The organism is Streptomyces sp. MAI_2237 (genome assembly GCF_054189285.1).
This window is the reverse complement of sequence record NZ_JAJPGQ010000005.1, coordinates 1,407,303-1,497,382: the sequence shown is the minus strand read 5'-3', so window position 1 is coordinate 1,497,382 and position 90,080 is coordinate 1,407,303. Positions and strand designations below refer to the sequence as shown.

The following is a 90,080-nucleotide window of genomic DNA, read 5'->3' as shown; positions in this document are numbered from 1 at the left end:
CCCGGCGACATCGCCCTCCGGGGTGCCCTCGCGGCCCTGGCGGCTCATGGCGCCGGCCCGAGCGACCCCCCGTGGCCGTCGGTCCGCGGCGTCTCCTGCGCGGGTCTGTGCAGCAGCCGGTCGGCGACCCGGTTGACCATCCGGTCGGCCCGCACGGTCCGCAGCCGCAACGCGTCGACCGTCTCGTCGGCCATCCCCCCGCTGGTCTCCCGCACGATCCGGCCCAGGTCGATCTCCTCCAGCACGGCCCTGGTGAGCGTCACCAGGTCGACCCGGGCGATCACCCCGTCGACGTCCAGGCGCGCGGCGATCCGGTCGACGTCGACGCGGGCCGCGACCCGGTCCACGTCGATCCGCGCGGCCACCTCGTCCACGTCCAGCCGGGCGGCCACCCGGTTCACGTCCACCCGCTCGATGATCCGGTCGACGTCCACCCGCTCCACGATCCGGTCGACGTCCACCCGGTCCGCGAGCGCGTCGACGTCGGCGCGGCCCGCGATCCGCATCATGTCCACCCGGTCCGCGACCCGGTCGACGTCGATGCGGTCGGCCAGCGCGTCGAGGTCGAGCCGGTCGACGACGGCGGCCGTCAGCGTCCGGATCAGCCGGTCCGTCACCGACTCCGCGGTGGACAGCCCGAACCGCACCGCGCGCTCGACCGCGCGGCGGGGATCGACGAGATGGAGCAGGGTCACCCGGTCATCGCAGCACCTCCCCGGCACGGCCGCCTCATCCGCAGCGGGTGAACCGCGCCCGGGCCTGAGCCGGGTGGGGCGAAGATCACAGCTCCGCGGCCTCATGGCCGCGCGGCGCGCTGAGTACGGTGACTCCGTGCCGAAGAGCAAGAACACGTTCTCATCCTGGCGGCGTCGCCTCACACAGCGCGCCGTCCACGCGGGCTGGGCCTGGGTGCAGCGCACCGGCTCGGTGACGGCCGAGAGCCCCGGTCGTTTCCGCTTCGGCTCGATCGGCGCCCACACCCGCCTGGCCTTCCCGCTCGGCACCGTCTTCGGCGAACCCTGGATCCACCTGGGCTCCCACTGCATCGTCGGCGAGCAGGTCACGCTCACCGCCGGCCTCATGCCCGACCTCGACCTCGGCCCTGAGCCGATCCTGCGCATCGGCGACGGTGTGGTCCTTGGCCGCGGCAGCCATGTCATCGCCGACACGACGGTCACCATCGGCAGCGACTGCTACTTCGGGCCGTACGTCTACGTGACGTCGACGAACCACTCCTACGACGATCCCCACGAGCCCATCGGCAAGCAGTGGCCCCGCATGGAGCCGGTGGAGATCGGGCCGGGCTGCTGGATCGGCACCGGCGCGGTGATCCTGCCGGGCGCGCGGATCGGACGGAACGTCGTGGTGGCGGCGGGGGCGGTCGTCAGGGGCGTGGTGCCCGACCACGCCGTGGTGGCGGGCGCGCCCGCCCGGGTCGTACGACGCTGGACGGCCGCCGAGGGCTGGCAGCCGCCACTCAGGACGCCGGCGCCGGTGCCGCTGCCCGACGACATCACGTCCGAGCAGTTGCGCGCGCTCTCGGCGCTGGACGAGGAGACGGCCGCGCGGCTCGCCGAGCTGGACGCGGAGACGGTGGCCCGGCTCGCCGAGCTCGACGCCGACGCCTAGCCGGGGTCTGTCGTCGGGGAGCCGGCGAGTGACGACAACGCGGCAGATGTGCGTGCCAGGGCCCGCGGCGCCGAGCTGATCCAAACGACAGGCCCTGAGGGCCGGTTCAGCCCGTCGCCAGCAGGTGTGTGCCGACCAGGGCGAGGCCGGCACCCGCCGCCTGCACGCCCCGCAGGCGTTCGCGCAGCACCCCGCGCGCGGCCAGCGCGGTCACCACCGGGTAGAGCGAGGCGAGGACGGCGGCCACAGTGACCGGGCCGTGCTGGGCGGCGACCGCGTACGTGCCGTTCGCCGCGACGTCCGCGAGCCCCACGAAGGCGAGGGCGGGCACCGAGGCCCAGGGGAAGCGGCCCCCCGGCAGGGCCTCGGCGCCCCGCCGCACGGAGACGTACAGGGCGGCACCGCCCGCGGCCACGTTCGTCAGCCGCTGCACGAACAGGGCGAGGAACAGGCCCGGGACCGTCGTGGAGGCCTCCGCGATCAGCGCGAACACCGCGCCGAAGCCGAGCGCCGCGATCAGGGTGAGCACGATGGCCTGCCGCTGCACGCCCGCGCCGCCGCGCTGGGGACCGCCCGCCAGGACGACTCCGGCGACGGCCACCGCGATCCCCGCGACCTGCACCAGGCCGGGGCGCTCGCCGAGGAGGAGGCCCACCCCGACCGGTACCGCCACGCTGAGGGTGGCCAGCGGGGAGACCACGCCCATGGGTCCGAGGGCGAGTGCCTTGTAGAAGGCGATCATCGCGACCGGGCCGGCGAGGCCCGCCGCGAGCGCGAACCACAGCCGCGGGCCGGCCTCGCTCCAGCCGCCCGTGGCCGCCACGAGCGCGCCGAGCACGGCGGCGGCGATGGTCTGCGAGACGACCACCACGGTGAGCGCGGGCAGACGCCGCGTCAGCAGTCCGCCGCCGAAGTCGGCAAGGCCCCACAACAGGCTGGTGGCCAGGGCGAAGAGTGCTGTCACGGTCGGCCTCGCAGTACAGTTCGGTGAACGATCGGGTGCACCCCACCGTAGTTCAGCGAAGTGAACCCTGTCATCCAAAATATTGACCTCGACCGGCAAGGGCATTGGACGGAACGTGTCGGACCTCGATCTGCTGACCCAGTCCCTCGCGCGCAACGTCAAGCGCTGGCGCAACGAGCGCGGCTTCACCCTGGACACCCTCGCCGCCCGCGCCGGGGTCAGCCGCGGCATGCTCATCCAGATCGAGCAGGCCCGCACCAACCCCAGCATCGGCACGGTCGTCAAGATCGGTGACGCTCTCGGTGTCAGCGTCACCACGCTGCTCGACTACGAACAGGGCCCGAAGGTCCGCATCGTCCCCGCCGACCAGGCGGTACGCCTGTGGCACACCGACGCGGGCAGCTACAGCCGGCTGCTGGTGGGCACCGAGGCGCCCGGCCCCCTGGAGATGTGGGAGTGGCGGCTGATGCCGGGCGAGGGCAGCGCCTCCGACCCGCACCCCGCCGGCACGGTCGAGCTCGCCCATGTGACCGAGGGCGAGCTGACCGTCACCGTCGACGGCGCCGATCACCGGGTTCCCGCCGGAGCCAGCGTCACCTTCGAGGCCAACGCCCCGCACCGCTACGGCAACTCCGGAGCGGTCCCGGTGGAGTTCGTGCTGACCGTATCCGTCCCGCCGGTGCGCTGAGCACGCCTGTTAGCGTGCGGTCATGGACGCACCCATCGGACACTTCGACACCGCGCTGCCCGCCCCGGACGCCCTCGACGAGCTGACCGGCCCGGTCGCCGACGCCGTACGCGACTGGCGCGGCAGCGTCCCCGCGGAGCAGATCGTGTACGTCGACACCGACCCCCAGTGGGCCGACACCGCCGTCTTCGTGCAGCACTACGGCCAGGAGCTGCTGGAGCGGTCCGCGAACTGCGTCGTGGTGGCGGGCAAGCGGGGCGGCGAGACGACCCTGGCCGCGTGCGTGGTGCTCTCCACCACCAGGGCCGACGTCAACGGCGTGGTGCGGCGCCGACTCGGCGCCCGCAAGGCGTCCTTCGCGTCCATGGACGTCGCGACGGGGGAGACCGGCATGGAGTACGGCGGCATCACCCCGATCGGCCTCCCGGAGTCCTGGCCGGTGCTGGTGGACTCGGCCGTCGTCGACCTGCCGTACGTCCTGGTGGGCAGCGGACGCAGGCGCGGCAAGCTGCTGGTGCCGGGCAAGGCGTTCGCGGAGCTGCCGGGAGCGGTCGTGCTGGACGGGCTGGGCGTGGCCTGACCGGCGTCAGGACGCGGAGGCCAGGCCGAGGTACTGCTCCGCGAACGCGGTCGCGGCGGCGGGCGACTCGAAGAGGCGGCGCAGCCGGGCCAGGGTGGTGCCCGCCCGGTAGGCGTCACCGCAGGACGCGCCGTGGTACACCTCCGACAGCCACTGCGAGAACTCCTGGTAGTCCCACACCCGGCCGAGGCAGGCCGCCGAGTAGCCGTCCAGCCCGGCCGGGTCGCCCTGGGTGAGGTACGCGACGAGGCCGTCGCCCAGCAGGAACGCGTCGTGCAGGGCGAGGTTCATGCCCTTCGCCGCGATGGGGGCGGTGAGATGGGCCGCGTCCCCGGCCAGGAACAGCCGGCCGAACACCATCGGTTCGACCACGTGGTTGTGCATGTCCAGGACGCGCTTCTCGATCAGCCTGCCCTCGGTCAGCGGCGGCCGGTCGGCGGCGCCCAGGCGTTCCTGCAGCTCCGCCCAGACCCTGTCGTGCGGCCAGTTCTCCGGGTCGTCGCCGGGCGGGCACTGCAGGTAGTAGCGGGTGACCTCCGGGCTGCGGGCCATGTGCCCGGCGAAACCGCGCGGATGGACGCCGAACACCACGCAGTCGCTGGACGGCGGTGCCTCGGCCAGCAGCGCCAGCCAGCCGACGCCGTAGTCGTGCCGGGCGATCCGGGCGTCCCGCGGCAGCACGGTCCGCGTCACTCCGCGCGCGCCGTCGCAGCCGGCGACGAAGTCGCAGTGCACGAGGTGCCGTTCGCCCGAGTCCGGGTCCGTGTACGACACCGTGGGGTGGTCCGAGTCCAGGCCGTGCAGCTGCACGTCCCGCACGCCGAACCGGATGGCGCCGCCGCGCACGTCCGCGTACTCCCGCACCAGGTCGGTGACCAGCAACGGCTGCGGATAGACGTAGTGGTGATGTCCCGTCAGTTCGTGATAGTCCAGCCGGTACCGCCCGTTGCCGAACCGGAACTCGCACGCGGTGTGCGTCTGCGCGTGCTTCAGCAGGCCGTCCGCCAGGCCCCGTCGCTCCAGCTCGCGGACCGCCCACTCCTCCAGCACACCCGCCCGGGGCCGCCGCTCGATGAACTCGCGGGTCTCCGTCTCCAGGATCAGACAGTCGACCGAGGCGGCCCGCAGCGCGTTCCCGACGGTGAGCCCGGCGGGTCCCGCACCCACGATCACGACCGGAAAGCGGCGCGCGGACGGGGACTCGGGGCGGGGTGCGAGGGAGGTCACCCGGTCATTATGACGGTGAACCGACAGGCGCAGCCCGGGCGTTGGCGTCCCGCCCGCCGTACGCGGCCGGGTTCGGCCTGCGCCGGTCAGCCGAGGCGCGGGATCTCGATGGCGGGGCAGCGGTCCATGACCATGTCGAGACCGGCGGCGCGGGTCCGCTCGTACGCGGCCTCGTCGACGACACCCAGCTGGAACCAGACCGCCTTGGCGCCGATGGCGGCCGCCTCGTCGGCGACCGGCCCGGCGAGATCGCTGTTGACGAAGACATCGACGACGTCGACCTCGAAGGGGATGTCGGCCAGTGAGGCGTACCCCTGCTCGCCGTGCACCGTCTCCGCCTTGGGGTGCACGGGCACGATGCGCTTGCCGAACCGCCGCAGGACGTCGGCGACGCCGTAGGCCGCCCGCCTCTCGTTCGTCGACAGGCCCACGATCGCCCAGGTGTCACCGAGCTCGGTGAGGATCTTGCGGACTGTTGCTGAGTCGCCGTACACGCTCGGTCTCCTCGGGAATCTGCGAAGGTTTACCCAGCCGACAACAGAGCGTACGGCGCGGTGATTCCTGTGCGGTGAGGTGCGGGCGTGGCCCGGTGCGCGGGCCACGCCCTCCGTGGGGCCTACCGCTGGGTGTAGATGAAGCCGATCTTGTCGACCGCGTCGCCGGAGCGTCCGTGGAAGCCCGCGATCTGCCAGCCGCTCGGGGCGGTGCGGGTCACGCAGTCGGACGTCGTGGTGCCGCCGGCCAGGGTGCGGCCGAGGTTGGTCGTGTACTTGGCGTAGAAGATCCGCGTGTGGCCGCTGTACTGGTCCTGGCACAGATAGGCGCTGGTGACGTACTCGCCGCTGCCGAGGGTGAGGGAGGCCGCGGTGCCGCCGGTCCCGCCGTGCGCGAGCGTGGTGCCGTTCGCCAGGGTGAGGCTCATCTGGTCGACACGGGAGCCGCTGCGCAGACCGACGGTGGTGGCGCGGGCGCCGGCCGGCACGCTGTCGATGTCGTCGTAGTAGTCGCCGTGCGGGCCGCCGAACTGGTCGCTGAACTGGAAGGCGGAGTTGCGCGACCAGGTGAAGCCGACGGTGATCGGATCGTGGTCGGAGAGCATCAGCCCGGCGTCGGTGAGGAACTTGGCGTGCTCGTTGTTGTACGACGTCGCGTTCAGCGAGACGAGCTTGCTGCCGCGGTAGAGGACCTTGTCGACGACCTCGCAGGTGTTGGGCACGGTGGCCCCGGACTGGTCGCAGACCAGCGCGTCGCTGCCCTTGGCGGGCGGGGTGCCGCCCCGTATCAGCTGCACCCAGGCGTCCGTGAGGCCGTTGGCGGAGGCGAACTCGGCGATGGTGTCGGCGGAACGGGTGTACCGGGTGTTGGTGTCGCCCATGACCACGACGGCGTTGCCCGCCGAGTGGGACTTGATGAAGGCGGTGAGCTGGTTGAGGTTGTCGGCGCGGGAGGCCTCGTCGCCGTCGTTGGTGCCCGCGTTGGTGTGCAGGTTGTAGAAGTCGACGTAGACGCCCTCGGCCAGGCGCTCGCGCATGAAGGTGAAGCCCTTGGGGGTCAGGCAGTCACCGGAGTCGACCTGGCAGGAGTTCCACCGGACCCGCTCGAAGTCGTCGGTGTCGTAGGGGATCTTCGACAGGGTGTTGAGGCCGCTGCCGATGCCGGCGCCGCCGCTGGTCGGGGTGCGGTAGGCGTGCGCGGTGTCGGCGGCGTAGAGGTAGGCGTGGTAGTTGAAGTCCTCCTCGACGTGCACGATGTCGTAGGGGGCGATGCGCTGGCCGATGGCGGTGGTGCTGGTGTCGCGCGGCGTGGAGGCGCTGGAGAGGCTCTCGGGCAGGCCCGCCACGTTGTAGCTCAGGACGCTGAAGGAACCCGAGTCCGCGGCGGCCGCCGAGGGAGCGGTCGCGGTGAGCCCGCCGAGCGCGGCGGCAGCCGCGGCCAGGCAGGCGAAGAGTCTGCGCATGGGGTGTGTCTCCTGTGGAGGGAAAGCGGTTGCGGTGAGGAGCGTGACAGAAGTTACCGCCGGTTACCCCAGGCCTGTCGAGTGTTTGGACGCTCTTTCACAGGAGTTGCCCGCCGTACACGGGCGGTTCGGCCGGCGGTCGGGGAGGGCGCCGGGCATTGTGTCCCGCGTGCGGTCGTTTGCCGCCTCCTTGTCCGGAATCCGTGCCGGATGACTGCGCCAGGCCCTTCCGCCGCCTACGCTCACCCCGTGCTGCGCATCACCGACGCCCGAACCGGCGAGTCCGTCGAAGCCGCTCCCGCCCGCCGGGGCCTGACCCGGGTCGAGGCCCACACGACAGGGGCCGACACCGGCGCCCTGCGCGTGCTGCTGGTCGCCGACCTGCTCGTGCGTGCCCTGGAACTCGGCGGTACCCCCGTGTGGTCCGTGCTGACCTGTGAGGGACAGCGGGCGGAACTCGGGGCCCGGGCCGCCGCGCTCGGCATCCACCCCTTCGAGGACAGCCGGGAGGTGGGGTCAGGGCTCGGCGAGGCGCAGGTCCTCCACGTCGTGGCGCAGGGAACCGCGACGCCCGACGGGCCCACGCTCGCCGTCGCCCCGGTCCACGGCGCGTCCGAGGACGCCGACCCGGCCGCCCTGCGCCTGGCCCTGCTCGCCCGGGACCGCACCGCACCGGCCGCCCTCGACCCGGCCGTCCTCGACGAGGCCCACGCCACCCTCGCCCGCTGGCGCGGCCGCGTGGCCGCCTGGGCGCGGCAGCCGTCCCGGCCCATCCCGGACGAGGCACGCGCCCGGCTGCGCACCGCCTGGGAGGACGACCTGGACGTGCCCGCCGTGCTCTCCACCCTGACCTGGGTGGAGACCTCGCCCGACCTGCCGGACGGCGCCCGCTTCGAGACGTACGCCTACGCCGACCGGCTCCTCGGCCTCGAGCTCACCCGCGACCTGGGAGCCCCGGCGTGATCGCCCGCATGGGCGCCGGACCGCTGCGCCGGCTGGTCGTGCTGCGGCACGCCAAATCCGCCTGGCCCGCGGGAGTCCCGGACCACGAGCGGCCCCTCGCACCGCGCGGCCGCCGGGACGCCCCGGCCGCGGGACGCGCCCTCGCCGAGGCCGACTGCCTGCCCGACCTCGCCCTGTGCTCCACCGCCGTACGCGCCCGTCAGACGTGGGAACTGGCCTCGGCCCAGTGGGGCACGCCCCCGCCGGTACGCCGGGACGCCAGGCTGTACGCCGCCGAGGCGGCCGACCTGCTGGACGTCGTGCGCGAAGTGTCCCCGGAGGTCGAGACGCTGCTGCTGATCGGGCACAACCCCGGACTGGAGGACCTGGTCCTGGACCTCGCCGGGGACGGTCTGGACGACGCCCTGGACGAGGTGCGCGTGAAGTTCCCGACCTCGGCGATCGCCGTCCTGGCCTGGTACGGCACCACCTGGCGGGCACTCGCCCCGGGCGCGGCCCTGCTGACGAGCATGATCGTGCCCCGGGGGAAGAAGAAGGGCGGGGCGAAGGGCTGAGCCGGCCACACGCACGCGTGGCCGCCGCCGCGGGACCGGCTCGCCGCCCTCGGGCCCGGCACGAGGAGGGCGAGCAGTGCGCCGGGGCGACCACGGCGTCGGGGCGCGGGGGCCGTCGGCGCGCCCCAGCGTCGTCGTCGCGACGGGGGAGAGCGGACCGGCGGCGAGCGTCGCGATGCCCGTCTGGTGGCCGGATGCGGCGCAAGCCTTCCCGACGCGGGCCTGCACCTGCGGCGGGGCCCCGGTGCGCATCCGCCGCATAGGGTGGGCGGATGCAGGACGAGTACCGCACAGTGGCCCACGCGGGCGTGCACGAGACCGAGGTCAACCGTTCCCGCTTCCTGTGCGCCCTCGCCCCGGCGGCCACCGAGCGGGAGGCCCAGGACTTCATCGCCGCCGTCCGCAAGGAGCACGCGGACGCCACCCACAACTGCTGGGCCTACGTCATCGGCGCCGACGCCTCCGTGCAGAAGGCGAGCGACGACGGCGAACCGGGCGGCACGGCCGGCGTCCCGATGCTGCAGATGCTGCTGCGCCGCGAGATGCGCTATGTCGTCGCCGTCGTCACCCGCTACTACGGCGGCGTCAAACTCGGCGCGGGCGGCCTCATCCGGGCCTACGGCGGCGCGGTCGGCGAGGCGCTCGACGCCCTCGGCACCCTCACCCGGCGCCGCTTCCGGCTGGCCACGGTGACCGTCGACCACCAGCGCGCCGGCAAGGTGCAGAACGACCTGCGCTCCACCGGCCGCGCGGTACGTGACGTCCGTTACGGCGAGGCCGTCGTCATCGAGATCGCCCTGCCCGACGCCGACGTGGACGCCTTCCGCGCCTGGCTGGCCGACGCCACGGCCGGGACGGCCGGGTTCGAACTGGGCGGCGAGGCCTACGGGGACGCCTGACGTTCCCCCCAAAACGCCCATAACGGGCGGGTGCGAGGCGGTTCATGACGGGCCGATACGGGAGTAACCGGCCGTGATGTCAGACCCGGCCGTTAGGGTCGGGGATCATGAGGCTGTTGCACACTTCCGACTGGCATCTCGGCCGGGCGTTCCACCGGGTCAACATGCTCGGGGCCCAGGCCGAGTTCATCGGCTACCTGGTCACGACCGTGCGCGAGCGCGGCGTGGACGCGGTGGTCGTGTCGGGAGACGTGTACGACCGGGCCGTGCCCCCGCTGGCCGCCGTGGAGCTGTTCGACGACGCCCTGCACCGCCTCGCCGACCTCGGCGTGCCCACGGTGATGATCTCCGGGAACCACGACTCGGCCCGCCGGCTCGGCGTCGGCGCCGGCCTCATCGGGCGCGCGGGCGTCCACCTGCGCACCGAGCCCGCCGCGTGCGGGACACCGGTGGTGCTCGGCGACGCCCACGGAGACGTGGCCTTCTACGGACTGCCGTACCTCGAACCGGCCCTCGTCAAGGACGAGTTCGGCGTGGAGAAGGCCGGCCACGAGAGCGTGCTCGCGGCCGCCATGGAGCGCGTCCGCGCCGACCTCGCCACCCGCGCGCCCGGCACCCGCTCCGTCGTCCTCGCCCACGCCTTCGTCACCGGCGGCGAGGCCAGCGACAGCGAACGGGACATCACCGTCGGCGGGGTCGCCTCCGTGCCCGCCGGCGTCTTCGACGGCGTCGACTACGCGGCCCTGGGCCACCTGCACGGCTGCCAGACCATCACCGAGCGCGTCCGCTACTCCGGCTCCCCGCTGCCGTACTCCTTCTCGGAGGCCGGCCACCGCAAGACCATGTGGCTGGTCGACCTCGACGCCGAGGGCGCCGTCACCGCCGAGCGCGTCGACTGCCCGGTGCCCCGCGCGCTGGCCCGCGTCCGCGGCACCCTGGAGGACCTGCTCGCCGACCCGGGTCTCGCACCGCACGAGGAGGCGTGGGTCGAGGCCACCCTCACCGACGCCGTCCGCCCGGCCGACCCCATGGCCCGCCTCACCGAGCGCTTCCCGCACACCCTCAGCCTGCTCTTCGACCCCGACCGGGCCCCGGACGACCCCGACGTGTCGTACGCCAGACGGCTCGCGGGCCGCAGCGACCAGGAGATCGCCGAGGACTTCGTCGCCCATGTGCGTGGCGCGGGACCCGACGAGCGCGAACGGACCGTACTGCACGACGCCTTCGACGCGGTCCGCGCGGACGAGGTTCTGCGGGAGGTGGCGCGGTGAGGCTGCACCGGCTGGACATCACCGCCTTCGGGCCCTTCGGCGGCTCCCAGCGCGTCGACTTCGACACCCTGTCCGCGGCCGGGCTGTTCCTCCTGCACGGGCCGACGGGCGCCGGCAAGACGTCCGTCCTGGACGCCGTGTGCTACGCGCTGTACGGCACCGTCCCGGGCGCCCGCCAGAGTGGCCAGGGCCTGACCCTGCGCAGCGACCACGCGGCCACCGGCACCCGCACCGCGGTGACCCTCGACCTGACCGTCGCCGGACGCCGGCTGGAGGTCACCCGGCAGCCGCCGTGGGAGCGGCCCAAGAAGCGCGGCTCGGGCACCACCATGGAAAAGGCGCAGAGCTGGCTGCGCGAGTACGACGCGACGGCCGGAGCCTGGAAGGACCTCAGCCGCTCCCACCAGGAGATCGGCGAGGAGATCACCCAGCTGCTCGGCATGAGCCGCGAGCAGTTCTGTCAGGTCGTGCTGCTGCCCCAGGGCGACTTCGCCCGCTTCCTGCGCGCCGACGCGGAGTCCCGCGGCCGGCTGCTGGGCCGCCTCTTCGACACCCACCGCTTCGCCGAGGTCGAGAAACGCCTCGCCGAGCGCCGGCGGGCCGCCGAGGCCAGGGTCCGTGAGGGGGACGCGAGCCTGCTGGCCGACGCGCACCGCATGCAGCAGGCGGCCGGCGGCGCGATGACGCTGCCGGAGCTGCAGCCGGGCGAGCCGGGGCTGGCCGAGGCGGTGCTGACCGCGGCCGCCGTCGCCCGCGCGACCGCCCGCGAGCAGCTGACGATCGCCCACTGCCGGCTGACGGCCGCCGAGTCCGCGCAGGCGGCGGCCGAGCGGGAGCTCGGCGAGGCGCGCGAACTGGCCCGGCTGCAGCAGCGGTTCGCCGAGGCACGGGAGCGGGCCGCACGGCTTCAGGAGCACGCCGACGCCCACCGGGCGGCGCAGGAACGCATGGACCGGGCCCGCAAGGCCGAGTCGGTGGCCCCCGCCCTGGAGCTGCGGGACGCGGCCGACGCGGAACACCACGGGGCGACCCGGGCGGAGGCACGGGTGCGCGCCCTGCTGCGGGATGCCCTCGGGGCGGAGGAGACGAGTGGCGCGCGCTCCGGTGCGGCCACCGGTGACGGCGTGGACGCCTCCGCCCACGCCGGGGCCTCCGGGCTCGCGGTCGCCGCACGGCGTGCGGCCGAGGAGCTGGGCGGGCTTGAGTCGGCCCGCCGTGCCGAACAGCGGTTGGACGATCTGCTTGGCGAGCGCGCCGGACTGGACCGCGAGGAGCGGGCCGACGCGGACGTCCTGCAGGAGGCCGAGGCGTGGCTGGCCGGCTGGGAGGAGATCCGTACCGGTCTCCACAGCGCCGTCGAGTCCGCCCAGGAGGCGGCCACCCGCGCCGAGCAGCTGGCCGTGCAGCGGGACCCCGCCCACAAGAGGCTCGCCGCGGCCCGGCAGCGCGACCAGTTCGCGCGGGACACCGACGACGCCCAGCGACAGGTCACGGCCGCCACGGAACGCGCCCTGAAGGCCCGCGCCGAGTGGCTGGACGTTAAGGAGCAGCGGCTGAACGGCATCGCCGCCGAGCTCGCCGCCCAGCTCGACGACGGCCAGCCCTGCGCGGTCTGCGGCGCCACCGAACACCCGGCACCGGCCCGCAAGGACGCCGGACACGTCGACCGGGAGACCGAGGAGCGCGCGCTCGCCGCCTCCCAGCACGCCGACGAGCAGCGCGCCGAGGCCGAGCGCCGCCTCGGGATCGTCCAGCGGGCACTGGCCGCCGCCGAGGGCGAGGCCGGGGACACCTCGACCGAGCAACTCGCTTCCCAGGTGCGGGAGTTGGAGGAGCTGTACGCGGAGGCGCGCGACGACGCGTCCGCGCTGCACACCGCGAGCGAACGGCTGCGGCAGGCCGAGCAGGAGCACGAGCGGCGCATCACCGCCCGGCAGCAGGCCGCCGTACGAGCCGCCTCCCGGGTCGCCCGCCGCGACGCCCTCGACTGGGAACGCACCGCCCTGGAACAGGAGCTGGCGCAGGCGCGGGGCACCGCTGTGAGCGTCTCCGCCCGCGCCACCCAGCTGGAGCGCCGGGTCGCCCTGCTCACCGAGGCTGCCGACGCCGCGCGCGCGGCCGAGGACACCGCGCAGCGGCTCAAGGACGCCGACGCCCGGCTCGCCGACGCCGCCTTCCGCGCCGGCTTCGACACCCCGCAGGCCGCGGCCGCCGCGCTGCTCGACGCCGCCGCCCACCGCGAGCTGCAACACCGCCTGGACGCCTGGCAGTCCGAGGAGGCAGCGGTCCGCGCCGTCCTCGCCGAGGACGACACCGCGGCCGCCGCCCGGCGATCCCCGGCCGACGTCGCCGGTGCGCAGCAGGCGGCCGCCGCCGCGGCCCAGCGGCTGCGCGAGGCCGCCTCGGCGCGCGACGCGGCGGCCCGGCGCTGCGCCGAGCTGGACCGGCTCTCCGCCCGCTCCGCCGACGGCGTCCGCGCCCTGGCACCGCTGCGCGAGGACTACGACCGGGTGGCCCGCCTGGCCGCCCTCACGGCCGGCACCTCCGCGGAGAACGAGCGCAGGATGCGCCTGGAGTCGTACGTACTGGCGGCCCGCCTGGAGCAGGTGGCCGCCGCGGCGACCGTCCGCCTGCAGCGGATGTCCTCCGGCCGCTACACCCTGGTCCACTCCGACGACCGCGCCGGCCGTGGACGCAGCGGTCTCGGACTGCACGTCGTCGACGCCTGGACCGGACGCGAGCGGGACACGGCGACCCTCTCCGGTGGGGAGACCTTCTTCGCCTCCCTCGCCCTCGCCCTGGGTCTCGCGGACGTCGTCACGGACGAGGCGGGCGGGGTGCGCCTCGACACCCTCTTCATCGACGAGGGCTTCGGCAGCCTCGACGACCAGACCCTCGACGAGGTCCTCGACGTGCTCGACTCCCTGCGTGAACGCGACCGCAGCGTCGGCATCGTCAGCCACGTCGCCGACCTGAGACGGCGCATCCACGCCCAACTGGAGGTCGTGAAGGGCCGGTCGGGGTCGGTGGTCCGCCAGCGCGGTCAGTGACCGAGCGGGCGCCGGGGGAGCGGCGAGGAGTACACGACGCTGGTGGTCACCGAGCCGAGCGACCGGATCTTCCCCGACACCTCCTCCAGGTGCCGCATCGAGCGGGCGGCGACCTTGATGACGAAGCAGTCGTCGCCCGTCACATGGTGCGCCTCCAGGATCTCGGGCGTCACGGCGACCAGGTCGTGGAACGGCTTGTAGTTCCCGGTGGGGTACCTGAGCCGGACGAACGCGAGGATCGGCAGCCCCAGCCGCTCCGGGTCCACGACGGCGGCGTACCCCTGGATGACCCCCGCCTCCTCCAGTCGACGCACCCGCTCGGTGACCGCGCTCGGCGACATGGACACGGCACGGGCCAGCTCGGCGAAACTGGCCCGGCCCTCACGCTGCAGGACCTCGAGGATGCGCCAGTCGGTGGCGTCCGGGGAAAACACGGTCATGCCCGAGGAATAGCAGGGGAATCCCCGGTCGAGCAAGGAGTCAGCCGTGGAACGACCCTTCAGAGTGCTGGTCGGCGCCCGTAAATTCCTTGTCGTAGCAGCAGAACGCCGGGTGACCCCGCTTCGTGGTGGCAGCACGCCGCAGAGAACGCCCGTCGTAGCGAAGGAACCTCGGCGAAAGGCCAGATCATGACCAGCACCAGCACCAGCACCACCGCCGTGAACCCCGTCCTGCGCGTCGCCCCGGCGGCCCCGGCCGAGGCCGCCGCCCACTTCCGGGCGAGCCTCGCCTTCCACGCCGACGTCTCCGACGTGGCCGCCGCGCTCGCCGCCGGCGGCGACCCCGGCTTCGTCGTCGTGGACTCCCGCTCCACCGAGTCCTGGGACCAGGGCCACCTCCCCGGCGCCGTGCACCTGCCGACCGCGCTCATCCCCGAGCAGGCCGAAGGGCTCCTCGACAAGGCCGTGCCCGTGGTCACCTACTGCTGGGGCCCCGGCTGCAACGGCGCGACCCGGGCCGCGCTCGCCCTCGCCGAACTCGGCTACCGCGTCAAGGAGATGCTCGGCGGGTTCGAGTACTGGGTGCGCGAGGGCTTCCCGTACGAGACCTGGGAGGGCGCCGGCCGCCGCGCCGCCGACCCGCTGACGGCGCCGGTGGGCGCGGAGGACTGCGGCTGCTGACCCTTCGCCCGGTATGACCGGTCCTGATGGGTGGCCCCTATGGAGGGTTGGGGGACACCGGAATTGCGGGACGCGCGTGCGTGTAGGTTCTTGCGCCATGGTGCGATACGCGGATCCCGGTGCGGTGGAGTGGGTGGAGTCGGGCGGCGGCCCGCTCATAGCGGTACCGGAGACGGTCCTGCCGTTCTGGGCGGGCGCGGACGGCGAGGAGACCGCATCCGACTACGACCGTGCCTGCGAGGTCGACGGTGTGGTCGGTCTGCTCCCGGTCGGCGACTCGGCGGCCCTGGTCCTCGGCGACGAACCCGCCTCCACCGCCTACCTGCCGGAACACGGCGCCTTCGTACGGTGGTGCGCCGCGAACTCCGAGGACGAGCTGCTGGCCGTCGTGCCCGCCGCCCTCGCCGCGGCGGACTGGGAGAACGAGGTGCGCTGGGAGGTGCCGGGCGCGGTCGTGCTGTTCGACTCGGCCTGGCCCGGTGGCGAGACCGGACGGACGGACTGCCTGAAGGTCCCGCTCCAGCCGGGCAGTTACGCGGTCCGCGCGGCCAACGTCCAGCCGGGGCCGGAGACGTGGGTCGGTCTCGTACAGCTTCGGCGCCTCGACTGACGCCGATCCCCTCTCCTCATCCGGTCGTTGGCGAGCGGCCGAGCGCCCGGCCCGCCTCGTCGCATGGCTCGCCACCGACGAGGCGGACCAGACACCGGAGCGGTCATCGGCTCCGGGAGCCGGTTCCGGCGCCGCTCACAGCCGGGCCAGCTCGTCCACCAGGTCGTCCAGACCCAGCGAGCCCTGCGAGAGCGCGGCCATGTGCCAGGCCTTGAGGTCGAAGGACTCGCCGTGCCGCTCGCGGGCCTTCTCCCGGCCCAGCAGCCAGGCCCGTTCGCCGAGCTTGTAGCCGATCGCCTGGCCCGGGATGGTCAGGTAGCGGGTCAGCTCGCTCTCCACGAAGTCCGCCGGGCGGCTGCTGTGCGCGCCGAAGAACTCCTGCGCCAGCTCGGGCGTCCAGCGCTCACCCGGGTGGAAGGGGGAGTCCGCCGGGATCTCCAGCTCCAGGTGCATGCCGATGTCGACGATGACCCGGGCGGCCCGCATCATCTGCGCGTCCAGGTAGCCCAGCCGCTGCTCGGCGTCCTTGAGATAGCCCAGCTCGTCCATCAGCCGCTCCGCGTACAGGGCCCAGCCCTCGGCGTTGGCGCTGACCCCGCCGAGCGTGGCCTGGTAGCGGGAGAGGTTCTCGGCGACGTGCGCCCACTGCGCCAGCTGCAGATGATGCCCGGGCACGCCCTCGTGGTACCAGGTGGAGACGAGGTCGTAGACCGGGAAACGGGTCTGGCCCATCGTCGGCAGCCAGGTGCGGCCCGGACGGGAGAAGTCCTCCGAGGGAGGTGTGTAGTACGGCGCCGCCGCACCGCCGGGCGGGGCGATGCACGACTCCACCTTCCGTACCCGCTCGGCGAGTTCGAAGTGCGTGCCGTCCAGGTCGGCGATCGCCTGGTCCATCAGGCCCTGCAGCCAGTCGCGGACCTCGTCGACGCCGTCGATGTGCTTGCCGTGCTCGTCGAGGTGCGCGAGCGCCACCCACGGGGTCTCGGCCCCGGGCAGGATCTTCTCGGCCTCCCGCTTCATCTCGCCGAGCAGCCGGTGGAACTCCGACCAGCCGTACGCGTACGCCTCGTCCAGGTCGAGGTCGGTGCCGTTGAAGTAGCGGGCCCAGCGGGCGTAGCGCTCGCGGCCGACGGTGTCGGGGGCGCCCTCGATCGCCGGCGCGTACACGTCGCGCATCCAGTCCCGCAGCTCCACGACCGCCGCGGTCGCCCCACGGGCGGCCTCGTCCAGCTCGGCGCGCAGTGCCGCGGGGCCGGCCGAGGCGAACTCCTCGAACCAGCCGCGGCCCTTGCCGTCGGTGTCCGCCCACTCGGTGAGCTGTCCGACGAACGTGGCGGTCGGCCGCGGCGCCGCGTACAGCTTGCGCTCCAGGCCGAGCTCCAGGGACTCGCGGTACCCGGCCAGCGCGGCCGGCACGCCGCGCAGCCGCTCGGCGATCGCCGCCCAGTCCTCTTCCGTCTGGTTCGGCGTCACGGTGAACACCTCGCGCACCGAGTGCACCGGCGTGCCGAGGTTGCCGACCCGGCGCAGGCCCTCCTCGGCCTCGTGCACGGCGAGGTCCGCGGTGAGCCGCTCGCGCAGCAGCCGACCGCACCGGCGCTCGACGTCACTGTCCGCACCGGGCATGCGTTCGGCCTCGTCGAGCCGGGCCAGGGTGCGGCGGGCCAACTGCGCCAGCGCCTCCTGGCCGCCGGGCGAGAGATCGGGCAGTTTGCTGGAGCTCTCCTTCACACCGAGGTACGTACCGGTCACCGGGTCGAGGGCGATGACCTCGTCGACGTACGCGTCGGCGACCTGTCGGGGCAGCATGTTCGTGGTCTGCGACATGCGGTCCATCCTGGTAGACGGTCCGCCGCACGTCACCCCGATTGTGCCGAGGGCGAAGGCGGCAGCAGCGGCCCGCAGTCCCACTGCTGGAAGATCAGCCGTGTCTCCACGCGGGCCACCTCCCGCCGGGACGTGAACTCGTCGAGCACCAGCCGCTGCAGATCCGTCATGTCCGCCACGGCCACATGGACCAGATAGTCGTCCGGCCCGGTCAGATGGAAGACGGTCCTGGATTCCGGCAGGGCCCGGATCCGTTCCACGAACGGTCCCACCAGCTCCCGCCGATGCGGTCTGACCTGCACCGACAGCAGGGCCTCAAGCCCTCGCCCGAGTTTGGCCGGATCGAGCCGCAGCTGGTGTCCGAGGATCACCCCGCAGCGGCGCAGCCGCGTCACCCGGTCCAGGCAGGTCGAGGCCGCGACGCCCACCTGCGCGGCGAGGTCACGGTAGGTGGTCCGGGCGTCGTTCTGCAGCAGGCGCAGAAGATGAAGGTCCACCGGATCCAGTACGACAGATTCGGCCATCGGGCGAACGTAGCACGGTGTTCCGTTCCGGAGACCCGGCCGTTGTTCACGCTTCGGACATGGAGTCCACGAGAGCTCTGGCCACCGAGGCCGTGCACGCCGGCCGCGACGACCTCGCCCGGCAGGGGCTGCACGCCCCGCCCATCGACCTGTCGACCACCTACCCCTCGTACGACAGCCGGGGCGAGGCGGCCCGCATCGACGCGTTCGCCACCACCGGCGCCGAGCCCGACGGCCCGCCCGTCTACGCCCGCCTGGGCAACCCGACCGTCGCCCGCTTCGAGACCGCGCTGGCCCGCCTCGAGGGCACGGAGTCCGCGGTCGCCTTCGCCAGCGGAATGGCCGCGTTGAGCGCCGTCCTGCTCGTACGCGCCTCCCTGGGCCTTCGCCACGTGGTCGCCGTACGCCCCCTGTACGGGTGCAGCGACCATCTGCTCACCGCGGGACTGCTCGGCTCCGAGGTGACCTGGACCGACCCGGCGGGCATCGCCGACGCGCTGCGCCCCGACACCGGTCTGGTGATGGTGGAGTCCCCGGCCAACCCCACGCTCGCGGAGGTCGACCTGCGCGCCGTCGCCCACGCCTGCGGTTCGGTCCCGCTCCTGGCGGACAACACCTTCGCCACCCCGGTCCTCCAGCGCCCGGCCGGCCTCGGCGCGCGGCTGGTGCTGCACAGTGCCACCAAGTACCTCGGCGGACACGGTGACGTGATGGCGGGCGTGGTCGCCTGCGACGAGGAGTTCGCCGGCCGGCTGCGCCAGGTCCGCTTCGCCACCGGCGGCGTCCTCCACCCCCTCGCCGGATACCTCCTCCTGCGCGGGCTGTCGACCCTCCCGGTCCGTGTCCGCGCCGCCTCCGCCAACGCCGCCGAACTGGTCCGCCGCCTGTCCGCCGACCCGCGCGTCACCCGCGTCCACTACCCGCGCATCGGCGGCGCGATGATCGCCTTCGAGACGGCCGGCGACCCGCACGAGGTCATCGCCGCGGTCCGCCTGATCACCCCGGCGGTCAGCCTGGGCAGCGTCGACACCCTCATCCAGCACCCGGCGTCGATCAGCCACCGCATCGTCGACGCCGACGACCGCCGCGGGGCCGGCGTCAGCGACCGGCTGCTGCGGATGTCGGTGGGCCTGGAGGACGTGGACGACCTGTGGGCCGACCTGGACCAGGCGCTGGGGGAGCGCCCCGTGACGGCCACGGCGAACCGCGCGAGCGGGCACGACTCCGCCGTGCCCGCCGACGCCGCCGTGGCCTCTAGGGCGCTTCCGCGTTGGTGATCCTCACCAGTCCGGCGTCCACGCCGAGGCGGGCCGTGATGACCAGGGTGCCCTCCTCGATCTGATAGTCGAGGGGGAGCCCCAGGCCCCGCATGGCCGCGACCATCCCGGTGTTGGAGGCCTGCGTCACGGCGTACACGCTCTCGCAGCCGGCCTCGGCGGCCATCGCCACCAGCCGCTCCAGGAGTTCCGCGCCGATGCCCCGCCGCTGCCACTTGTCCTCGACGAGCAGCGCGACCTCGGTCTCGTCCCCGTCCCACAGCAGGTGGCCGAGCCCGACGACGCGGCCCGACGCGGTCTGCACGGCGAGCGTCCGGCCGAAGCGCGGGCTGAGCAGGTGGTTCAGATAGCGGTCCGCGTCCCCGACCGGCCCGTGGTAGCGCATGGAGAGCGTCCGCGAGGAGCACCGTTCGTGCATCTCGCGGGCCGCCTCCAGGTCGGCCGGGCCGGCCCGGCGCACCGTGATCTCGTTGCCCTCGGGCAGCGTCAGCACGTCCCGGCCGCGCGGCACCCGCGGTCCGAGCCGCGCGTCGAGTTCCACCAGGGCCCGCGCCCGCGCGAACTCGGTCGGGGTGAACGGCAGGTACGGCCGCTCCACGGTGATCACGCCGCCCTCCGGTGCCCGCAACCGCATCACCGTGTCCTCCAGGATTCCGTCCGACGGCACGCCTTCCGGGCCGCGGCCGCCTCCGACCGGCGTGGCCGGCAGCTGGCGGATCGTGCACCGGCCCAGCAACTGCCGCAGCGTCAGCGGTAGTTCCGCGGCGTCCAGTGCGGTGCGGGCCGCCAGGCCGAGCACCCGGGTCGGCGCGTCCACCAGATCGTGGGCGTCGGCCCGCTCCATCCAGGTGTCGGCGCCCCCGGCTCCCGCGACGACCTGCGTGAGCTCGGAGGCCATGAGGTCGCCGGGAGCCCGCAGCAGGAACTCGTCGACCGTGCCCTCGGCCAGCGGATGCGTCTGCAGGCTCAGGATGTCGACGCGCTGCCCGGCGAGCGCCACGCACAGGGCCGCCAGCGACCCCGGTTCGTCCTTCACGGTCGTCCGCATCCGCCACAACGCGCTCTCGTCCGGCCCGGCCTGCCGCTCGGTCGGCACCGGCCGGGCACCGGTATCGCCCGCCGGTGGCGCGTGTCCGTGGCGGCGTGACCACCACGTCTGGAACACCGAGGCGACCGCGGCCACGCCGCTTTGCCGGTGGTGGCCGCAACGGCCCTGACTCTCTGTTGTCCCGTCAGACATGTCTCGACTCATGGAACCACTGTGAAGGAAAGGTGTTGCGTGATCACGAACGGTTTGTGACTGATCGGTAAAGCGCGCTTATGTTCCTTTTGTTGATTTCTTTACGATTAGGGTGTGCCGCTTTCCGCTCAAGCGGCCACCTCCCATGTCAGAGCGTTGCGCAGCCGCCGCGCCTGCGCCACGATCCGGGTTGAGCCGCGCCGGTCCGCGGTCTGCCCGAGGTGGGGTATCTCACCCCGGGCCCCGCACCGCTCGGCGGACTCCGCGGCCACGGCCAGCAGTTCCCCGAGTCCTCGGGCCGAGGCTCCCGCACCGCCCGTGGCGAACTCGGCGAGCAGCGGGGGCAGCGTGTGCCGGAGGATCTCCCAGACGGTCGCGTCGGCGCCCGTGGCCGCCGCGGTCCGGGCGGACTCCGCGAGCCGCAGCGACTTGACGGCGCCGCGCCGCACGAGCTGCCCGAGGTCGGCGCCCAGCCGGGCCCGGTCCAGCTGGTCGCGGGCCGCCAGCGTCAACAGCGCGTCCACGGCGGCGAGCCGGTCCTCCGCGTGCCGGGCGCCGAGCCCGTAGGCCAGGCCCAGGTGCACGGCCTCCCCGGCCTCGCCGCCGGACTCGGCGAGCCGCGGCAGGACGGCCGCTCCGCGGTCGTCGTCCACCGCCACGGCCGACAGATCCCGCAGCAGGCGTACGGCGACGAGCTCGCGCCGCTCGGGCAGCACGGCCAGCCAGTGCGCACGCGCGTCGTCGCTCCAGTGATGGCAGTACCAGCGGTCGGTGAAGACGCCCACCGGACGGCCCAGATACCGGTACTCCGCCGGGAAGTCCTGCTGCAGTTCGAGCAGTTCCCCCGTCTCCAGCAGGATCCGGCTGCCCGATGTCCGCCGCCGGACCGTCGGCTGCACGTCGCCCGGGGCGGCCAGCCAGTCGGCGAGCCGCGCGCCCTCCCGCGTGCCGAGCGCGACGGCACGCTCGGCGGCCCGGCCGGCCGCCGGCCGGTCCGTGCGCCGCACTCGCAGCAGCGCCTGTGCGAAGTCCGCCTCCGACACCCGCGCGCCCAGCCGCCGGTACTCCTCCAGCCGGTCCACCAGCTCGTCCGGCTCCAGCAGGCCCGTGCTCCAGGTCGGGGTCGACAGCAAGAAGGGGAGCGGGTCCGTGCGCAGCCGGTACGCGACCTCCCACAGCCGAGCCGCGAAGGCCCGGCTCAGGGCGCTGTGCCCGCACTCGCGGGCTGTGGAACCGTGCTGGACGAACGCGTGCAGTGTCCCGAGGTGCACCTTGTCGAGGAGGACGGCCAGGAGGAGGTCGAGCCCGTCCTCGGCGCCCGAGACCGAGAAGTCGCTCCTGCTGAACCGGCTCTGGTACCGCAGACCGCTCTCGGCGCCGTACCACCAGCGGCGGGTGAGCACCGGGCCGAGCGCCTCCACCAGGGCCTCCCGGTCGCGGTACGCGTGGCGCACCAGGCCGTCCAGCGCCCGCTCGAAGCCGGCCACGCCGGGCTCGGTCTCCATGGCCGCCCCCACCTCCTCGGCGACCTCGGCCGCGGAGCCAGGAGCCGGGTCGAGGAGCGTGGGCGCCGGGACGGGGGGAAGCACCTCCTCGTACGGCTCGAGGTCCGCCGCCGGCGCCGCTCCGAGGAGGTGGACCGCGCGGACGCGCAGGCCGGGGATCAGCTGCTCCGCCTCCACGGCGATCTCGCCCCGCACCTCGGCGCTGTCCGCCTTCTTCAGGTGCCGCTCCACCAGCTTCAGTGCCCGCTCCTGCACATCCGAGTCCGCATGGCCGAAGGCCCGGGCGACCACGGGCAGCAACTCCTCGGCCGCGCCCGAGTCCCGGGCGAGGACCTTGCCGAGCAGCACCAGCTGGGCGCGCACCAGTTTCTTCTCGGTGCGGAAGAGCACGGCCGACGACATCTCCGCCAGCCGACGGCTGTTCAGTTGGCCGTCGAGGATGAGGGCGGAGAGCACCGACTGAGCGTGCGAGGCCACGGGGGAGACCGCGTCGCAGGCCAGCGCCATCCAGTCGGCGACGCGCTGCCCTTCCTCGTCCCTGCTCAGCTCCAGGGCCTTCAACAACCGCAGGAAAACGCGCTGTTCGGTGGTGGTGCCGCCGCGCAGCAGCCGGGCCAGGCACGCGTCGAGCATCACCTCGCGCTCCACGAGGCCCTCGGCCGCCAGCCCCGTCAGCGCCCCCGTCCAGCTGTCCGGCCCGTCGCCCTGCGGCCATTCGAGCAGGCCGCCGATGTCGTTCGTCTCGAAGAGCGCCGCCACGAGCTCCCTGAGGTGCGGATCCGGGCGCATGCGGTCGAGCAGCGTGCCCCCGCGCTGCCAGCCCCAGCCCACGTGCCCCATCCAGCCCCGCACATACGCGTCCGTGGTCGGCACCGGGCAGCCCGACAGCCGCACCAGCCCCGACATGAGTTCGTACGGCACTCCGGAGGCCGCCGGGCGCTGGGCGAGCCGGTGCGTCAGATCGGCCAGCCACTCCGAAGGCCGGTCGCCGAGCAGCCGCAGCAGCAGGGCCGCGGACGTCCCCGACCAGCGCATGTCGGCGGCGGCGATCCAAGTGGCAACGGCTGCCGCACCCGTCTGGCAGGCCACCCCGGCCGCATAGAGCGCCGGATACGCGCGACGGGACGCCCCGTCCCAGGGCGCCGCCCTGAGCTCCTTGCGCAGGGCCTGCAACTCCGGGAAGACCGCCCGCCGTTCGGCATCCGTCAGCTCGTCGAGCAGACCGATCACCTCGGCCGTCCGGCCGGCCCTCACCGCTTCCACCAACACGCTCATCGCGCACCCCCGTCGACTCGGACCGTCTCCCGCCGTGTCGCGGCACCCCGCCGCACCATCCGCACCGCCAGCGCGTGCTTGCACGGCCCGCGTCCGCCCCGGTACCTCGCCCACCACTGACAGCTGCAGCTGAGCGCGCCGGCCTCGTCCCGCACCCGGTGCACATGCCCGTCCTCGGCCGTGACCGTCCCCAGGGCGCCCTCCAGGGCGACGGCGCCCGCGGCCACCAGCGCCCGGGCCGAGCGCAGCCGGGGGTTGTGGCGCTCCACGCGCTCGGCGTCGTAGGGCAGTTCGCGGTGGAAGTAGGCCGCCTCCGCGGTGTCGTACCCCACGCGGCCCGAGGTGCCCAGGCGCACCAGGGCCGCCCGCACCCGCTCGGCGCTCAGGCCGCAGGAGGCGGCCAGGTCGGCGATGTCGATGCGGGGCTCCCAGGCGAGCAGGACGGAGACCAGCTCCGCGTCCTCGGCGGCCTCGTCCGTGGCCAGCGCGTCCAGCACGCCTCCCTCGCCGGAGAAGCCCCGTGAGGCGTCGGGCGACAGGGTGAGCGTCAGCCGCATCCCCGGCAGCACGGCCTCCCAGGCCGAGGCCGTGGAGGTGCTGCCGGTGGCCGCGGGGCCGTAGACGCGCAGCGCCGTCGCGTGCCGCAGCACGCGCTGCAGCGCGACCAGCCGCTCCGGGCCGGGCAGACACACCGCGCCCGGCACCGCCCGGGTGGTCGGCCGCAGCCCACGGCCGGAGGGCACCACCCATCGCGCCCCGGTCGCGGCGCCCCGCCCACCCCCGCGGGGCAGGGCGCGCAGGAACCGGACGGCCTCGGCGGCGGGAAGCTCCGCCCGCAGGTCGAAGCCGGCCGCGACGACCTGGGCCTCGGCGAACCCGCGCAGCCACCGGTCGGGCAGCGGCACCTTCTTCTCCACGACCGGCCCGTCCAGCGTGGTCACCGCCAGCTCCTCGGGGCCCACCCGCAGATGGAGCGGGTCGTCGGTGCCGAGGCGGGAAAGGGCCTCGCGCAGCGGGTTGTTGACGTCGACGTTGGTCGTGCCGTGTCCGACCTCGTCTCCGTCGAGGCCCGCGGCCAGCACGTCGAGGCGGGCGTAGACCCCGCCGCAGCCCGAGAAGGACTCGAAGCGCAGCCGGTCGCCGTTGCCCGTCACCACCGGGTCCAGCGAGGCCGGCAGCTGCCGCTGGTAGTAGCGGGCTGCCGCCACGTCCGCCACCGCCAGCAGCCCGGCGGACGCCGCCTGGGGCGCCGTCAGGAAGCCGGCGAAGAAGCGGGGATGGTCCTCGGCGCCGGTGGGCGTCGCACCCCGCGAGGTCTCGAGTCCCAGGCGTCGCGCACCCGCCGAGGACTCCAGCACGGAGGGTCGGCGATAGGCCACGGCCTGCAAAGATCGCGTCATGGAAAGACCGTAGAGGCGACCACTGACAATCGGCCCTGACCTGCGAAAAAGGGCTTCCGGCGAGGGAGTTGGCCGGGTACGGGACAGGGCCGCGCGCCGGGGGATGACGCCGGTGCGCGGCCCTGCTGAGAGGGTACGGCAGTTACTGCCCGACCAGGCCCGGCCGCAGTGTCTTGGTGAACAGCACGGTCCCGTCGTACTCGCGCAGTCGGACCGTCAGCTCACCGCTGTCGCCGTCGATGTCGACCTCGCCGAAGAACTGGTATCCCTCGGCCGGCGAGACGTTCGAGGCGGTGGGCGCCTTCACGAACACCCGGTCCGGGCCGAACGTGCCGTCGAGCGCGCTGGCGGGGAAGGCGCCGGCGTTCAGAGGGCCGGAGACGAACTCCCAGAACGGCTCGAAGTCCTTGAACGCGGCCCGCGAGGGGTCGTAGTGCTGGGCCGAGGTGTGGTGGACGTCGGCGGTCAGCCACACCGTGCCGGTGATCCGGCGGTGCTTGACGAACCGCAGCAGCTCGGCGATCTGCAACTCGCGGCCGAGCGGCGCACCGGGGTCGCCCTGCGCGACGGCCTCGAAGTTGGTCCTCCCCTCCACCCCGTCCGGCACGACCAGGCCGAGCGGCATGTCCGCGGCGATCACCTTCCACACGGCACGCGAGCGGGACAGCTCGCGCTGGAGCCATCGCAGCTGCTCGGCGCCGAGGATGCCCTGCGGGTCGCTGGTCTGGTCGTCGGGCGAGTTGGCGTTGCGGTAGGTCCGCATGTCGAGGACGAACACGTCCAGCAGAGGTCCGTGGTTGACCACGCGGTAGATCCGGCCGTCCGGGCGGCCGCTGATCGTGGAGATGGGGAAGTACTCGGAGAAGGCGCGCCGCGAGCGCCTGGCGAGGTCATCGAGCCTGGTGCCGGCCGGGTAGGCGGTGCCGGTGGCGATGACCTCACCCGGGTACCAGTTGTTGCGGACCTCGTGGTCGTCCCACTGGACGATGTTCGGCACCTGGGCGTTGAAGCGCCGCAGCGCCTGGTCCAGCAGGTTGTAGCGGAAGTTGCCGCGGAAGTCGTCCAGCGTGACGGCGACGTGCGACTTCTCCTCGGTGGTGAGGTTGCGGTACACGCCGCCGTCCGGCAGTGCCTGCGTCGACGGGATGACGCCGTCGGCGTAGATGTTGTCGCCGCTGCACAGGAAGAAGTCCGGGTCGATCTTCGCCATCGCGTCGAAGATGCGGTAGCCGCCGATCGACTCGTTGATGCCCCAGCCCTGGCCCGCCAGGTCTCCGGACCACACGAACCGCACGCCCTCGCGCCGCTTGGCCGGTGCGGTGCGGAACGTGCCGGTGACCGGCTCGCCGGTACGGCGCGGGTCGTCCGGGTCGGCCAGCATGACGCGGTAGTGGATCTGCTCGCCCGCGGGCAGCCCGTGCAGCCGGGTCGTGCCGGTGAAGTCCGAGTCGGCGCCGAGCAGCGGGCCGTGCCATCTGCGCGGGTGGCGGAACGACTCGGTGGCGGACGTCTCGACGATCATCCGGGCGGGACGGTCCGACCGTACCCACACCAGACCGGAGTCGCGGGTCACGTCGCCCGCCTGCACGCCCCAGTCCGCCCTGGGGCGACCGGAGAGCGCGACGGCCGGCGCCGCGGAGACGGCGGTGGGCAGAGCCAGGGCCGCGGACGCGGCGAGGGAACCGCGCAGCACGCTGCGGCGGCCGGGGAACGGACGGTGTGACATGGATGCGCCTCCAGGGACGGGATCCGGCCGGTGTGCGATGCCACACCTACTGGTGCGCCGCAGCGCGCACGGAAACCACAAGTGAACAACTGGCCGCGGGGCCGGGGAGCCGACACGTCGCGCGAGCCCGAAGTGCCGGCACACGGTGTTCACACCGCGGCCGCCATCAGGCGCACGCCCGCCCGGATGCGTCCGGGGGACAGGTGTGCGTACCCGAGGACCAGACGCACGGCGTCGCCTTCGGCGGGTTCGGCACGCGCGTGCGTGTACGCGCTCAGCGGGCGTACGGCGACCCCGGCCGCGCGCACGCGCGCCAGGAAGCGTTCCTCGGGGCCGTACCGCGCGGGAAGGGCGGCGATGACGTGCAGTCCCGCGGCGATGCCGGTCAGCCGCGCCCCCGGGAAGTCCTCCGCCAGCGCGGCGACGAGGGTGTCGCGCCGCTCCCGGTAGGCCCGCTGGCAGCGGCGCAGCTGGCGGTCGTGGTCGCCGCGCTCCAGGAAGCGGGCGAACAGCGCCTGGTCGAGGGTGGGATGGCCCAGATCCATGGTCCGTTTGCGTTCGACGACCTCCTCGGCCAGCGACCGGGGCACGAGCAGCCAGCCGAGCCGCAGGCCCGGGGCGAGGGACTTGCTGACCGAGCCCGCGTAGGCCACGTGCTCCGGGTCGAGCCCCTGAAGGGCACCCACGGGGGCGCGGTCGTAGCGGAAGTCGCCGTCGTAGTCGTCCTCCACGACCAGGCCGTCCACGGACCGCGCCCAGTCGAGGAGTTCGGCGCGGCGGCGCGCCGAGCAGGCGATGCCCGTGGGGAACTGGTGGGACGGCGTCGCCACCACGGTCCGCAGCCCCGACTCCCGCAGCGCTTCGACGCGCGGCCCCTCGCCGTCCAGCGGCACCGGCACGGTGGTGACCCCCGCCGAGGCGTACAGCGCGGCGTGCTGGGGGCTGCCGGGGTCCTCGACGCCGACCTCGCGCACTCCGCGCGCGTGCAGCACGAATCCGAGGAGTGCCGTCGCCTGCGCCACCCCGGAGACGACCACGATGCGTTCGGGGTCGGCCACCACGCCGCGGCGCCGCGTCAGCAGCTCGGCCAGCGCCGTGCGCAGCCGGGGCAGCCCCCGCGGGTCGGGATAGCCGAGGTCGTCGTGCGGCAGCCGGGCCAGCACCTCGCGCTGCGCGGCGGCCCATGCGGCGCGCGGGAACAGCGACAGGTCCGGCGTCCCGGCCACGAAGTCCGCCTCGGCGCCGGGGGAGCGCGGCGCGAGGTCACGCGCGCGTGGCGGCGCGGCCCGCACGGCGCCCCCCACCCACGTTCCGGCGCCCCGCCCGCTGCGCAGATATCCCTCCGCGGTCAGCTGCTCGTACGCCTCGGTCACCAGCCCTCGCGACACGCCGAGATCGGCGGCGAGATCCCGGCTCGACGGCAGCCTGGTCCCCGGCGCCAGCCGCCCCGAACGCACCGCCTCCCGAAGCGCTGCCTGCAGTGAACGGCCACGCGTGCGTGCCGGTGCGGAGACGGCGGGCAGCAGCAGCTCCCAGGCGGGCGAGGCGCTGAGGCCGATGCCCTTGCCTCCGGCCGGCTTGCGGTGACCGGTCTCGGCCGGATTGGTCCCCGATGGCGTCATGGGAGTGGACCTTAAACCGGGCCGCCGCGGTGCCTAGCGTCGCCGTCATGAACGCCACCGCCGCCCGTGGGGCACTGCTCGCCGCACTCGCCGCCGTCCTCGTCGGAGGTTCCTTCACCGCCAACAGCGTCCTCGGCCACTATCCGTACGCCGGCGGCCAGTTCCTGCGCTACGCACTGGCCTGCCTGCTGCTCGTCCCGCTCGCCGGTCGCGGGGCGGCGGCCCGGCTGCGCGCGCTCGGGCTCCGTCGGTGGGGCCGCCTCGCCGCACTCGCCGCGGTGGGCATGGTCGGCTTCAACCTGGCCGTGCTCGCCGCCGAGCGCACCGCGGAACCGGCCGTCCCCGGCGTCTTCGTGGGCTGCGCCCCGGTGGTCGTGGCCGTCGCGGTACCGCTCCTGGAGGGCCGCGAACCCCGGCGCATCGTCCTGTACGGGGCCTCGCTCGTCGCGGTCGGCGCCTTCACGGTCCAGGGGTGGGGCCGCACGGACGGCGCCGGAATCGCCTTCTCCGTCTGCGCGCTGGCCGGTGAGGTGGGCTTCGCCGTCCTGGCCGTCCCGGTGCTGCGGCCGCTGGGGCCCCGGCTGCTGTCCGCCACGGTGTGCGGCGTCGCGGCCGTGGAGTCGGCCGTCACCGGCCTGCTCCTGGACGGCACGGCGTGGCTGCGCCGCCCGGACGGCGCCGAGGCCGCCGCGCTGCTGTGGCAGGCGGCGGTGGTCACCGTCGTCGGCTTCGTGTGCTGGTACGTCGGCATGCAGCGGATCGGCGCCGAGCGCGCGACGCTGTTCTCCGGCCTCATCCCGGTCGCCGCCGCCTGCACCGCCCCGCTCGTCGGAACGGGCTCCTACGGGGCCGCCCAGGCCGTCGGCAGCGCCCTGGTGGGCGCCGGAGTCGCCCTCGGCTCCGGCGCGTTGAGCAGGCGGCCCGCCGGGTCAGCGGCTGCCGTCGAGGATGACGCGGGCCACCAGCGCCGGGTCGTCGTTCATCGGGCAGTGCCCGCAGCCGGGCAGCCGCACCAGACGGGCCCGCGGAATGATCTGCTTGGCGCGCACCCCCTGCCGGCGCACGAGCAGCATGTCCCTGGTGCCCCAGGCCACGGTGACCGGCAGATCGGGGATGTCGTCGGTGAACTGCACGGCGGTGCCGGCCCGCAGTGTCGCGTCGAACCCCGTGGCCCCGGCGAGGGCCAGCGTCTCGGCGACCACGGCGTCGGGTGAACGGCGGCCGGGGCGGGCGTAGATGGTGCTCGTCAGCATCGTCCGGCCGGCCGCCGAGCGCGACAGCCGCTCCACCAGCGGCAGCGGCAGGCGCTGCGAGATCCGGCGCATGGCCAGCAGCACGCCGAAGGCGTAGCGCCGTTCGGCCTCGGACCAGAAGCCGGCCGGGGACAGGGCGGTGACCGACCGCACGAGTTTCTCGCGGGCCAGCTCCAGGGCCAGCAGCCCGCCGAGGGAGTTTCCCGCCACGTGCGGCCGGTCGAGTTCCAGAGCCTCGCAGAACGCCCCGAACACGGCGGTCGTGGTCGCCAGGTCGTAGGCCAGGCCGTCCGGCAGCCCCGGGGAGGCGCCGAACCCGGGCAGGTCCACGGTGATCACCTCGCGTTCGGTGGCGAGGATGTCCACCACCGGGTCCCAGGCCTGCCGGTGGTGACCGATGCCGTGCAGCAGGAGCAGCGGCGCACCGCTGCCCACGCGCGCGTAGGAGACGGTCACGGGCTGCGGACCGCGTGGGGAGGGGACCTTGAAGGAGACGGTGGCGGACATGGGGTGCTCCTCGTCTGAGGCTCGCTGGCGGACGCCGGGTAGACAGCTTGTCAGCAATTGCTACCGACGGGTAGCCCCCAGTTCGACGGGTAGCCCACAGTTCGGGTAGCCCACAGTTCGCGCGACCTCACGGCTCCTCCCCACCGCTCACCCCGCTCAACGCGCGCTGCGGATCTCCATGTTGAACTCCCCGTGCCCGAAGTGCCGGAACAGCTCGATCCACAGCGGCAGCGCCATCTCCACACCGCGCGCCGAGCGGATGCCGCCCAGGTCCAGCACCCGGTGCGGCGGCCACCCGAACTCCCCGAGCAGGGCGGTGACCTGCTCCTTGGCCGCCGCGTCCTCGCCGCACACGAAGACCTGGTGCTCGCCCGGCACCAGGGCCGGTTCCACCATCACCTTGCAGTTGACCGTGTTGAGGGACTTCACCACGCGCGCGTGCGGGAACGCCCGCTGGATCTGCTCACCCACGCTGTCCGACTCGACGGGGTCCAGCCGCAGCTGCCCGTCCTCGAACGCCAGGGGATTGGTGACGTCGACGACGACCTTGCCGTCGAGGTTGGCCGCCCCGGCCGCCTCCAGCGCCGCCAGCGCCACGCGCCCGCCGACGGCGACGACGACCGCCTCGGCCGACGCGGCCGCCTCCTCGAACGTCCCCGACCGCGCTCCCGCCCCCGCGCCCCGCGCCCACTCCAGGGCGGCCGGATTGTCCTTGCTGCGGGAGCCCAGCGTCACCTCGTGGCCCAGTTCCACCAGCTTCCCGGCCAGCGTCCGGCCCACCTCGCCCGTGCCCAGAACCGCGTACCGCATCGCAACCTCCGCCACTCGGTCCGCCGACCACCGGCGGCCCCACGCCATTCTGCTCCGCGCCACGCGATTTCTCCTGGACATGTCCGTACACGTCGCGTGGGATGAAGGCTGTGACCACCGATACCGGAACCGACGTCTTCGAAGAGCACCGCCCCGTCCTGCTGGGGGTCGCCTACCGCATGCTCGGGCGGGTGGCCGACGCGGAGGACGTCGTCCAGGAGGCCTGGCTGCGCTGGTCCGGCGCGGACCGCGGCGACGTCCGCGAACCGCGTGCCTACCTGGTGCGGATCACCACCCGCCTCGCCATCGACCGGCTGCGCCAGGTCAAGGCGCGCAACGAGGCCTACGTCGGTCCGTGGCTGCCCGAGCCGTACGTCACCGACTTCGGGGACACCGTGCCCGACACCGCCGAGAAGGCCGTCCTCGCCGACTCCGTGTCCCTGGCCGTCCTGGTCGTCCTGGAGTCGCTGTCGCCCCTGGAGCGGGCGGTGTTCGTCCTGCGGGAGGCGTTCGGGTACCCGTACGCGGAGATCGCGTCCATGCTCGACCGGGGCGAGCCGGCGGTGCGGCAGCTCGCCGGGCGGGCCCGCAGGCACGTCGAGGAGCGCAGACCGCGCTACGAGGTCGATCCCGGGCGGCGTCGCGAACTCACCGAGCGCTTCCTGGCCGCCGCGGGGGAGGGCGACCTGGAGGGTCTGATGGCGCTGCTGGCGCCCGACGTACGTCTCGTGGGCGACAGCGGCGGCAAGTCGCGGGCGCCGCTGCGGGTGCTGGAGAGCGCCGACAAGGTGGGCCGCTTCGTCATCGGCGCCGCCGCGAAGGGCGTGCCCGACCCGTCCTTCCGGTTCCTGGAGCTCAACGGCGGGCCGGCTCTCGTCGTCCTGTCCGAGGGCAGGCCCGACAGCGTCTTCCAACTGGACGTCTCGGACGGCCGGATTCAGGCGATCTACATCATCCGCAACCCCGACAAGCTACTGACATTGCCGGTCGAATAGACAGCGGTTTCTGTCCGTCCTTCGCAACCGCTCTCTGAGTTCGCCATGGGATCGAGGATTGGTCTTGACCAAGGGTGGGGGCCGCCCTATGGTCGCAGATAAGTGCAACAACCTTTAATAAACAAGGGCGCTAAAACGCCGCCGGACCACGGCGATTGCGGAGGACAGGGTGGGGACCACGCAGCTGGAAACGGTGCCGGAACCGAAGTACTGGCATCTCAAAACCGTGCTCAGTGAGGCACTGGACTCCGAGTTCTCCGTGGGGGAGATCCTGCCCAACGAGCGCGACCTCGCCGCCCGGTTCGGCGTCGCCCGTGCCACGCTCCGCCAGGCGCTGGAGCAGCTCGAACTGGAAGGCAGGCTGCAGCGCCGCCGGGGGGTCGGCACCACTGTCGCGCCCCCGCGCGTGGGCGTCGCCGTCGGCACCGAGCAGCAGGCCTGGCCGGGGGGCGGCGAGGACGTCTGGCAGGCCGTGGACTGCGCCGTCGCGGTCCCGCCGGCGGCGGTCGCCGCGGCGCTGGAGACCGGCCGGGAGGAGGCCGTGTACACCGTGCGGCGTTCCCGGGTGTCGCACGGCCAGCCCGTCGCGGCGGAGCTGCTCTACATCCCCGCCTCGTCGGTGCCGGAGCTGTCCGCCATAGACGCCCCCTCGGGACCGGCACGCGCGCGTGCGGTCCTGCGCGAGCTGCAGCGACTGGAGCTGGAGGGGCGGGAGAGCGCCGTCGAGCTGGGCTCGGCCCGCGCGGACGACGCCAAGGAACTGGACCGCCTCCCCGGCGCTCCCGTCCTCGTCGTCACCACCCGCTTCCTCGCCGGCGGCCGCACGGCGGCGCTCTCCGTCGCCACCTACCGTGCCGACACCTGCCGGCTCACCTTCGGCGACTCGGGCGGCGTGGAGATCCACCAGGACCCCGAGCGCCGGGCCTCCTGAACCGCCGGACCACTGCACGGACCGTGCGCCCCGGGAACCCACCCGGGGCGCAGCCGGTTCACCTCCGGGCCGTCACCGTGCCCTCCACCGCGAAGAGCTGTTCCTCCACGTGGTCGAGGGCCAGGCGCAGTGCGCCGGTCGCCACCGCCGCCTCGCCCAGGAGGGACAGGGTGACCTTCGGCGGGCGCAGGCAGTAGCGGGCCAACTCGCGGCGCAGGGGCTCCAGTACACCGTCCAGGCCGGTCGCCCAGCCGCCGACGACGACGAGTTCCGGGTCGAGGGCGAGGGCCAGGGCGGCGACGTCGTGGACGAGACGCTGGATGAAGCGCTCGACGGCCGCGCGGGCCCGCTGGTCGCCCTCCCGGGCCTGCGCGAAGACCTCCGCGACGGCCTGTTCGTCCAACGGGTGCAAAGGCTCGTCGGTGGTGGACAGCAGGGTCTCAGGAGTCACCTCGCGGCCCAGCAGGTGCAGCGCGCCGATCTCGCCGGCCGCCCCGCCGTACCCGCGGTGCAGGCGTCCGCCGATCAGCGACCCGGCGCCCGGGCTCAACCCGGCCAGCACGAACACGACGTCGTCGGACTCGGTCGCCGCGCCCTTCCAGTGCTCGGCGACCGCCGCGGCGTTGGCGTCGTTCTCCACCAGCACCGGGCACTTGAAGGACCGGCTCAGCCGTTCGCCGAGGCGCAGACCCGTCCACTCGGGGAGCGCGGCGCACAGCCGCACCGTGCCGTCGGCCTCGACGACCCCGGGCGAGGCCACGCCCACGGCGCGCAGCGAGTCGCGGGCGACGCCGGCCCGGCGCAGCAGCTCGGCCACGGCCGTACGCAGCCGCTCCAGCCGCTCGTCCGCGCACGCCGACTCGTCGACGTCCTTGGAGACCGCGCCCAGCACCCGGCCGTCCAGGTCGGCGAGGAGCGCGGCGACCCGGTGCGAGCCGATGTCCAGGCCCAGCAGATGCCCTGCCTCGGCCCGGAACCGGAAACGCCGCGCGGGCCGCCCCTGCCGGCGTACGACACTCTCGTCCGGGGCCTTCTCGATGACGTATCCCGCCTCGATGAGCCCTTCCACGACGCCCTCGACCGTCGGCCGGGACAGTCCGGTCACCCGGGTGATCTCCGTCAGCGTCGCCGCGTCCGTGGCGCGCAGCGCGTGCAGCACCACCGCGGAGTTGATCCTTCGCAGCAGCGAGGGATCCCCGCCGGTCAGCCGCCCCAACGTCCGTCCTCCCAGCTCGTGCGCGTGTTGGCCGGATCGTACTCGCAGCCGAGGACACCGGCGAGTGCCGGGCCGCCCCGGCGGCGGATCACCCCGGCGTCACGAACCCCGCCTCGTACGCGGCGATCACGGCCTGCGTGCGGTCCCGGGCGCCCAGCTTCGCCAGCACGGAGCTGACGTGCGACTTCACCGTCTCCGTGCCGACGACCAGGCGGGCGGCGATCTCCGCGTTCGACAGCCCGCGAGCCATCAGCCGCAGCACCTCGCCCTCCCGCTCCGTCAGCCGGGCCCGCTCCAGCGCCTCCCGGGCCGCGCGGTTCCCGCCGCCGTCCCCGAACTCGGCGGCCAGCCGCCGCACGGACGCCGGGAACAGCAGTGACTCGCCCTCGGCGACCAGCCGTACGGCGTGCACGATCTCGGCCGGCCGTGCCCGCTTCAGCAGGAAGCCGTCCGCACCGGCCCGCAGCGCCTCGTAGACGTACTCGTCGTTCTCGAACGTCGTCACCACGAGGATCTTCGGCGGCTCGTGGACCGTTCGCAGCACCGCGCGCGTGGCCTCGATGCCGTCCAGGAGCGGCATGCGCACGTCCATCGCGACGACGTCCGGACGCAACTGACGCACCAGCGGGATCACCGCCGCGCCGTCGGCGGCCTCCCCGACGACCTCGATGTCGGACTGCGCCTCCAGCACGGCCCGCAGCCCCGCGCGTACGAGGGGCTCGTCGTCGACGAGGAGAACGGTCACCGGCATCCGGCCAGCGTAGATCACCGCACCGGCAGCTCTACGTGTACCTGCCATTCGCCGTCGGCGGGGCCGGTCCGCGCGCGGCCGCCCAGCAGGGCCGCGCGCTCGCGTATGCCGCGCAGCCCGCTGCCCCCGCCGGACCCCACCGGGCCCGCGGCCAGTGGATTGCGCACGTCCAGGACCAGCCGCCCGCCGGTGACGTCGACACCGACGCGTACCGGGACGGCTCCCGCGTGCCGCAGGACGTTCGTCAGGGCCTCCTGGAGGATGCGGTAGCCCTCGCGGGAGACCGGGCCGGGCACCGACCCCAGCGGGCCCGAGACCTCCGCGTCGATCTTGGCTCCGGAGGCGCGGGCGGACTCCAGCAGGCGGTCGGCGTCGGTGAGCGTCGGCCGGCCGGCGACCGGGCGCCCGGACTCGCGCAGGACGCCGAGCACGCGCTCCAGATCCTCCAGGGCGGCCCGGCCGGTTTCCTCGATGGCCCCCAGCGCCCGGTCCGTGAAGGCGGGGTCGCCGGCCGCGCGGGCGGCACCGGCCTGCACCACGGCCACGGTCAGCGCGTGACCGATGGAGTCGTGCAGCTCACGGGCGATCCGGGTGCGTTCCAGAAGCTGCTCGGTGCGCTCCTCCAGGGCGGCGAGGCGCTCGGCGGCGGACGGCCCGAGGAGGGCACGGGCGACGGCCGTCGCCAGCCGGCCGAGGCCGACGACCACGCCGTACAACGCGAGCAGGGGCAGCGGAGCGGCGAGCGCCCAGGCCCAGTGCGCCGGCATGTCCCGCAGGACCGGCACCTCGCCGCCGGGACGGCCGAGCGCGGCCCCGACCAGGGCGTAGCATATGGCGGGCAGCCAGACGCAGGCGAACGCCGCCAAGACGCCCAGCACGAGGCGCACTTCGAGCCACACCGTGGTGCGCAGCCGGTCCCGCCAGGTCCTCGACGGCTCCAACGAGAAGCCCGCGTCCGGTTCCCCGGGCGTCAGCATCCAGCGGGCCTGCACCCCCTCTCCCGTGCGCACGGCGGGGATCAGCCCGACCGGCGCCAGCAGCAGGGCCGGCACCCACGGCCACGCCGGGCCGATGAACATCCACACGCTCACGAACAGCACGGGCACCCACAGGTGCAGCAGTCGTGTGTACGTCGTCCCCCGGAGCAACGGGCGCAGAAAGCGGGCCATTTCGACATCGTGCCAGCCGCCACCGACACCAGCCTCCCCCGCCCGGGGGAGACGATCTCCACCGGCGGGGGAGGGCGCCACCCCGCTCCACCGGCCACGCTGCTGCCATGACCAGCATCGACGTCCAGAACCTCACCAAGGAGTACGGCACCCGGCGTGCGGTGGACGGCCTCACCTTCAGTGTCCGTCCCGGCCGCGTGACGGGTTTCCTCGGCCCCAACGGCGCCGGGAAGTCCACCACCATGCGGCTCGTGCTCGGCCTGGGCCGGCCCACCTCCGGCACCGCCACCGTCGGCGGCCGGCCCTACGCCGCCCTGCGCGAACCCCTGCGTCACGTCGGCGCCCTCCTCGACGCTCACGCGGCCCACGGCTCCCGGACCGGGCGCGACCATCTGCGCGTCCTGGCCACGAGCAACCGCATCCCCGGCCGGCGGGTCGAGGAGGTGCTGGAGGAGACGGGCATCGCCGGTGCCGCCGGGCGCCGGGTGCGGACGTACTCGCTCGGGATGCGGCAACGGCTCGGCATCGCCGCCGCCCTGCTCGGCGACCCCGAGGTGGTCCTGCTCGACGAGCCCGCCAACGGCCTCGACCCCGAAGGCATCGTCTGGATCCGGACGCTGCTGCGTAGGCTCGCGGCGCAGGGGCGCACGGTCCTGGTCTCCAGTCACCTCATGAACGAGACCGCCTCCTTCGCCGACCACCTCGTCGTCCTGGGCCGCGGCCGCCTGCTGGCCGACACCCCGATGCGGGAGTTCATCGACACGCGCGTGTGCCCACGGGTGCGGATCAGAACGACCGACGCCACCGCGCTCACCGCGGTGCTCGCCCGGCACGGCCACGACCCCGTGCGGCACGAGGCCGGCCACTGGACCGTGGACCACGCACGCGTGGACGACATCGGGCGCGTCGTCTCCTCGGCGGGCGTCCCCCTTCTCGAACTCGCCCCGGAGGAAGGCACCTTGGAGCAGGCCTATCTGGATCTCACCGGCGGCGAGGCCGAGTTCACCGCACCGGCCCGGGAGGCCTGATCATGGAATTCACGCCCGTTCTCCACTCGGAGCTGCTCAAGATCCGCACGCTGCGGTCGCTCGTCGGCGGCCTGTGCGGGGTGCTCCTCTCGACCGCCCTGTTCTCCGCACTCGCCGGCGCCGACAGCGGCGGCCCGGACGCCGACCCGCTCTTCTCCGTCTTCTTCGGCGTCGCCTTCGGGCAGATCGCGGCCATCGCGTTCGGCACGACGGCCGTGGCCGCCGAGTTCCGGGGCGGCGCGCTGCGCGCGAGCCTGGCCGCGGTGCCCCGCAGGGGGCGGTGGTTCGCGGCGAAGACGGTGGCGGTGGGCGTACCGGTGTTGCTGGTGGGCCTGCTGACGGGCTGTGTGAGCCTGGCCGTGGGCAGGGCCGTTCTGGGGGCGAGGGCGGCGGGCCTGACCTGGGGCGAGCAGGTCCGCGGTGTCGTGGGCTGCGGGCTCTATCTGACGCTGATGGCCCTGCTGGCGGTCGGTCTCACGGCCGTGCTGCGCAGTGGCGTCGCCGCGCTGAGCCTGCTGATCCCGTTCCTGCTCATCGTCTCCTTCGTCATCGGCGACATGTCCGGCTCGGGCGCCGACCTGCTGCCGGACCGGGCGGGCCAAGTGGTGCTCCACCGCACGTGGGAGGGCTCGTTCGGCCCGTGGACCGGCCTCGCGGTGACGGCACTGTGGACGGCTGCGGCGCTGGCGGCGGGGGCGTGGAGCGTACGCCGGCGGGACGTCTGACACCGCACCAATTGTCAGTGGCGCCCGCTTTACTGGACCGTATGGACATCGCGCACCACATCGCCCTCGTCGAGGAGCTGTGCTTCCGCCCTTTCGTGGCGGGACACGCTCATCACGAGGCCGAGTTGGCGGTCAGTCACGGCCTTCGGGGCGCTGACCTCGTGGAGCGGGCGGTGACGGCGGAGCAGTACCGGAAGGTCCGGGACGCCATGTACGACCGGCTGGTGTCCCGCTGGGGCGAGACGGAGCCCTACAACCTGCAGACCGTCCTGCTGCGCTCGGCGGAGGAGGAGATACCCGGTCCGTGGGCCTCCCTCAGCGCGCGTGCCGACGTGGCCTACCTCTGGGAGGTGACCGGCACCGCGCGCTGGGTGGCCCTCGCGGTCGCCGACCGGGACGTCACGGACGAGGTCCAGCTCCTGGCGGTGGTCACCGAGGTCGCCCCGCCCTGAGCCGCCGAGCGTTCGCGAACCCACCCGCTACGACCCCTCGGCCGCCGACTTCAGCCGTGCGAACTCCTCCGCCATCGTCTGCGTCGTCCAGTGCGCGTTCAGACCGCTCGGGTTCGGCAGCACCCAGACCCGCGTCTCCCCGATGACCCGCTTCTGCGGCCCCACCCGGGCCTTGCGGTCGTCGAAGGCGGCCCGGTAGGCGGTGACGCCCACCACGGCCAGCCACCGCGGCTTGAGCCGCGCCACCTTCAGGGCCAGCAGCCGCCCGCCCTCCCGGTACTCCTCCGCACCGAGCTCGTCGGCCCGGGCGGTCGCCCGTGCCACGACGTTCGTGATGCCGAGCCCGTAGGAGGGCAACTCCAGCTGCTCCGACGGCTTCAGGAGGCGGGGCGTGAACCCGGACAGGTGCAGCACCGGCCAGAAGCGGTTGCCGGGCCGGGCGAAGTGGTGGCCGGTCGCCGCGCTCATCAGCCCCGGGTTGATGCCGCAGAAGAGCACGGAGAGGCCGTCCGCGACCACGTCGGGGACGAGACGGTCGCGGGCGGCCTCCAGTTCCGCCGGGGTGAAGCCGGTCAGAGGATCGCCCCCGGCGTGTAGCCCGCGGCCTCCGGGTGCTGCTTGACGATCTCCTCGACGCGGCCGACCACCGCGGCGACCTGGTCTGCGGCGGCGCCCGTGAAGGACAGCTTGTCGGCCATCAGCGCGTCCAGCTGGCCCCGGTCGAGCGGGATGCGCTCGTCGGCGGCCAGCTTGTCCAGCAGCTCGTTGCGCTCGGCGCCCTGCTCGCGCATCGCCAGCGCGGAGGCGACGGCGTTCTCCTTGATGGCCTCGTGCGCCAGCTCACGGCCGACGCCCGCGCGGACCGCGCCCATCAGCACCTTGGTCGTCGCGAGGAACGGCAGGTAGCGGTCCAGCTCACGGGCGACGACGGCCGGGAAGGCACCGAACTCGTCCAGGACCGTCAGGAACGTCTCCAGCAGGCCGTCCAGGGCGAAGAACGCGTCCGGCAGCGCGACCCGGCGCACCACCGAGCAGGACACGTCGCCCTCGTTCCACTGGTCGCCCGCCAGCTCGCCGGTCATCGAGGCGTAGCCGCGCAGGATCACCATCAGGCCGTTGACGCGCTCGCAGGAGCGGGTGTTCATCTTGTGCGGCATCGCCGAGGAGCCGACCTGGCCCGGCTTGAAGCCCTCCGTCACCAGCTCGTGCCCAGCCATCAGCCGGATCGTCTTCGCCAGCGAGGACGGTGCCGCCGCGAGCTGCACCAGCGCGGTCACGACCTCGTAGTCCAGCGAACGCGGGTAGACCTGGCCGACCGAGGTGAAGGCCTGTGCGAAGCCGAGGTGTGCGGCGATCCGCCCCTCCAGGTCCGCCAGCTTCGCCGCGTCCCCGCCGAGCAGGTCCAGCATGTCCTGCGCCGTGCCGACCGGGCCCTTGATGCCGCGCAGCGGGTAACGCCCCAGCAGCTCCTCGACCCGGCCGTAGGCGACGAGCAGCTCGTCGGCGGCGGTCGCGAAGCGCTTGCCCAGCGTGGTGGCCTGCGCGGCCACGTTGTGGGAGCGACCGGCCATGACCAGCTCGCCGTACTCGCCGGCCAGCTTGCCCAGGCGGGCGAGGACGGCCACCGTGCGGTCGCGCATCAGCTCCAGCGACAGCCGGATCTGCAGCTGCTCGACGTTCTCCGTCAGGTCGCGGGAGGTCATGCCCTTGTGCACGTGCTCGTGGCCGGCGAGGTCGTTGAACTCCTCGATCCGGGCCTTCACGTCGTGCCGCGTGACCTTCTCGCGCTCCGCGATCGAGGCCAGGTCGACGCTGTCGAGGACGCGCTCGTAGTCGGCGATCGCCGCGTCCGGCACCTCGATCCCGAGGTCCTTCTGGGCCCGCAGCACGGCGAGCCAGAGCTGCCGCTCCAGCTTCACCTTCTGCTCGGGCGACCAGAGCGTGGCGAGCTCGGCGGAGGCGTAGCGTCCGGCGAGGACGTTCGGGATGCGGGGCTTGGCGGGAGCGGAAGTCACGTAGACGGATTCTACTGGCGATTCGTGCAGGCCAGCGCCAGGGCCCCGTTCGTCGGATGCTACGAGACGCCCGTCACGGCGCCTGTGCGTCGGCCGGCTCGGCCGGCACGTCCGCGTGGCACAGCTCGGGCGCGCACCAGCAGGCCGGCGTCCGGCCGTGCAACGGCCCCCTGTACAACCCCTTCGCCTACGACACCCGCACGCGCCGCCGGGACGGGACGCGGGCGCAGGTCATGGCCCTGTACCGGGTGTTTCGGCAGGTCCCAGCCGCCCATGGTCCAGCGGCGGCCGACGCGGACGAGGTCCGCGGGCGCGTGCTCCAGCCGGGGGCCGTACTCGTGGAGGCGGCCCCTGACGTCGACCACGCGCGTGCGCACCGCGGCCTACTCCTCGTACGGCAGCAGCTCGGGGCGCTTGGCCGGACGTCCGTCGCCCGACGAGCGGCCGGTCAGCCGCCGGCCGATCCACGGCAGCAGGTGCTGCCGGGCGAACCGCGCGTCCGCGACGCGCCGGGCGACCCAGCCGGGCGGCACGGTGGCGGGAATCGGCGTGCGCCACTCGGTGTCCTCGGGGTCGTAGCCGAGGCCCTGCCAGACCGCCTCGGCGACCCTGCGGTGTCCCTCGGCCGTCAGGTGCAACCGGTCGACGTCCCACAGGCGGGGGTCGGAGAGCGAGGGCGCCCCGTACAGGTCGACGACGAGTGCGTCGTGCCGTGCGGCCAGCTCCTCGACCGTGACGAACAGCTCCTCCATGCGCGGCCTGAACCGCTCCAGGACCGGCCCCTGCCGGCCCGGGCTGCGCATCAGCACCAGCTGCTTGCAGGAGGGGGCCAGCCGCTCCACGGCCTCGGTGAGCAGGTCCCGCACCCGCCCCATGTCGCACTTGGGCCGCAGGGTGTCGTTCAGCCCGCCCACCAGCGTGATCACGTCGGGCCGCATCGCCGCGGCCACGTCGACCTGCTCCGCGACGATCTGCCCGATCAGCTTGCCGCGCACCGCGAGGTTGGCGTACCGGAAACCGGGCGTGACGGCGGCCATCCGGCCCGCGAGCAGGTCGGCCCAGCCGCGGTAGGAGCCGTCGGGCAGCAGGTCCGACATGCCCTCGGTGAAGGAGTCGCCGACCGCGACCAGGCTGGTGTGAGTGGGGTTCGTCTGCATGGCGACGAAAATGGTAACCCGCCTCCATACCCGTCGGTCGGTCGGCCTCTCCGCCGCCCCGCGCGGCCTCAGGCCGGCTGCCCGAACAGCTCCCTGAGCACGTCCTCCATGGTCACCAGGCCCGCCATCCGTCCGTCGTCGCCGAGGACGGCCGCCAGGTGGGTCCGGCTGCGGCGCATCGCGGTGAGCACGTCGTCCAGCGGTGTGCCCGCCCGCACGCGCGCGATGGCCCGCATGTCCCGCACCGGGAAGGGCACGTCCCGCGGCGAGGCGTCCAGCGCGTCCTTCACATGCAGGTAGCCGACGATCCGGCGGTTCTCCTCCACCACGGGGAACCGGGAGAAGCCGCTCTCGGCGGACAGCCGCTCCAGTTCCTCGGGCGTGACGCCCACGCGCGCGTGGACGACGCTCTCCAGCGGCAGGACGACGTCGCGCACGGGCCTGCGACCCAGTTCCAGGGCGTCCCGCAGCCGTTCCTGCGCCCGGTCGTCGAGCAGGCCCGCCTCACCGGAGTCCCGCACGATGCGGATCAGTTCGGCGTCGGAGAACGTGGCCGCGACCTCGTTCTTGGTCTCCACCCGCAGCAGCTTGAGCAGGGCGTTGGCGAAGGCGTTGATCGCGAAGATCACCGGCCGCAGGGCCCGGGAGAGGGCGACCAGCGGCGGCCCCAGCAGCAGGGCGCTGCGCACCGGCTCGGCGAGCGCGACGTTCTTCGGCACCATCTCGCCGAGCAGCATGTGCAGATAGGTGGCCAGGGTCAGCGCGATCACGAAGGACACCGCGTGCCCGGCGCTCGCCGGCACGCCCACGGCGTGGAAGACCGGCTCCAGCAGATGCGCGATCGCCGGTTCCGCGACCACACCCAAAACCAGCGTGCACAGCGTGATGCCGAGCTGGGCCGCCGCCATCAGCGCGGAGACGTGCTCCAGGCCCCACAGCACGCTCTTGGCCCGCCGGTCGCCCTCCTCGGCGTACGGCTCGATCTGCGACCGGCGCACCGAGATCAGCGCGAATTCGGCGCCGACGAAGAAGGCGTTGACGACGAGGGTCGTGAAACCGATCAGCAGCTGTACGGCGGTCATCGCGCCCCCTCCTCGTGCTTGGTGTTGTCCGCGTGGTCGTCGAACGGCGCGTGCATCAGCACGCGCGCGGCCCGGCGCCCGGAGGCGTCCACCACGTCCAGCCGCCACCCGGCGACCCGAACGGTGTCGCCGACGGCCGGGATGCGGCCGAGTTCGGAGGCGACGAGCCCGGCCAGCGTCTCGTAGGGCCCGTCAGGGGCCCGCAGCCCGACGCGGGCGAGCTGGTCGGTGCGGGCGGAGCCGTCGGCGGAGTACAGGGCGTGGCCCTCGTCGTCGCTGCCGGCCGCGGCCAGGTCGGGTGTCTCGTGCGGGTCGTGCTCGTCGCGCACCTCGCCGACGACCTCCTCGACGATGTCCTCCAGGGTGGCGACGCCCGCGGTGCCGCCGTACTCGTCGATGACGACGGCCATGGTGCGCTTGCCGGACAGCCGGTCCAGGAGCCGGTCCACGGTGAGGGTCTCGGGGACCAGGAGGGGTTCGCGCATCACGTCGGAGACCGGCACGTGGGTGCGCCGCTCGGCGGGTATGGCGAGGACGTCCTTGATGTGGGCGGTGCCCACCACCGAGTCGAGGGTGGAACGGTAGACGGGGAAGCGGGACAGGCCGGTCGCGCGCGTCGCGTTGGCCACGTCCTCGCAGGTGGCCTGGGCTTCGAGGGCGATGACCTGCACGCGGGGGGTCATCACGTTCTCCGCGGTCAGGTCGGCCAGGTTCAGGGTCCGGACGAACAGCTCGGCGGTGTCCGCCTCCAGCGCGCCCTCCCTGGCGGAGTGCCGGGCCAGCGCCACCAGCTCCTTGGGGCTGCGCGCCGAGGCGAGTTCCTCGGTGGGTTCCAGGCCAAGCCGGCGCACCGCGCGGTTGGCGGTGTTGTTCAGGTGGGTGATGAAGGGCCGGAAGGCCGCGCTGAACCACCGCTGCGGGGTGCCCACCCGCTTGGCCAGGGCCAGCGGCGAGGAGATCGCCCAGTTCTTCGGCACCAGCTCGCCGACGACCATCAGGAACACGGTCGACAGCGCCGTACCGAGCACCAGCGCGACCGAGCTCGCGGCGGACCGGGACAGGCCCAGCGCCTGCAGCGGGCCCGCGATCAGCTTCGCGATCGACGGCTCGGCGAGCATGCCGACGACCAGGTTGGTGACGGTGATGCCGAGCTGGGCGCCGGAGAGCTGGAACGTCAGGTTCCGTACGGCCTTCAGGGCGCCCGCGGCGCCCCGCTCGCCGCGCTCCGCGGCCCGCTCCAGCTCGCCGCGTTCGACGGTGGTCAGCGAGAACTCGGCGGCGACGAAGGCACCACAGGCGAGCGAGAGCAGGATCGCCACCAGCAGGAGGAGCACTTCGGTCATCGGGTCACCTCCGTCCCATCGTCGGGCAGGGCGGGGAGGGCCGCGCGATGTCGGGTACCACGCGTGCTACTGGGAGGCTCGCCCATGGACGGACGCTCACACCTTTCATGGAGGACGGGTGGTCCTCGAAGGGAGGACCGAACGTTCCCCCCAGGGTAAAGGATGAGCAAAGTAATGGGATCGGCGGGTCAGCCGGTGAGCGGCTTCACCCAGCGCCGCCACTGTTCCTCGGGCGCGTATCCGGCCGCCCGCCAGGCGTGCTGCGCGGTCTCGTTGCGCACCAGCACCATCGCGTCACCGCGCCGCCCGCCCAGCCGTACGAACCGTTCCTCGGCCGCGGCCAGCAGCGCCGTGCCGATCCCCTGACGGCGCCGCCCGGGGTGCACGGCGAGGCGGTAGAGGTGGCAGCGCCAGCCGTCGAAGCCCGCGATCACCGTGCCGACGAGCTCGCCGTCCCGCTCGGCCAGGATCAGCGCCTCGGGGTCCCGGTCGACCAGCCGCTCCACGCCCGAGCGGTCGTCGCTGATGCTCGTGCCCTCGGCGGCCGTCTTCCAGAAGTCGAGGACGGCGTCGAGGTCGGCGGGGGTGGCGGGTCGTGTCCGCGGATCGGTCATGGGCCGATCCCACCAGCCGCGCCCGCCGTCGGCCCGGAATTCCAGCATCCGGACGGCCGCGGCGGCAGGCGCCACGGCGCGCGGTGGCCGTCGGTCCGCCTCACTCGTGGGCGATGGCCGCCAGCACGTTCATCCGGGACGCGCGGAGCGCGGGCAGCAGGGCGGCCACGATGCCCACCACCGCAGAGCCGATCACCACCGCGACGATCGTGCCCCACGGGACGGCGAGGGCCTTCATGCCCTGCAGTGCCAGCACCTGCTGGGTGCACACGCCCCACACCAGGCCGAGCGCCAGGCCCAGGACCGCGCCGAACACTGCGATCACCACCGACTCCAGCCGAATCATCCGGCGCAGCTGGCGCCGCGCGAGCCCGATCGCCCGCAGCAGGCCGATCTCGCGGGTGCGCTCGACGACCGACAGGGCCAGGGTGTTGACCACACCGAGCACCGCGATGACGATCGCGAGGCCGAGGAGGGCGTAGACGAGGTAGAGCAGCACGGCGATCTGGTCGTGGATGAGCTTCTTGTAGTCGGCCTGGTCGCGGACCTGGACCTGCGGGAACGGCTTGAGCGTGGTCTCCAGGTTCTTGCGCAGCTGGTCGGCGCCGGTGCCGGCGGCGCGGTTGACGAACAGGACCGTGTCCTGGCCGTTCGGCACGTACTTCTCCACCGTGGAGATGCCGAAGAAGAGCCCGCCCTCGCTGCCGAAGCCGCTGGAGCCCTCCTGGTTCGTCAGGGCCGCCACCTTCACCTGGGCGGTGTGCCCGCCGGGGAACTCCGCCGGGAGCACGCTGCCCATCCGTACGCCGTGGTCCTCGGCGTACTTGCGGTCCATGGCGATGTTGCCGTCCGCCAGCGCGGCCGCCGTGTCGCCGCGCGCGTAGGCGATGTGGGCGACGTCGTCGAGCCGCGGGTCGAAACCGGCCGCCGTCGTCTCGACGCGCTTGCCGTCGGGCAGCCGCAGCGCGATCCCCGTGAACCGCTCCCGGACCACGACGCCGACGCCGTCCGTGGCCCGCACCTTGTCGGTGACCTCCCGGGAGAACGGCATGAAGTTGCTGTTCTGCACCATGAAGTCGGCGCCCAGCGTCTTGTCGATCTGCCGGTCGAAGGACTTGGACATCGACGCGCTCGCCACCGACATCCCGCCCACCAGGGCCAGTCCGACCATGAGCGCGGCCGCGGTGGCGCCGGTACGGCGCGGGTTGCGCAGGGCGTTGCGCTGGCTCATGCGGCCGACCGAGCCGAACAGCGCCGGGAAGGCGCCGCCGAGGACCCGGATCACGGGACGCACCAGCAGCGGGCCCGCGACGACGGTCGCGATCAGCGTCAGCACGACCCCGAGCCCCAGCAGGGAGGCCGCGGACGCGGTCTTCGAGGAGGCGGCGCAGCCCGCCAGGGCGGCCGCGCCGAGCGCTCCGACGACCGAGCCGACGATCGCCCGGGTACGCAGCGGCCGGCCGATCCCGGCGGTCTCGGCGTCCGAGAGCGCGGCCATCGGGGAGACGCCCGCCGCCCGTCGGGCCGGGAGGTAGGCGGCCACGAAGGTGACGCCGACACCGACGACGTAGGCCGCCACGGGCGTGCCCCAGCCCACCACCATCTCGGTGGCCTTGAGGTTCATCCCGAACGCGCTCATGAGCTTGATCAGGCCGGCGGCCAGCCCGATGCCGGCGGCGAGGCCGAGCGTGGAGCCGGTCACGCCGAGCAGGACCGCCTCGGTGAGCACCGAGCGCCGCACCTGCCGCCGGTCGGCGCCCAGCGCCCGCAGCAGGCCCAGTTCACGAGTGCGCTGGGCGATCAGCATCGAGAAGGTGTTGACGATCAGGAAGATGCCGACCAGGACCGCGATCCCCGCGAAGCCGAGCATCACGTACTTGATCACGTCGAGGAAGCCGCCGAGCTGCTCCGCCGAGGACTTGGCCTGCTCGTCGGCCGTCTTCACGTCGTAGGCGCCGGTGCCGGTGACGGCGAGGACGCGGCGCTTGAGCTGCGTGTCGCTGACGCCCTTCGCCGCGTCCACGGAGATGCTCGTCGCCTTGTCCGCGGAGCCGAGCAGCTTGCCGGCGGCGACCTCGGGGTCCAGATAGACCAAGGCGGCGCCGGGGTTGGTGGTGGTGAAGGTGGCGATGCCGGTGACCCGGACCTTGAACGTGCCGGGCTGGGCCATCAGCGTGAGCGTGTCGCCGATGCGCACGTGCTTCTTGTCGGCGGTGTCCGCGTCCAGCAGGGCCTCGCCGGGGCCGAGCGGGGCGTGACCGGAGGTCAGCTTCACGGGGCTGCGGGGGGTGAGGTACCAGTCGGTGGCGATGGTGGGGGCGCCGCTGGTCGGCCCCACCGACTTGTTGCTGCGGTCGACGATGGTGATGTTGTCGACGCCGACGTCGGCGTGCGCGGACTTCACCCCCTGGACCGTCGCCAGCCGCTTGGCGAGCGCCGCGGGCACGGTCTGCGTCTCGCCGGTGGGCACCGAGGACTTCAGGTCCTTCTTGGGCTGGACGGTGACGTCGGCGGAGGTGTGGGCGAAGAGCCGGTCGAAGGTGCGGGTGACCGTGTCGGAGAAGATCAGGCTGCCCGCGACGAACGCCACCGACAGGAGAATGGCGAGGGCCGACAGCAGCAGCCGGCCCTTGTGCGCGAGGAAGCTGCGGAGCGTCGCCTTCAGCACCGGCCTACTCCTGTCCGTCCGTGGCCTCGACCTGGCCGCGCAGGACGTCGAAACGCTTCATGCGCTCCAGCACCGCCTCCGCCGTCGGCCGTTCCATCTCGTCCACGATGCGCCCGTCCCCGAGGAACAGCACCAGATCGGAGTGGGCGGCGGCGCCGGGGTCGTGGGTGACCATGACGACGGTCTGACCCAGCTCGTCGACGGCCTGGCGCAGGAACGCGAGCACCTCGAGTCCGGCCCGCGAGTCGAGGTTGCCCGTCGGCTCGTCCGCGAAGATCAGCTCGGGGCGGGAGACCAGCGCCCGCGCGCAGGCGACGCGCTGCTGCTGGCCGCCTGACAGTTCGGCGGGCCGGTGCTTGAGCCGGTCCCGCAGCCCGAGTGTGTCGACGACCTGGTCCAGCCACTTCTCGTCGGGCTTCTTGCCGGCGATGTCCATGGGCAGGGTGATGTTCTCGGCCGCGTTCAGCGTCGGAATCAGGTTGAACGACTGGAACATGAACCCGATCCGGTCCCGCCTGAGCCGGGTCAGCTCGCGCTCCTTCAGCCCGGTGATCTCGGTGTCGCCGAGCCAGACCTGACCGGCCGAGACCGTGTCGAGCCCGGCCAGGCAGTGCATCAGGGTGGACTTCCCCGAGCCGGAGGGGCCCATGACCGCGGTGAAGCGGCCGCGCGCGATGTCCACGTCCACCGAGTCCAGGGCCAGGACGATCGTCTCACCGGAGCCGTACGCCTTGGTCAGACCGCGGGCGCGGGCCGCGATCCCGTCGGCCGGCGCCTGGCCCGGGGCGTGCTCCGCAGCAGGTGTGGACAAGGCTGCCTCCTCGCTCACGTGGACGTGCCGACTCCCTCGTCGTTGCCGACATTAGTGTGTGCCGTTCGCAGCCGACATCCGCCGAAGGTCCCGGCCGATCTCCACCGCAGGTCGAATCCCTGATACGGATGTAAGGGCCATCCTCCACCCGTGGGAGGACCTTGCCCTGCTAGCGGTTCGGCGCTAGCTTCGAGGTATGGCGAAGACCCAGCTGAACGTGAGAGTGGACGAGGGCACGGCCCGCGCCGCCCGTGAGCGTGCCCTGGCCCGGGGCATGAGCGTCAACCGCTACATCGAGGAACTGGTGAGACAGGACACCGGAGAGGTCGGCCAGACGTTCGTCGAGGCCGCCGCCGACTTCATGAAGCAGTACGAGTCCGTCTTCGCCGAGGAGTTCGGCGGCGAGAACGACACCACGCGCGAAGGTCGCCGCTGATCCCTTGGACAACCTCAGCATCGACCTCGCCTGGCTGCTCATGCTCGCCGAGCAGCGGACGCCCGGGGACCCCCAGGTCATCGACTGGGGCGCCCTCGTCGCCGCCGTGGCCCGCCACGAGGCCGAGATATTCGACGTCCCCGTCTACGACAACCCGCACGCGCGCGCCGCCGCCCTCCTCCAACTCCTCATCCACATCCCCGCGTTGGAGCGCTCGAACGCCCTCTTCGCCTCGGCCGTGGCCTACGCCTACCTGGTCGCCAGCGGCCTGCGGGTCTCCACCTCGCCGACGCAGGTCCGCGATCTGGCCCGCATGGTCAAACGCGGCAACGCCACGGTGTACGACATCGCGGCCGAACTGCGCGGCTGGACGACGTGAGTCAGGCCGCCGGCCCCGCGCGCTCCGGCCGCCACGCCGTGCCCAGCACGCAGTAGGAGGTGGGCAGCGTCGGGCCGCTCTCCGGCATCAACAGCCGCCGGTAGGGGCCCAGTTCGAAACCGGCCTCGCGCAGGGCGGCGACCGGGTCGCGGGACAGATGACAGCCACCGCTCAGTGGGGGCCACAGGGTGCGGTCCAGGGCGCGCTGGGCGAAGTGCATCGCCGCTCCGCCACCCCGGCCGTGCTCGAAGAACCGCACGACACCGCCGGGCCGCAGCACCCGCCGTATCTCCGCGAGCGCCCGCGGCACGTCCCGCACGCTGCACAGCACCAGAGACACCACGACCGCGTCGAACGCCTCGCTCTTGACCGGCAGCGCCTCCGCCGCGCCCGGCGCCACGTCCACCGGCACCTCGGCGCGCAGGGCGTTCTCGACGGCCAACTGCCGCAGGCGCCGTTCGGGTTCGATGGCGACGACCTCCGAGACCGTGCGCGGATAACGTGCGAAGTTCAGGCCGTTGCCCGCGCCGATCTCGATGACCCGCCCCGACAGCCCGGACAGCAGACGGTCGCGGATGCCGCCCATCCCCAGCCGGGTCTCGGCGGCGACGCTGGCGCGGGCGTAGCAGCGGGCGAACAGCGGGTGGTGCACGGGATCCCGGAGCGGCCTCGCGGAACCGGTCGACCGTAGCGGCATGGGGACCTCCTCCACCGGACGGGCCTTACCGCGATTGTCCCCCGATCGGGCCCCGCGCACCCTCGCCGCAGGTCAGGCGATGAAGTTCCGCACCTGCTGGTACACGCCGGGGTCGTTGTTCATGTCGGTGTGCGCGATGCAGCCGGCGTCGACGTTGGTCGCGCCGCTCAGGAGTGCCGAGCTGTTGGGCACGACCGCGTTGTCGCAGTCGGACCAGTAGCTGGCGTAGGACACGGCGCCCGGCGTCTCGTCGCCGGAGTTCAGCGCGGTCAGGAAGGAGCTGCCCTGCTGCATCTCCTTGCACGAGGTGTACAGCCAGGCGCACCACGAGGCCACGGACGTACCGTGGTTGACGCCGGCGACCGAGACGAAGTCGTCGACGTACGACGTCCCGCCCAGGTTCTTCAGGTAGTAGCGGGAGGACAGCGCGCCCATGGAGTGGACGACCAGGTCCACCTTCGAGGCGCCTGTTCTCGCGAGCACGTTCTTCACCTCGGTGGCCAGTTGCTGGGCGGTGGTGGCGTTCGACCTGGACCAGTCGTACGAGAACGCGTCCAGCTCGGAGGGCGCGTAGCCGTCCGCCTCGAAGTCCGCGATCCAGTCGTCCCAGCTGCTCGCGTCACTGCTCAGGCCGTGCACGAAGACGACAGGGTCGTGGGTCGCCGCCTGAGCGGGGGCGGCGGTGAGGGGGAGGGACACAAGGAGCGATGCGGCGACGGCCGACAGTGCCGTGGCGATACGACGCGTGTGGCGCTGCATGATGCCTCCTGACACGGGTGGGGTTCGTCAGGAGTGTCGGCGCGGGTCTACGCGCGCCGCATCGGTGAGATCGCCGGTCTTTACGATTCAAGTAACCCGCCAGTAACGTCAATGGTGTGGTGACACCGGTGAACCCCCCGCCTCTTCCCCGCACTTCGCCACCGCGGTCCACGGCACCCGAACTCCCCGAGGGCGTCCGCGTACGGGTCCTGCACGCCGTGTACGGCGATCCGCGCGCCGCCGCCGAACTCGCGACCCGCCTCACCGACCGCCAGCGGTCCGGTCTCGACCCGATTCCCACGCAACCCGGCCTGCTGGCACCGCGGTTGCTGCGGGACCTGCGCGCCGAACTCCGCGCGCTGCCGGACGGCACCCGCCTGCTGCTGCTCCTCGCCGCCGCCGACCAGTACCCGCTCGCCACCCACGCCTTCCTGCGCGCCGTCGCCGCCGCCCACCTCGACACCCGGCCCCTGGAGGCCGCCGAGGCCGCCGGCATCGCGCACGCCGGCGCGGGCGGCGTCGTCTTCCGCGACGCCTGGACCAGGATCGCCGCCTACGAGTCCGGGGCGCCGTCGGACCGCCGCGAGGCCCACCGGCTGCTCGCCCGCGTTCTGAACGGCGACGGCGAGAAGCCGCGCCGGTCCTGGCACCGGGCGGCGGGCGCCCTCGGACCCAGCGGACGGCTCGTCGCGGAGCTGTCGGCGGCCGCCGCACAGGCCCGCGCGACCGGCCGGCCCGCACTCGCCCGGGCCCTGACGGAACGCGCCGCGGCACTGAGCCCCGACCCCGCCCGCCAGGCCCGCCTGCTCACCCGCGCCGCCACCGACGCCTGGCAGTCCGGCGACGCCGACCGCGCCCGCGGGCTGCTGCGCGCCGGGGCGGCCGACGACACGCTCACCGGTCTGTTCGCGCTACGCGCGGAGAACGCGACGGAGGCCTTCGACGCCCTGCTGACGGCCGCGCAGCACGCCCGGGCCGACGGCCCCGCGCACACCTCCGGCTCCATCGACGCGCCGCACCTTCTGGCCCGTGCCACCGAGGCCGTCATCTACACCGGGGACCTGCGCCGCTGCCGGGACGCCGTCCGGGGTGCGGGGCGGCTGGGGATCGAACCGCCGGGCACGCTGGGCGGACTCGCCGCCGCCGTGGAGGGGCGCTACGAGGACGCGCGGGAGCTGCTGGAGGAGGCGGCCGGGCGGTGCGGACCGGGAGGCGACCCCACCGTGCTCCTCCACGCCGGCATCGCCGCGCTCATGCTCGGCGACCACGCCCGCGCCGCCACCGCGACGGCACGGGCGGCCGCCTCCGCGCAGGCACGGGGCGCGACCGTCACGGTGGCGCAGGCGCTGGAGTTCCGGGCCTACGCCGACTTCTGGACCGGCCGCCCTGACGCCGGCGCGGCCGCCGCGACGGACGCCCTCCGGCAGGCCTACGCCTCCGGCCAGGACAACGGCGCCTGCCATCTGCAGGCCGCGCTCGCCATGTTCGCCGCGCTCACCGGCGCCGCGGACCTCTGCCGTGAACGGGCGGCGGCCGCACGGTCGTACGCCCTCGCCCGGGGCCTCGGACTGCCCGCCGCCCTCGCCCAGTGGGCGCTCGCCTTCCTCGACCTCGCGGAGGGGCGCTTCGCCGGCGCCGCGGCCCGGCTGCGCGCCCTCGCCGGATTCGGCCCCGGCCACGGCCACCGCGCCATCCGGCACCTGGCCACCCCGCACTACGTGGAGGCCGCGGTGCGGACCGGCGACACCCGCGTCGCCCGGGCCGCGCACGCCGACTACCACCGCTGGGCGACGGCCGTGCGCAGTCCCGACGAGCTCGCCCTCAGCGCCCGCTGCCGCGCTCTGCTGGTACCCGGCGCCGAGGCGGTCGACCTCTACCACGAGGCCCTCGACCTGCACGCCCGCGGCACCCGCGACTTCGAACGCGCCCGCACCGAGCTGCTGTTCGGCGCCGCGCTGCGCCGCCTGCGCCGCCGTACCGAGGCCCGCGACCGGCTGCACAGCGCCCTGGAGGCGTTCGAGCAGTTCGGCGCCCCGCACTGCGCCCTGCAGGCCCGGGCGGAACTGCGCGCCCTCGGCGCACCCGCCGCCCCGGCGCCGACCGACGGCGGACCCGGCGGCCGGCTGACCGCCCAGCAACTGGTGATCGCCCGCATGGCGGCCGACGGCGCCACCAACCGGGAGATCGCCACCCGCCTCGCCCTCAGCCCCCGCACGATCGACCACCACCTGCGCGGCGTCTTCGAACGGTTGGGGATCCGCTCACGGATCGAGCTGGTACGGCTGCTCGCGGTCGGCGATGCCTAGGCCCTGCCGTCGGCGGCCTCACGCCTGCGGAACACCTCCGCGTCCCACGTGCCGTTCAGCCGCGGCGCCAGCCAGCCCGGCGCCGCGGTGCGGAAGCCGGCGGGGTCGAGGGCCCCGGCGCCCATGGGCAGGGCGCCCAGCAGCGGGGCTCCGGCGACGTCCGGGAGGTCCGTGACGTTGCAGCGCATGGCCAGGTCGGGGGAATCGGGCCAGCCGCCGATGACGACGCCCAGCAACTCCACCCCACGGAAGCGGAGTTCACGCGCCGTCAGTTCGGTCGTGTTCAGCGTGCCCAGTCCGGCCGTCGCCACCACCAGCACCGGCGCGCGCAGCAACTGCGCCGCGTCCGCCAGGGTGCCGCCCGCCTCGTCGAACCGCACGAGCAGCCCGCCGGCGCCCTCCACCAGCACCAGGTCGTGCGCGGCCGCCAGTTTTCCGGCGGCCTCGGCGACGTCCTGCGGGCGCACCGGGGTCATACCGGCCCGGCGGGCCGCGGTCGCCGGAGCCAACGGCTCGGGATAGCGCGCCAGCTCGGCCGTCGTCACGGCTCCCGCGAGCCGCGCGACCTCGTCGGCGTCCCCGCGCTCGTCCGGCCGTACACCCGTCTGCGCGGCCTTGAGGACGGCCACGGAACGCCCGGCCGCGACGGCCGCCGCGGCCACGGCCGCCGTGGTGACGGTCTTGCCGACCTCCGTGCCCGTGCCCGTGATCACCAGTACCGGCATGTCATCCCTCCCGCGCCGCGGCGCACACCGCGCGCGCGATCCGTGCCAGGTCCTCGTCCCCGGTGACGTAGGGCGGCATCGTGTAGACCAGGTCGCGGAACGGCCGCAGCCAGACGCCCTCGCGCACCGCCGCGTCCGTGGCCGCCTTCATGTCCACGGCGTGGTCCAGCTGGACGACCCCGATGGCACCCAGCACGCGGACGTCCCGCACGCCGGGCAGATCGCGGGCGGGCGCCAGGCCCTCCCGCAGTCCCGTCTCGATCCGCTTGACCTCCGCGAGCCAGTCCTGGCCCAGCAGCAGCTCGATCGAGGCGCAGGCGACGGACGCCGCGAGGGGGTTGCCCATGAAGGTCGGGCCGTGCGCGAGCACCGGGACCTCGCCCCGGGAGATGCCGTCGGCCACGCGCGCGGTGCACAGCGTCGCCGCCATCGTCAGGTAGCCGCCGGTCAGCGCCTTGCCGACACACATCACGTCCGGCGTCACCGCCGCGTGCTCCGCCGCGAACAGCGCGCCCGTACGGCCGAAACCGGTGGCGATCTCGTCGAACACCAGCAGCACGTCGTGCGCGTCGCACGCCTCGCGCAGCACCCGGAGATAGGCGGGGGAGTGGAACCGCATCCCGCCCGCGCCCTGCACCACCGGCTCGACGATCACCGCGGCCAGCTCGTCGGCGTGCTCGGCGATCGCCGAGCGCAGCGACTCGGCGTACGCCTCCTCGTACGCGGCCGGAGGCGCGTCGACGAACACCTGCCGGGGCAGCACCCCGCTCCACAGCTCGTGCATCCCGCCCTCGGGGTCGCACACCGACATCGGCTGCCAGGTGTCGCCGTGGTAGCCCCCGCGCCAGGTCAGCAGCCGCCGTTTGCCGGCCCGGCCCAGCGAACGCCAGTACTGCAGGCACATCTTCACGGCGACCTCGACCGACACCGAGCCGGAGTCGGCGAGGAAGACGTGCTCCAGACCGTCGGGCGACATGTCGACAAGGAGCTTCGCGAGGCGCACGGCCGGCTCGTGGGTGAGGCCGCCGAACATCACGTGGCTCATCCGGCCCAGCTGGTCGGCGGCGGCCTCGTTGAGCACCGGGTGGTTGTAGCCGTGGATCGCCGACCACCAGGACGACATGCCGTCGACCAGCTCGCCCGAGCCGTCGGCAAGCCGCAGCCGCACCCCGCTCGCCGCCTCCACGACGAGCGGTTCGGCCTGCCCGGGCATCGGCCCGTACGGGTGCCACACATGCCGCCGGTCGAGCTCCAGCAGCTCCGGTACGGACAGGTCAGGCATTGGGCGCGAGGTCCGTGCCGGCGCCACGGCGGCGTACGGCGACCAGGTCGGTACGGGGCTCGTTCGCCGTCGGCGCGGCAGCGGCCGTACCGCACACCCCACCGCCCTCGTGCGACCCGCACCCGGCGTCCTCGTGGGACCCGCAGCCGGCCTCGGTGTGCGACCCGCAGCCCCCGCCTGCGTGCACCCGGTGCTCGGGCAGGGTCACCTGATCGGCGCCCTCCACCTCGAAACCGGCGTCCGCGATCATCTCAAGGTCGGCCTTGCCCGCCTGGCCCTCGGTGGTGAGGTAGTCGCCCAGGAAGATCGAGTTGGCCAGGTGCAGGGCGACCGGCTGCATCGAGCGCAGATGGACCTCGCGGCCGCCCGCGATGCGCACCTCGATGTCGGGGCACACGAAGCGGACCATCGCCAGGATGCGCAGGCAGCGCTGCGGGGTGAGGTTCCACTCGGCGGCCAGCGGGGTGCCCTCGACCGGGATGAGGAAGTTCACCGGCACCGAGTCCGGGTCCAGCGCCCGCAGCGAGAAGACCACGTCGACCAGGTCCTCGTCGCTCTCGCCCATGCCCGCGATCAGCCCGGAGCAGGCGGACAGGCCGGCCGCGTGCGCCTTGTTCACGGTGTCGACGCGGTCGGCGTAGGTGTGCGTGGTCGTGATGTCGCCGTACGTCGACTCCGACGTGTTGAGGTTGTGGTTGTAGGCGTCGGCGCCCGCCTCGCGCAGACGTTCGGCCTGGCCGTCGGAGAGCAGACCGAGGCAGGCGCAGACCTCCACGCCCTCGTTCTGCTCCTTGATCGCCTTGATGGTGCCCGCGACCCGGTCGACGTCACGGTCGGTCGGGCCGCGCCCGGACGCCACCAGGCACACCCGCTTGGCGCCTCCCGCCAGCCCGGCAGCGGCGGCCTGGGAGGCCTGCTCCGGCTTGAGCCAGGTGTACTTGAGGATGCCGGTGCTGGAGCCGAGCCGCTGGGAGCAGTAGGAGCAGTCCTCCGGACACAGCCCGGACTTGAGATTGACGAGGTAGTTCAGTTTCACCCGTCGCCCGAACCAGTGCCGGCGCACCTTTCCGGCCGCGGCCACCACGTCGAGCACGTCGTCGTCGGAAGTGGCGAGGACGGCCAGAGCCTCCTCGCGGGTCGGCAGCTCGCGCCGAAGCCCCTTGTCCACCAGCGTGTTCAGCAGGTCCATGAGAGCCGATCCTGTCCTACCCACCCGCCCCGGGCCAAGGAGAGAGTGGACAAGACGTGCGCTTCGACGTGTGGGTATTGCCACATCATGGGGGGCGGCCCGTGCGGCTAGTGTCTGTCCACTGCCTACAAAAGCCCCGGAGGAGCCATGGCGTTCGGCTGGATCGACGAGCAGGCGGCGCTGCGCCGCCGCGCCGGGCTCGTACGGATTCTGCGGCCGCGCCCGGCCCACTCCCCGCTCCTCGACCTCGCGAGCAACGACTACCTGGGGCTGACCCACCACCCCGAGGTCGCCGCGGGCGCGGCCGAGGCCGCCCGGACCTGGGGCGGCGGCTCCACCGGGTCCCGGCTCGTCACCGGCACCACGGAACTGCACGCCGAGCTGGAGCGGGAGCTGGCCGACTTCTGCGGCTTCGAGGCGGCGCTCGTCTTCTCCTCCGGCTACGCCGCCAACCTCGCCGCCGTCACCGCACTGGCCCCGCACGGCTCGCTGATCGTCTCCGACGCGGGCAACCATGCCTCGCTGATCGACGGCTGCCGGCTCGCCCGGGGCGGTACGCAGGTCGCGCCGCACGCGGACCCGGAGGCGGTGCGCAAGGCGCTGCGGACGCACGACGGCCCGGCCCTCGTCGTCTCCGACACGGTCTTCTCGGTCGACGGGGACGCGGCCCCGCTGACCGCGCTCGCCGCCGCCTGCCGGGAGCGGGGCGCGGGACTGCTGGTCGACGACGCGCACGGGCTCGGCGTGCTGGGCGACGGGGGCCGGGGGGCCGCGTGGGCGGCGGGCCTGGCGGGCGAGGGCGACGTCGTCGTGACGGTCACGCTGTCCAAGTCGCTCGGCAGCCAGGGCGGGGCGGTGCTGGGCCCGGCGAAGGTGATCGAGCACCTCGTCAACGCGGCCCGCACGTTCATCTTCGACACGGGCCCTGGCGCCCGCGGCGGCAGGGGCGGCCCTGGCGGCGCTGCGACTGCTGCGCCGCGAACCGGAGCGGGCGGCGCGGGCGCGCGCGGTGGCGGCGGAGCTGCACGCGCGGCTGACCGCGGCGGGCCATGCGGCGGTGCGTCCGGACGCCGCGGTCGTCTCGGTGCGCGCACCGTCCCCGGAGGGGGCCGTGCGATGGGCGGCCGACTGCCGTACGGCAGGCCTCGCCGTGGGCTGCTTCCGTCCTCCTTCCGTTCCCGACGGCGTCTCGAGGCTCAGGCTGACCGCCCGCGCGGACCTCTCCGAGGGACAGATCGAGCATGCGGTGAAGGTGATCGGCGAGACGCGACCATGAGTCGGCGTGACACGGCCGTGTGCCGCGCGATCACGAACTGATCAGGACCGGACGGCCGTGAGGAAGCCCGCCCAGCTCTCGGGGGAGAAGAGCAGCGCGGGCCCCGTGGCGTCCTTGGAGTCGCGCACGGCGAGCAGTCCGGCCCAGGGGCCGGACTGTGGCAGTGCGGTCTCGACGCAGTTGTTCGCTCCCGTGCTGTAGCTGCTGCGCAGCCACCGCACGCCGTGCAGTCGGGTGCTGGAAGGTACGTTCCGAGGCAGTACGGACATGGTGCCTCCTTACGCGCCGTCAAACTGTCGCGGCGATGTAATCCAACGAGTCCTCGGGTGAAAGGGCGTGATTCCGAAGGGCGTTGAAGGCCTGGGTATAGGCCTCCAGGTCTTCTTTCCGTTCGAGGTAGAGGCTACTCGTCAAGTGGTCGAGAACAACCACATCCAGATCAGAAGTGCTCGAAAATGAGAAGATTACGAAAGGGCCTGTGACACCGACATGTGCCCCCGCGGCGAACGGCAGTACCTGGAGCCGTACTTGGGGCAGGCGGCCCGCTTCCAGAAGCCGTTCCCGTTGCCGTGCCATGACGCCCGGACCGCCGATCTCCCGGTGCAGTACGGCCTCGTCCAGGACCGCTGTCAGCTCCAACGGCGGATCCGAGCGCAGGACGTCCTGCCGGGCCAGTCGCACCTCGACCAGGGCGTCCAGCCGTTCGTCGTCCAGTCCGTCGACCGCGGCCCGCGTGACCGCACGCGCGTATTCGGGCGTTTGCAGCAGACCGGGCACCACGGACGTCTCCAGCGTGCGCATCGCGCTCGCCTGCGACTCGAGGCTGATGAAGTCGCGATAGGTGGGCGGGAGAATTCCGCGATAGGCGTGCCACCAGTGGTGGCGCCCCACGCTCTCGTCCGACCCGGCCAACACCAGAAGAAACTCGCGTAGTTGAGAGTCCGTGACTGCGTAGGCGTCGAGAAGTAACCGCACATCGGCCGGTTTCACCCCGCTGGCGCCGGTCTCGATCCGGCTCACCTTGGACTGGTGCCAGCCCACTTGCCGGGCCGCCTCACCGCTGGTGAGACCCGCCGCCGTGCGCAGGGCGCGCAGTTCGGTGCCCAGCTTCCGGCGGCGCACCGCGGGACCGTTCTGCATGCGGTACTCCTTACTCCTTACGGGGTGCCCAAATACGGTCTTCCGTCGTAGAGTTCACCGCTTTGAGCGACAGATATATGCATATCTTGGTGGATCGCCACCCGTGACCGTCGCGGTAATGGCAGTCTGGCGAGGAAGCACCAGTCCGGGACCGTACTCGAACCATCCGCTCCGTGTCGGACTCCGGTCCCGTGGGAAAGGGACGACGTCGCCATGGCAGACCACCTGGAAGCATCCGTCACTCTGCCGAGCGAGCCGGCCTCGGTCTCCGCCGCCCGCGGCTACGTGGTCACCACTCTGGCGGAATGGGGTCTGCCCGCCCACACCGAAGCGGCCGAGACGATCCGCCTCATTGTCTCCGAACTGGCCACCAACGCCGTACAGCACACCTTCGGGCAGTCTCCCACCTTCACGGTGGACCTGCGGCTCGACCGTGACGAGCACCTGTGCATCGGCGTCACCGACAGCCATCCGCGCTTCCCCAAGCGGCTGCCGGCCGCGGTCCAGCAGGACAACGGACGGGGCATGGTGATCATTCGCTGGCTGGCGGCCGAGTGCGGCGGCAAGCTGCGCGTGCGGCCCACGAGAGAGGGCGGCAAGACGGTCTGCATCGAACTGCCGTGGAGCGCGCGGGCCCGGCCCGTCACCGCGGGGCAGCAGGAGTCGTGAACCACGAGCAGGAGCCGTGAACCACGACGCCCAGGCGCGACGGCCTGGGTGCGGAATATGGAACCCCGTGGGAGTGACGGCCGGTCAGGAGGCCGTCACCCCCACGGGAGAGTCAGCTGACCCGGCCGTACCAGACGCTCCGGGTCCAGATCTTCTGGAGCTTCACGACGTCCCCGGTCTTCGGGGCGTGCCAGATCTTCCCCTTCCCGGCGTAGATGCCCACGTGGTAGACGTTCGACCCCGAGTGGAAGAACACCAGGTCTCCGGCCTTGCGGTGGCTCGCGGAGATGTGGTGGGTCCTGTTGTACTGCTGGGCCGCCGTCCGGGGCAGTGTCTTGCCGGCCTTCTTGAACGAGTACAGCGTGAGGCCTGAGCAGTCGAAGCGACGCGGTCCGGTGGCGCCCCACTTGTACGGAGATCCCTTTTTGGACGCCGCCACCTGAAGCGCCTTCGTCGCGGTCGTCGCGGCCGAGGCGTCGGTGGCGATGCCCGGGATCACGACGGAGCCGCCCACGGCGGCGAGGGTGAGAGCCGAGGCCGTGCCGGCCCGGACCATCAGCGACGGGACACGATTGAGCGCAGTCATGCGCAACCCTTCGTCAGCCGCCTGTGAAGGATGACCTGTCGGATTCGGGCTGGCGAAGTTGCCCGGCCGCATGCGCGGCTTCACCCCAAGGGCTGCTCGGTCCGGTCATGGCGTGACCGTGCCGGCGACCCGTCGTGCTTGGGTCCTCCACTCCTGCCGATCCACTCCTGTCGACCGGTCATCCGGGCGGCGGCAGGACTCGGCGTCCGCCCGGATCGCCCCGCCGCTGCGGCGGGGGCTTGTCGTCAGACAGGGATCTTGGCTCACGGATGTCCGAAAATCCCAATGGAATCGGGGATTTGTGGCGTTACTCACCACTCACCCGTTCGGGTGGACACCCTGTTTTTCGAACAGTCGTCACCGGATCGAGGAGCCCCGGACCAGGGGCGGAACCTCCCATTCCGCCCTTCGGGTACGCGTGTTGCGCAACCGGAACGGTCCCGAAACTGCAGCCGCGTCTACGCCAAAAGGGGGTACGCCGTTTGGTCCGTTTCAAGCCCGGTCCGGACGTTCGCGCCAACTGTCGGAGTGGGGCGGCACGGTGACCCGTGCCGTGCGCCGCTCCCCGTCCAGCACCCGCATGGCCCGGCCCAGCGTGGGGGCGTGCAGCTCGGTCTCGCCCCGCCGGTGCATCACCGCCAGGGCGTCGCGCAGTTCGGCCGCCTTGGTCACCAGTGCCTGAGCGGCACGCAGTCCCCGGTAGGTGTCTCCGTCGTGCGCGGGGTTGATGCGGCCGAGCAGGTCGACCACGTCGAGATAACGGTCGATCAACTCGCCCTCGGCGCGGGTCAGGGCGGGCAGCGGTGGGAGCTCGGGTGGAAGCACCGTCCGCTCACCTGCCCGTCGTCGGCGCGAGGGTGGACCTGCGGCTGGGGACGATCCGGTCCACCAGCCCGTACTCCACGGCCTCCCGGGCGTCGAGGATCTTGTCGCGCTCGATGTCCTCGGTCACCTGCTGCGGGGAGCGTCCCGTGTGCCGTACCAGCATCTCCTCCAGGCGGGTCCGCAGCCGCGACAGCTCGTCGGCCTGGATGGCCAGGTCGCTCGCCTGTCCCTGCACCGGTTCGTACAGCGCCGGCTGGCGGATGACCATGCGGGCGCCTGGCAGCGCGGACCGCTTGCCCGGCGTGCCCGCCGCCAGCAGCACCGCCGCCGAGGAGCCCGCCTGTCCCAGGCAGACCGTCTCCACGTCGCAGCCGACGTACTGGATCGTGTCGTAGATCGCCGACATCGCGGTGAACGAGCCGCCCGGGGAGTTGATGTAGAGCGAGATGTCCCGGCCCGGGTCCTGGTACTCGAGGTGCATGAACTGGGCCATCACGTCGTTGGCCGACGTGTCGTCGATCTGTGTGCCGAGAAAGACGATCCGTTCCTCCAGCAGCTTCGCGTACGGGTCCGTCGTCCTGTGCCCGAAGCTCGTGTGCTCCGTGAACTCGGGCAGGACGTAGCGGGCGGACGGTCGGGTCATGGCGTACCCCTCCTCGCGGCTCAGCGATCTCTCGCCGAACTGTCTCTCGCCGAACTGGCTCTGTAAAAAATGTACAGGATGTACGTGACGTTATGATGGGGGTATGGCCTACGAGATTCCGGTGACGCAAGCCAGGGCTGAGCTCGCCGATCTGATCAACCGGGTGGTGTACGGCGGCGAGCGCGTCGTCGTGACACGGCACGGCAAGCCCCTCGTCGCCCTCGTCTCCGCCGCCGACCTGGAACGGCTCGACCAGCTCCAGGAGCCCGACGAGGAGCAGGTGATCAGCTCCGTGTCGAACGTGCGCGACGTGGCGTCCGCGCCCCGGGAACAGCAGCGCTTCGGCATCGCGGCGCACCACCGGGGGACCGGCGCCTCCTAGGGCGTGTGTCGAAAGTCCCGCCTGCCCCGCGACGCCTGGCACGCGCGCTGGCGGCGTTGCCGGAGCGCCCGAATGGCTCCGCCATCAGGGCGCTCCGGCGCGTTGCGATCGCGCGCACCAGACGCCGTGGGGCCCGCCCTTCGGGCGGACGACGGGACGTTCGACACGCCCCAGGCTTCGGGTCCGCGGTCCGGCCACGGCGGCCCGTATACGTTTAACGTGCTCGAAACCCGGCCCAACTAGCCTTCCCCTCCACGCCACCAGGCAGTTTGCCCCGTGGCCGCGGCAACCGGGCCCGCCCGGCCCGGAGCGAGAGGTGAGGTGGGACGTGCAACTGACCCCGCACGAGCAAGAGAGGCTGCTCATCCACGTGGCGGCCGACGTGGCTCAGAAGCGCCGGGCCCGGGGGCTGAGGCTCAACCATCCCGAGGCGGTCGCCCTCATCACGTCGCACATCCTCGAGGGCGCCCGGGACGGCCGCACCGTCGCCGAGCTCATGGCCTCCGGACGCAGGCTGCTCACCCGGGACGACGTCATGGAGGGCATCCCCGAGATGATCCACGACGTCCAGGTCGAGGCCACCTTCCCCGACGGCACCAAGCTCGTCACCGTCCACGACCCGATCGTCTGACGGGGGAGCGCCGTGATTCCCGGAGAGATCCTCTTCGCCGAGGACCCGATCGTCTGCAACGCGGGCCGCGAGGTCACCCGCCTGACCGTCCTCAACGCCGCCGACCGGCCCGTCCAGGTCGGCTCCCACTACCACTTCGCCGAGGCCAACCCCGGTCTGGACTTCGACCGCGCCGCCGCCCGCGGCAAGCGGCTCGACATCCCCGCCGGCACGGCCGTGCGCTTCGAGCCCGGCATCCCCGTCGACGTGGCACTCGTCCCGCTCGCCGGCGCCCGTGTCGTGCCCGGGCTGCGCGGAGAGACCGGAGGTGCCCTCGATGCCTGAGATCTCGCGCGCCGCTTACGCCGACCTGTTCGGCCCGACCACCGGCGACCGCATCCGGCTCGCCGACACCGACCTGCTCGTCGAGATCGAGGAGGACCGCTGCGGCGGGCCCGGGCTCGCCGGGGAGGAGGCGGTGTTCGGCGGCGGCAAGGTGATCCGCGAGTCCATGGGCCAGTCGCGTGCCACCCGCGCGGAGGGCACCCCGGACACGGTCGTCACCGGCGCGGTCATCATCGACCACTGGGGCATCGTCAAGGCCGACGTCGGCATCCGGGACGGCCGGATCACCGGGATCGGCAAGGCCGGCAACCCCGACACCATGGACGGGGTCCACCCCGACCTGGTGATCGGCCCGGAGACCGAGGTCATCGCCGGCAACGGGCGCATCCTGACCGCGGGCGCCGTCGACGCGCACGTGCACTTCATCTGCCCGCAGATCGCCGACGAGGCGCTGTCCTCCGGTGTCACGACGCTCGTGGGCGGCGGCACCGGCCCGGCCGAGGGCTCCAAGGCCACCACGGTCACGCCCGGCCCGTGGCACCTCGCGCGCATGCTGGAGGCGATGGAGCAGTACCCGCTCAACATCGGCTTCCTCGGCAAGGGCAACACCGTCTCGCACGAGGCGATGCTGTCGCAGATCCGCGGCGGCGCGCTGGGACTGAAGCTGCACGAGGACTGGGGCTCGACCCCGGCCGTCATCGACGCCGCGCTGACGGTGGCCGACCGGACCGGCATCCAGGTCGCCATCCACACCGACACGCTGAACGAGGCCGGGTTCGTCGGCGACACGCTCGCCGCGATCAACGGCCGCGGCATCCACGCGTACCACACCGAGGGCGCGGGCGGCGGGCACGCGCCCGACATCATGACCGTCGTCTCCGAGCCGCACGTGCTGCCGAGTTCGACGAACCCGACGCGGCCCTTCACCGTCAACACCGCCGAGGAACACCTCGACATGCTGATGGTCTGCCACCACCTGAATCCGGCGGTGCCGGAGGACCTCGCCTTCGCCGAATCGCGCATCCGCCCCTCGACGATCGGGGCCGAGGACATCCTGCACGACCTCGGCGCCATCTCGATCATCTCCTCCGACTCCCAGGCCATGGGCCGGGTCGGCGAGGTCGTCCTGCGCACCTGGCAGACGGCGCACGTGATGAAGCGGCGGCGGGGAGCGCTGCCCGGCGACGGCCGGGCCGACAACCACCGGGTGCGCCGCTACGTCGCCAAGTACACGATCAACCCGGCCCTCGCGCAGGGACTGGCCCGCGAGATCGGCTCGGTGGAGACCGGGAAACTCGCCGACCTGGTGCTGTGGGAGCCGGCGTTCTTCGGCGTCAAGCCGCACCTCGTGATCAAGGGCGGCCAGATCGCGTACGCGCAGATGGGCGACGCGAACGCCTCCATCCCGACGCCGCAGCCGATCCTGCCCCGGCCGATGTACGGGGCGATCGGGCGGGCGCCCGCCGCGAACTCGTTCAACTTCGTCGCCCCGCTCGCCGTCGAGGACGGTCTGCCGGAGCGGTTGCAGCTCGGGAAGCGGTTCGTGGCCATCGAGTCGACCCGCGCGGTCACCAAGGCCGACATGCGGGAGAACGACGCGCGGCCGCGGGTGGAGATCGATCCCGACAGCTTCGCGGTGCGCATCGACGGGGACCTGGTCGAAGCCACGCCCGCCGCCGAACTGCCCATGGCCCAGCGGTACTTCCTCTTCTGATGTCCAGGGCCGCACTTCTCGTCCTGGCCGACGGCCGGTTTCCCGCCGGAGGGCACGCGCACTCCGGCGGGGCCGAGGCCGCGGTGAAGGCCGGGCGCGTCACCGGCGCCGCGAGCCTGGAGAACTTCTGCCGGGGACGGCTGCACACGGCGGGCCTGGTCGCGGCCTCGCTGGCCGCGGCAGCCGTACTCGGCGCGGACCCGGCGGAGTTGGACGCCGCCGCCGATGCCCGGACGCCCTCCCCGGCGCTCCGCGTCGCCGCCCGCAAGCTCGGCCGGCAGCTGACGAGGGCCGCCCGGGCCACCTGGCCGTCGGACGAACTCGACGCTCTGGCACGGCGGTTCCCGAAAGGCGCTCATCAGCCGGTGGTGCTGGGGCTGGTGGCCCGGGCAGCCGCTCTCGAGCCCGTCGACGCCGCCCACTGCGCGGCCTACGAGAGCGTCAGCGGGCCGGCGAGCGCCACGGTGCGCCTGCTGAGCCTCGACCCGTTCGACGCCACGGGGGTGCTGGCCCGCTTGGCGCCGGCGATCGACCGGGTGGCCGACCAGGCGGTGGAGGCGGCCCGCAGGGCGATCGACGAAGGAGTCGACGTCCTGCCGGCGAGCTCCGCCCCGCTGCTGGAGATCGGCGCGGAGGCCCACGCCGCCTGGGCCGTGCGGCTGTTCGCCTCGTAGCCCCCGAGCCCGCCCAAGCCCGAAAACCGTAGGAGTCACCCCATGCACCTCGACCACTCCCACGACGGCCCCCGCGCCGTCAGCGCCGACGCCCGGCGCCCCGACGGCTCGCGGCGGGCCCTGCGGATCGGGCTCGGCGGTCCCGTCGGCTCCGGGAAGACGGCGACCGTCGCCGCCCTGTGCCGGGCGCTGCGCGAGGAGTTGTCCCTGGCCGTCGTCACCAACGACATCTACACGCGGGAGGACGCCGACTTCCTGCTGCGGGAGGCCGTGCTGCCGCCCGAGCGGATCGCCGCCGTGGAGACGGGCGCCTGTCCGCACACCGCCATCCGGGACGACATCTCCGCGAACCTGGAGGCCGTCGAGGACCTGGAGGACGAGGTCGGGCCGCTGGACCTGATCCTGGTCGAGTCCGGCGGTGACAACCTCACCGCGACCTTCTCCAAGGGGCTCGTCGACGCGCAGATCTTCGTCATCGACGTGGCGGGCGGCGACGACATCCCGCGCAAGGGCGGGCCGGGTGTGACCACCGCCGATCTGCTCGTCGTCAACAAGACGGACCTGGCGCCCTACGTGGGCTCGGACCTCGCGCGGATGGCCGCCGACGCGAAGGCGCAGCGCGCCGAACTGCCCGTCGTCCTGCAGTCGCTGAGGAGCGAGAGCGGCGTGCGGGAGGTGGCCGCGTGGGTGCGGGCGCGGCTCGCCGCCTGGACGGCGTGAGCGTGGGCGGGGTGCGGGCCACCGCACGCATCCGGGCGACGGCGGACGGGCGGGGCGGCACCTCGCTGCCCGTGCTGGAAGGGGACGGACCGCTCGCCCTGCGGCGGACCCGGGGGAGCGGTCACGAGGCCCGTGTGATGCTCGTCGGGGCGATGAGCGGGCCACTCGGCGGGGACCGATTCCGCATCGAGTGCGGCGTGCGGGACGGGGCCCGGTTGCGGGTCGGGTCCGCCGCCGCCACCATCGCGCTGCCCGGACAGGTCAAGGGGGAGGCGCGGTACGACGTCCGGCTGGACGTTGCCGACGGCGGCGAACTGCGCTGGCTGCCGGAGCAGTTGATCTGTGCCGGCGGCAGTGATCTGCGGGTCGCCACCCGCGTCGAGGCCGGCGCCGGCGCGCGGCTCGTGCTGCGCGAGGAGCAGGTGCTCGGGCGGGTGGGGGAGGAACCCGGCAGGCTCGGCAGCCGTCTCACCGTTCGGGTCGCCGGGCGGACCGTGCTCGATCAGGAACTCGGGTGCGGCCCCGGGACGCCCGGGGGCTGGGACGGGCCCGCCGTGCTGGGCGGGTGCCGGGCGGTGGGTCAACTGGTCTTCGTAAGGCCGGAGTTCGCGAAGGAACCGGTGCCGGCCCGGGTGCTGGGGGAGACGGCCGTGCTCGCGCCGCTGGCCGGGCCCGTCGTGCTCGTGAGCGCCGTGGCCGAGGACGCGCTGCGCCTGCGCCGCGTGCTGGACGAGGCGTTGGCCGCCCTGGACGCGTGACGTTCCGCTGAGCGGGACGCACCTCTCCGTTTATCGGAATGGTAAAGAAGGTCAACAGCCCCTGTTCTCAGGCAGCACACAGCGGCAAGGATCCCTCTGTCAATCGAACAGACGAAGGGGGAGGTCCCACTTGAGGGGCAACAGACCGAAGAGGCGTACCACGGCGCTCGGTTCGGCCGGAGTGCTCGTGACGGCGACGCTCATGGCCGGGGCCGCCGCGGTCCCCACCGCCAGCGCGAGCGCGGGGCACGGGCAGGACCGCGAGGCCCGGGGCGCCGCCATCGCCGCCGAGCGTGCCGCGAAGGCAGGCATCGACTGGCAGGACTGCCCCGCCGACTGGGGACTGGCCAAGCCCATCCAGTGCGGCTGGGTCAGCGTCCCGCTCGACTACGCGCACCCGTACGGCAAGCAGCTCAAGCTCGCCGTCGACCGCATCGGCAACACGGGGACCAAGGAGGAGCGCCAGGGCGCCCTCGTCTACAACCCGGGCGGCCCGGGCGGGTCCGGCATGCGCTTCCCGACCCGCGTCACCAACAAGAACCCGATCTGGGCCAACGCGGCCAAGGCCTACGACTTCGTGGGCTTCGACCCGCGCGGTGTCGGCCACTCGGCACCCATCTCCTGCATCGACCCGCAGGAGTTCGTCAAGGCGCCCAAGATGGACCCGGTGCCGGACAGCGAGGCCGACAAGACGGCCCAGCGCAAGCTGGCCCGCGAGTACGCCGACGGCTGCGCCGAGCGCACCGGCAAGGCGATGCTCCAGCAGATGACCACGCCCAACACCGTGCGCGACCTGGACGTCATCCGCGCCGCGCTCGGCGAGAAGAAGCTCAACTACCTGGGCGTCTCCTACGGCACCTACATCGGCGCCGTCTACGGCACGATGTTCCCGGGCCACCTGCGCCGCATGATCGTGGACAGCGTCGTCAACCCCTCGCGCGACAAGATCTGGTACCAGGCCAACCTGGACCAGGACGTCGCCTTCGAGGGCCGCTGGAAGGACTGGGAGGACTGGGTCGCCGCCAACGACGCCGCCTTCCACCTCGGCACCACCCGCGACGCCGTCCAGGCCAAGTGGCTCCAGCTGCGCGCCACCGCCAAGAAGAGCCCCATCGGCGGGGTCGTCGGCCCGGCCGAGCTGATCTCCTTCTTCCAGAGCGCCCCGTACTACGACTCCTCGTGGGTGCCGATCGCGACGGTCTTCAGCAAGTACGTCGCCGGTGACACCCAGGCGCTCATCGACGCAGCCGCCCCCGACATGTCGGACACCGCGGGCAACATATCCGCGGAGAACGGCAACGCCGTCTACACGGCCGTCGAGTGCACCGACGCCAAGTGGCCCACCAGCTGGAAGAAGTGGGACCGCGACAACACCACGCTGAACAAGAACTACCCGTTCATGACCTGGGCCAACGCCTGGATGAACCTGCCGTGCGCCACCTGGCCGGTCAAGCAGCAGACGCCCGTGAACGTCAAGACCCACAAGGGTCTGCCGCCGGTCATGATCGTGCAGTCCACGAACGACGCCGCCACCCCCTACGACGGCGCCGTCGAACTGCACCACCGCTTCAAGGGCTCCCGCCTGATCACCGAGAAGGACGCGGGCTCGCACGGTGTGACCGGCCTGCTCAACCCGTGCATCAACCAGCGGGTGGACTCCTACCTGCTCACCGGGCAGCTGGACGGCGCCGACGTGACCTGCACCCCGCACGCCACGCCCAAGCCGTAGCCACCGGCTACACGGCAAAGGGGCGGCCGGAACTCCTCCGGCCGCCCCTGTCTTCATGCCCCACGGGTCAACTCAGCGGCGCACGCGGGAACTTGCGCTCCTTGGCACCCTTCGTCTCCGTCTCCTGCGCCTTCGCGACGGCCGCGTACTCGTCGACGTACTCCTGCTCCGAGAGCGACAGGATCGCGTACATGATCTCGTCGGTGACGGCGCGCAGGATCGCCTTCTCGTTCTCCATGCCGGCGTAGCGGGAGAAGTCGAGGGGCTTGCCGAAGCGGATGACGACCGGGTGGAAGTTGGGGACGACCTTGCCCGGCGGCTGTGCCTCGAAGGTGCCGATCATCGCGCAGGGGATGACCGGAACCTGCGCCTTGAGCGCCATCACCGCCACGCCGACCTTGCCCTTGTACAGCCGGCCGTCGTGCGAGCGGGTGCCCTCGGGGTAGATGCCGAGCAGCTCGTTCTTGCGCAGCACGCCCAGGCCCTCGCGGATGGCGGCCTGGCCCGCCTCCTTGCCGGTGCGGTCGACCGGGATCTGCCCGGCGCTGCGGAAGAAGGCCGCGGTGAGCCGGCCCTTGAGGCCGGGACCGGTGAAGTACTCCTTCTTCGCCAGGAAGGTGATGCGGCGCTTGAGCATGGCCGGCATCAGGAAGTGGTCCGAGAAGGACAGGTGATTGCCCGCGATGATGGCGGGGCCTTCGTCCGGGACGTGTTCGAGGCCCTCGATGCGGGGCCGGAAGAACAGTCTCAGCGGGGGTCCCAGCAACACGTATTTGAGCACGTAGTAGAACAAAGGGGACGCTCCTCACTCCGACGGATCGCCTCGGCCGCCGCGTTCCAGCAGGTCAACCGGCGTGTCGTGGGGCTGCCAGTGTATGTGCAGGCGCAGCCCGCCGGAACATGACGGACGCCGTGTCGCCCGCGGGGAACGCCTGCCCGACCAGCCTCGTGTCACTGATCGACACGAGGCAAGTCGATCGCACGGGTTTGGCGTGATCTTCCCGGAAAAACCCCGCGCGCCGACCGGGCCGCCGGCGGTACGGTCCCCAAATGCTCGACGAGGACGGCTACTTCGGAGAAGAGATCGCGGCCGGCTACGACGACTCGGCGGCCGACATGTTCCGCCCCGAGGCCGTCGGCCCGGCGGTCGACGTACTGGCCGGGCTGGCCGGTGACGGCAGGGCGCTCGAACTCGGGATCGGCACCGGCCGGATCGCGCTGCCGCTGGCCCGCCGCGGCGTGCCGGTGCACGGCATCGACCTGTCCCGCGCGATGGTGGACCGGCTGCGCGCGAAGGAGGGCGGTTCGGCCGTCGGAGTGACGATCGGGGACTTCGCCACGGCCCGGGTGGAGGGCGAGTTCTCCGTCGCCTACCTGGTCTTCAACACGATCATGAACCTGACCACGCAGGACGCCCAGGTGGAGTGCTTCCGCAACGTCGCCCGGCACCTGGGGCCCGGCGGCTGCTTCGCCGTCGAGGTGATGGTGCCCGAACTGCGCAAGCTGCCGCCCGGGCAGAACGCCGTGCCCTTCCACATCGGCGCGACCAAGTGGGCCTTCGACACCTACGACCTGGCCACCCAGGCCATGAGCTCGAACTACGTCACCGTCGTCGACGGACGCGCCGAGCACTGGTCCATCCCGTTCCGCTACGTGTGGCCGGCCGAGTTGGACCTGATGGCGCGGCTGGCCGGACTGCGGCTGCGCGACCGCTGGGAGGACTGGACGCGCACGCCCTTCACCGGCGACAGCCCGAGGCATGTCTCGGTGTGGGAGAAGCCCGCCGGCTGACCGGCGCCGCGCCTCTCACAGCCGCACGATCACCAGCGCCGTGTCGTCGATCGCGCCGCCCGGCGGCAGCAGCTCCAGCAGCACCACGTCCGCCAGGGACTCGGCGTCCAGGTCGCGGTGGCGGGCGAGGGACTCCGCGAGGCGGGTCAGGCCGGTTTCGATGTCCTCACGGCGGCGCTCGATCAGACCGTCGGTGTACAGGGCGAGGGTGGCGCCCGCGGTGAAGACCGTGCACGCCTGGGGCCGCGGTATCGGGTCCGGTCTCGCGTCGAGCGGCGGGTCGGTGGCCTGGTCGAGGAACTCCACCCGGCCGTCGCCGTGCACCAGGACGGGCGGGGGATGACCGGCGCTGCTGTAGCTGATGGTGTGCGCGTCGAAGTCGATGAACGTGGTGACGGCGGTGGCCGACTCGGCGCCGTCCACGACGTGCGCGTACCGGCCCAGGACGTTCAGCGCCTCGGCGGGGCCCTCCGCGACGCGTGAGGCGGCGCTCAGAGCGCTGCGCAGCTGGCCCATGACCCCGGCGGCGGCCAGCCCGTGGCCGACCACGTCGCCGACCGACACGCCGATGCGGTTGCCGCCGACCAGGTCGACGATGTCGTACCAGTCCCCGCACACGTTGAGCGCGCCGATCGCCGGTCGGTAGCGCACGGCGGCGTGCTGCTCTCCGGCCTGCCGGCTGGCGGGCAGCATCGCCTCCTGGAGGGCGAGGGCGACCTCGCGCTCCCGTGCGTGGGACTGGCGCAGCCGCTCGTTGAGCTCCTGCAGTTCCTTGGCGCGGGTGTAGAGCTCGGCCTCCAGGACCCGCGCCCGGCTGCCGCTCGGGCCGCCGCGGGCCTTGATCAGCTCGGTGACCTCCTCCACGCGGTGCACGACCAGCACCACCTTGCCGTCGGTGCCGATCACCGGCGCGTTGACCGGGCTCCAGAAGCGCTCCTGCCACTCGCCGGGGCGTTCGGGGTCCTCCACGTCGTAGCGCTGCAGGGCCATCGCGTCACGTTCGCCGGTGTCCAGCACCCGCCGCAGCGAGGCCGCCAGGTTGCGCATGCCGGACGCGGCGCCGTCCTTGGGGTTGTCGGGGAAGACGTCGAACAGATAGCGCCCGACCACCTCGGCCCGCCGCCGCCCGGACACCTGGAGGTACTCCTCGTTGACGTCCGCGAAGACGAGGTCGGGCGTCAGCAGGGCCACCATCCCCGGCAGGCACTGGAACACCCCCGCATAGTCGATAGCCGCATCGTTCATGGCTTCCGCCTCACCGCCGGGTTTGCACTGTTTTTTCATGCGAGCGAACGGGTCCGGATTCCGTCGGTCAGCCCGGGGGACCGTTCAGCGACTGCTCGGCCCAGATGACCTTGCCCTCGGGCACGAAGCGCGTCCCCCAGCGGTCCGTGAACTGGGAGACCAGGAGCAGGCCGCGGCCTCCCTCGTCGGTGGTGCGCGGATGGCGCAGATGGGGTGCGGTGGCACCGCCGTCGCAGACCTCGCAGACCAGCGCCCGCTCCCTGATCAGGCGGAGCCGGATGGGGCCCTGCGCGTGCCGGATCGCGTTCGTGACCAGTTCGCTCACCACCAGCTCCGTCGTGAACACCAGCTCCTCCAGGCCCCACTCGGTCAGCTGCCGGGCGGCCTCCTTGCGGGCGTCGGCGACGACCGCCGGATCGGTGGGCAGGTCCCAGTCGGCGACCTGGTCGGCGCCCAGCACCCGGGTGCGGGCCATCAGCAGCGCCACGTCGTCGTGCGGCCGGGCCGGCATCAGGGCGTCCACCACGGTGCGGCAGCGCAGGTCCAGCGAGGGCGCGGCCCGCTCCAGGGCCCGGCGCAGCCGGTCGCGGTCGCCATCGAGGGACCACTCCTCGTTCTCGCGGGCGAGCAGTCCGTCGGTGTGCAGGGCGAGTGTGCTGCCCTCGGCGAGGACCAGTTCGACGGCCTCGAAGGGCGGGCCGCCCGAACCGAGCGTGGACCCCTGCGGCAGGTCGACGAAGCCGACGGAGCCGTCGGGCAGTACGACGGCGGGGGCGGGATGGCCGGCGGCGGCCATCGTGCACTGTCCGTCCACGGGGTCGTAGACGACGTAGAGACAGCCGGACCCGGTGACCTGGACGTCGACGGCGTCCGGCGCGTCCGGGTCGACGCCCTCCTCCCGGGCGGTGCGCGCCACCAGGTCGTCCAGGTGCGCGAGGACCTCGGCCGGCGGCAGGTCGAGAGCGGCGAGAGTGCGGACGGCGGTGCGTAGCCGCCCCATGGCCGCGGCGGCGTCGATGCCGTGACCGGGCACCTCGCCGACGACCAGGGCGACGCGGGCGCCGGACAGCGGGATGAGGTCGTACCAGTCGCCGCCGAGGCCGGTCAGTTCGTCGGCCGGCCGGTAGCAGGCGGCGACCTCCACCGCGTCCTGTTCGGGCAGCCGGTGCGGCAGCAGGCTGCGCTGCAGCACCAGGGCCGCGTTCCGTTCCCGGGTGTAGCGGCGGGCGTTGTCCACGCAGACCGCCGCCCGGGACACCAGGTCCTCGGCCAGCGACAGGTCGTCCGCGTCGAAGGGCTCCTGCCGTCCGCGCCGGAAGAAGGTGGTGACGCCGAGGGTGACGCCCCGCGCGCGCACCGGCACGATCATCACGGTGTGCAGGCCCAGCTCCAGGAAGGTCGCCTCCCGGCCGCCCGGTATGTCGGTCGCCCACTCCTTGGCGAGCGGGTCGAGCCGCTCCTCGCGCCAGGAGCGGCCCGTGGTCAGGCAGCGGATGGGCGGCGAGCCCGCCAGGTACGTGGCGACCTCGCCGATGGCCACGACGGCTTCCGGCACCCCGGGGTTCACCGACTGGTGCCCGGCCCGGCGCAGCGGCACCCGCTCCGTGTCGACGGGTGGCCCCGCCGGGGGTTCCGCTCCGCGCAGCACCGACTCCAGCAGGTCGACGCAGATGTAGTCGGCGAACCCGGGTACGGCCACGTCGGCGAGTTCCTGGGCGGTCCGCGTGATGTCCAGAGTGCGGCCGATCTGCTCGCCGGCCCGGTCGAGCAGGGCGAGGCGGCGGCGGGCCCGGTGCTTGTCGGTGATGTCGACGACGGTGTAGTAGACGCCCATCGGGTGGCCGCGGTCGTCCTCGAGACGGGTGAACGACATCATGTGCGCCGTCTCCCGGTGCGGCGCCGAGCGGACCTGGCCCACATGCTCGTACCCGACGACCGGCCGCCCGGTCTCCAGCGCGCGGCGCATCTGGGCCTCGATGCTCTCGGAGTCGATGCCCGGCTGGATCTCCGCCAGCCGCCGCCCGAGCCGCTGGGCGGCCGAGCCGCCGCCGAACTGCTCCAGGGCCGCGTTCGACCAGACGCATCGCAGATCGGCGTCGACGATCGCTATGCCGACCGGGGAGCCGGTCACCATCTGCTCCAGCACCGTGCGGCTCATGTCCCAGCCGCGGGCTCCGGCCGTCACGTCGGAGAGCAACACCAGCCAGCGCGGCGCGCCGCCGGGCTCCATCGCCGGGGTGATCCGCGTCATCACCCGCATCGCGCGCCCGCCCTTGCGCCGGGCGGTCAGCAGTCCGGCCCAGCCGCCCTCGTTACGGCACCGCTCGACCAGTTCCGGCACCCGGGCGGCGTCGTCGGGGACCAGCAGGCCGGCCACCGAACCGCCCACCACCTCGGCGGGCGTGTAGGCCAGCAGCCGCTCGGCGTCCCGTGTCCAGCTACGGACCACGCCCTGGGCGTCGAGCAGCAGGGGCGCGGCGTCGGCCACGTCGAACCGCTGCCCCGCAGCGTCCTGCTCCTCTTGCGTGCCCACGGCCGACCTCTCTGTCGCTGACAGTGGTCTACCACCTCTTGACCCAGTCTTCACCCTTCGCACGAAACCGGCCGTACGGACGGCGGGCTACCTGATCCCGCGAAGCCGTGCGGACGGCGCGGGCCCGGGCCCCGAAGGGCTGTCCGGGACCGGCCGTCCCCATGGTCGTGCTCGGGTCAGGAACCCTCGGTCAGCACCTCCGTCAGCGTGCCCAGTGCGCCCTCCAGCTCCTCGCCGGTGATCGTCAGCGGCGGCGCCAGCCGGATCGTCGAGCCGTGCGTGGCCTTGACCAGGACGCCCTTGCGCATGAGCCGGGCGCTGACCTCGCGGCCGGTGCCGATGGCCGGATCGATGTCGACGCCCGCCCACAGCCCTCGCGCGCGGAACCCGACGACACCCTTGTCCAGCAGCCCCGACAGCCCGCCGCGCAGGACCACGCCCAGCTCGGTCGCGCGGCGCTGGAACTCACCCGTCTCCAGCAGGTCGACCACCGCGGTGCCGATGGCCGCCGCCAGCGGGTTGCCCCCGAACGTCGACCCGTGCTCGCCCGGATGCAGTACCCCGAGCACGTCCCGGCGGCCGACCACCGCGGAGACCGGCACGATGCCGCCGCCCAGCGCCTTGCCCAGCAGCACGAGGTCGGGGACGACCGACTCGTGCTCGACGGCCAGGGTGCGGCCGGTGCGGCCGAGACCCGACTGGATCTCGTCGGCGACGAAGAGGCAGCCCTTGCGGCGGGTCAGCTCCCGAACACCGGCCAGATAGCCGTCGTCCGGGATGATGACGCCCGCCTCGCCCTGGATGGGCTCGATCAGCACCGCGGCCGTCGTGTCGTCGACCGCCGCCTCCAGGGCGGCCAGGTCGTTGTACGGCACGATCCGGAAGCCCGGCGCGAAGGGGCCGAAGCCCGCGCGGGCGGTCTCGTCGGTGGAGAAGCCGACGATCGTCGTCGTACGGCCGTGGAAGTTCTCCGCGGCGACCACGATCGTGGCCCGGTCGGCGGGGACGCCCTTGACGTCGTAGGCCCACTTGCGGGCCACCTTGATGCCGGACTCGACCGCCTCGGCGCCCGTGTTCATCGGCAGCACCATGTCCAGGCCGGTCAGCGCCGCCAGCCGTTCGGCGAACTCGGCCAGGCGGTCGTTGTGGAAGGCGCGGGAGGTCAGGGTCAGCCGGTCCAGCTGGCGGTGGGCGGCCTCGACCAGCGCCGGGTGGCGGTGGCCGAAGTTCAGGGCCGAGTAGCCGGCCAGCATGTCCAGGTAGCGGCGGCCCTCCACGTCCTCCACCCAGGTGCCCTCGGCGCGCGCGACGACCACGGGCAGCGGGTGGTAGTTGTGCGCGAGGACCGGCTCCTCGGCGCGGATCAGCTCGGCGGACGAACGCATGTCGACTGCAGCGGTCATGAACGGATCTCCTGGGTGCAGCACTTGATGCCGCCGCCTGCCTTGCGGAACTCGGACAGGTCGACGGGCACGGGGATGTAGCCGCGGTCGGCGAGGGCGGTGGTGAGCGCCTCGGCCTGGGGCGCGATGAAGACGTGACGGCCGTCGGAGACGGAGTTGAGGCCGAAGGCCAGCGCGTCGTCGAGGGTGGCGAGCACGGCGTTCGGGAACAGCCGCGCCAGCACTTCGCGGCTGCCCGGCGAGAACGCCTCCGGGTAGTAGGAGACATTGTCGTCGTCCAGGACGAACAGTGCCGTGTCCAAATGATAGAAGCGCGGGTCCACCAGTGTCAGGCTGACCACCGGGTGGCCGAAGAACTCCTGCACCTCGCGGTGCGCCTCACGGGTGGTGCGGAAGCCGTGCCCGGCCAGCACGTACCGGCCCGTCCACACCAGGTCGCCCTCGCCCTCGCAGACCGACTCCGGGCGGTGCACGTCGAAGCCGGCCGTCTTGAACCAGGTGTCGTAGTGCGTGGACTCCGGGCGCCGCTCGGGCGCGTGGAAGAAGGAGCCGAAGACGCGGCCGTCCACGACGACCGCCGAGTTCGCGGCGAACACCATGTCCGGCAGGCCGGGGGCCGGCTCCACGGTGTCGACGGCGTGGCCGTGCGCGCGGTAGGCGCCGATCAGCGCCTGCCACTGCTCCTGGGCCAGGTCCACGTCGACGCGGACATCGGGTTGCATCCAGGGGTTGATCGCGTACTGCACGGCGAAGTGTCTGGGTTCGCAGACGAGGTACCGCCGCCGGCGCGGCACACGGGAGTCGGACACAGAGGGGTTCCTCCGCTTCCTTGGTGTCGACTGAGGGTTGACACCAAGGTAGGAAGTGACCGAGACGGGCGACAAGCAACGATAATTGCGTGTCCGCGCAGGAATGCTGCGTCTTTGGCCGGTGAGAAGCAGGGCTGCTGCGTGGACGAATGTTTATTCGGGTGCGGCCTGGGTCGCGCCCGCTTCCGGGCTTTCCGGGAGCAGATGGGACAGCACCATCACGCTGATCGTCTTCCGGATGAACGGCTCCACGCGGATGCGCTCCAGCACCTCCTCGAAGTGCTCGACGTCCCGCGCCCGCACGTGCAGCAGCGCGTCCGCCCCACCCGTCACCGTCATCGCCGCGGTGATCTCCGGATGGTTGCGCACCACCTCCGCCAGCCGCCGCGGCGGCGCCGCCCCCTCGCAGTACACCTCGACGTACGCCTCCGTGCGCCAGCCGAGCGCCGACGGCCGGACCGTCGCCGTGAACCCGGTGATCACACCGCTCTCACGCAGCCGGTCCACCCGCCGCTTCACCGCCGTCGCCGACAGCCCGACGGCCGAGCCGATCTCCGCGAAGCTGGTGCGCGCGTTCGCCATCAGGGCGGTGACGATCTTCCGGTCGAGCTCGTCGAAGGGGGCGGGCCTGCTGTTCATGTCGGCACTGTATCCAGCGCGAACGTCCACACCCCGGCACATGTCCACCGGTGTGGATTCCTCCTACACTCCGGGTTCATGCTGCGCGCCCTCGCCGTCGACGACGAACGCCCCTCGCTGGAGGAACTGCTCTACCTGCTCAACGCCGACCCCCGCGTCGGCAGCGCCGAGGGCGCCGGCGACGCGACCGAGGCGCTGCGCCGCATCAACCGGGCGCTGCAGTCCGGCCCCGGCGGCCCCGAGGCGATCGACGTCGTCTTCCTCGACATCCAGATGCCCGGCCTCGACGGGCTGGACCTGGCCCGGCTGCTGACCGGGTTCGCCCAGCCGCCGCTGGTCGTGTTCGTCACCGCCCACGAGGACTTCGCCGTCCAGGCCTTCGACCTCAAGGCCGTCGACTACGTCCTCAAGCCGGTCCGCAAGGAACGCCTCGCCGAGGCGATCCGCCGGGCCGCCGAACTCACCGGCAACACCCCGCGCATCCCCGTCCACGAACCCGACCCCGACCACATCCCCGTCGAACTCGGTGGCGTCACCCGCTTCGTCGCCGTCGACGACATCACCCACGTCGAGGCCCAGGGCGACTACGCCCGCCTGCACACCGACAAGGGCAGCCACCTCGTCCGCATCCCGCTGTCCACCCTGGAGGACCGCTGGCGCGGGCGCGGGTTCGTCCGCATCCACCGCCGCCACCTCGTCGCCCTGCGCCACATAGGCGAGCTCCGTCTGGACGCGGGCACGGTCAGCGTGCTCGTCGGCGGCGAGGAACTGCAGGTCAGCCGCCGGCACGCACGCGAGCTGCGGGACCTGCTGATGAGGAGGCCGTAGCACGTGCCCAGCCAGGACCCCACCGAACGCCGCGTCGTCGTCACCGGACCGCCCCGCCGCACCCGGCGCGTCTCCGGCTACTACCGGCCGCGCACCGAGATCGACGAGCAGACCACCCTCGGCCACACCTACGTCCGCTCCCTCATGCGCAGCCAACTGCGCGCCGCCCTCGCCGTGTTCGCGGTCCTCGGCCTGCTGATCGGCCCGCTGCCGCTGGTGTTCGCCGCCATGCCCGACGCGCACCGCCTGCAGTGGGGCATCCTCGGCTTCTGCCTCTACGCCCCCCTCGTGCTGCTCGCCCTGTGGTACGTCCGCCGCGCCGAGCGCAACGAGCGGGACTTCGTACGGCTCGTCGAGGACCGGTGAACTCCGGCTACGCCGTCCCGGCGGTGGCCCTCGTCGTCGTGGCGACCGTCCTCGTCGGCGCCTTCGGCCTGCGCGTCTCGCGCACCACCTCCGACTTCTACGTCGCCTCCCGCACCGTCGGCCCCCGCCTCAACGCGGCCGCCATCAGCGGCGAGTACCTCTCCGCCGCCTCCTTCCTGGGCATCGCCGGACTGGTCCTGATCCAGGGCCCGGACATGCTCTGGTACCCGGTGGGCTACACCGCCGGGTACCTGGTGCTGCTGCTGTTCGTCGCCGCCCCGCTGCGCCGCTCCGGCGCCTACACGCTGCCCGACTTCGCCGAGGCCCGCCTCGCCTCCTACGGCGTACGGCGGCTGGCCGGGGCCTTCGTCGTCGGCGTCGGCTGGCTCTACCTGCTGCCCCAGCTCCAGGGCGCGGGCCTGACCCTCACCGTCCTCACCGGTGCCCCCGACGGGCTCGGCGGGGTCATCGTCGCCGTCGTCGTGGTGGCGACCGTCGCCGCCGGCGGCATGCGCAGCATCACCTTCGTGCAGGCCTTCCAGTACTGGCTCAAGCTCACCGCCCTGCTCGTCCCCGCCCTCTTCCTCGCCCTGGCCTGGCAGAGCGGCGGAGCACCCCACCACGCCTTCGCGGAACCGCCGACCTTCCGCGAACAGCGCTCCGTGCGCATCGCCGACAGCCTCGACCTCCGGCTCGAACGGCCCCTGACCGTCACGGTGACCGGCACGGTCGACGGCTCCCCGCACGACGGCGGGCGCGTACGGCTCGCGGCCGGCACCCACCGCATCGACCGGGGCACCCGGCTCACCTTCGCCGAGGGCACCGCCGTCCCGTCCGCCGAACCCGGCACCAACGGCGGCATGTCCACCTCCCTCGCCTCCGGCCGCGAGGAACGCCCCCTGTACGCCACGTACGGACTGATCCTCGCCACCTTCCTCGGCACCATGGGCCTGCCGCACGTCGTCGTCCGCTTCTACACCAGCCCGCACGGCGTCGCCGCCCGCCGCACCACGGTCGCCGTCCTCGGCCTGATCGGCGCCTTCTACCTGCTGCCGCCCCTCTACGGCGCCCTCGGCCGCCTCTACACCCCCGAACTCGCCCTCAGCGGGAACGCGGACGCGGCCGTCCTGCTGCTCCCCGACCGCATGATCGGCGGCGTCGGCGGCGACCTGCTCGGCGCGCTGGTGGCGGGCGGCGCCTTCGCCGCGTTCCTGTCGACGGCGTCCGGACTGACCATGGCCGTCGCCGGCGTCCTCACCCAGGACGTCCTGCCGACCCGCGGCGTGCGGCACTTCAGACTCGGCACCGTGCTCGCCATGGTCGTACCGCTCGCCGCCAGCCTGCTGGTCGGCGGGCTGCCGGTGGCCGACGCGGTGGGCCTCGCCTTCGCCGTCTCCGCGTCCTCGTTCTGCCCGCTGCTCGTGCTCGGCATCTGGTGGCGGCGGCTGACCCCGCCCGGCGCGGCGGCCGGGATGCTCGTCGGAGGCGGCTCGGCGTTCGTGGCGGTGGCCGCGACGATGGCCGGCTTCCCCGGCACGGGCCCGCTGCACGCCCTGCTGGCCTGGCCGGCGCTCTGGTCGGTGCCGCTGGGCTTCCTCACCATGGTGCTGGTGTCCCTGGCGACACCCGGCCGGGTGCCGACCGGCACCGAGGCGATCCTGGCGCGGTTCCATCTGCCGGAGGAACTGCGGGCGGAGGTGAAGGCGTGAGCGGCTTCCTGGCCGGCCTGTGCGTGGCCGCGCTCCCCCTGCTGGCGGCCGGCTTCTGGCTGGGCCGGCGCACCGCCCGGCCCGAGAGCCTCGGCGGCCTCGGCACCCCGGTCGAGCACGCCACCTTCCAGACCCTGCACACCGCCTCGCTCGCCGCGCCCCCGCTGCGCGCGGGCCTGACGGAGGAGACCGCCCGCAAGTCGGCCCGCCGGCTGCGCTCCCTGCTGGGCACCGACGCGCTGTGCCTGACCGACCAGAAGGACGTCCTGGTCTGGGACGGCGTGGGCGCCCACCACCGCACGCAGATCATGGAACGGCTCGCGGGCGCGCTGGAGACCGGCCGCGGCGAGGCCTTCCGCCTCCACTGCGGCCACCCCGACTGCCCCGTGCGCTGGGCGGTGGTCGCCCCCCTCACCGTCGACGACCGGGTGCACGGCGCCCTGGTGGCCTGCGCGCCCCGCGAGTCCGCGGTGCTGGTCCGCGCCGCCGGGGAGGTCGCCCGCTGGGTCAGCGTCCAGCTCGAACTGGCCGACCTCGACCAGTCCCGCACCCGCCTGATCGAGGCCGAGATCAAGGCGCTGCGCGCCCAGATCTCACCGCACTTCATCTTCAACTCGCTCGCGGTGATCGCCTCGTTCGTCCGCACCGACCCCGAACGCGCCCGCGAACTGCTCCTGGAGTTCGCCGACTTCACCCGCTACTCGTTTCGCCGGCACGGCGACTTCACCACCCTGGCCGACGAACTCCACGCCATCGACCACTACTTGGCGCTGGTGCGGGCCCGCTTCGGCGACCGGCTCTCCGTCACCCTGCAGATCGCCCCCGAGGTGCTGCCGGTCACCCTGCCCTTCCTGTGCCTGCAGCCGCTCGTCGAGAACGCCGTCAAGCACGGACTGGAGGGCGGGGCCGTCTCCGCCGGGGGAAAGTGCCGTGTCTCCATCACCGCGCAGGACGCCGGCGCCGAGGCGCTGGTCGTCATCGAGGACGACGGCGTCGGCATGGACCCGGTCGTGCTGCGCCGCATCCTCGCCGGCGAGGTCAGCCCCTCCGGCGGCATCGGGCTGTCCAACGTCGACGACCGGCTCCGGCAGGTCTACGGCGACGACTACGGGCTCGTCATCGAGACCGCCGTGGGCGCGGGCATGAAGGTCACCGCCCGGCTGCCCAAGTACCAGCCGGGCGTGCACTCGGCGGGGCGGATCACCCAGGAACTCCCGGGGGACTTCGCCGGAGGGTTCGCCGACGACCTCTCCGGGGAGTGAGCCTCACGCGCTGCTGCGGGTGGCGATCATGCCCAGGGTCAGCAGCCCCAGCACGACCCAGCCGAACCACAGCCAGCCGTTGCTGCCGAGCGCCACCGTGTAGGCGGTCACCGCGACGAGACCGCCGACGGTGAGCACCCCCATCGCCTTGGTAGAACCGTCCGTGGAACCGGGCATCGCGACACCCTCCTCAGGATTCGTCCCCCTCCATGGTGCCCCCGTTCTGCTTCCGCACGGTGCACACGACGAAATGCGTCCCCGACTTCCACGGTCCCTGGCTGGTCCAGGACCCGGCCGTATAGGCCGACGGGTCGAAGCCGTAGTCGCGCGGCGGCACGTCCTTCGCACAGGCCGCGTCGGACTCCGTACGGGCCTCGCCGAGCGTGACGTCCTTGCCCAGCCGCGTGAAACCGAGCACCTGCTCGTCGTGCGGGCCGGAGCAGGAGACCAGGTCGGCGTCCCGCCCGGAACGGGTCCGCAGACAGTCCCTGCGCTGCATGTTCGCCGTGTCGGTGAAGGGCGAGCCGAGGCCGCGGTGGGCGCCCAGCGGCCCGTACACGGGCCCGTGCGCGCCCAGCACCAGACAGGCCGTCCGCCGCCCCGCCGCCTCGAAACCGGCCCCGGTCGGCACGACGGCCAGGCTGCGGACGTCCGCCAGCCGCTCCCGGATCTCCTGGGTCCGCTCCGCGCACCGCGCCGGCCCCTTCTCGCGGGCCTCGGCCGCCGAGGCCGCCGCGGCGAACGCCATCACCTGCCCGTCCGGCACCCGGGCGCCGCACGAGGGGTCGAGCCGCAGCCGGGGCGTGCCGGTGAAGCGGGCGCCCGGCCAGTCCGCGAGCACGCAGTCACCGTCCCGCAGCGGCCGCGCCAGTCCGACCGCCGAGCCGTACGGCAGCGCCCTCCCCGCACCGCCTCCGCCGCCCTGGTGGGCCATGGCGTACCAGACGCCGCCCAGCGCGAGCAGCAGGCCGAGTGAGGCGGCGAGAACGGCGCGCAGGACGCGGGGGACCTCCCGCCGGTGCCGGGGAGCGGACGGGGACGCGGCGACGGGCCCGAAGCCGTCCGGCGCGGGGACCGGCGGGGACGGTCCGGCTGCGACGGCCGCCCACGGCGGCTGCGAGCCGAGATCGGTTCTGGTCCGGGCGTACGTCTCGGCCCGCGGCGTCACGAGGTCGGACAGCGCCGCCTCGGCCTGCGGCGCCGACGGCCGCCGCCCGGGATCCTTCTCCAGCAGGCTCCGCAGCACGGGGCCCAGCGCGCCGGCCCGCACGGGCGGACGCGGCTCCTCCATCACCACCGCGGTGACCTCGGCCAGGTTCGAATCCCGCTCGAAGGGGCCGTGGCCCTCGACGGCGAAGTACAGGGTGCAGCCCAGCGAGAAAAGGTCGGCGGCCGGCGTCGGCGGACCGCCCGTGGCCCGCTCCGGCGCCAGGTAGCCGGACGTTCCCACCAGCACCGACGCCAGCGTGTACCGGGTCTCCCCGGCGTCGGGCCGCACCGAGATGCCGTAGTCGGTGAGCAGGACGCGGCCGTACGGCGCCCCGGTGCGGTCCGGCGCCAGCAGGATGTTCGCCGGCTTCACGTCCCGGTGCATCACGCCGCGCTCGTGCCCGGAGTCGAGCGCGTCGAGGACGGCGAGGCCGACGCGGGCGCACTCGGCGGGCGCGAGCGGGCCGCGCCGCTCGACCAGGCCGCGCAGATCGGTGGCGCCCGCCACGTACTCCATGACGATCCACGGCAGCCCCTCGTGCTCCAGGACGTCGTGCACCGTGACCACGTGCGGGTGGCCGCGCAGGCCCGCCGCGTACCGGGCCTCGGCCCGCGCCCGCGCGACCCGGGCCTCCCGCTCCTCACCCGTGGGCTCCGGGTCGCGGAAGACGATCTCCTTCAGTGCCACCTCGCACGCGAGTCTCTGGTCGTGGGCGAGCCACACATGTCCCATGCCGCCGCTGCCGAGGCGGTTCAGCAGCAGGTAACGGCCGGCGATGACCCGGCCCACTCCCGACGTCGGTGATCCTGAAGGCATCCGGTGACTCCCGGGTTGTGCGGGGGCACTACGTGATCGCGCTCGACGCGGGCCCCGAGGAAGCGGGCTCGCTCGCGGCGGGGGCGCTGGTGGTGACGGGGGTGCTGCTCGGAGGGGGCGCGCTGGTGGTGACCGGTGCGTTCGACGGAGGCGGCGCACTGGCGGTCCTCACCGGGGCGCTGGGCGGAGGTGGTGGTGCGCTGCGCTTCGCCGGAGCGGAAGACGGCGGCCGCGAGGACGAAGGAGGCGAAGGACGCGCTGACGAAGGGGGCGCGGACGACTGCGGTGAGGACGGCGGCGGGGCCTTGGACGGCGAGGACGGCGACGAGGGTGGTGCGGACGGCGAGGTCGGCGGGGGAGCGGTCGGCGTCCCGGGGGTGCCCGGGGCCGACGAGGTCCCGTCGGTGGTGCTCAGGGTCACGTACTGCCCGAACCGCAGTCGCGTCCCCGCCGGCGGATCAAGGGCCGTGACCTGCGCGTCGTCGGCGGGCCGTGTCTTCCCGGCGTAGCCGACGGCCAGCCCCCGCCCGGTCAGCAGCCGGCTCGCCTCGGCGAACGTCGTCCCGGTCAGGTCGGGCACCGTACGGGGCCTGCCCGCGTCGAAGGACGTGTCGCGGGCGCCCGTCGTGCCCACCGGCCGGGCGAGTCCGCGGGCGGGGTCGGCCACGTCGACCAGGGCGAGTTGCCGCAGCCTGTGGGGCGCCGGTCGCACCGCCACCACGGCGGAACGCTCGTATCCCCGCCACTCCCGGTCGCCCTTTCCGAACCTGACGGAAATGCGGTTCGTGTCACCGGCGAAGGGCCGCAGCGGATTTCCGCACGAGCACTTCACGGCGGGAAGTCCCTGTTCGTCGACGAGAACGGCGATTCCCGCCTGCAGCAGAGAATTGAAAGGAACAGCCTTTCCCTTTTTGTAGTCGTGATTCCGCACGAGAGTGTCGTGACGCAGGAGGACGGGAGTGAGCCGGTCCAGATATCCCGGAATGCGATCGGTGGTGATGCCGAGCGCGTCCGCCCACGCCTGTGCCTTCCGGTGATGGGCGGGGTCCGTGAGAAAGGCCTTGAGTCTGTCGACGTCGCAGACACTCGTCCGCCGCGTGCCGCCGTACAGGCCGGGCGTGTCCCCCTGTTGCAGGCTGCCGCGTCCGGCCGACGCGCGTATCTCCTGGTCGTGGCCCAGACCGCGGTGCTCGTCGAAGAACGGCGAGAGGGCGGGAGCGCCCGCCGCGACCGCCCGCACCAGCGTCAGCGGCGTGTTGCGATCACAGCCGGCGACCGCGAGGACGAGGACGAGCAGGACGGCGATCCTGCGGATCGCCGAATTCCCGGCCCTTTGCATTATTACGCGAAACGTCATCACCGCTCCCCCCGGCGGTTTCCCCCTGACGCCTCATGCTACTGAAAGCCGCCGAACGGCGAAGCCTTTCAGTTTCCGCGTGCGTTCAATGAGGCCAAATAGGCGTTGTAGGCCTCGAGTTCCTTGTCGCCGTCCCGGTCGGCTGCCCGGTCCTGGCGTTTGGCCTGCCGCTGTTCGGAGCTGTACCACTGGAACAGCAGGGCGAGAAGCACCAGGACGGACGGCACCTCGCTGAAGGCCCAGGCGATGCCGCCGGCCGCGGTCTGGTCGGACAGGGCGTCGATGCCCAGGGAGGCCGGCGGATTCTTGAACGTCTCGACCATCGGCGTCGACGCCATCATCAGAGCGATGCCGAAGAACGCGTGGAACGGCATGCCCGCGAACAGCTCCAGCATCCGCATCAGATGGCCCGGCCGTCGCGGACCGGGGTCCACGCCGATGATCGGCCAGAAGAACACGACACCGACGGCGAGGAAGTGCACCATCATCGCGACGTGCCCCGTCTTCGATCCCATCAGGAAGTCGAACAGCGGCGTGAAGTACAGCGCGTAGAGGCTCGCGATGAACATCGGAATGGTGAACGCCGGGTGCGTGATGATCCGCATGTAGCGGCTGTGCAGCAGCATCAGCAGCAGTTCGCGCGGCCCCTTGCGGCCTTTGCCGGCGGTGGGCAGCGCGCGCAGGGCGAGGGTGACGGGGGCGCCCAGCAGGATCAGGATCGGCGACAGCATGCTGATGATCATGTGCTGCACCATGTGCACGCTGAACATGACCATGCCGTAGTCGTTGAGGGCGGTGCACATCACCAGCCCGATGGTCAGCACGCCGGTGACGAACGAGACGGTCCGGCCCACCGACCAGCTGTCCCCGCGCCGCCGCAGCCGCACGACACCCCAGCCGTAGAGCGCCAGTCCCAGCAGGCAGGCGACGAGGAAGAACGGGTCCGCGGACCATTCCAGCCCGCGTCCCAGCGTGAACGGCGGCAGGTCCATGGTCATGCCGTGCCCGCTGTGATCCATCGGCCGGCTCCTGATTCGTGGGGGTTGTGCAAGTGTGTCCGCAGACAGACTAGAACTGCCCGAGAACGCTCCCGCGACCGGGGGGCCGCCCTCACGCGTCCCGGCGCGGCACCCACTTCTCCCACAGGGCCGTGGCCTCGGGCGCCGCCTGCGGGGCGACGAGCAGCAGCGGGGTGTCGTAGGCGGGAAGCCGCGGTACCGCCACCGCGCCCGCCTCCGTCGCGATCAGCAGCGGCGGCAGGGCGTCCACGGGGTGGTACGCGCCGATGGCCGCCGCGACGGCCCGGCCCGCCGCCACCTGCACCAGGGACAGGGCCGTGGACCCCATGATCCGTACCGTGCAGTGGCGGGACGCCAGCTCCCGCAGCAGGTCGTCCATGCCGGGCCAGTGGGCGTGGGCCGCCCACTCCGTCAGGAACGCGTGGCCGGTCAGGGTGTCGTGGGCCGCGGCGTGGATCGGCCGGCCGTTGAGACGGGCGCCGCCGCCCTTGACCGCCGAGAAGATCTCGCCGCGCCACGGGTCGGCCACCACACCCAGCAGCGGCTCGCCCTGTGCCGTGGCGAGGCCGAGGGAGAACGAGCACCAGCCGATGCCGTGCGCGTAGTTCGTCGTGCCGTCCACCGGGTCGATCACCCAGTGCGGGGCGCCGGGCGCGCCCTCATGGACGCCGTACTCCTCGCCCTCGATGCCGTGGTGCGGGAACTCCCGGCGCAGTACGGCACGGACGTGCCTCTCCACCGCCTCGTCGGTGTCCGTCACGATGTCGGCCGGGGAGGCCTTCTCGCGCACCTCGTCCGTGCCGCGGGGCCGGCGGATGCGCTCCGCGGCCCACTCGGCGAGCTCCGTGGCGATCGCGAGTTCCCGCTCCATGTCTAGAGGACGCACTCCGCTTCGTCGTAGCGCTCGGCCGGCACCGTCTTCAGCGTCTCGACCGCCTCGGCCAGCGACACCATCACGATGTCGGTGCCGCGCAGCGCGGTCATGTTGCCGAACTCGCCCCGGTGCACGGCCTCCACCGCGTGCCAGCCGAACCGCGTGGCCAGCACCCGGTCGTACGCCGTCGGCGTGCCGCCGCGCTGGACGTGACCGAGGATCACCGGGCGGGCCTCCTTGCCGAGGCGTTCCTCCAGCTCGATGGAGAGCTGGCGGGCGATGCCGGCGAACCGCTCGTGCCCGTAGATGTCCTTGCCGCCCTCGTCGAAGTCCATGGTCCCGGCCCGCGGCTTGGCGCCCTCCGCGGCGACCACGATGGCGAACCGCTTGCCCTGGGCGAAGCGGGCGCCCACCCGGGCGGCCAGCTCCTCGATGTCGAAGGGCCGCTCGGGGACGACGATGGCGTGCGCGCCGGCCGCCATGCCGGAGTGCAGGGCGATCCAGCCGGTGTGCCGGCCCATGACCTCCACCACCAGCACCCGCTGGTGGGACTCGGCGGTGGTCTTCAGCCGGTCCAGTGCCTCGGTCGCCACGCCCACGGCCGTGTCGAAGCCGAAGGTGACGTCCGTGACGGCGATGTCGTTGTCGATGGTCTTGGGCACCCCGACGATGGGCAGGCCGTTGTCGTACATCAGCCGGGCCGCCTTCAGCGTGCCCTCGCCGCCGATCGGGATGATGGCGTCCAGGCCGAGTTCCTGGACGTGCTCCCTGGCCCGGGCCACGCCGTCACGCAGGTGCGAGGGCTGGACCCGGGAGGAGCCGAGGATGGTGCCGCCGCGGGCCAGGATGCCGCCCACCGCGTCGAGGTCGAGCTTGAGGTAGTCGCACTCGAGGAGGCCCTTCCAGCCGTCCCGGAAGCCGATGACCTCGTCACCGTGGTCGACGACGGCACGGTGGACGACGGACCGGATGACGGCGTTCAGGCCGGGGCAGTCGCCGCCGGACGTGAGGACACCAATGCGCATAGCCCGAGAAAACCTTCTCAACGTGGTCGGCACCGGACCGCGCTGTCCGGCTCGAACCCCGCCACCCTAGCGGCAGGAGGGGGCGGGGCCGCACCGTGCGTCCGACTGCTGGACGACCCCGCTCACCTGTGCGTACTCGGCGTCATACGGGCTGGTTGCCAGGGGTGGGACAGGAGGTGTCAGGCGGGCTGCTGAGCCGACGCGATGCGCTCGTTGCGCAGCGCCTCGTACCACCGGTCGTCGGTCGGGGGCAGCGCGTTCACGTCGAGCGCCAGCTTCAGCAGCAGGTCCGCGATCAGCGGGTTCCGCGCCAGCACCGGACCGTGCATGTAGGTGCCGAAGACCGTGTCGTTGTACGCGCCCTCCGTGCCGTCCCCCGTGCCGTTGCCGTTGCCGAGCTTGACCTGGGCGAGGGGGCGGGCCGTCGGGCCGAGGTGGGTGACGCCCTGGTGGTTCTCGAAGCCGGTCAGCGGGGGCAGGCCCAGGCGCGGGTCGATGTCGGCGAGCACGTCGCCGACGCACCGCTGGCCCTCGCCGCGGACCGAGACCACGTCGAGCAGGCCCAGGCCCGGCTCGCGCTGGCCGAGGTCGTTGATGAACTCGTGGCCCAGGATCTGGTAGCCGGCGCAGACGGAGAAGACGATCGCGCCGTTGCCCACGGCCCGGTGCAGGCCGCCGTCCCGGCGCAGCCGCTCGGCCGCCAGCCGCTGGGGCCGGTCCTCGCCGCCGCCGATGAGGTAGATGTCACCCGACGTCGGGATCGGCTGGTCGCTGCGCACGTCGAGCCGGGCCACGTCCAGGCCGCGCTGCCGGGCCCGGCGCTCCACGACGAGAGCGTTGCCCTGGTCGCCGTAGGTGCTGAGCAGGTCGGGGTAGATCCAGACGATCCGCAGTTGGTTGTCGCTCACAAAAGTCCCCTGATGTCTCAGTTGCCGACGCGGCGGCGCAGGTCCTGGAAGGCGGTGTAGTTGGCGATGACCTCGATCCGGCCCGGCGGACACGCCTGGACCGCCTGGTCGAGGTTGTCGCACACCTGGAAGTTCTGGTCGGCGACCTCCAGACGCACCGCGAGGTCCAGCTTGCGGTCGCCGATCACGCAGATCGGGTGACCGGACAGGCGCGTGTAGTCGACGTCCCACAGCCAGGAGGTGTCGGTGCCGTCGGCGCCGCGCGCGTTCACCGAGAGGATCACCGGCGTCGGCGGAGGATCGATCAGGCTGAACGTTTCGAGCCAGCCCGCCGGGTTCTTCGCCAGCAGCAGCCGCAGGTCACGGCCCTGGAACTGGACCACGTCATAACGGCCCGCGACGGCCTGCACCTGCCACATGCGCTCCAGGGCGACCTGCGGCGGGACCCCGAAGACGGCGGCGACGGCGGCCGAGGAGGCGGCGTTGGCCTTGTTGGCGCGGCCCGGCAGCTGCAGATGGATCGGCCAGGCCGAGCCGTGCGGGTCGAGCACATGGTCACCGGAGAGCGCCCAGCTCGGCGTGGGCCGCCGGAAGCCGCACTCGCCGCAGAACCAGTCGTCGCCGGGCCGCTGCATCACGCCGCCGCAGGACGGGCAGGACCAGGCGTCGTCCTTCCACATCTGCCCGGCGGCGACCCAGACGACGTTCGGGGAGGACGAGGCCGCCCACACGACCAGCGGGTCGTCGCAGTTGGCCACGACGACGGCCTTCGAACCCGCGAGGCCCTCACGCCAGTTCTCCGCCAGCATGCGGGTCTCGGCGGCGCGGTCGAGCTGGTCGCGGGAGAGGTTGAGCAGGGCGATGCACTTGGGGGCGGTGTCCCGGGCCACGCCCGCCAGGTACTTCTCGTCCACCTCGATGACGCCGTAGCGCGCGTCGGAGCTGCCGGCGAGCGCGGAGGTGATGCCGGCGGGCATGTTCGCGCCGAGGGCGTTGGAGACGACCGGTCCGGCGGCCCGCAGCGCCTCGGCGATGAGCCGGGTCGTGGTCGTCTTGCCGTTGGTCGCGGACACCAGGACCACGTCCAGGTTCTGGGCGAGCCGGGCGAGCAGATCGGGGTCGAGTTTGAGCGCCACCCGGCCGCCGATCACCGAACCGCTGCCGCGCCCCGCGGCTCGCGACGCCGCTGCGACCGCCTTGCCCGCGGTCACGGCCAGCTTGGCCCGCGGCGTGAGCGGGTCCGAGTTGCCTGACATCAGTTCTCGATCCTCCTTGCGTACGCGCCGCGCCTCAAGCCTGACGGCAACGTGGTGTGGACCTCAGCCTATCGAGATCCACTCGCACTCCCGAACCACGGCATGGCCAAGGCGCGCGCGACCGTACGCTTGCGGCCATGCGAAACGGCTCCATTCCGGGCGCCCGTGGGCGAGTCCGGCCCCTCATCCTGCTCGGCGACACGGCATTGCGCACCCCCTGCGCGGACGTCACCGACTTCGGCCCCGAACTGGCGGCACTCGTGGAGGACTTGTTCGCCACGATGTACGCGGCCCAGGGCGTGGGCCTGGCGGCCAACCAGGTGGGGGAGTCCCTGCGGGTCTTCGTCTACGACTGCCCGGACGACGAGGACGTCCGGCATCTCGGCCATGTGGTCAACCCGCGCCTGGTGGAGACCGACGGGGTGGTGGTCCGCGGTCCGGAGGGCTGCCTGTCGCTGCCGGGCCTGGAGGCGGGGACCGAGCGCCACGACCATGCGGTGGTGGAGGGGTTCACGGTGACCGGGGAGCCGGTCACCGTGCACGGGACGGGGTTCTTCGCACGGTGTCTGCAGCACGAGTGCGACCATCTCGAGGGCCGGGTCTACGCCGATCACCTCACGGGATGGCGCAGACGCAGGCTTCTGCGCCAGGTGGGGAAGACGTCCTGGCACCGCCCTTCCGGCGGAACTCCGCGATAGAGCGGCCGCTAGAAGCCCGGTCCGCCGATCCGGTCCCCGGCCGCGGCCAGCCGCCCCCACAGCAGGTCGGCCAGGCTGCGTACCAACTCCGCGCGGGAGCAGGGTCGTTCGCCCAGCCACCAGTCGCCGGCCGCGTGCATCATCCCGACGATCCCGTGCCCCCAGACCCGGGCCAGCCGCTGGCTCTCCGGGCCCAGGTCCAGGCGGTCCTCGATGACCTGGGCCAGCTCCTCGCCCATTCTGCGCAGCAGCGGGGCCGAGTGCTTGCCGACGTCGAAGCCCTGCTCGGCCGCCGTACCGCCCTCCGCCGGGTGCATCAGGAAGCGGTACACCTGGGGCCGTGCCTCGATGGCGGCGAGGTAGGTGTCCAGCGTGGCCTCCACGCGCTCGCGGCGTTCCGCGGGCGCGTCCAGCGCGGCGCGCAGGGAGTCCAGCAGCGCGTCCGTGTGCCGCTTGGCGAGCGCGGCGTACAGTCCGCCCTTGTCGCCGAAGTGGCGGTACAGAATGGGCTTCGTAATGCCCGCCTCCGCCGCGATGGCGTTCATCGAGGCCTGTGGGCCATCCCGCAGCACCACCCTGTCCGCGGCCTCCAGCAGCTCGCGCCGACGGCGGTCGGCGGACCGCTGCTGCTCGGTCCGCTGTGTGGTGTCCATGAGCTCTCCCCACCCGTGCTGAATCGGTAACGCCTGCGCAAACTAACACCCGACACACCCACTGCATCGAACAGGCTGCCGAGACGTCGTCGGAGTTGACTTTTCCTACCGGTGGGTAACAGACTCGAGTTACCGCTAGTAACACATTTGCACGTCGCCGCTGGAGGGGACATGGCCGAGTTCACCATGGAGCTCAACGACGAACAGAAGGAGGTCCGGGACTGGCTGCACGGCTTCGCCGCCGACGTCATCCGCCCCGCGGCCGCCGAATGGGACGAGCGTGAGGAGACTCCCTGGCCGGTCATCCAGGAGGCCGCGAAGGTAGGCATCTACTCCCTCGACTTCTACGCCCAGCAGTACTTCGACCCCACCGGGCTCGGCATCCCGATGGCCATGGAG

The 90,080-nt window shown here is 73.0% G+C and carries 86 protein-coding genes and 3 pseudogenes (1 of these 89 only partly in view); 37 read left to right on the top strand and 52 right to left on the bottom strand.

The window, feature by feature from the left end:
• Nucleotides 1-44 precede the first annotated feature (44 nt).
• On the bottom strand, nt 45-695 hold the full coding sequence (locus LN251_RS35175; protein WP_458248175.1) for a hypothetical protein: 651 nt from the start codon (nt 693-695) through the stop codon (nt 45-47).
• Between the two features lie 136 nt (nt 696-831).
• On the opposite strand from LN251_RS35175, the gene LN251_RS35170 reads away from it, so the two are divergent.
• Entirely contained in the window at nt 832-1,629 is a 798-nt protein-coding gene (locus LN251_RS35170; RefSeq protein ID WP_458248174.1) for an acyltransferase, read from the top strand.
• 106 nt (nt 1,630-1,735) lie between these two features.
• Here LN251_RS35170 and LN251_RS35165 read toward each other — a convergent pair whose 3' ends face one another.
• Nucleotides 1,736-2,593 (bottom strand): EamA family transporter, encoded by an 858-nt coding sequence (locus LN251_RS35165; RefSeq protein WP_458248173.1) that lies wholly within the window; start codon nt 2,591-2,593, stop codon nt 1,736-1,738.
• A 115-nt stretch (nt 2,594-2,708) separates the two neighbouring features.
• Here LN251_RS35165 and LN251_RS35160 point away from each other — a divergent pair, with 115 nt between their 5' ends.
• A complete protein-coding gene (locus LN251_RS35160) occupies nt 2,709-3,281 on the top strand; it encodes a helix-turn-helix domain-containing protein (RefSeq protein WP_362986789.1) in 573 nt (190 codons plus the stop codon).
• A gap of 22 nt (nt 3,282-3,303) precedes the next feature.
• Nucleotides 3,304-3,861 (top strand): YbaK/EbsC family protein, encoded by a 558-nt coding sequence (locus tag LN251_RS35155; RefSeq protein WP_458248172.1) that lies wholly within the window; start codon nt 3,304-3,306, stop codon nt 3,859-3,861.
• A 6-nt stretch (nt 3,862-3,867) separates the two neighbouring features.
• Here the strand turns inward: LN251_RS35155 and LN251_RS35150 are convergent, their stop codons facing one another.
• The 3 genes from LN251_RS35150 to LN251_RS35140 form a co-directional block, all read right to left on the bottom strand.
• Complete coding sequence (locus LN251_RS35150) at nt 3,868-5,088, bottom strand: 4-hydroxybenzoate 3-monooxygenase (protein WP_458248171.1); 1,221 nt, start codon at nt 5,086-5,088, stop codon at nt 3,868-3,870.
• A gap of 86 nt (nt 5,089-5,174) precedes the next feature.
• Entirely contained in the window at nt 5,175-5,582 is a 408-nt protein-coding gene (locus LN251_RS35145) for a CoA-binding protein (RefSeq protein ID WP_058926690.1), read from the bottom strand.
• Between the two features lie 122 nt (nt 5,583-5,704).
• Nucleotides 5,705-7,045 (bottom strand): jacalin-like lectin, encoded by a 1,341-nt coding sequence (locus LN251_RS35140; protein ID WP_458248170.1) that lies wholly within the window; start codon nt 7,043-7,045, stop codon nt 5,705-5,707.
• Between the two features lie 210 nt (nt 7,046-7,255).
• Between LN251_RS35140 and LN251_RS35135 the strand changes: the two genes are divergently transcribed.
• The 5 genes from LN251_RS35135 to LN251_RS35115 all read left to right on the top strand — a co-directional run bounded on the left by LN251_RS35135 (nt 7,256) and on the right by LN251_RS35115 (nt 13,782).
• On the top strand, nt 7,256-8,008 hold the full coding sequence (locus tag LN251_RS35135) for a hypothetical protein (RefSeq protein ID WP_458248169.1): 753 nt from the start codon (nt 7,256-7,258) through the stop codon (nt 8,006-8,008).
• Complete coding sequence (locus LN251_RS35130; protein WP_458248168.1) at nt 8,005-8,562, top strand: SixA phosphatase family protein; 558 nt, start codon at nt 8,005-8,007, stop codon at nt 8,560-8,562. The genes LN251_RS35135 and LN251_RS35130 overlap by 4 nt, the downstream gene beginning before the upstream one ends.
• 272 nt (nt 8,563-8,834) lie before the next feature.
• Nucleotides 8,835-9,461 (top strand): YigZ family protein, encoded by a 627-nt coding sequence (locus tag LN251_RS35125; protein ID WP_458248167.1) that lies wholly within the window; start codon nt 8,835-8,837, stop codon nt 9,459-9,461.
• A gap of 107 nt (nt 9,462-9,568) precedes the next feature.
• Nucleotides 9,569-10,732 (top strand): exonuclease SbcCD subunit D, encoded by a 1,164-nt coding sequence (locus LN251_RS35120; protein ID WP_458248166.1) that lies wholly within the window; start codon nt 9,569-9,571, stop codon nt 10,730-10,732.
• Nucleotides 10,729-13,782 (top strand): AAA family ATPase, encoded by a 3,054-nt coding sequence (locus LN251_RS35115; RefSeq protein ID WP_458248165.1) that lies wholly within the window; start codon nt 10,729-10,731, stop codon nt 13,780-13,782. The genes LN251_RS35120 and LN251_RS35115 overlap by 4 nt, the downstream gene beginning before the upstream one ends.
• On the opposite strand, the gene LN251_RS35110 is transcribed toward LN251_RS35115, so the two are convergent.
• Complete coding sequence (locus LN251_RS35110; protein WP_458248164.1) at nt 13,776-14,222, bottom strand: Lrp/AsnC family transcriptional regulator; 447 nt, start codon at nt 14,220-14,222, stop codon at nt 13,776-13,778. The two genes, LN251_RS35115 and LN251_RS35110, sit on opposite strands and share 7 nt — an antisense overlap.
• A 189-nt stretch (nt 14,223-14,411) precedes the next feature.
• Here LN251_RS35110 and LN251_RS35105 point away from each other — a divergent pair, with 189 nt between their 5' ends.
• Both LN251_RS35105 and LN251_RS35100 read left to right on the top strand, forming a co-directional pair.
• The gene (locus LN251_RS35105; protein ID WP_458248163.1) at nt 14,412-14,903 is read left to right on the top strand and encodes a rhodanese-like domain-containing protein; all 492 of its coding nucleotides are present in this window, start codon (nt 14,412-14,414) and stop codon (nt 14,901-14,903) included.
• A gap of 97 nt (nt 14,904-15,000) precedes the next feature.
• On the top strand, nt 15,001-15,513 hold the full coding sequence (locus tag LN251_RS35100) for an immunity 21 family protein (RefSeq protein WP_058926699.1): 513 nt from the start codon (nt 15,001-15,003) through the stop codon (nt 15,511-15,513).
• A 135-nt stretch (nt 15,514-15,648) separates the two neighbouring features.
• Here LN251_RS35100 and LN251_RS35095 read toward each other — a convergent pair whose 3' ends face one another.
• Nucleotides 15,649-17,340, bottom strand: coding sequence for a DUF885 domain-containing protein (locus LN251_RS35095; RefSeq protein WP_458248162.1), 1,692 nt, complete (start codon nt 17,338-17,340; stop codon nt 15,649-15,651).
• 32 nt (nt 17,341-17,372) lie between these two features.
• Entirely contained in the window at nt 17,373-17,864 is a 492-nt protein-coding gene (locus tag LN251_RS35090) for an Lrp/AsnC family transcriptional regulator (protein ID WP_142150069.1), read from the bottom strand.
• Between the two features lie 59 nt (nt 17,865-17,923).
• On the opposite strand from LN251_RS35090, the gene LN251_RS35085 reads away from it, so the two are divergent.
• Nucleotides 17,924-19,141 (top strand): trans-sulfuration enzyme family protein, encoded by a 1,218-nt coding sequence (locus LN251_RS35085; RefSeq protein ID WP_458248161.1) that lies wholly within the window; start codon nt 17,924-17,926, stop codon nt 19,139-19,141.
• On the opposite strand, the gene LN251_RS35080 is transcribed toward LN251_RS35085, so the two are convergent.
• The 5 genes from LN251_RS35080 to pdxR all read right to left on the bottom strand — a co-directional run bounded on the left by LN251_RS35080 (nt 19,119) and on the right by pdxR (nt 27,909).
• Complete coding sequence (locus LN251_RS35080; protein ID WP_458248160.1) at nt 19,119-20,393, bottom strand: N-acetyltransferase family protein; 1,275 nt, start codon at nt 20,391-20,393, stop codon at nt 19,119-19,121. The two genes, LN251_RS35085 and LN251_RS35080, sit on opposite strands and share 23 nt — an antisense overlap.
• 116 nt (nt 20,394-20,509) lie before the next feature.
• Nucleotides 20,510-23,161: a DUF7824 domain-containing protein gene (locus tag LN251_RS35075; protein ID WP_458248159.1), complete on the bottom strand. Its 2,652-nt coding sequence runs from the start codon at nt 23,159-23,161 to the stop codon at nt 20,510-20,512.
• Nucleotides 23,158-24,561: an SWIM zinc finger family protein gene (locus tag LN251_RS35070; protein WP_458248158.1), complete on the bottom strand. Its 1,404-nt coding sequence runs from the start codon at nt 24,559-24,561 to the stop codon at nt 23,158-23,160. The genes LN251_RS35075 and LN251_RS35070 overlap by 4 nt, the downstream gene beginning before the upstream one ends.
• Nucleotides 24,562-24,703: 142 nt before the next feature.
• Complete coding sequence (locus LN251_RS35065) at nt 24,704-26,287, bottom strand: alkaline phosphatase D family protein (RefSeq protein ID WP_458248157.1); 1,584 nt, start codon at nt 26,285-26,287, stop codon at nt 24,704-24,706.
• Between the two features lie 149 nt (nt 26,288-26,436).
• On the bottom strand, nt 26,437-27,909 hold the full coding sequence (gene pdxR, locus LN251_RS35060) for a MocR-like pyridoxine biosynthesis transcription factor PdxR (RefSeq protein ID WP_458248156.1): 1,473 nt from the start codon (nt 27,907-27,909) through the stop codon (nt 26,437-26,439).
• Here pdxR and LN251_RS35055 point away from each other — a divergent pair.
• A pseudogene (locus LN251_RS35055) lies at nt 27,900-28,745 on the top strand (DMT family transporter); the annotation flags it as partial. The gene pdxR and the pseudogene LN251_RS35055 overlap by 10 nt on opposite strands.
• Nucleotides 28,746-28,838: 93 nt before the next feature.
• Here the strand turns inward: LN251_RS35055 and LN251_RS35050 are convergent.
• Both LN251_RS35050 and LN251_RS35045 read right to left on the bottom strand, forming a co-directional pair.
• Nucleotides 28,839-29,669, bottom strand: coding sequence for an alpha/beta fold hydrolase (locus tag LN251_RS35050; RefSeq protein WP_383677663.1), 831 nt, complete (start codon nt 29,667-29,669; stop codon nt 28,839-28,841).
• Nucleotides 29,670-29,825: 156 nt separating this feature from the next.
• Entirely contained in the window at nt 29,826-30,479 is a 654-nt protein-coding gene (locus tag LN251_RS35045) for an NADPH-dependent F420 reductase (protein ID WP_458248155.1), read from the bottom strand.
• Nucleotides 30,480-30,589: 110 nt separating this feature from the next.
• Here LN251_RS35045 and LN251_RS35040 point away from each other — a divergent pair, with 110 nt between their 5' ends.
• Nucleotides 30,590-31,474, top strand: coding sequence for an RNA polymerase sigma-70 factor (locus tag LN251_RS35040; protein ID WP_458248154.1), 885 nt, complete (start codon nt 30,590-30,592; stop codon nt 31,472-31,474).
• A 169-nt stretch (nt 31,475-31,643) separates the two neighbouring features.
• On the top strand, nt 31,644-32,405 hold the full coding sequence (locus tag LN251_RS35035; RefSeq protein ID WP_458248153.1) for a GntR family transcriptional regulator: 762 nt from the start codon (nt 31,644-31,646) through the stop codon (nt 32,403-32,405).
• A gap of 58 nt (nt 32,406-32,463) precedes the next feature.
• On the opposite strand, the gene LN251_RS35030 is transcribed toward LN251_RS35035, so the two are convergent.
• The 3 genes from LN251_RS35030 to LN251_RS35020 all read right to left on the bottom strand — a co-directional run bounded on the left by LN251_RS35030 (nt 32,464) and on the right by LN251_RS35020 (nt 35,541).
• On the bottom strand, nt 32,464-33,621 hold the full coding sequence (locus tag LN251_RS35030) for an ROK family protein (protein WP_458248152.1): 1,158 nt from the start codon (nt 33,619-33,621) through the stop codon (nt 32,464-32,466).
• Between the two features lie 88 nt (nt 33,622-33,709).
• Nucleotides 33,710-34,372, bottom strand: a complete 663-nt coding sequence (locus LN251_RS35025; protein WP_458248151.1) for a response regulator — start codon at nt 34,370-34,372, stop codon at nt 33,710-33,712.
• Nucleotides 34,373-34,386: 14 nt separating this feature from the next.
• On the bottom strand, nt 34,387-35,541 hold the full coding sequence (locus tag LN251_RS35020; protein WP_458248150.1) for a sensor histidine kinase: 1,155 nt from the start codon (nt 35,539-35,541) through the stop codon (nt 34,387-34,389).
• A 107-nt stretch (nt 35,542-35,648) separates the two neighbouring features.
• On the opposite strand from LN251_RS35020, the gene LN251_RS35015 reads away from it, so the two are divergent.
• From LN251_RS35015 to LN251_RS35005, 3 genes are read left to right on the top strand one after another with little or no spacing between them, the layout of a single operon-like run.
• Nucleotides 35,649-36,569, top strand: coding sequence for an ABC transporter ATP-binding protein (locus tag LN251_RS35015; RefSeq protein ID WP_458248149.1), 921 nt, complete (start codon nt 35,649-35,651; stop codon nt 36,567-36,569).
• Nucleotides 36,570-36,571: 2 nt separating this feature from the next.
• Complete coding sequence (locus LN251_RS35010; protein WP_458248148.1) at nt 36,572-37,294, top strand: ABC transporter permease; 723 nt, start codon at nt 36,572-36,574, stop codon at nt 37,292-37,294.
• Between the two features lie 41 nt (nt 37,295-37,335).
• A complete protein-coding gene (locus tag LN251_RS35005) occupies nt 37,336-37,746 on the top strand; it encodes a hypothetical protein (protein ID WP_458248147.1) in 411 nt (136 codons plus the stop codon).
• A gap of 27 nt (nt 37,747-37,773) precedes the next feature.
• On the opposite strand, the gene mug is transcribed toward LN251_RS35005, so the two are convergent.
• From mug to LN251_RS34960, 9 genes and pseudogenes are all read right to left on the bottom strand, one after another.
• Nucleotides 37,774-38,322: a G/U mismatch-specific DNA glycosylase gene (gene mug / locus LN251_RS35000; protein ID WP_458248238.1), complete on the bottom strand. Its 549-nt coding sequence runs from the start codon at nt 38,320-38,322 to the stop codon at nt 37,774-37,776.
• Nucleotides 38,319-39,761 carry an adenylosuccinate lyase gene (gene purB / locus LN251_RS34995; RefSeq protein ID WP_458248146.1) on the bottom strand — a complete coding sequence of 481 codons (1,443 nt, stop codon included), beginning with the start codon at nt 39,759-39,761 and terminating at the stop codon, nt 38,319-38,321. The genes mug and purB overlap by 4 nt, the downstream gene beginning before the upstream one ends.
• A gap of 73 nt (nt 39,762-39,834) precedes the next feature.
• A pseudogene (locus LN251_RS34990) lies at nt 39,835-40,138 on the bottom strand (DUF4326 domain-containing protein).
• A gap of 6 nt (nt 40,139-40,144) precedes the next feature.
• Complete coding sequence (locus tag LN251_RS34985; protein ID WP_458248145.1) at nt 40,145-40,918, bottom strand: SGNH/GDSL hydrolase family protein; 774 nt, start codon at nt 40,916-40,918, stop codon at nt 40,145-40,147.
• A gap of 68 nt (nt 40,919-40,986) precedes the next feature.
• Nucleotides 40,987-42,000, bottom strand: a complete 1,014-nt coding sequence (locus tag LN251_RS34980; RefSeq protein ID WP_458248144.1) for a hemolysin family protein — start codon at nt 41,998-42,000, stop codon at nt 40,987-40,989.
• Entirely contained in the window at nt 41,997-43,343 is a 1,347-nt protein-coding gene (locus LN251_RS34975) for a hemolysin family protein (RefSeq protein WP_458248143.1), read from the bottom strand. The genes LN251_RS34980 and LN251_RS34975 overlap by 4 nt, the downstream gene beginning before the upstream one ends.
• A 188-nt stretch (nt 43,344-43,531) precedes the next feature.
• Nucleotides 43,532-43,957 carry a GNAT family N-acetyltransferase gene (locus LN251_RS34970; RefSeq protein WP_458248142.1) on the bottom strand — a complete coding sequence of 142 codons (426 nt, stop codon included), beginning with the start codon at nt 43,955-43,957 and terminating at the stop codon, nt 43,532-43,534.
• Between the two features lie 100 nt (nt 43,958-44,057).
• Nucleotides 44,058-46,625 carry an ABC transporter permease gene (locus tag LN251_RS34965; RefSeq protein ID WP_458248141.1) on the bottom strand — a complete coding sequence of 856 codons (2,568 nt, stop codon included), beginning with the start codon at nt 46,623-46,625 and terminating at the stop codon, nt 44,058-44,060.
• Nucleotides 46,626-46,629: 4 nt separating this feature from the next.
• Nucleotides 46,630-47,436 carry an ABC transporter ATP-binding protein gene (locus LN251_RS34960; RefSeq protein ID WP_458248140.1) on the bottom strand — a complete coding sequence of 269 codons (807 nt, stop codon included), beginning with the start codon at nt 47,434-47,436 and terminating at the stop codon, nt 46,630-46,632.
• Nucleotides 47,437-47,632: 196 nt separating this feature from the next.
• Between LN251_RS34960 and LN251_RS34955 the strand changes: the two genes are divergently transcribed.
• Both LN251_RS34955 and LN251_RS34950 read left to right on the top strand, forming a co-directional pair.
• Entirely contained in the window at nt 47,633-47,872 is a 240-nt protein-coding gene (locus LN251_RS34955) for a toxin-antitoxin system HicB family antitoxin (protein WP_383663350.1), read from the top strand.
• 4 nt (nt 47,873-47,876) lie between these two features.
• A complete protein-coding gene (locus LN251_RS34950; protein WP_458248139.1) occupies nt 47,877-48,251 on the top strand; it encodes a fic family toxin-antitoxin system, toxin component in 375 nt (124 codons plus the stop codon).
• Nucleotide 48,252: 1 nt separating this feature from the next.
• On the opposite strand, the gene LN251_RS34945 is transcribed toward LN251_RS34950, so the two are convergent.
• The gene (locus tag LN251_RS34945) at nt 48,253-48,948 is read right to left on the bottom strand and encodes a class I SAM-dependent methyltransferase (protein WP_458248138.1); all 696 of its coding nucleotides are present in this window, start codon (nt 48,946-48,948) and stop codon (nt 48,253-48,255) included.
• Between the two features lie 72 nt (nt 48,949-49,020).
• Nucleotides 49,021-49,707 carry an esterase/lipase family protein gene (locus tag LN251_RS34940; protein ID WP_458248137.1) on the bottom strand — a complete coding sequence of 229 codons (687 nt, stop codon included), beginning with the start codon at nt 49,705-49,707 and terminating at the stop codon, nt 49,021-49,023.
• Nucleotides 49,708-49,826: 119 nt separating this feature from the next.
• Between LN251_RS34940 and LN251_RS34935 the strand changes: the two genes are divergently transcribed.
• Complete coding sequence (locus LN251_RS34935) at nt 49,827-52,013, top strand: LuxR C-terminal-related transcriptional regulator (protein ID WP_458248237.1); 2,187 nt, start codon at nt 49,827-49,829, stop codon at nt 52,011-52,013.
• On the opposite strand, the gene bioD is transcribed toward LN251_RS34935, so the two are convergent.
• Genes bioD through bioB form a run of 3 tightly spaced genes read right to left on the bottom strand, consistent with a single transcriptional unit; the run spans nt 52,010 to nt 55,209 of the window.
• Nucleotides 52,010-52,738, bottom strand: a complete 729-nt coding sequence (gene bioD / locus LN251_RS34930; RefSeq protein WP_458248136.1) for a dethiobiotin synthase — start codon at nt 52,736-52,738, stop codon at nt 52,010-52,012. The two genes, LN251_RS34935 and bioD, sit on opposite strands and share 4 nt — an antisense overlap.
• A gap of 1 nt (nt 52,739) precedes the next feature.
• The gene (locus tag LN251_RS34925) at nt 52,740-54,020 is read right to left on the bottom strand and encodes an adenosylmethionine--8-amino-7-oxononanoate transaminase (RefSeq protein WP_458248135.1); all 1,281 of its coding nucleotides are present in this window, start codon (nt 54,018-54,020) and stop codon (nt 52,740-52,742) included.
• Complete coding sequence (bioB, locus tag LN251_RS34920; protein ID WP_458248134.1) at nt 54,013-55,209, bottom strand: biotin synthase BioB; 1,197 nt, start codon at nt 55,207-55,209, stop codon at nt 54,013-54,015. Before bioB ends, LN251_RS34925 begins: the two co-directional genes overlap by 8 nt.
• A gap of 147 nt (nt 55,210-55,356) precedes the next feature.
• On the opposite strand from bioB, the pseudogene LN251_RS34915 reads away from it, so the two are divergent.
• A pseudogene (locus LN251_RS34915) lies at nt 55,357-56,485 on the top strand (8-amino-7-oxononanoate synthase).
• Between the two features lie 41 nt (nt 56,486-56,526).
• Here the strand turns inward: LN251_RS34915 and LN251_RS34910 are convergent.
• The gene (locus LN251_RS34910; protein ID WP_458248133.1) at nt 56,527-56,754 is read right to left on the bottom strand and encodes a DUF397 domain-containing protein; all 228 of its coding nucleotides are present in this window, start codon (nt 56,752-56,754) and stop codon (nt 56,527-56,529) included.
• 19 nt (nt 56,755-56,773) lie between these two features.
• Complete coding sequence (locus LN251_RS34905; protein WP_458248132.1) at nt 56,774-57,625, bottom strand: helix-turn-helix domain-containing protein; 852 nt, start codon at nt 57,623-57,625, stop codon at nt 56,774-56,776.
• Nucleotides 57,626-57,838: 213 nt separating this feature from the next.
• Between LN251_RS34905 and LN251_RS34900 the strand changes: the two genes are divergently transcribed.
• Nucleotides 57,839-58,294, top strand: coding sequence for an ATP-binding protein (locus LN251_RS34900; RefSeq protein ID WP_458248131.1), 456 nt, complete (start codon nt 57,839-57,841; stop codon nt 58,292-58,294).
• Nucleotides 58,295-58,406: 112 nt separating this feature from the next.
• On the opposite strand, the gene LN251_RS34895 is transcribed toward LN251_RS34900, so the two are convergent.
• The 3 genes from LN251_RS34895 to LN251_RS34885 all read right to left on the bottom strand — a co-directional run bounded on the left by LN251_RS34895 (nt 58,407) and on the right by LN251_RS34885 (nt 60,348).
• Nucleotides 58,407-58,880 carry a C40 family peptidase gene (locus LN251_RS34895; protein WP_058926735.1) on the bottom strand — a complete coding sequence of 158 codons (474 nt, stop codon included), beginning with the start codon at nt 58,878-58,880 and terminating at the stop codon, nt 58,407-58,409.
• Nucleotides 58,881-59,372: 492 nt separating this feature from the next.
• Nucleotides 59,373-59,705 (bottom strand): hypothetical protein, encoded by a 333-nt coding sequence (locus tag LN251_RS34890; protein WP_458248130.1) that lies wholly within the window; start codon nt 59,703-59,705, stop codon nt 59,373-59,375.
• Between the two features lie 7 nt (nt 59,706-59,712).
• A complete protein-coding gene (locus tag LN251_RS34885) occupies nt 59,713-60,348 on the bottom strand; it encodes an ATP-dependent Clp protease proteolytic subunit (protein WP_458248129.1) in 636 nt (211 codons plus the stop codon).
• A gap of 103 nt (nt 60,349-60,451) precedes the next feature.
• On the opposite strand from LN251_RS34885, the gene LN251_RS34880 reads away from it, so the two are divergent.
• The 8 genes from LN251_RS34880 (at nt 60,452) to LN251_RS34845 (ending at nt 67,280) form a co-directional block, all read left to right on the top strand.
• Nucleotides 60,452-60,730 carry a type II toxin-antitoxin system Phd/YefM family antitoxin gene (locus LN251_RS34880; RefSeq protein WP_458248128.1) on the top strand — a complete coding sequence of 93 codons (279 nt, stop codon included), beginning with the start codon at nt 60,452-60,454 and terminating at the stop codon, nt 60,728-60,730.
• Between the two features lie 328 nt (nt 60,731-61,058).
• Entirely contained in the window at nt 61,059-61,361 is a 303-nt protein-coding gene (locus LN251_RS34875; RefSeq protein ID WP_458248127.1) for an urease subunit gamma, read from the top strand.
• A gap of 12 nt (nt 61,362-61,373) precedes the next feature.
• Nucleotides 61,374-61,685, top strand: coding sequence for an urease subunit beta (locus tag LN251_RS34870; protein ID WP_249837200.1), 312 nt, complete (start codon nt 61,374-61,376; stop codon nt 61,683-61,685).
• Nucleotides 61,678-63,399, top strand: a complete 1,722-nt coding sequence (locus tag LN251_RS34865; RefSeq protein WP_058926740.1) for an urease subunit alpha — start codon at nt 61,678-61,680, stop codon at nt 63,397-63,399. The genes LN251_RS34870 and LN251_RS34865 overlap by 8 nt, the downstream gene beginning before the upstream one ends.
• Nucleotides 63,399-64,073: an urease accessory protein UreF gene (locus tag LN251_RS34860; protein ID WP_458248126.1), complete on the top strand. Its 675-nt coding sequence runs from the start codon at nt 63,399-63,401 to the stop codon at nt 64,071-64,073. The genes LN251_RS34865 and LN251_RS34860 overlap by 1 nt, the downstream gene beginning before the upstream one ends.
• Nucleotides 64,074-64,115: 42 nt before the next feature.
• Nucleotides 64,116-64,793, top strand: a complete 678-nt coding sequence (gene ureG / locus LN251_RS34855) for an urease accessory protein UreG (protein WP_249837198.1) — start codon at nt 64,116-64,118, stop codon at nt 64,791-64,793.
• On the top strand, nt 64,781-65,551 hold the full coding sequence (locus LN251_RS34850; RefSeq protein WP_458248236.1) for an urease accessory protein UreD: 771 nt from the start codon (nt 64,781-64,783) through the stop codon (nt 65,549-65,551). The genes ureG and LN251_RS34850 overlap by 13 nt, the downstream gene beginning before the upstream one ends.
• A 130-nt stretch (nt 65,552-65,681) precedes the next feature.
• A complete protein-coding gene (locus LN251_RS34845; RefSeq protein ID WP_458248125.1) occupies nt 65,682-67,280 on the top strand; it encodes an alpha/beta hydrolase in 1,599 nt (532 codons plus the stop codon).
• Nucleotides 67,281-67,347: 67 nt separating this feature from the next.
• Here the strand turns inward: LN251_RS34845 and LN251_RS34840 are convergent, their stop codons facing one another.
• A complete protein-coding gene (locus LN251_RS34840) occupies nt 67,348-68,073 on the bottom strand; it encodes a lysophospholipid acyltransferase family protein (protein ID WP_458248124.1) in 726 nt (241 codons plus the stop codon).
• Between the two features lie 257 nt (nt 68,074-68,330).
• Between LN251_RS34840 and LN251_RS34835 the strand changes: the two genes are divergently transcribed.
• Complete coding sequence (locus LN251_RS34835) at nt 68,331-69,071, top strand: class I SAM-dependent DNA methyltransferase (RefSeq protein ID WP_458248123.1); 741 nt, start codon at nt 68,331-68,333, stop codon at nt 69,069-69,071.
• A 15-nt stretch (nt 69,072-69,086) separates the two neighbouring features.
• Here the strand turns inward: LN251_RS34835 and LN251_RS34830 are convergent, their stop codons facing one another.
• The 5 genes from LN251_RS34830 to LN251_RS34810 form a co-directional block, all read right to left on the bottom strand.
• Complete coding sequence (locus tag LN251_RS34830; RefSeq protein ID WP_458248122.1) at nt 69,087-70,316, bottom strand: PP2C family protein-serine/threonine phosphatase; 1,230 nt, start codon at nt 70,314-70,316, stop codon at nt 69,087-69,089.
• Between the two features lie 67 nt (nt 70,317-70,383).
• Nucleotides 70,384-72,849 carry a SpoIIE family protein phosphatase gene (locus LN251_RS34825; protein ID WP_458248121.1) on the bottom strand — a complete coding sequence of 822 codons (2,466 nt, stop codon included), beginning with the start codon at nt 72,847-72,849 and terminating at the stop codon, nt 70,384-70,386.
• A 176-nt stretch (nt 72,850-73,025) separates the two neighbouring features.
• A complete protein-coding gene (rocD, locus tag LN251_RS34820) occupies nt 73,026-74,252 on the bottom strand; it encodes an ornithine--oxo-acid transaminase (RefSeq protein ID WP_458248120.1) in 1,227 nt (408 codons plus the stop codon).
• Nucleotides 74,249-75,061: a dimethylargininase gene (gene ddaH, locus LN251_RS34815; RefSeq protein WP_458248119.1), complete on the bottom strand. Its 813-nt coding sequence runs from the start codon at nt 75,059-75,061 to the stop codon at nt 74,249-74,251. The genes rocD and ddaH overlap by 4 nt, the downstream gene beginning before the upstream one ends.
• A gap of 153 nt (nt 75,062-75,214) precedes the next feature.
• The gene (locus LN251_RS34810; protein ID WP_058926750.1) at nt 75,215-75,700 is read right to left on the bottom strand and encodes an Lrp/AsnC family transcriptional regulator; all 486 of its coding nucleotides are present in this window, start codon (nt 75,698-75,700) and stop codon (nt 75,215-75,217) included.
• A 78-nt stretch (nt 75,701-75,778) separates the two neighbouring features.
• On the opposite strand from LN251_RS34810, the gene LN251_RS34805 reads away from it, so the two are divergent.
• The 4 genes from LN251_RS34805 to LN251_RS34790 are packed head-to-tail and all read left to right on the top strand — an operon-like array spanning nt 75,779 to nt 79,865.
• Entirely contained in the window at nt 75,779-76,528 is a 750-nt protein-coding gene (locus LN251_RS34805; RefSeq protein WP_458248118.1) for a LytR/AlgR family response regulator transcription factor, read from the top strand.
• A 3-nt stretch (nt 76,529-76,531) separates the two neighbouring features.
• The gene (locus LN251_RS34800) at nt 76,532-76,894 is read left to right on the top strand and encodes a hypothetical protein (protein WP_458248117.1); all 363 of its coding nucleotides are present in this window, start codon (nt 76,532-76,534) and stop codon (nt 76,892-76,894) included.
• On the top strand, nt 76,891-78,603 hold the full coding sequence (locus LN251_RS34795; RefSeq protein WP_458248116.1) for a sodium/solute symporter: 1,713 nt from the start codon (nt 76,891-76,893) through the stop codon (nt 78,601-78,603). The genes LN251_RS34800 and LN251_RS34795 overlap by 4 nt, the downstream gene beginning before the upstream one ends.
• On the top strand, nt 78,600-79,865 hold the full coding sequence (locus tag LN251_RS34790) for a sensor histidine kinase (protein ID WP_458248115.1): 1,266 nt from the start codon (nt 78,600-78,602) through the stop codon (nt 79,863-79,865). The genes LN251_RS34795 and LN251_RS34790 overlap by 4 nt, the downstream gene beginning before the upstream one ends.
• Nucleotides 79,866-79,868: 3 nt before the next feature.
• Here the strand turns inward: LN251_RS34790 and LN251_RS34785 are convergent, their stop codons facing one another.
• From LN251_RS34785 to LN251_RS34750, 8 genes are all read right to left on the bottom strand, one after another.
• A complete protein-coding gene (locus LN251_RS34785) occupies nt 79,869-80,042 on the bottom strand; it encodes a hypothetical protein (protein WP_107416195.1) in 174 nt (57 codons plus the stop codon).
• Between the two features lie 13 nt (nt 80,043-80,055).
• Nucleotides 80,056-81,891, bottom strand: a complete 1,836-nt coding sequence (locus LN251_RS34780) for a protein kinase domain-containing protein (RefSeq protein WP_458248114.1) — start codon at nt 81,889-81,891, stop codon at nt 80,056-80,058.
• Nucleotides 81,892-81,919: 28 nt separating this feature from the next.
• On the bottom strand, nt 81,920-83,248 hold the full coding sequence (locus LN251_RS34775; protein ID WP_458248113.1) for a DUF6777 domain-containing protein: 1,329 nt from the start codon (nt 83,246-83,248) through the stop codon (nt 81,920-81,922).
• 68 nt (nt 83,249-83,316) lie between these two features.
• Nucleotides 83,317-84,267 (bottom strand): cytochrome c oxidase assembly protein, encoded by a 951-nt coding sequence (locus tag LN251_RS34770; protein ID WP_458248112.1) that lies wholly within the window; start codon nt 84,265-84,267, stop codon nt 83,317-83,319.
• A 91-nt stretch (nt 84,268-84,358) separates the two neighbouring features.
• Entirely contained in the window at nt 84,359-85,138 is a 780-nt protein-coding gene (locus LN251_RS34765) for an inositol monophosphatase family protein (RefSeq protein WP_458248111.1), read from the bottom strand.
• A gap of 2 nt (nt 85,139-85,140) precedes the next feature.
• Nucleotides 85,141-86,166, bottom strand: coding sequence for a 6-phosphofructokinase (locus LN251_RS34760; protein WP_458248110.1), 1,026 nt, complete (start codon nt 86,164-86,166; stop codon nt 85,141-85,143).
• Between the two features lie 179 nt (nt 86,167-86,345).
• The gene (locus tag LN251_RS34755) at nt 86,346-87,074 is read right to left on the bottom strand and encodes a type 1 glutamine amidotransferase (protein WP_058926760.1); all 729 of its coding nucleotides are present in this window, start codon (nt 87,072-87,074) and stop codon (nt 86,346-86,348) included.
• A gap of 17 nt (nt 87,075-87,091) precedes the next feature.
• Nucleotides 87,092-88,330: a MurT ligase domain-containing protein gene (locus LN251_RS34750; RefSeq protein WP_058926761.1), complete on the bottom strand. Its 1,239-nt coding sequence runs from the start codon at nt 88,328-88,330 to the stop codon at nt 87,092-87,094.
• 137 nt (nt 88,331-88,467) lie between these two features.
• Between LN251_RS34750 and def the strand changes: the two genes are divergently transcribed.
• Nucleotides 88,468-89,028, top strand: a complete 561-nt coding sequence (def, locus tag LN251_RS34745) for a peptide deformylase (RefSeq protein ID WP_458248109.1) — start codon at nt 88,468-88,470, stop codon at nt 89,026-89,028.
• An 8-nt stretch (nt 89,029-89,036) separates the two neighbouring features.
• On the opposite strand, the gene LN251_RS34740 is transcribed toward def, so the two are convergent.
• Nucleotides 89,037-89,681: a TetR family transcriptional regulator gene (locus tag LN251_RS34740; protein WP_058926763.1), complete on the bottom strand. Its 645-nt coding sequence runs from the start codon at nt 89,679-89,681 to the stop codon at nt 89,037-89,039.
• 171 nt (nt 89,682-89,852) lie between these two features.
• Between LN251_RS34740 and LN251_RS34735 the strand changes: the two genes are divergently transcribed.
• Nucleotides 89,853-90,080, top strand: partial view of an acyl-CoA dehydrogenase family protein gene (locus tag LN251_RS34735; RefSeq protein WP_458248108.1) — the start only. 999 nt of this gene lie beyond the right edge of the window; the window shows 228 of its 1,227 coding nt (coding positions 1-228); it begins with the start codon at nt 89,853-89,855; its stop codon lies beyond the right edge, outside the window.

Bases quoted from the DNA above. Each gene is read 5' to 3' on its own strand.
- LN251_RS35155 (WP_458248172.1), top strand. From the start codon at position 3,304: ATGGACGCACCCATCGGACACTTCGACACCGCGCTGCCCGCCCCGGAC.
- LN251_RS35140 (WP_458248170.1), bottom strand. From the start codon at position 7,045: ATGCGCAGACTCTTCGCCTGCCTGGCCGCGGCTGCCGCCGCGCTCGGC.
- LN251_RS35135 (WP_458248169.1), top strand. From the start codon at position 7,256: ATGACTGCGCCAGGCCCTTCCGCCGCCTACGCTCACCCCGTGCTGCGC.
- LN251_RS35125 (WP_458248167.1), top strand. From the start codon at position 8,835: ATGCAGGACGAGTACCGCACAGTGGCCCACGCGGGCGTGCACGAGACC.
- LN251_RS35120 (WP_458248166.1), top strand. From the start codon at position 9,569: ATGAGGCTGTTGCACACTTCCGACTGGCATCTCGGCCGGGCGTTCCAC.
- LN251_RS35110 (WP_458248164.1), bottom strand. From the start codon at position 14,222: ATGACCGTGTTTTCCCCGGACGCCACCGACTGGCGCATCCTCGAGGTC.
- LN251_RS35105 (WP_458248163.1), top strand. From the start codon at position 14,412: ATGACCAGCACCAGCACCAGCACCACCGCCGTGAACCCCGTCCTGCGC.
- LN251_RS35100 (WP_058926699.1), top strand. From the start codon at position 15,001: ATGGTGCGATACGCGGATCCCGGTGCGGTGGAGTGGGTGGAGTCGGGC.
- LN251_RS35095 (WP_458248162.1), bottom strand. From the start codon at position 17,340: ATGTCGCAGACCACGAACATGCTGCCCCGACAGGTCGCCGACGCGTAC.
- LN251_RS35090 (WP_142150069.1), bottom strand. From the start codon at position 17,864: ATGGCCGAATCTGTCGTACTGGATCCGGTGGACCTTCATCTTCTGCGC.
- LN251_RS35085 (WP_458248161.1), top strand. From the start codon at position 17,924: ATGGAGTCCACGAGAGCTCTGGCCACCGAGGCCGTGCACGCCGGCCGC.
- LN251_RS35080 (WP_458248160.1), bottom strand. From the start codon at position 20,393: ATGAGTCGAGACATGTCTGACGGGACAACAGAGAGTCAGGGCCGTTGC.
- LN251_RS35075 (WP_458248159.1), bottom strand. From the start codon at position 23,161: ATGAGCGTGTTGGTGGAAGCGGTGAGGGCCGGCCGGACGGCCGAGGTG.
- LN251_RS35070 (WP_458248158.1), bottom strand. From the start codon at position 24,561: ATGACGCGATCTTTGCAGGCCGTGGCCTATCGCCGACCCTCCGTGCTG.
- LN251_RS35065 (WP_458248157.1), bottom strand. From the start codon at position 26,287: ATGTCACACCGTCCGTTCCCCGGCCGCCGCAGCGTGCTGCGCGGTTCC.
- pdxR (WP_458248156.1), bottom strand. From the start codon at position 27,909: ATGACGCCATCGGGGACCAATCCGGCCGAGACCGGTCACCGCAAGCCG.
- LN251_RS35050 (WP_383677663.1), bottom strand. From the start codon at position 29,669: ATGTCCGCCACCGTCTCCTTCAAGGTCCCCTCCCCACGCGGTCCGCAG.
- LN251_RS35045 (WP_458248155.1), bottom strand. From the start codon at position 30,479: ATGCGGTACGCGGTTCTGGGCACGGGCGAGGTGGGCCGGACGCTGGCC.
- LN251_RS35025 (WP_458248151.1), bottom strand. From the start codon at position 34,372: ATGCCGGTGACCGTTCTCCTCGTCGACGACGAGCCCCTCGTACGCGCG.
- LN251_RS35020 (WP_458248150.1), bottom strand. From the start codon at position 35,541: ATGGCCCGCTTTCTGCGCCCGTTGCTCCGGGGGACGACGTACACACGA.
- LN251_RS35015 (WP_458248149.1), top strand. From the start codon at position 35,649: ATGACCAGCATCGACGTCCAGAACCTCACCAAGGAGTACGGCACCCGG.
- LN251_RS35010 (WP_458248148.1), top strand. From the start codon at position 36,572: ATGGAATTCACGCCCGTTCTCCACTCGGAGCTGCTCAAGATCCGCACG.
- LN251_RS35005 (WP_458248147.1), top strand. From the start codon at position 37,336: ATGGACATCGCGCACCACATCGCCCTCGTCGAGGAGCTGTGCTTCCGC.
- LN251_RS34985 (WP_458248145.1), bottom strand. From the start codon at position 40,918: ATGCAGACGAACCCCACTCACACCAGCCTGGTCGCGGTCGGCGACTCC.
- LN251_RS34980 (WP_458248144.1), bottom strand. From the start codon at position 42,000: ATGACCGCCGTACAGCTGCTGATCGGTTTCACGACCCTCGTCGTCAAC.
- LN251_RS34975 (WP_458248143.1), bottom strand. From the start codon at position 43,343: ATGACCGAAGTGCTCCTCCTGCTGGTGGCGATCCTGCTCTCGCTCGCC.
- LN251_RS34970 (WP_458248142.1), bottom strand. From the start codon at position 43,957: ATGACCGATCCGCGGACACGACCCGCCACCCCCGCCGACCTCGACGCC.
- LN251_RS34955 (WP_383663350.1), top strand. From the start codon at position 47,633: ATGGCGAAGACCCAGCTGAACGTGAGAGTGGACGAGGGCACGGCCCGC.
- LN251_RS34945 (WP_458248138.1), bottom strand. From the start codon at position 48,948: ATGCCGCTACGGTCGACCGGTTCCGCGAGGCCGCTCCGGGATCCCGTG.
- LN251_RS34940 (WP_458248137.1), bottom strand. From the start codon at position 49,707: ATGCAGCGCCACACGCGTCGTATCGCCACGGCACTGTCGGCCGTCGCC.
- bioD (WP_458248136.1), bottom strand. From the start codon at position 52,738: ATGCCGGTACTGGTGATCACGGGCACGGGCACGGAGGTCGGCAAGACC.
- LN251_RS34925 (WP_458248135.1), bottom strand. From the start codon at position 54,020: ATGCCTGACCTGTCCGTACCGGAGCTGCTGGAGCTCGACCGGCGGCAT.
- bioB (WP_458248134.1), bottom strand. From the start codon at position 55,209: ATGGACCTGCTGAACACGCTGGTGGACAAGGGGCTTCGGCGCGAGCTG.
- LN251_RS34910 (WP_458248133.1), bottom strand. From the start codon at position 56,754: ATGTCCGTACTGCCTCGGAACGTACCTTCCAGCACCCGACTGCACGGC.
- LN251_RS34905 (WP_458248132.1), bottom strand. From the start codon at position 57,625: ATGCAGAACGGTCCCGCGGTGCGCCGCCGGAAGCTGGGCACCGAACTG.
- LN251_RS34900 (WP_458248131.1), top strand. From the start codon at position 57,839: ATGGCAGACCACCTGGAAGCATCCGTCACTCTGCCGAGCGAGCCGGCC.
- LN251_RS34895 (WP_058926735.1), bottom strand. From the start codon at position 58,880: ATGACTGCGCTCAATCGTGTCCCGTCGCTGATGGTCCGGGCCGGCACG.
- LN251_RS34885 (WP_458248129.1), bottom strand. From the start codon at position 60,348: ATGACCCGACCGTCCGCCCGCTACGTCCTGCCCGAGTTCACGGAGCAC.
- LN251_RS34880 (WP_458248128.1), top strand. From the start codon at position 60,452: ATGGCCTACGAGATTCCGGTGACGCAAGCCAGGGCTGAGCTCGCCGAT.
- LN251_RS34865 (WP_058926740.1), top strand. From the start codon at position 61,678: ATGCCTGAGATCTCGCGCGCCGCTTACGCCGACCTGTTCGGCCCGACC.
- LN251_RS34860 (WP_458248126.1), top strand. From the start codon at position 63,399: ATGTCCAGGGCCGCACTTCTCGTCCTGGCCGACGGCCGGTTTCCCGCC.
- ureG (WP_249837198.1), top strand. From the start codon at position 64,116: ATGCACCTCGACCACTCCCACGACGGCCCCCGCGCCGTCAGCGCCGAC.
- LN251_RS34835 (WP_458248123.1), top strand. From the start codon at position 68,331: ATGCTCGACGAGGACGGCTACTTCGGAGAAGAGATCGCGGCCGGCTAC.
- LN251_RS34830 (WP_458248122.1), bottom strand. From the start codon at position 70,316: ATGAACGATGCGGCTATCGACTATGCGGGGGTGTTCCAGTGCCTGCCG.
- rocD (WP_458248120.1), bottom strand. From the start codon at position 74,252: ATGACCGCTGCAGTCGACATGCGTTCGTCCGCCGAGCTGATCCGCGCC.
- LN251_RS34810 (WP_058926750.1), bottom strand. From the start codon at position 75,700: ATGAACAGCAGGCCCGCCCCCTTCGACGAGCTCGACCGGAAGATCGTC.
- LN251_RS34805 (WP_458248118.1), top strand. From the start codon at position 75,779: ATGCTGCGCGCCCTCGCCGTCGACGACGAACGCCCCTCGCTGGAGGAA.
- LN251_RS34785 (WP_107416195.1), bottom strand. From the start codon at position 80,042: ATGCCCGGTTCCACGGACGGTTCTACCAAGGCGATGGGGGTGCTCACC.
- LN251_RS34780 (WP_458248114.1), bottom strand. From the start codon at position 81,891: ATGCCTTCAGGATCACCGACGTCGGGAGTGGGCCGGGTCATCGCCGGC.
- LN251_RS34775 (WP_458248113.1), bottom strand. From the start codon at position 83,248: ATGACGTTTCGCGTAATAATGCAAAGGGCCGGGAATTCGGCGATCCGC.
- LN251_RS34770 (WP_458248112.1), bottom strand. From the start codon at position 84,267: ATGGATCACAGCGGGCACGGCATGACCATGGACCTGCCGCCGTTCACG.
- LN251_RS34765 (WP_458248111.1), bottom strand. From the start codon at position 85,138: ATGGAGCGGGAACTCGCGATCGCCACGGAGCTCGCCGAGTGGGCCGCG.
- LN251_RS34760 (WP_458248110.1), bottom strand. From the start codon at position 86,166: ATGCGCATTGGTGTCCTCACGTCCGGCGGCGACTGCCCCGGCCTGAAC.
- LN251_RS34750 (WP_058926761.1), bottom strand. From the start codon at position 88,330: ATGTCAGGCAACTCGGACCCGCTCACGCCGCGGGCCAAGCTGGCCGTG.
- def (WP_458248109.1), top strand. From the start codon at position 88,468: ATGCGAAACGGCTCCATTCCGGGCGCCCGTGGGCGAGTCCGGCCCCTC.
- LN251_RS34740 (WP_058926763.1), bottom strand. From the start codon at position 89,681: ATGGACACCACACAGCGGACCGAGCAGCAGCGGTCCGCCGACCGCCGT.